This window comes from Paenibacillus nanchangensis, from assembly GCF_046543445.1.
In the GTDB taxonomy this organism is placed as follows: Bacteria; Bacillota; Bacilli; order Paenibacillales; family Paenibacillaceae; genus Paenibacillus_AQ; species Paenibacillus_AQ nanchangensis.
Genome location: NZ_JBHOFD010000013.1, coordinates 57,672 through 173,014 on the forward strand (window position 1 = coordinate 57,672; position 115,343 = coordinate 173,014).

General features: G+C 53.8%; 106 protein-coding genes and 1 riboswitch (2 of these 107 cut by a window edge). Of the genes, 23 read left to right on the top strand and 83 right to left on the bottom strand.

Translation table 11 applies throughout. From position 1 onward, the window contains the following. Both ACE6ED_RS12135 and ACE6ED_RS12140 read left to right on the top strand, forming a co-directional pair. On the top strand, positions 1-223 hold the final stretch of the coding sequence (locus ACE6ED_RS12135; protein ID WP_410827403.1) for an energy-coupling factor ABC transporter ATP-binding protein. 659 nt of this gene lie to the left of the window's left edge; 223 of the gene's 882 nt are visible here — the last part of the coding sequence; its start codon lies beyond the left edge, outside the window; the stop codon is at positions 221-223. Positions 224-373: 150 nt separating this feature from the next. Further along, positions 374-1,297 carry an energy-coupling factor transporter transmembrane component T family protein gene (locus ACE6ED_RS12140; RefSeq protein ID WP_410827404.1) on the top strand — a complete coding sequence of 308 codons (924 nt, stop codon included), beginning with the start codon at positions 374-376 and terminating at the stop codon, positions 1,295-1,297. Between the two features lie 186 nt (positions 1,298-1,483). On the opposite strand, the gene ACE6ED_RS12145 is transcribed toward ACE6ED_RS12140, so the two are convergent. Together ACE6ED_RS12145 and ACE6ED_RS12150 are read right to left on the bottom strand one after the other, a co-directional pair. After that, a complete protein-coding gene (locus ACE6ED_RS12145; protein ID WP_410827405.1) occupies positions 1,484-1,720 on the bottom strand; it encodes a DUF6953 family protein in 237 nt (78 codons plus the stop codon). Positions 1,721-1,827: 107 nt separating this feature from the next. Beyond that, positions 1,828-2,214: a winged helix-turn-helix transcriptional regulator gene (locus ACE6ED_RS12150; protein ID WP_410827406.1), complete on the bottom strand. Its 387-nt coding sequence runs from the start codon at positions 2,212-2,214 to the stop codon at positions 1,828-1,830. 246 nt (positions 2,215-2,460) lie between these two features. Between ACE6ED_RS12150 and ACE6ED_RS12155 the strand changes: the two genes are divergently transcribed. Then, on the top strand, positions 2,461-3,033 hold the full coding sequence (locus ACE6ED_RS12155) for an NAD(P)H oxidoreductase (RefSeq protein ID WP_410827407.1): 573 nt from the start codon (positions 2,461-2,463) through the stop codon (positions 3,031-3,033). 161 nt (positions 3,034-3,194) lie between these two features. On the opposite strand, the gene melA is transcribed toward ACE6ED_RS12155, so the two are convergent. Then, the gene (melA, locus tag ACE6ED_RS12160) at positions 3,195-4,493 is read right to left on the bottom strand and encodes an alpha-glucosidase/alpha-galactosidase (protein ID WP_410827408.1); all 1,299 of its coding nucleotides are present in this window, start codon (positions 4,491-4,493) and stop codon (positions 3,195-3,197) included. A 194-nt stretch (positions 4,494-4,687) separates the two neighbouring features. On the opposite strand from melA, the gene ACE6ED_RS12165 reads away from it, so the two are divergent. After that, the gene (locus ACE6ED_RS12165) at positions 4,688-5,518 is read left to right on the top strand and encodes an AraC family transcriptional regulator (protein ID WP_410827409.1); all 831 of its coding nucleotides are present in this window, start codon (positions 4,688-4,690) and stop codon (positions 5,516-5,518) included. Between the two features lie 212 nt (positions 5,519-5,730). Here ACE6ED_RS12165 and ACE6ED_RS12170 read toward each other — a convergent pair whose 3' ends face one another. The 6 genes from ACE6ED_RS12170 to ACE6ED_RS12195 form a co-directional block, all read right to left on the bottom strand. Beyond that, positions 5,731-6,063, bottom strand: coding sequence for a hypothetical protein (locus tag ACE6ED_RS12170; protein ID WP_410827410.1), 333 nt, complete (start codon positions 6,061-6,063; stop codon positions 5,731-5,733). Beyond that, on the bottom strand, positions 6,060-6,497 hold the full coding sequence (locus tag ACE6ED_RS12175; RefSeq protein WP_410827411.1) for a hypothetical protein: 438 nt from the start codon (positions 6,495-6,497) through the stop codon (positions 6,060-6,062). The genes ACE6ED_RS12170 and ACE6ED_RS12175 overlap by 4 nt, the downstream gene beginning before the upstream one ends. 393 nt (positions 6,498-6,890) lie before the next feature. Then, positions 6,891-7,676 carry an ABC transporter permease gene (locus ACE6ED_RS12180; RefSeq protein WP_410827412.1) on the bottom strand — a complete coding sequence of 262 codons (786 nt, stop codon included), beginning with the start codon at positions 7,674-7,676 and terminating at the stop codon, positions 6,891-6,893. 6 nt (positions 7,677-7,682) lie between these two features. After that, the gene (locus ACE6ED_RS12185; protein WP_410827531.1) at positions 7,683-8,432 is read right to left on the bottom strand and encodes an ABC transporter permease; all 750 of its coding nucleotides are present in this window, start codon (positions 8,430-8,432) and stop codon (positions 7,683-7,685) included. A 106-nt stretch (positions 8,433-8,538) separates the two neighbouring features. Further along, positions 8,539-9,591, bottom strand: a complete 1,053-nt coding sequence (locus ACE6ED_RS12190; protein WP_410827413.1) for an ABC transporter ATP-binding protein — start codon at positions 9,589-9,591, stop codon at positions 8,539-8,541. Between the two features lie 232 nt (positions 9,592-9,823). Beyond that, positions 9,824-10,609, bottom strand: a complete 786-nt coding sequence (locus ACE6ED_RS12195; RefSeq protein ID WP_410827414.1) for a GTP cyclohydrolase II — start codon at positions 10,607-10,609, stop codon at positions 9,824-9,826. A gap of 191 nt (positions 10,610-10,800) precedes the next feature. Here ACE6ED_RS12195 and ACE6ED_RS12200 point away from each other — a divergent pair, with 191 nt between their 5' ends. Beyond that, on the top strand, positions 10,801-11,127 hold the full coding sequence (locus ACE6ED_RS12200; protein ID WP_410827416.1) for a winged helix-turn-helix transcriptional regulator: 327 nt from the start codon (positions 10,801-10,803) through the stop codon (positions 11,125-11,127). Positions 11,128-11,318: 191 nt separating this feature from the next. Here ACE6ED_RS12200 and ACE6ED_RS12205 read toward each other — a convergent pair whose 3' ends face one another. The 5 genes from ACE6ED_RS12205 to ACE6ED_RS12225 all read right to left on the bottom strand — a co-directional run bounded on the left by ACE6ED_RS12205 (position 11,319) and on the right by ACE6ED_RS12225 (position 16,582). Then, on the bottom strand, positions 11,319-12,203 hold the full coding sequence (locus ACE6ED_RS12205) for an ABC transporter permease (RefSeq protein WP_410827418.1): 885 nt from the start codon (positions 12,201-12,203) through the stop codon (positions 11,319-11,321). Beyond that, on the bottom strand, positions 12,200-13,159 hold the full coding sequence (locus ACE6ED_RS12210; protein ID WP_410827420.1) for an ABC transporter ATP-binding protein: 960 nt from the start codon (positions 13,157-13,159) through the stop codon (positions 12,200-12,202). Before ACE6ED_RS12210 ends, ACE6ED_RS12205 begins: the two co-directional genes overlap by 4 nt. A gap of 3 nt (positions 13,160-13,162) precedes the next feature. Continuing rightward, a complete protein-coding gene (locus ACE6ED_RS12215; RefSeq protein ID WP_410827422.1) occupies positions 13,163-14,350 on the bottom strand; it encodes a hypothetical protein in 1,188 nt (395 codons plus the stop codon). 295 nt (positions 14,351-14,645) lie between these two features. Next, positions 14,646-15,167: a sigma-70 family RNA polymerase sigma factor gene (locus ACE6ED_RS12220; RefSeq protein ID WP_410827424.1), complete on the bottom strand. Its 522-nt coding sequence runs from the start codon at positions 15,165-15,167 to the stop codon at positions 14,646-14,648. Positions 15,168-15,850: 683 nt separating this feature from the next. Further along, entirely contained in the window at positions 15,851-16,582 is a 732-nt protein-coding gene (locus ACE6ED_RS12225) for a ZIP family metal transporter (RefSeq protein WP_410827426.1), read from the bottom strand. A gap of 1,208 nt (positions 16,583-17,790) precedes the next feature. Between ACE6ED_RS12225 and ACE6ED_RS12230 the strand changes: the two genes are divergently transcribed. Next, on the top strand, positions 17,791-18,132 hold the full coding sequence (locus ACE6ED_RS12230) for a hypothetical protein (RefSeq protein ID WP_410827428.1): 342 nt from the start codon (positions 17,791-17,793) through the stop codon (positions 18,130-18,132). A 177-nt stretch (positions 18,133-18,309) separates the two neighbouring features. On the opposite strand, the gene murB is transcribed toward ACE6ED_RS12230, so the two are convergent. The 19 genes from murB to ACE6ED_RS12325 all read right to left on the bottom strand — a co-directional run bounded on the left by murB (position 18,310) and on the right by ACE6ED_RS12325 (position 38,368). After that, positions 18,310-19,236 carry a UDP-N-acetylmuramate dehydrogenase gene (gene murB, locus ACE6ED_RS12235; RefSeq protein WP_410827429.1) on the bottom strand — a complete coding sequence of 309 codons (927 nt, stop codon included), beginning with the start codon at positions 19,234-19,236 and terminating at the stop codon, positions 18,310-18,312. A 178-nt stretch (positions 19,237-19,414) separates the two neighbouring features. Beyond that, entirely contained in the window at positions 19,415-20,224 is an 810-nt protein-coding gene (locus ACE6ED_RS12240; RefSeq protein ID WP_410827431.1) for a (2Fe-2S)-binding protein, read from the bottom strand. 92 nt (positions 20,225-20,316) lie between these two features. Next, on the bottom strand, positions 20,317-21,123 hold the full coding sequence (locus tag ACE6ED_RS12245; protein ID WP_410827433.1) for an ABC transporter ATP-binding protein: 807 nt from the start codon (positions 21,121-21,123) through the stop codon (positions 20,317-20,319). A gap of 35 nt (positions 21,124-21,158) precedes the next feature. After that, entirely contained in the window at positions 21,159-22,193 is a 1,035-nt protein-coding gene (locus ACE6ED_RS12250; protein WP_410827435.1) for a FecCD family ABC transporter permease, read from the bottom strand. After that, positions 22,190-23,248, bottom strand: a complete 1,059-nt coding sequence (locus ACE6ED_RS12255; protein ID WP_410827436.1) for a FecCD family ABC transporter permease — start codon at positions 23,246-23,248, stop codon at positions 22,190-22,192. Before ACE6ED_RS12255 ends, ACE6ED_RS12250 begins: the two co-directional genes overlap by 4 nt. Positions 23,249-23,398: 150 nt before the next feature. Next, complete coding sequence (locus ACE6ED_RS12260; RefSeq protein ID WP_410827438.1) at positions 23,399-24,451, bottom strand: iron-hydroxamate ABC transporter substrate-binding protein; 1,053 nt, start codon at positions 24,449-24,451, stop codon at positions 23,399-23,401. A gap of 247 nt (positions 24,452-24,698) precedes the next feature. Then, complete coding sequence (locus tag ACE6ED_RS12265) at positions 24,699-26,516, bottom strand: APC family permease (protein WP_410827440.1); 1,818 nt, start codon at positions 26,514-26,516, stop codon at positions 24,699-24,701. A gap of 125 nt (positions 26,517-26,641) precedes the next feature. Then, positions 26,642-26,804: riboswitch (cyclic di-AMP (ydaO/yuaA leader) on the bottom strand. A 190-nt stretch (positions 26,805-26,994) separates the two neighbouring features. Next, positions 26,995-27,441 carry a disulfide oxidoreductase gene (locus ACE6ED_RS12270; RefSeq protein ID WP_410827442.1) on the bottom strand — a complete coding sequence of 149 codons (447 nt, stop codon included), beginning with the start codon at positions 27,439-27,441 and terminating at the stop codon, positions 26,995-26,997. Continuing rightward, entirely contained in the window at positions 27,438-28,187 is a 750-nt protein-coding gene (locus tag ACE6ED_RS12275; protein WP_410827444.1) for a DsbA family protein, read from the bottom strand. Before ACE6ED_RS12275 ends, ACE6ED_RS12270 begins: the two co-directional genes overlap by 4 nt. A 94-nt stretch (positions 28,188-28,281) precedes the next feature. Next, positions 28,282-30,198, bottom strand: a complete 1,917-nt coding sequence (locus tag ACE6ED_RS12280) for an ATP-binding protein (RefSeq protein ID WP_410827446.1) — start codon at positions 30,196-30,198, stop codon at positions 28,282-28,284. Between the two features lie 197 nt (positions 30,199-30,395). After that, positions 30,396-31,712: a hemolysin family protein gene (locus tag ACE6ED_RS12285; protein ID WP_410827448.1), complete on the bottom strand. Its 1,317-nt coding sequence runs from the start codon at positions 31,710-31,712 to the stop codon at positions 30,396-30,398. A gap of 281 nt (positions 31,713-31,993) precedes the next feature. Beyond that, on the bottom strand, positions 31,994-33,106 hold the full coding sequence (locus tag ACE6ED_RS12290; protein ID WP_410827450.1) for a hypothetical protein: 1,113 nt from the start codon (positions 33,104-33,106) through the stop codon (positions 31,994-31,996). Positions 33,107-33,311: 205 nt separating this feature from the next. Beyond that, complete coding sequence (gene gerQ, locus ACE6ED_RS12295) at positions 33,312-33,830, bottom strand: spore coat protein GerQ (RefSeq protein WP_410827451.1); 519 nt, start codon at positions 33,828-33,830, stop codon at positions 33,312-33,314. A gap of 88 nt (positions 33,831-33,918) precedes the next feature. After that, positions 33,919-34,341, bottom strand: a complete 423-nt coding sequence (locus ACE6ED_RS12300; protein WP_410827453.1) for a cell wall hydrolase — start codon at positions 34,339-34,341, stop codon at positions 33,919-33,921. Between the two features lie 218 nt (positions 34,342-34,559). After that, positions 34,560-35,318, bottom strand: a complete 759-nt coding sequence (locus ACE6ED_RS12305; RefSeq protein ID WP_410827454.1) for a glucose 1-dehydrogenase — start codon at positions 35,316-35,318, stop codon at positions 34,560-34,562. A gap of 102 nt (positions 35,319-35,420) precedes the next feature. Further along, the gene (locus ACE6ED_RS12310) at positions 35,421-35,816 is read right to left on the bottom strand and encodes a DUF2500 domain-containing protein (RefSeq protein WP_410827532.1); all 396 of its coding nucleotides are present in this window, start codon (positions 35,814-35,816) and stop codon (positions 35,421-35,423) included. A gap of 157 nt (positions 35,817-35,973) precedes the next feature. Beyond that, the gene (locus ACE6ED_RS12315) at positions 35,974-36,150 is read right to left on the bottom strand and encodes a hypothetical protein (protein WP_410827455.1); all 177 of its coding nucleotides are present in this window, start codon (positions 36,148-36,150) and stop codon (positions 35,974-35,976) included. A 213-nt stretch (positions 36,151-36,363) separates the two neighbouring features. Beyond that, positions 36,364-37,650 carry a VPS10 domain-containing protein gene (locus ACE6ED_RS12320; protein WP_410827456.1) on the bottom strand — a complete coding sequence of 429 codons (1,287 nt, stop codon included), beginning with the start codon at positions 37,648-37,650 and terminating at the stop codon, positions 36,364-36,366. Positions 37,651-37,738: 88 nt separating this feature from the next. Continuing rightward, complete coding sequence (locus tag ACE6ED_RS12325) at positions 37,739-38,368, bottom strand: LysE family translocator (RefSeq protein ID WP_410827457.1); 630 nt, start codon at positions 38,366-38,368, stop codon at positions 37,739-37,741. Between the two features lie 147 nt (positions 38,369-38,515). Between ACE6ED_RS12325 and ACE6ED_RS12330 the strand changes: the two genes are divergently transcribed. Beyond that, positions 38,516-39,442, top strand: coding sequence for an L-lactate dehydrogenase (locus tag ACE6ED_RS12330; protein WP_410827458.1), 927 nt, complete (start codon positions 38,516-38,518; stop codon positions 39,440-39,442). A gap of 82 nt (positions 39,443-39,524) precedes the next feature. On the opposite strand, the gene ACE6ED_RS12335 is transcribed toward ACE6ED_RS12330, so the two are convergent. The 4 genes from ACE6ED_RS12335 to ACE6ED_RS12350 form a co-directional block, all read right to left on the bottom strand. Beyond that, a complete protein-coding gene (locus tag ACE6ED_RS12335; RefSeq protein WP_410827459.1) occupies positions 39,525-40,523 on the bottom strand; it encodes a tyrosine-type recombinase/integrase in 999 nt (332 codons plus the stop codon). A gap of 67 nt (positions 40,524-40,590) precedes the next feature. Continuing rightward, entirely contained in the window at positions 40,591-42,270 is a 1,680-nt protein-coding gene (locus ACE6ED_RS12340) for a glutamine--tRNA ligase/YqeY domain fusion protein (protein ID WP_410827460.1), read from the bottom strand. A gap of 528 nt (positions 42,271-42,798) precedes the next feature. Next, entirely contained in the window at positions 42,799-43,683 is an 885-nt protein-coding gene (locus ACE6ED_RS12345; RefSeq protein WP_410827461.1) for a glycosyltransferase family 2 protein, read from the bottom strand. Between the two features lie 260 nt (positions 43,684-43,943). Further along, entirely contained in the window at positions 43,944-44,111 is a 168-nt protein-coding gene (locus ACE6ED_RS12350; protein ID WP_410827462.1) for a hypothetical protein, read from the bottom strand. A 231-nt stretch (positions 44,112-44,342) separates the two neighbouring features. Between ACE6ED_RS12350 and ACE6ED_RS12355 the strand changes: the two genes are divergently transcribed. Next, positions 44,343-44,909, top strand: a complete 567-nt coding sequence (locus ACE6ED_RS12355; RefSeq protein ID WP_410827463.1) for a C39 family peptidase — start codon at positions 44,343-44,345, stop codon at positions 44,907-44,909. Positions 44,910-44,926: 17 nt separating this feature from the next. Further along, positions 44,927-45,727 carry a hypothetical protein gene (locus ACE6ED_RS12360; RefSeq protein WP_410827464.1) on the top strand — a complete coding sequence of 267 codons (801 nt, stop codon included), beginning with the start codon at positions 44,927-44,929 and terminating at the stop codon, positions 45,725-45,727. Between the two features lie 265 nt (positions 45,728-45,992). On the opposite strand, the gene ACE6ED_RS12365 is transcribed toward ACE6ED_RS12360, so the two are convergent. From ACE6ED_RS12365 to ACE6ED_RS12375, 3 genes are read right to left on the bottom strand one after another with little or no spacing between them, the layout of a single operon-like run. Further along, positions 45,993-46,682, bottom strand: coding sequence for a hypothetical protein (locus ACE6ED_RS12365; RefSeq protein WP_410827465.1), 690 nt, complete (start codon positions 46,680-46,682; stop codon positions 45,993-45,995). Beyond that, positions 46,679-47,581: an ABC transporter ATP-binding protein gene (locus ACE6ED_RS12370; protein ID WP_410827466.1), complete on the bottom strand. Its 903-nt coding sequence runs from the start codon at positions 47,579-47,581 to the stop codon at positions 46,679-46,681. The genes ACE6ED_RS12365 and ACE6ED_RS12370 overlap by 4 nt, the downstream gene beginning before the upstream one ends. Beyond that, the gene (locus ACE6ED_RS12375; RefSeq protein WP_410827467.1) at positions 47,547-47,936 is read right to left on the bottom strand and encodes a GntR family transcriptional regulator; all 390 of its coding nucleotides are present in this window, start codon (positions 47,934-47,936) and stop codon (positions 47,547-47,549) included. Before ACE6ED_RS12375 ends, ACE6ED_RS12370 begins: the two co-directional genes overlap by 35 nt. Before the next feature lie 362 nt (positions 47,937-48,298). On the opposite strand from ACE6ED_RS12375, the gene ACE6ED_RS12380 reads away from it, so the two are divergent. After that, entirely contained in the window at positions 48,299-48,694 is a 396-nt protein-coding gene (locus tag ACE6ED_RS12380; RefSeq protein ID WP_410827468.1) for a VOC family protein, read from the top strand. 242 nt (positions 48,695-48,936) lie between these two features. Here ACE6ED_RS12380 and ACE6ED_RS12385 read toward each other — a convergent pair whose 3' ends face one another. The 5 genes from ACE6ED_RS12385 to ACE6ED_RS12405 form a co-directional block, all read right to left on the bottom strand. Then, on the bottom strand, positions 48,937-50,157 hold the full coding sequence (locus ACE6ED_RS12385; RefSeq protein ID WP_410827469.1) for an ankyrin repeat domain-containing protein: 1,221 nt from the start codon (positions 50,155-50,157) through the stop codon (positions 48,937-48,939). A 30-nt stretch (positions 50,158-50,187) separates the two neighbouring features. Beyond that, entirely contained in the window at positions 50,188-51,597 is a 1,410-nt protein-coding gene (locus tag ACE6ED_RS12390; RefSeq protein ID WP_410827470.1) for a radical SAM protein, read from the bottom strand. Between the two features lie 189 nt (positions 51,598-51,786). Continuing rightward, entirely contained in the window at positions 51,787-52,581 is a 795-nt protein-coding gene (locus ACE6ED_RS12395; RefSeq protein ID WP_410827471.1) for a prolipoprotein diacylglyceryl transferase, read from the bottom strand. Between the two features lie 12 nt (positions 52,582-52,593). Continuing rightward, positions 52,594-52,851 (bottom strand): B-box zinc finger protein, encoded by a 258-nt coding sequence (locus tag ACE6ED_RS12400; RefSeq protein ID WP_410827472.1) that lies wholly within the window; start codon positions 52,849-52,851, stop codon positions 52,594-52,596. A 108-nt stretch (positions 52,852-52,959) separates the two neighbouring features. Continuing rightward, entirely contained in the window at positions 52,960-54,738 is a 1,779-nt protein-coding gene (locus tag ACE6ED_RS12405) for an ABC transporter substrate-binding protein (protein ID WP_410827473.1), read from the bottom strand. A gap of 214 nt (positions 54,739-54,952) precedes the next feature. Here ACE6ED_RS12405 and ACE6ED_RS12410 point away from each other — a divergent pair, with 214 nt between their 5' ends. Next, positions 54,953-56,197 (top strand): MDR family MFS transporter, encoded by a 1,245-nt coding sequence (locus tag ACE6ED_RS12410; RefSeq protein WP_410827474.1) that lies wholly within the window; start codon positions 54,953-54,955, stop codon positions 56,195-56,197. 402 nt (positions 56,198-56,599) lie between these two features. Here the strand turns inward: ACE6ED_RS12410 and ACE6ED_RS12415 are convergent, their stop codons facing one another. From ACE6ED_RS12415 to ACE6ED_RS12430, 4 genes are all read right to left on the bottom strand, one after another. Then, on the bottom strand, positions 56,600-57,400 hold the full coding sequence (locus ACE6ED_RS12415; protein ID WP_410827475.1) for a helix-turn-helix domain-containing protein: 801 nt from the start codon (positions 57,398-57,400) through the stop codon (positions 56,600-56,602). Between the two features lie 1,128 nt (positions 57,401-58,528). Continuing rightward, a complete protein-coding gene (locus tag ACE6ED_RS12420; protein ID WP_410827476.1) occupies positions 58,529-58,984 on the bottom strand; it encodes a DUF5680 domain-containing protein in 456 nt (151 codons plus the stop codon). Between the two features lie 268 nt (positions 58,985-59,252). Then, the gene (locus tag ACE6ED_RS12425) at positions 59,253-60,140 is read right to left on the bottom strand and encodes an aldo/keto reductase (protein ID WP_410827477.1); all 888 of its coding nucleotides are present in this window, start codon (positions 60,138-60,140) and stop codon (positions 59,253-59,255) included. Positions 60,141-60,340: 200 nt separating this feature from the next. Continuing rightward, positions 60,341-60,850: a GNAT family N-acetyltransferase gene (locus ACE6ED_RS12430; RefSeq protein WP_410827478.1), complete on the bottom strand. Its 510-nt coding sequence runs from the start codon at positions 60,848-60,850 to the stop codon at positions 60,341-60,343. Positions 60,851-61,033: 183 nt separating this feature from the next. Between ACE6ED_RS12430 and xerS the strand changes: the two genes are divergently transcribed. Then, the gene (gene xerS, locus ACE6ED_RS12435; protein ID WP_410827479.1) at positions 61,034-62,116 is read left to right on the top strand and encodes a tyrosine recombinase XerS; all 1,083 of its coding nucleotides are present in this window, start codon (positions 61,034-61,036) and stop codon (positions 62,114-62,116) included. Between the two features lie 243 nt (positions 62,117-62,359). On the opposite strand, the gene ACE6ED_RS12440 is transcribed toward xerS, so the two are convergent. The 6 genes from ACE6ED_RS12440 to ACE6ED_RS12465 all read right to left on the bottom strand — a co-directional run bounded on the left by ACE6ED_RS12440 (position 62,360) and on the right by ACE6ED_RS12465 (position 66,922). After that, entirely contained in the window at positions 62,360-62,866 is a 507-nt protein-coding gene (locus ACE6ED_RS12440; RefSeq protein WP_410827480.1) for a DUF4178 domain-containing protein, read from the bottom strand. A 137-nt stretch (positions 62,867-63,003) separates the two neighbouring features. Continuing rightward, entirely contained in the window at positions 63,004-63,672 is a 669-nt protein-coding gene (locus ACE6ED_RS12445; RefSeq protein WP_410827481.1) for a PspA/IM30 family protein, read from the bottom strand. A 42-nt stretch (positions 63,673-63,714) separates the two neighbouring features. Continuing rightward, complete coding sequence (gene lpdD, locus ACE6ED_RS12450; protein WP_410827482.1) at positions 63,715-64,125, bottom strand: prenylated flavin chaperone LpdD; 411 nt, start codon at positions 64,123-64,125, stop codon at positions 63,715-63,717. A gap of 31 nt (positions 64,126-64,156) precedes the next feature. Further along, complete coding sequence (locus ACE6ED_RS12455; protein WP_410827483.1) at positions 64,157-65,095, bottom strand: dihydroorotate dehydrogenase; 939 nt, start codon at positions 65,093-65,095, stop codon at positions 64,157-64,159. Beyond that, complete coding sequence (locus ACE6ED_RS12460) at positions 65,088-65,792, bottom strand: dihydroorotate dehydrogenase electron transfer subunit (RefSeq protein WP_410827484.1); 705 nt, start codon at positions 65,790-65,792, stop codon at positions 65,088-65,090. The genes ACE6ED_RS12455 and ACE6ED_RS12460 overlap by 8 nt, the downstream gene beginning before the upstream one ends. A 95-nt stretch (positions 65,793-65,887) precedes the next feature. Continuing rightward, positions 65,888-66,922: an NADH:flavin oxidoreductase/NADH oxidase gene (locus tag ACE6ED_RS12465; protein WP_410827485.1), complete on the bottom strand. Its 1,035-nt coding sequence runs from the start codon at positions 66,920-66,922 to the stop codon at positions 65,888-65,890. A 274-nt stretch (positions 66,923-67,196) separates the two neighbouring features. Between ACE6ED_RS12465 and ACE6ED_RS12470 the strand changes: the two genes are divergently transcribed. Further along, the gene (locus ACE6ED_RS12470; RefSeq protein ID WP_410827486.1) at positions 67,197-68,051 is read left to right on the top strand and encodes a polysaccharide deacetylase family protein; all 855 of its coding nucleotides are present in this window, start codon (positions 67,197-67,199) and stop codon (positions 68,049-68,051) included. Between the two features lie 66 nt (positions 68,052-68,117). Here ACE6ED_RS12470 and ACE6ED_RS12475 read toward each other — a convergent pair whose 3' ends face one another. Beyond that, on the bottom strand, positions 68,118-68,789 hold the full coding sequence (locus tag ACE6ED_RS12475; protein ID WP_410827487.1) for a 3D domain-containing protein: 672 nt from the start codon (positions 68,787-68,789) through the stop codon (positions 68,118-68,120). A 337-nt stretch (positions 68,790-69,126) separates the two neighbouring features. Between ACE6ED_RS12475 and ppk1 the strand changes: the two genes are divergently transcribed. Then, positions 69,127-71,247: a polyphosphate kinase 1 gene (gene ppk1, locus ACE6ED_RS12480; protein ID WP_410827488.1), complete on the top strand. Its 2,121-nt coding sequence runs from the start codon at positions 69,127-69,129 to the stop codon at positions 71,245-71,247. On the opposite strand, the gene ACE6ED_RS12485 is transcribed toward ppk1, so the two are convergent. The 5 genes from ACE6ED_RS12485 to ACE6ED_RS12505 form a co-directional block, all read right to left on the bottom strand. After that, positions 71,195-72,724 (bottom strand): Ppx/GppA phosphatase family protein, encoded by a 1,530-nt coding sequence (locus tag ACE6ED_RS12485; protein ID WP_410827489.1) that lies wholly within the window; start codon positions 72,722-72,724, stop codon positions 71,195-71,197. The two genes, ppk1 and ACE6ED_RS12485, sit on opposite strands and share 53 nt — an antisense overlap. A gap of 169 nt (positions 72,725-72,893) precedes the next feature. Continuing rightward, positions 72,894-73,616, bottom strand: coding sequence for an amino acid ABC transporter ATP-binding protein (locus tag ACE6ED_RS12490; protein WP_410827490.1), 723 nt, complete (start codon positions 73,614-73,616; stop codon positions 72,894-72,896). Continuing rightward, complete coding sequence (locus ACE6ED_RS12495) at positions 73,603-74,262, bottom strand: amino acid ABC transporter permease (RefSeq protein WP_410827491.1); 660 nt, start codon at positions 74,260-74,262, stop codon at positions 73,603-73,605. The genes ACE6ED_RS12490 and ACE6ED_RS12495 overlap by 14 nt, the downstream gene beginning before the upstream one ends. A gap of 115 nt (positions 74,263-74,377) precedes the next feature. Then, positions 74,378-75,226 carry a transporter substrate-binding domain-containing protein gene (locus tag ACE6ED_RS12500; RefSeq protein ID WP_410827492.1) on the bottom strand — a complete coding sequence of 283 codons (849 nt, stop codon included), beginning with the start codon at positions 75,224-75,226 and terminating at the stop codon, positions 74,378-74,380. A 170-nt stretch (positions 75,227-75,396) separates the two neighbouring features. Beyond that, positions 75,397-75,537, bottom strand: a complete 141-nt coding sequence (locus tag ACE6ED_RS12505) for a hypothetical protein (protein WP_410827493.1) — start codon at positions 75,535-75,537, stop codon at positions 75,397-75,399. Between the two features lie 91 nt (positions 75,538-75,628). Between ACE6ED_RS12505 and ACE6ED_RS12510 the strand changes: the two genes are divergently transcribed. Further along, entirely contained in the window at positions 75,629-77,380 is a 1,752-nt protein-coding gene (locus tag ACE6ED_RS12510; RefSeq protein WP_410827494.1) for an alpha-glycosidase, read from the top strand. Between the two features lie 191 nt (positions 77,381-77,571). On the opposite strand, the gene glgA is transcribed toward ACE6ED_RS12510, so the two are convergent. Next, positions 77,572-79,101, bottom strand: coding sequence for a glycogen synthase GlgA (gene glgA, locus ACE6ED_RS12515; protein ID WP_410827495.1), 1,530 nt, complete (start codon positions 79,099-79,101; stop codon positions 77,572-77,574). Then, on the bottom strand, positions 79,102-81,069 hold the full coding sequence (gene glgB / locus ACE6ED_RS12520; RefSeq protein WP_410827533.1) for a 1,4-alpha-glucan branching protein GlgB: 1,968 nt from the start codon (positions 81,067-81,069) through the stop codon (positions 79,102-79,104). Positions 81,070-81,369: 300 nt separating this feature from the next. On the opposite strand from glgB, the gene ACE6ED_RS12525 reads away from it, so the two are divergent. Then, the gene (locus ACE6ED_RS12525; RefSeq protein ID WP_410827496.1) at positions 81,370-82,596 is read left to right on the top strand and encodes a glucose-1-phosphate adenylyltransferase; all 1,227 of its coding nucleotides are present in this window, start codon (positions 81,370-81,372) and stop codon (positions 82,594-82,596) included. Positions 82,597-82,756: 160 nt separating this feature from the next. Here ACE6ED_RS12525 and ACE6ED_RS12530 read toward each other — a convergent pair whose 3' ends face one another. The 6 genes from ACE6ED_RS12530 to ACE6ED_RS12555 all read right to left on the bottom strand — a co-directional run bounded on the left by ACE6ED_RS12530 (position 82,757) and on the right by ACE6ED_RS12555 (position 89,442). After that, entirely contained in the window at positions 82,757-83,803 is a 1,047-nt protein-coding gene (locus ACE6ED_RS12530; RefSeq protein ID WP_410827497.1) for a GNAT family N-acetyltransferase, read from the bottom strand. Further along, entirely contained in the window at positions 83,800-85,290 is a 1,491-nt protein-coding gene (locus ACE6ED_RS12535; RefSeq protein ID WP_410827498.1) for a sensor histidine kinase, read from the bottom strand. Before ACE6ED_RS12535 ends, ACE6ED_RS12530 begins: the two co-directional genes overlap by 4 nt. After that, the gene (locus tag ACE6ED_RS12540; protein ID WP_410827499.1) at positions 85,287-85,985 is read right to left on the bottom strand and encodes a response regulator transcription factor; all 699 of its coding nucleotides are present in this window, start codon (positions 85,983-85,985) and stop codon (positions 85,287-85,289) included. Before ACE6ED_RS12540 ends, ACE6ED_RS12535 begins: the two co-directional genes overlap by 4 nt. Then, on the bottom strand, positions 85,978-87,291 hold the full coding sequence (locus tag ACE6ED_RS12545; RefSeq protein ID WP_410827500.1) for a hypothetical protein: 1,314 nt from the start codon (positions 87,289-87,291) through the stop codon (positions 85,978-85,980). The genes ACE6ED_RS12540 and ACE6ED_RS12545 overlap by 8 nt, the downstream gene beginning before the upstream one ends. Positions 87,292-87,408: 117 nt before the next feature. Then, positions 87,409-88,134: a phosphonate ABC transporter ATP-binding protein gene (locus ACE6ED_RS12550; RefSeq protein ID WP_410827501.1), complete on the bottom strand. Its 726-nt coding sequence runs from the start codon at positions 88,132-88,134 to the stop codon at positions 87,409-87,411. 111 nt (positions 88,135-88,245) lie between these two features. After that, on the bottom strand, positions 88,246-89,442 hold the full coding sequence (locus ACE6ED_RS12555; protein WP_410827502.1) for an MFS transporter: 1,197 nt from the start codon (positions 89,440-89,442) through the stop codon (positions 88,246-88,248). A gap of 175 nt (positions 89,443-89,617) precedes the next feature. Between ACE6ED_RS12555 and ACE6ED_RS12560 the strand changes: the two genes are divergently transcribed. The 3 genes from ACE6ED_RS12560 to ACE6ED_RS12570 all read left to right on the top strand — a co-directional run bounded on the left by ACE6ED_RS12560 (position 89,618) and on the right by ACE6ED_RS12570 (position 92,214). Continuing rightward, on the top strand, positions 89,618-90,535 hold the full coding sequence (locus ACE6ED_RS12560; protein ID WP_410827503.1) for an ArsR/SmtB family transcription factor: 918 nt from the start codon (positions 89,618-89,620) through the stop codon (positions 90,533-90,535). An 89-nt stretch (positions 90,536-90,624) separates the two neighbouring features. Next, positions 90,625-91,383, top strand: coding sequence for an HAD family hydrolase (locus tag ACE6ED_RS12565; protein WP_410827504.1), 759 nt, complete (start codon positions 90,625-90,627; stop codon positions 91,381-91,383). Positions 91,384-91,485: 102 nt separating this feature from the next. Beyond that, the gene (locus ACE6ED_RS12570) at positions 91,486-92,214 is read left to right on the top strand and encodes a DsbA family protein (protein ID WP_410827505.1); all 729 of its coding nucleotides are present in this window, start codon (positions 91,486-91,488) and stop codon (positions 92,212-92,214) included. A gap of 205 nt (positions 92,215-92,419) precedes the next feature. Here the strand turns inward: ACE6ED_RS12570 and ACE6ED_RS12575 are convergent, their stop codons facing one another. Next, positions 92,420-94,738 (bottom strand): type IA DNA topoisomerase, encoded by a 2,319-nt coding sequence (locus tag ACE6ED_RS12575; protein WP_410827506.1) that lies wholly within the window; start codon positions 94,736-94,738, stop codon positions 92,420-92,422. A gap of 280 nt (positions 94,739-95,018) precedes the next feature. Here ACE6ED_RS12575 and ACE6ED_RS12580 point away from each other — a divergent pair, with 280 nt between their 5' ends. Beyond that, positions 95,019-95,930: a copper amine oxidase N-terminal domain-containing protein gene (locus ACE6ED_RS12580; RefSeq protein ID WP_410827507.1), complete on the top strand. Its 912-nt coding sequence runs from the start codon at positions 95,019-95,021 to the stop codon at positions 95,928-95,930. 217 nt (positions 95,931-96,147) lie between these two features. On the opposite strand, the gene ACE6ED_RS12585 is transcribed toward ACE6ED_RS12580, so the two are convergent. From ACE6ED_RS12585 to pdhA, 8 genes are all read right to left on the bottom strand, one after another. Next, a complete protein-coding gene (locus ACE6ED_RS12585) occupies positions 96,148-97,902 on the bottom strand; it encodes a proline--tRNA ligase (protein WP_410827508.1) in 1,755 nt (584 codons plus the stop codon). Between the two features lie 515 nt (positions 97,903-98,417). Further along, the gene (locus ACE6ED_RS12590) at positions 98,418-99,905 is read right to left on the bottom strand and encodes a glutamate synthase subunit beta (protein ID WP_410827509.1); all 1,488 of its coding nucleotides are present in this window, start codon (positions 99,903-99,905) and stop codon (positions 98,418-98,420) included. Between the two features lie 200 nt (positions 99,906-100,105). Beyond that, positions 100,106-100,600 carry a dihydrofolate reductase gene (locus ACE6ED_RS12595; RefSeq protein ID WP_410827510.1) on the bottom strand — a complete coding sequence of 165 codons (495 nt, stop codon included), beginning with the start codon at positions 100,598-100,600 and terminating at the stop codon, positions 100,106-100,108. A 120-nt stretch (positions 100,601-100,720) separates the two neighbouring features. Beyond that, positions 100,721-101,515, bottom strand: coding sequence for a thymidylate synthase (gene thyA / locus ACE6ED_RS12600; protein WP_410827511.1), 795 nt, complete (start codon positions 101,513-101,515; stop codon positions 100,721-100,723). Positions 101,516-101,776: 261 nt separating this feature from the next. Then, the gene (gene lpdA / locus ACE6ED_RS12605; RefSeq protein WP_410827512.1) at positions 101,777-103,192 is read right to left on the bottom strand and encodes a dihydrolipoyl dehydrogenase; all 1,416 of its coding nucleotides are present in this window, start codon (positions 103,190-103,192) and stop codon (positions 101,777-101,779) included. A 3-nt stretch (positions 103,193-103,195) separates the two neighbouring features. Beyond that, entirely contained in the window at positions 103,196-104,857 is a 1,662-nt protein-coding gene (locus tag ACE6ED_RS12610) for a 2-oxo acid dehydrogenase subunit E2 (RefSeq protein ID WP_410827513.1), read from the bottom strand. A 69-nt stretch (positions 104,858-104,926) separates the two neighbouring features. Further along, complete coding sequence (locus ACE6ED_RS12615) at positions 104,927-105,904, bottom strand: alpha-ketoacid dehydrogenase subunit beta (RefSeq protein WP_410827514.1); 978 nt, start codon at positions 105,902-105,904, stop codon at positions 104,927-104,929. A 15-nt stretch (positions 105,905-105,919) separates the two neighbouring features. Then, entirely contained in the window at positions 105,920-106,987 is a 1,068-nt protein-coding gene (pdhA, locus tag ACE6ED_RS12620; RefSeq protein WP_410827515.1) for a pyruvate dehydrogenase (acetyl-transferring) E1 component subunit alpha, read from the bottom strand. A 256-nt stretch (positions 106,988-107,243) separates the two neighbouring features. Between pdhA and ACE6ED_RS12625 the strand changes: the two genes are divergently transcribed. After that, the gene (locus ACE6ED_RS12625; RefSeq protein ID WP_410827516.1) at positions 107,244-107,972 is read left to right on the top strand and encodes an alpha/beta hydrolase; all 729 of its coding nucleotides are present in this window, start codon (positions 107,244-107,246) and stop codon (positions 107,970-107,972) included. Between the two features lie 104 nt (positions 107,973-108,076). Here ACE6ED_RS12625 and ACE6ED_RS12630 read toward each other — a convergent pair whose 3' ends face one another. Beyond that, positions 108,077-108,541 carry a low molecular weight protein-tyrosine-phosphatase gene (locus tag ACE6ED_RS12630; protein ID WP_410827517.1) on the bottom strand — a complete coding sequence of 155 codons (465 nt, stop codon included), beginning with the start codon at positions 108,539-108,541 and terminating at the stop codon, positions 108,077-108,079. A 153-nt stretch (positions 108,542-108,694) separates the two neighbouring features. Here ACE6ED_RS12630 and ACE6ED_RS12635 point away from each other — a divergent pair, with 153 nt between their 5' ends. Together ACE6ED_RS12635 and ACE6ED_RS12640 are read left to right on the top strand one after the other, a co-directional pair. Further along, positions 108,695-109,336, top strand: coding sequence for a thiamine diphosphokinase (locus tag ACE6ED_RS12635; RefSeq protein WP_410827518.1), 642 nt, complete (start codon positions 108,695-108,697; stop codon positions 109,334-109,336). A 369-nt stretch (positions 109,337-109,705) separates the two neighbouring features. Beyond that, positions 109,706-110,143 (top strand): C40 family peptidase, encoded by a 438-nt coding sequence (locus ACE6ED_RS12640; protein ID WP_410827534.1) that lies wholly within the window; start codon positions 109,706-109,708, stop codon positions 110,141-110,143. A 55-nt stretch (positions 110,144-110,198) separates the two neighbouring features. On the opposite strand, the gene ACE6ED_RS12645 is transcribed toward ACE6ED_RS12640, so the two are convergent. The 4 genes from ACE6ED_RS12645 to ACE6ED_RS12660 all read right to left on the bottom strand — a co-directional run. Then, complete coding sequence (locus ACE6ED_RS12645; protein WP_410827519.1) at positions 110,199-110,960, bottom strand: response regulator transcription factor; 762 nt, start codon at positions 110,958-110,960, stop codon at positions 110,199-110,201. A 247-nt stretch (positions 110,961-111,207) separates the two neighbouring features. Beyond that, complete coding sequence (locus ACE6ED_RS12650) at positions 111,208-112,407, bottom strand: ThiF family adenylyltransferase (RefSeq protein ID WP_410827520.1); 1,200 nt, start codon at positions 112,405-112,407, stop codon at positions 111,208-111,210. 325 nt (positions 112,408-112,732) lie between these two features. After that, complete coding sequence (locus ACE6ED_RS12655; protein WP_410827521.1) at positions 112,733-114,370, bottom strand: serine/threonine protein kinase; 1,638 nt, start codon at positions 114,368-114,370, stop codon at positions 112,733-112,735. Between the two features lie 127 nt (positions 114,371-114,497). After that, on the bottom strand, positions 114,498-115,343 hold the 3' portion of the coding sequence (locus ACE6ED_RS12660) for an SAM-dependent methyltransferase (RefSeq protein ID WP_410827522.1). It continues 219 nt past the right edge of the window; the window shows 846 of its 1,065 coding nt (coding positions 220-1,065); its start codon lies off the right edge, out of view; it ends in the stop codon at positions 114,498-114,500.

A 115,343-nucleotide genomic window follows, 5' to 3' on the forward strand; every position in this document is an offset into this window, starting at 1 on the left:
CGGGAACCGGCTGCTGGCGGACGGCCGCCCCGCCGAGCTATTGTCCGATCCCCGAGTGCTGGAGCCGCTGGGCTGGGTGGAACCCGAAGCGCTGGCGGTATCCCGGCTGCTGGCTTCGCTTGGCCTTATACCGGAGGGCACGCTGTTGTCCGCCCAGGAAGCCGCTGCGGTCGCGGCGGGCTACTGGCGGCGGAACCGGAAGGCGTCCGGCCAGCCGGGTTGAGCTGCGCGGGTTGGCGGAATGGCGGAGGCTGCCGGTAATCTGACCGCAAGGCGGCACGGCGCAGGCACCCTGCCGATTGACCGCAAGGTAGCACGGCGGAGGCTGCCGGCCGATTGACCGCAAGGCCGCACGGCGGAGGCACCCTGCCGATTGACCGCAAGGCGCCACGGCGGAGGCACCCTGCCGATTGACCGCAAGGCAGCATGCGGCCGCTTCCCGGTCACCCATGTCCGCAGCGCGCAAGCACCGGACATCATGAACCCTTTGAAGGCGAGGATTAACATGTCGGATTCCACTTTTTTACTGTATGCGAAGCGGGGCTCTGCTCTGGAGAACTGGGATCCCCGCACAAAAATTATAGCGTCCCTGCTGTTCGGCGCCGCTCTGCTCATCGCCGGGAACTGGATGCTGAAGACCATTTTCCTTGCCGTGTTAATCGCACTCTGGGGAGCGGCCCGGCTCTCATGGCGCGTTTTTGGCATTACTCTGCTGTCATTATCCATCTTTTTTATATCCACGATGATTTACCATGCCGTGTTGTCCGTACAGCCCGGTGATGAGCTGCTCACCCTGGCCGGTGTCACGCTCTCCCGCCGCGGTATGCTCAGCGGGCTGATGATGTGCGAACAAATTGCCGGCGTTGTCCTGCTGCTGTCCCTGCTGGTGCGGACCACATCGCCGATTCTGCTGGCGGAAGCGCTCGAGCTGCTGCTGAATCCGCTAAAAAAATGGAAGCTGCCGGTGCATGAAGCCGTGATGATGTTCTCCATCTCGCTCCGCTTCCTGCCGCTGCTGGCAGAGGAATTCTCCAAAATCCGCAAAGCGCAGCTTGCCCGGGGCGGCGGGTTCCACCGCGGCGGAATCGGTGCACGGCTTCGCGGACTGCTGCCCATGCTGATGCCGCTATTCGTCCAGTCAATCATCCGTTCGAGAGATCTTGCCATCGCGATGGAGTCGCGCTGTTATGAAGGGGATGTTGGCCGGACGCCGATCCGGGTCTACCGCTACAGCGCATCCGATTACACCGTGCAGGCCGCCGCGGCGGCCGCATTGATCCTTTCTTTTTGGCTGTAGCTATGCTGGATATGCAAGCTGCAGTTTCAGCATGATGCAACAAAAAACGTACCGCAGAACGGCCAACCGGCCGTTTACGGTACGTCTTTTTGTTAGGCAGAATATGAACCAGCCAGAATACGCGTTTTTTAACTAATCGCCGCGTTGATACCAGCCTGTGCCTCGGGCTTAAAGCTCCTCTCCCCTTTAAGTCCAAGCCCACATAAAACCGTCCCGGTCCCAGGCGATCCGGCCGCTGTGCAGCTTGCGGAATGCTTTTTTGACCTCTTTATCGAGCGAAGCGTTCCCCTGCTCATTGATAAACACAAATTCCTCACCAAACTGCTCCCGGACATGCCGGATCGCCTCAGTTTGATACAGGATCCCCTTAAACCGGATTTCCTCCACCATCCACTCTGCCACCTGCTGCGCTGTAAATGCCAATTTGATCCGTCCCTTCGCTTGTCGTCCACCTATTATAGCAGACCGGATACATAAATAAATAAGGGGATAGCAGCTATAACCGCCTCGCGATGTCGTACTTCCCCCATTTACTCTGTGCAGCCATCAAACTCTTCCAAAACCTTGGATCTGTCGCCATAGACCTTGTCCAGGTGGTCTTCTCCCCAATAGCATAAAAGATCCAGCGCGGGCTTTAGCCCCCAGCCATAAGGCGTTAGCTCATACTCCACTTTAGGTGGAATCTCTTTATAAATTTTCCGAGCAACAATCTCGTCTTTTTCCAGGCCTCTGAGCTGAGTGGTCAGCATTTTTTGCGTAATGCCGGGGATTAACCGCCGAAGCTCTGACGTCCGTTTCCGTCCTGTCATCAAATGATAGATGATTAAAGGCTTCCATTTTCCACCCATAACTTCCAACGCTGCCTCAACGCCAACTTTATACTTCTTCTGCACACTATTTATTTTCTCTTCACTCATCGCTCATTCCTCCGAAAAAAGCTGTGTCTTTGTTCCAGGAACAGAACATTTGCACTCTTCCAGACCGTACATCCGGTTAGTTCCTCTACATTTTTTCAGGGCACTTTCAAGTTCCTATAGCACCTGGATTATCCTATAGAACTTCAAAGTACGTACTTCCGAATGATTTTATTCTTGTTTAGAATAGCATCAGCTAGGAATCATGGCTACAAATTTGCCGCTTGAGAAAGGTAGTGAGTTACGAGAATGAAAGTGCTGACCGTTGTTTCGCATCCGAGAAAAGATTCCCTGACGTTTAAGGCGGCCGATCGGTTTGTCCAAGGACTTTCCGAAGCCGGCCACGAATATGAGCTGTTAGATTTGCACGGGATCGGTTTTGACCCGGTCTTAAAAGGAGCCGATGAGCCGGATTGGACAGCCAGAGAGCAGTCCTTTTCCCCGGGGGTTGAACTGGAAATAAGCCGGATGAAAAAACATGACGCTTTGGCCATCATTTTCCCGCTTTGGTGGTGGCATTTGCCGGCCATGCTGAAAGGTTACATTGACCGTGTGTGGAACAACGGGTTTGCATATGGTTCGAACCAGCTTCCTCATCAGCATGTACTTTGGATGGGGCTCGCGGGTGTTTCGAAAGAACAAATGGACAAACGTAACTATGGGGAAATGATCACCCATCTGCTCAATGTGGGAATTGCCGATTATTGCGGAATTTCTAATTCAAAGGTTGAATTCCTGTACGAAACGCTGGATTCCACTCCCGAGTATTATGAGATGCTGCTTAACCAAGCTTACCGGTTAGGGTTGGACTATGCCAAGTAACACTTTCATGAAACGAAAAAAGACCGGCTGCTATCAGCCGGTCTTTTTAATGATTAGAGGTCGCGCAAACGGCGCTGTCTTTTCGGTTAGCCGGAATGTTACGAGTAAAAGATTCCCTAAAAAAGTGCCTCTTCGCTTTTTTGTCCCTTTGGATCTCAGACTTATTTGAACGCTGGCAGCCAGCTGCCGTGCGCTTCAATTAATTCGTCGCAAAGCGATACGATATCGTCAAGCGACAGTTCGGCAGACGTATGCGGATCGAGCATCGCCGCATGGTAGATGTGCTCTTTCCGGCCGGTCAGCGCCGCTTCAATAGTCAGCAGCTGGGTGTTGATGTTTGTCCGGTTCAATGCGGCCAGCTGCGGAGGCAGATCGCCGACGAATGTTGGCGTAATGCCTGAACGGTTGACCAGACAAGGCACCTCAACGCAGGCTTCCTTCGGCAGATTGGTGATCAGTCCAGTGTTCATGACATTGCCGCCGATGACATAAGGCACTCCGGTTTCGATCGCTTCCATGATGTACGAAGCGTATTCTTTGGAGCGGGTATGCTCAATATTTTCACTGGCGAAAATCTTTTCCCGGAGCTCCTTCCACCCATTGATCTGGTTGACGCAGCGGCGCGGATATTCATCCAGCGGGATGTTGAACCGGTCGATTAGCTCCGGATAACTTTTTTTGATGAAATAAGGATGATATTCGGCGTTATGCTCCGACGATTCCGTTACATAATAGCCAAAACGGTTCATCAGTTCGAAGCGAACCATATCGGAATGCTGTTCCCGCTGTTTCTCTGCGGCCCGGCGTTTTATTTCCGGGTAAAGGTCCACCCCGTCCTTTTTAACCTCCAGCAGCCAGGCCATATGATTGATGCCCGCGATTTTGGCTTCTACTCCAGCCGGATCCATTCCAAGCGATTCGAATAAATGCGGAACGCATACCTGTACGCTGTGGCAGAGTCCGACCGTGCGGACACCGCCGGCCGTGTTCATGACATTGGTCAGCACCGCCATCGGATTGGTGTAGTTGAGGAATAACGCGTCAGGACATACCTCCTGAATGTCGCTCGCAAACTCCAGCATTACCGGAATGGTGCGCAGATTGCGGAAAATCCCGCCGATGCCGACCGTGTCGGCGATCGTTTGGCGCAGGCCGTATTTTTTGGGGATTTCAAAATCGGTAATCGTGCACGGATCATACCCGCCGACCTGAATCGCGTTAATAACGTATTTGGCGCCTTGAAGCGCGGCTTTGCGGTCGCTGTATGCTTTGATTTCACATGTGCTGCCCAAGGTCTGCTTCAGGCTTCCCAACAGCCGTTCCGAATCCCGCAGCCGCTCCATGTCGATATCGTACAAAGCCAGCTCGAACCCCTGCAGGGCGGGCGACGACATCACGTCGCCGAGCACGTTTTTGACGAAAACAGTGCTGCCCGCACCGATAAAGGTAATTTTGTTCATGTCATTATCTCTCCTTCAGTTAGACTGGAATATGACTTTTACTATACAGCCCATTGTGCGCCTGCGAACATGGAGCAACCCCAGCAAAACCTGTCATAATCCAAGATCGGATTCGCTTTCATTCTGAAATAAGGTGTTTTTGCATGTTATAATACGGCTGCGAGGAATTCTGACTTGTAAAGGGGCCGGACCGTATGGAAGAAATCAATATTATTCACAACGCGTCGCTGCCCGGGCAGATGGAGATCAGTCTGCTGTTTTACGGGAAACAAGCTTGCCCGCCGGATCATGCCTGGGGGCCGGGGATGCGCGATACTTATATCCTGCATTACGTCCACAGTGGTCAAGGCGTGTTCCGCTCTGGCGGCAGCGAATACAGGCTATCGGCAGGCCAGGGCTTTGTGATTCTCCCGGACACGCTTGTCCACTACAGTGCCGACAAGGAGGATCCGTGGACCTATACCTGGTTCGGATTTAAAGGGATGATGGCCAAGCCGATGCTGCAGCGGGCACAGATTGGAACCGGCCATCCTGTTTTTACCGCGTGCGCGGACAGCGGCTTTGGCCGTTTTTTTGAAGAACTGAAAGCAGTCCAAGATACCCGGGGCGACGATATGTTCAGCCTTGGCATCCTGTACCAAATGATGGCCGATTTAATCCGTTCCTCCCCGGAGGACGATGCAGGCTGGACAGCCCGGAACACGAAAGAAGTTTATATCCGCAAAGCAGCGGATTATATTTCCAGCAGTTACAGCCGCAAAATCTCCGTGCTCGACATCGCCCGCTCAGTTGGCCTGGACCGCACCTATTTATCCGGACTGTTTAAAGAACAGTATGGGGTGTCTTTACAGACCTTTTTGCTGGAGTACCGGATGAACCGGGCGTCCGAACTGCTGCGCAACCCGGAGCTGTCTGTTGGGGATGTGTCACGTTCCGTAGGGTATGGTGATCCGTTTTTATTTTCCAAAATGTTCAAAAAAACCATCGGTATCTCCCCGCGGCAGTACCGTGCAAATTTGAATTAGCCGCGGAATGCGGGGCGGAACCCGCGGGGGCTCTGGAAACAGATAGGCGGAAACCCGGCTGCGCAACAAGACGGTGCCAATCTAAAAACAATTAACAACCCGGCATATCTGCCGGGCTGTTGGGCGCTGTTTGGTTGGAGGCTGTTGGTTTTGGAGGCTGTTAGTTTAGGAAGCGATTCGTCACGGATACATCCAGTTCATCTTGATGGAGCTTACCGTCCCGAGCTGGATTTGGCCAGTTTGCTGGCCAGCGGCGACCGTCTGACGGCTTGCAGAAAGGAATGGTGGTTTGTCGGAGCGTATGCGGTAAGTCTTGCTTTTTTATCCTTGGACTCCGTGTAAGTCCGCAGATCCTGATCCTGGGTCCCCGGGTTGTTTTTTTCCAGTCTGCTGATATAGCGCAGCCGTCCCTTTTCCAGAATCTGCTCCGCCTGCTTGGTGTACAGCGAGATTTCCAGCCGGGTTCTGGCGCTTACGATTTTTTGTTTCAGACGGTTGTACTCCTCAATTTCCTCACTTGTCAACACAATTTTTCCGAGGTTCATGTCCGTTTCTCTCCTTTGCGGTCGGCAATCGCCAGCTCAAACATCACTTCATCAGCGGAATTTTCACTTGTGAGCGGAACACTTGAAGCCACGATAGGCGGGAGTTTATCCTGCGAGGATACTTTTTCTTCCGCCGTCAGCTTGGCTTGCTTGGCAATGAAGCTGCCGCCGCCGAACCCGGCAATCATCGCCACATAAATATATTTAGGGAACTCCAGCCCGATCGGGAGTACGGCAATCAATCCGGCGCCGGCCCCCAGCACGATATCCGACAGAAAACCGATATGGTAGTGTTTGCGTGTGGATCCATCGCTGAGTTCCAGCTCGATGCCTTTGGGCAGAATAAGAGACCCGTCATGGATGTACAAGCTCGACAGGAGACCGCCGAACGAACCAGCTGCGAGAATGACCAGAAAATCAGTCCAGTGCATCATTGGATTCCCCCTATACTTTCTCATATGTCACTCGAAACGAAAGAGTGGTTTCAAAAAATGACAAGAGGCTGACATTTGGGAAGACATCCTTGGCTTTGATATTTTATGCGCGAACCGGTGCGGACTTGCGAACTTTTTGGGCGGAACGGTGAAAAGGGCGAATGCCCGTAATGATAAAAGATGGCGCTCGGCATTTACAACTGGCCAATAAAAAATTCCTGATACGCAAAAAAGCGGCTGCCTGCGCAGCCGCTTTTTTCGTGTCATTCCAGCTCATTTCGTATTGCCGAACGGGTTATTGCTATAGGGTTATTGCCATTTGATTATCGCCATTCGGTATTACTTATCGGGTGATTACCTATCAGGTTGCTGCGTATGGACAAATCGAACCGATCAGGAGCCTGCTCCCTTGTATCGTCTGACGCCGTAATGCCATGTCATCAGCCCGATCGTCAGGAACACCGCTCCCATCAGCGGCGTGATCAGCGCCATGGTCCGGAACTCGTCCCGATGAAGGAACAAGGCGGCCGGGTAAATGCCAACGAAGGCGAAAGGAACAATCCAGGTCAGCAGAACCTGAATCGCCCGGTTATAAATCGTGATTGGATACCGGCCGTAGGTCTGAATGTTGTACATCAGCGGCAGAATGCCTGTCGGCGCATCCGAAAAAAAGGACAGCGACGTCAGCGTCGTATAGATACCCGTGTAAATCGCCACCGCACTTAGACTTAGCACAATCAGTGCGGGAATCGTCCACCATTCCAGTGTCAAGCCGAGGCTTGCGCCGCTCCAGATCATCACGACCGCGCCGATGATTGAACCAAAAAGTGCGGGCGGATCCACGTTCTCCAGAAAAATCTGAAACAGGTTATGCGCCGGCCGGGTCAAAATCCGGTCCATCTCGCCTTTCACGATGTACCGCTCGCTGAACCCCCACAGGTTGATGAAGCAGCCAAACAATCCGTACGGCACCATAAAAAAGCCGTAAACGAACACCACCTCATCCCTGCTCCATCCGCCCAGGCTGTCGGTGTGCATAAACACAACAAAAATAAAAATAAAATTTGTCGCCTGAATCAGCAAATCCGAGATAACCTCCACCCAAAAATCCGCGCGGTAGGTCATTCTGGTTTTCATATAATTTTTAAGATATTCGCCGATGAGTCCCAAATAATACATTTCCGTTCACCCCCCCTGCACAAACACGCGCTGACGCGCGGCGCGGTACAGCCACAGGATCGGCAGCAGCAGAATAACGAACCAGACGGCTTGAATCCCAAGCACATTCCAAATGCCCACTCCCTGCACCCTGCCAGTAAATACGGAACCCGGCAGATAGGTGATGGCCTGGAACGGCAGCAGCTTCAGCACTCCGGCCAGCCAGTCCGGAAACAGACTGATCGGTACAATGAGACCGGAGAACAAATCGACCAGCGTGCGTTTCATCCGCATCATGCCTTCGTTATTTTCCACAAAAAACGCCAGCAGCCCGGTGATGACATTGATCTGAGAATTGATCAGGAAGCTGAAAAACAACATCGTCAGAAAACCGGCCCAGGCATACGGATCTCTGGGCAGTTCAATCGGAAACAGCAGCAGGGCGATCGCCATTCCCGGAATCATAAACATCAGGAACCGGAAGACGCCTTCGCCAAAGCCCTGCATCATTTTGACCAGCACATAGTTGTACGGACGGATGAACTGGACGGCAATGCTCCCGTCACGGATGTCGGTTGAAATTTCCCGGTCCAGGTTGTTAAAATAAAACGCCCGCGCCATCCAGGTCACCGCGATATAGGTCGTCATCTGGGTGGCGGTGAAGCCGCCAAGCGTTTCGTTCCCGCCGTAAATGGCTTTGTACGTAAAATAATACACCCCGATATTGAGCGTATAGATCAGAATACCGGAGTAATAATTGACACGGTACGCGAGCATAGTGAGAAACCGGATGCGGATAAAATCCAGGTAGGCGCCAAAAAGCAGGCCGTCCCCTCCCCGCTTTTTCCCGCCTTTTGGCGCCGCGGGCCCGGCCGGCTGCAGTTTAGACATGAACGACCGCTCTCCCGTCTTCGGCGGGCTGCGAAATGTCCGTCCGCTCCGCGGAGCCCGATTGATAAATGCTGCGTACGATATCGTCCGTATTCGTCTCGATAATCTTGATATCCGTAATGTCCGCCTGTCCGACAACCCGGCCCAGCACCTCCGAGACATTCAGCTCCAGCGGAATCCATACGCTGGCGCCCAGCTCGTTATCGGCCGTCCAGTTGACCGGCAGCGGGTCCGTCCAGGACCGCAGCTGCGGCAGGCGGGTGGCCGTGCCGAACTGGAAGCGGACTTCCCGTCCGGTGCCCCAGCGGGATTTTAAATCCTCCAGCCCGCCGTCATAAATAATCCGTCCGTCGTCCAGCATGATCACCCGGGAGCACAATGCTTCAATGTCCTGCAGGTCATGCGTCGTCAGCAGGATCGTGGTGCCGTGTTCACGGTTCATGTCCTTCAGAAAATCGCGGATTTCCGATTTCACCACGATATCGAGACCGATGGTCGGCTCATCCAAAAAAACAATCGACGGATTGTGCAGCAGCGCGGCAACCAGCTCGCAGCGCATGCGTTGTCCCAGACTGAGCTTGCGGACAGGCCGGCTTAGCAGGTCCTGCAGCTGCAGCCGTTCGACCAGCTCGTCCAGCCGCTTTTTGAAATCCTGCTCCGGCACACGGTACACCTTACGCAGCAGCTGGAAGGATTCAATAACGCCGATGTCCCACCACAGCTGGCTGCGCTGGCCAAAGACGACGCCGATGTTCTGCACAAACCGCTCGCGCTCCGCATACGGAACAAAGCCCCCGACCGTAAGACTGCCGGAGGTGGGGACCAATATGCCTGTCAGCATTTTGATCGTCGTTGATTTACCGGCCCCGTTTTCGCCGATATAACCGCAGATTTCCCCGGAGGGAATGGAGAACGAGATGTCCTTTACCGCAGTTACTTCGTTATACTCCCGTTTAAACAAATCAAGGACTGCGCCCTTCAGACCCTGCCGGTTCTTCTGAACCTTAAAGGTCTTGCGCAGATCCTTTACATCAATGGCTAACATATCCTACCTCGCTTACTCTAAGGAATGGATGATTCACCCGTAAATTATATGATAATGAATGAAAAATAACCAGCCGTTTTCAGTTCCGATTATTGGGGCGCAGTAGGTGAAGCCCCTGGTATTCAGGCATTTCCATTGGGTCACTGTGGCGAAGCTTATGGCATTGATCCATAACGGTTAGGGCGCTTTTTCTAAAATTCCCGGTTTAGCCGCATGGTTTCCATGCCGGTGTTTATTGGGCAACCTGTCCAGGCAGCGGGCCTTCTTCAGCTGCGCCGGCAACCGGCTCAAAATGCCCGGACCGGGCCACTTTGGTGCGCAGATACTTTTCATTAAACACGGACACGTCGCCCCACAGCGGAACGCGTTTTACAGCATTCATGCCGGCGAGCCGGAGCGCTTCAAGTTTTCTCGGGTTATTCGTAATCAGCGTAACCGGCTGCTGGCGCAAATGGCGCAATACGCCGATCGCATCGTTGTAGCTGCGGCTGTCGTCCTGGAAGCCAAGCTCAAGGTTCGCCTCTACTGTGTCATAACCTTCTTCCTGCAGCAGATAAGCCATTGCTTTGCTGAACAGGCCAATCCCGCGGCCTTCATGATTCGCCAGGTAAAACAGCGCGCCCGCGCCGTGCTGGACGATCAGCTTCATCGATTGGTGCAGCTGGTAACCGCAGTCGCAGCGTTTGCTGCCAAAAATGTCTCCCGTATGGCAGATGCTGTGCATCCGGATCAGCGCCTCAGGAGCATGCTCGAAATCGCCGTACACCAGCACGCTGGACTGCTGGCTGTCCGCCAGATTCATGCTCGTCAGTTGGCTAACAATCCGCTCCGGCGCTTCATGGTAAGCCTCAGCTTCCTCCTTGTCCACATTCAGCCATGTGTACCACTGGAAGGTAACCGTCTCGCCGTCCAGATTGACGGGCAGCCGGATTGGACCAACCAGCACGCTGGCGGAGTCCCCTTGGGGTACGGTTACGATTTTATTTTTAAGAATGGTGAGGATCTCCGGTTTAAGCATATCGCACCTCTTTCGCAGGTTCCTAAATAAACGGATTTCATTAAGAAATCCATCGGGTCCTTAAAATTTAAGTAACTATTTGTAAGTTAGTTTATCATTGTAATATAACTTCGTCAAGTTGTTCGACATACATAAATAATTATAATTACTTTTCGTAAGTTTGTGTTATACTGGGAGTAGAGGTGAGCTGTATGAAGGATTTTCAAATGTGCCCCCGCTTTGAGCGGGCTGTCGATTTGCTGAGCAAGCGCTGGGTAGCACTGATTGTATATGTATTGATGGATGGCCCCCGCCGGTTTGGCGAGATTGAAGACTGCCTGTCGAATTTAAGCGGGAAAGTACTATCGGAACGGCTGAAGGAACTGGAATGCGAAGGGATTGTGGTCCGGAACGTTTATCCCGAAATTCCTGTTAGGATCGAATATTCCCTAACGGAAAAGGGCGCGGCGCTGGCCCCGATTCTTGGAGAAATCGGCAGCTGGTCCTCGGATTGGATTGAGCTGCCCGTACAGAAGTAAAGGTTGCTTTGCAAGCAGTCCTCACAAGCAGCTCTCACGAGCTGCTCTCAAGCACAAAAGCGGTCCGCTAAGCGTAAAGCTTGGCCGGGCCGCTTTTGTCTGAACTTCGGATGGATTTTATACGCATAGGAGGCCTGTTAAATCAGTCTTTTGAAGATATCGTCTTAAGGCGGCTCCGTTTCCTCTTACACTTATAAATCTTTGCGCTGAAACCGGAACATGCCGACCAGAAAAATGACCGCACCGTACAGCAGCGCATACAGCAAAAAAGAGTTTGACGGAACATGATTGAGTCCGAACAAGCCGAGCATCAGATCGTCGGTGATCGCCATCCTCCCCATATCCCGGATGTTTGTCAACTCCGCCATCATACGCCGCTGTAAGCCATCCACAGGCATCAGCATGGACAGCAGGCCGGACAAATGGTTAAGCGAACTTTCCACGCTTTCTTCCAGTCCAATGTTACCGCTGACCTTGTCGATCGTTCCGCCGAGCCAGCCCGCCCCGTACAGCATGGTCATAAACACGCCATTTCCCAATGCCGAAAATAAACTCGAGCCCAACATGGACACGGTCACAAGAAGTGGAATCGTGGAAGCAAACAACAGAAAAGACCGGATAATGCCGCCCATATCTCTGGGGACCGATGCATGAGCGTCAGTTATCAGCAAAATCGCCGTAAACAGCAGCAGCGAATAAAGAATACCAACGGTCACATAACCCAGCCATCTGCCAATGTACCACTTCCACCGCGGCAGCGGGCGGGGCATCAGCGCCTGCAGCACCCCCTGCTCGGCTTCGCCGGAGATCGCGGAAAATGAGCTGAAGATGCCAAGAAAAGCCGTAACAAAGGAGGCAAAAAAGAATCCCATCGACAGGATCATCACCCCTCTGCCGTATGCCATCAGCAGCATTTCGCCTTCTCTGCCCAACGTGACGGGGCCGTCATTCACGGTGCCGATTGTTTTTGCCACAAACCAGAAGGCCGCCAAAAACACCACGGTCATCAGCACGGTCAGCATCATCACGCGTTTGCGGAGCAGTTCTTTCCAGGTCATCGACATTATCGTGATCATGCGCGTTCCCCCCTGTGGCTCAGTCCCGACACGGCTTCCATAAACCATGCTTCCAGGCGTTCTTTTTTGCGGGCCACTTCATACAGCGTCATCCCTTGACCGATGATTTGTGCATTCAGCCAGCCTGCCTGCTCCTCATTATCCAGCTCGGCTTCCAGCCAGACGCTGTCCAACCCTTCTTCCTGCTCCGCAGCTGCTTCCGTAATCTCAAAGCCGGTCTGCTCTCTAAGCCACGGCAGCACAGCCGGATCATAACCGCCCACCCGGAACCTCCAAATCTGTCTTGTGCGCAGCAGCTCGGCGGTCCTGCCGTGCCGCAGGATAGCCCCGTCATTCAGCAGAGCCATTCGGTCGCACAGCAGCTCGACATCCTCCAGCAGATGCGAATTCAGAAATATTGTCTTGCCCTGCTCTTTTAAATCGCTCACGATGTCTCTGACTTCCTGTCGGCCAATCGGGTCCAGTGCGGAAGAAGGTTCGTCCAGAAAAACGATTGGCGGATCGCCAATCAGCGCACAGGCCAATCCCAGCCGCTGCTGCATCCCCTTGGAATAATGCTTCACGCGGTCCGTTCCTCTCCGTCCGATGCCCACCCGTTCCAGCAGCTGTTTCGTCCGCTGGCCGGCAAGGCCCCGGTCCATTCCGCACAGCTTGCCGTGCAGCATGACCACCTCTTCGCCTGTCAGCCACTCCTGATAGCGGTAAAGCTCGGGCAAATACCCGATCAGCCGCTTGGATTCCAGCGAACCGATCGGGTGCCCGAGCAGCGTTCCCGTTCCGGAGGTCGGTTTAATCAGACCGACCAGCATTTTGACAAATGTACTTTTCCCGGCGCCATTGGGACCGAGGAAGCCAAAGGCTTCCCCTTTCCCTACCGTTATCGACACATCGCGGCAGCCCCGGCCGTTGCTGTATTCTTTGCTCAGTCCGTTCGTCTGAATCGCCGCCTGTTCCATGAACTACATCAACTCCCGAATTTGGTTGAGGAATGCTTCCTCCGATGCATAGTTTCCGCCGTAGGCTTCGAACAGCTGGCCGTCTTTGACCCAATTGGCTGTAAAATAATACCCTCCGGAATCCATCGGGAACGACCCCAACAGCATCAACGTCCCATCTACAGTGATTTGGCGTGTATCTTCATTAGCGAACAGCGGCATCGGAATCTCCCCGGACAGCACCCGGCTCTTCTGCAAACTTTCTTTGAATTCTCCTGGCAGCAGCGGGAAGTCGATGACAGCATCCACGGCCTCCTCTAAGCTCGCTGACGAGTCGACAAGCACATTGGGAGTGCCGGACTGGCTTAAAGTAAGCCAAAACTTCTGCTCATTATCGACAGGCAGTGAGTAATGTATGGTTTCAGGGATATGCATCGTAATTTTTACACCATCAACCGACTCAGGCAGCAGCTTGTCGGCGCCCAGCCGTTTCATCATTTTGTTGATTTCAGTTACGTTCAGCTTCATGGACACATCCCGTGACGGAGAGACGTCCCATTTCCTGTTTAGCGAGGACAGCCGCTCAGGTACACGATAACCCAGCTTCTCGTTGATCTCCTTCGCGTTCAACGTTCCATACGCAGTACCGTCGCTCGTGCTGAACTCCCCATACCGGTTAAGCGTTTCGTTTACCGTGCCGCCCTCGGAGATGGTGTTGAATACCCGTGTGAGATCTTCTTCCTGAACAACAGCCGGCTCTTCCATCCGGAATTGGTTCAAAATCGCGGCCATTGCCGTATTGCCGACCGGCGTTGCCAGCACCGCGCCAAACAGCGCTACTGCGGCAGCCGCTCCGGCCCATTTTGCTTTCCGGCTGCGGCGCGGGCGCCGGCGGACCTGCCCAGCGGCTGGAGCCGTTCCGTCCCGACCGTTGGCTCCAGTCCGGGCCGTAGCCAGCTCTGCAGCAGTACTAACAGGTGCAGCCCCTTGTGCCAGGGAGTACAGATCGGACTGCATTTCGGACTGCGCTAAAAGCTGCGCTTCCGGCTTCGCTTCGGTCAATGCATTATACTGCGCTTGGGAGCCAGCTGCAGTACCCCAGCGTTCCCACGCAGGGTTAACGGGTTCATTGGCCAGACTAGCCTGGAGTTTCGCCCAAGCTTCGTCCGTCTTTTGGGATTGGAGCTCCAGCTCTTTATCGTTTTTCGTCATTTTGACGCTCCTCCTAATCGATCATGATTCATCCAAACGGTGACCGTTCCTTTCGGTCGATTCTCGTTTGGTCATTTTTCGTTAGATCACTCTTCGTTTGATCACTTTTCGTTTGATCACTTTTCGCTTGATCACTTTTCGTTTCGTTTGATCACTTTTCACTTGATCAATGTTCGCCTAATCAATCTCCGTTTGGTCAACTCGCATTTGGCCAACTTTCATTTGGTCAAAGTTCATTGATCTACTTTCGTTTGGCCAATCCATACTCTACCGTTACCGCCCAGCCGGATCGGTCTTAATCGGTTTGAGGGCGGCTCTTGGCCGCGTGAGCCTGCAGTTTGCGTGTCGCCCGGTGGAGCAGTGTCCCAACGACAGGCGGATTGACGCCGATCTCGCCGGCGATTTCCGAATAACTGTAGCCCGAGTAACGGAGGATTAGCGCCTGCCGGTCCCGTTCCGGCAGCTCCTCCAGCCACTCTTTTACATCTTCGGTATCCAGCTTCTTCATCACCGTCTCCTCGCTCGATGGCGGCGAGGGCCGCTCTGAATCGTAGAAAAGCTCCTGTTTATCTTGAAGACGGCGCTCACGCACTTTTTTGTCCAAATAATCATAAGCGATCCGGGTCAGCACCCGGTGCAGCCAGGCACCAACCGCTCCAGGCTCATCTGGCGGATTTCGGTACAGCCGGAGAAACACCTCCTGTGCCAAATCTTCGGCGGCCGCCTCATCCCGTACCAGGCGAATCAGTTTTCTCCGGACTGTCGGATAATGCTCATAAAATACAGCGCGAAATTGTTCGGATTCCGGTAATCCCATTTCAATAGCTCCTTTCTGCTGCAGCTAATAGAAAGACGAAGCCTTTTCCGGTTTTGTATCAGCGCTTCGTAAATTTTGTTTGGTAGAGTTAGACTGAACGAATAGAGGACAGAATAAGCGGCCCCGACACTGCGGCGAATTTGGGTCTTGGGCCCGCTGTTATTTTCGGGGTTCAACGGTGCTTAATATAGACTGAACAAATGTCATACAGGTAGGGCGGGGCTGTCACTGCGGCAATTTGGGACTTCCGGTTGCTGTTATTTTCGGAGTTCTTGAATGGAAGTCCCGGATAGCGGTAGAACTCCGAAAATAAAGGCAATCGCGTTCGCTCCTACATCTCCAAATTGCCTCCGTGCCATCCCCGCCATCCTGTATATCAGCTGTTCAGTTTGTAAAGAACGTAGAATTCCGAAGATAAGGCTTACGCTGCTGCACTGCAGCTTCAAATACCTTCGTGACATCCCCACATTCCTGTGTTTGTACGGTTCAGCGTGTGTTTGATCGTTAAACTCCAAACATCCAGGCAAACTCTCCGCTCGTATAGCTGCAAATTGCCTCGGCGCCTGGTATCGCTTTAACTATATCATGTGCATTCCAAAAAACCGCAGCCCATCCGGACTGCGGTTCTCAATAAATCTGTATTTGGACATAGGCAGAAAACCATTTTATATAAGAAGCCTGGCTTACATGTTGTCCAGGATCAGCGACACTAAAAGACCAGCCGCCGCGGCCAGACCCGTAAGCGGCCCCCCATCCTCATACGCTTCGGGCATCATGCTGGAGGCAACCATCGCGATAATGCCGCCTCCGGCAAACGAGGCGATCATGCCCATCACCTCATCGGAAGCCCGGTGCATGAAGGCGTAGCCGAACATCGAAGCCAGCACCGACATCGCAACGACAGCCAGCCACAGCCATAAGATTTTCGCCCGGGAGTAGCCGTCCTGCCGCAGTCCAATGGTACTCGACAGCCCTTCCGGAATGTTGCTGAGAAAAATGGCGATGACCAGCAAAAAACTGACGCCTTCCCCTGTCAGCAGGCTGGATCCAATCATGATGGACTCCGGGATGGCGTCCATCAGCGTACCTGCAAAAATGGCCAGCCCCGTGCCTGCATGCTCTCCCCGTGCAATCCCGGACCGTTTGCGGCTGGCGCCGCCTTTTTTGGATATGTAAGCATCAAAAAGAGTAAAAACGATAGCTCCCGCCGCGAACCCGATTATCGTCGGCGCCATTCCTTTTTCCTCAGCCGTATCACTCAGCAATTCATAGGCTGCGGCTCCGATTAACACGCCTGTACCAAAGGCCATGACAAAGCCGATTACGCGTTTCGGAATCCGCAGCCACATTGCAAGCACGGCTCCGATCAAGACGGCCGAGCCGGATACGCCGCCCCACAGCGCCGCTGTCCACATTGCTTTTTCCTCCCCTATAGTAAGTAACTCAACTTTCGCAGCTGGAAAAATGGCATAGACCCTTGAGTGAGTAAGAAAAATTCAATAGGTTTCCTTGTATTTACAAAAAACACCTTACTTGTTAGGGATCATCGTAGTACGCTCCCCCATGCCAACAAGAAAGGTGCGTAACTCTGTGTTACAACAACATTCCCTGCCTGAACACAGTCTCGATTTTCCAAACTTTGAAAGCGTTTTGAAGCAGCTATGCCTTGTCCTCCCCTATGGCTTTTTTACCGGACTCAGGAGAGCCTATTTGCTGATTATTCAGCGTTTTGGCCAAGAGACGGACTCAGATTCCCTTATTTATGCAGATAGTCCATCGCTTGGACGTTTCCGGTGCAAATAACGGATCTGGAGTCCGCAAGGCAACCCAAAAGCACAGGAATTTCAGAAATAACGTCCTCTGGGTCCGGAAAGACCTCCGTATAGCGGGTAAACCGCTGCGGGTGTGTCACAGGAAAGGATTTGTTCCAGTTCGTTCAACGACAACAGCGGCAGTCCAAGACATGGTTAATCAAGTCTTGGTTCGCGCTGCTTTTATTAACTCAACTTTTACAGCCTGAGATCGATAGATGCACCTTGAGATGACTGGGCAAACCAGCCCAGTGTAGGGTGGAGCTTAGCTGATTTTCGCTCTGCAAAAGTTGAGTAAGTAAACCTTCTCATATTTGGCTCTCGTTACCCGGGTCAAGTGACCTGGCTTTTGTGGTCTGGCTCTATTCATCTAACTATTGTGTTCTGGCTTAGTGACTATGCTTGGTGTCTTGGCTTGGTGTCTTGGCTTGGTGTCTTGGCTTGGTGATCTGGATCTAGTGATCTGGATCTAATGACCTGGCCTGGTGATCTGGATCTGGTGATCTGGCTTAGTGACCTGGCTCAGGTGGCCGGGATCGTTCCGATTATCGTTCACGAATAGTTTACACACAGGGGTTGGAGGATAAACACATTGCAGTGAAAGGATGCGTTGTTACGTTGTGGAGGATGGACAAAGCAGCTGCACATGGGACATGCAGAGAGCTCGTAATTACGGCAGCGCCGGGCTTTTCATGATCGTTAATATACTTAATGATTAACCCAACTAATCAAATTACCGGACCGCATGGATTCATTTCTGGGGATTGGGGTAAATTAACTGTTAGAATTCGCTGTAAAGGACGGGATGCGCAGTGGAACAGCAGACACAGCAAGTTTTAGAGTGGCTGAAAGGCCAGGAAGGCCAGACCCTTGTCATCGAAAAAAACGAACTGGACGACCGGGATGTCGTATATTTTGAGCTGAATGGCGTTGATGTCCGTGAGGAAGGCGGCAGTATAGACGATTACCTGGAGCCTGCACTGATTCTTCAAGGCCACGGAAGCACAGAAAATGCGGACGGTGATTTGGTGCAGCTGCCAGGGGAAACCTATGAAATCGTAACAGCCGGTTTATCGGTCAGCCGTTCGCAGGATTCAGGCGTAGAACTGCAGACAGACCGCGCCCGTTATTCGTTAAGCCTGTCAGAACAATAATTTTAGCCGAAGAGATGAACTCGGACGGTTTGCAGCGAGGAATCCAGAATAACCTTTGTTTTTAAAAAAAATAACCGGATCGGACAAGAAGTTCCTCTTGCCTGATCCGGTTATTTTGCTGCCGCCGTTCACTGATACAGAGAAAGGGTAAAAAAACTTGCCGTTACAGACGATCGCTCACTCGGAAGGAGACGGTTCCTCCCCGATGATCTCGACTTCCGTCTCCAGCTCCACGCCGAACTTCTGCTTCACCGTCTCCCGCACGTGGGAGATCAGACGGATGTAGTCGCCCGCGCTCGCATCGTTTGCGTTCACGATGAAGCCGGCATGCTTGCGGGAGACTTCCGCACCGCCAATCCGCGTTCCCTGCAGGCCGCTGTCCTGAATCAGCTTGCCGGCAAAATGCCCCGGCGGCCGCTTAAACACGCTGCCGCAGGACGGATACTCAAGCGGCTGTTTCGATTCACGAAGCTCGGTCAGCCGCTCCATTTCGCTGCGGATCGCCTCTTCTTCGCCGGGCTTCAGCGCGAACCGGGCTTCCAGCACGATATAGTGCCCTTTGGAAAATACGCTTTTGCGGTATCCCCATTCCAGCTGATCGTGTTCCAGCGTCACCAGCTTGCCGTGTTCGTCCACCGCCAACGCGCTTGCGAGAACATCCTTCACCTCGCCGCCGTAGGCTCCCGCGTTCATATACAGTGCGCCGCCTACCGTCCCCGGTATGCCGCAGGCAAACTCCAGTCCCGTTAATCCCAGCTGCAGGGCATAACGGGACGCGCCAATAATGGTTGCGCCGCACTGCGCATACAAGAGGCCATCCCGGTACTCCATCCCGTCGAGGCCGGAGGTCTGCAGCACAATCCCACGGACGCCGCCGTCGCGGATGATAACATTGGAGCCGTTCCCGAGAACCGTAACGGGAATTCCGCGCTCTCGGGCATATTCCACAATCCGCAACACTTCCTCGTATGATGCGGGAGCTGCAAGAATATCCGCCGCGCCTCCCATCCGGGTAAACACATGCCCCTTCAATGATTCGTTGCCGCTGATTGTTCCTTTATCCATCAACTTCCGTAGTTCATCCAATGTTTTGCCAATCTCCATTACTCCTGCTCCTTTACCAATCTATCCGAACCGCTGAATGCAGCAATGTATAATGTTCTGGTCTGTCCTTATGTAACATTGCCCGGCAACTCCGGGCATTCCCCACTGTAACAACGAACAGGCTCCCTTGTCAATGACGGGAGCCTGGGAATGATATTTTATATGAGAGCTGTATACGTTATCTGCTGCAGGCATTCTCCCGAAAAGCGGCCCGTCTGGACGTCCGCTCCTCTTCCTTCAGACGCGGGCAAGTATAACAATAACTTCCGCCTTCAGTCAGATAAAACATGCAGCAGCGGGTCCGCATCGGGATAAACCGGCTCGGGTCCGCCAAGTCCTCGATCAAACGAATCGGCTCGTTAAAAGGGTTGCCTGCACGTCCAAACGTTTCCCCGCCGATTCGCTCCTTCAGCACCCGGTAGTCCCCCTGAAGCCGGGCGGCCTGCTCTGGCAGAAGCCCTTCGGACCGGGTGTGCTCCATCACCATGTACAGCCGTGCCGGCAGCTGTCCCCAAATCTGGTGCTCCGCCAAGCCGGATACAGCGGAGATCGCCCGAAACAGCGGCAGCACGGTTTCGTTATAGAAGCAGTTCAACCGGCCGATGACCCAAGCCTCTTCCCCTTCCGAACCGGCAGAGACCGGACAATCGGCGCCGGACCACCGGTTCAGCGAAAAAGCCATCCGGCAGTACCCGCCGCTCAGCAGCAGATGGATCGATACATTATCGAGCCCAAAGTCCGGAGCGGTGCGGTGCAGGGAGAGAGACAGCTGCAGCGCCGAACCAAGTGCGGAAAACCAGCCGCCGAAATAAGCTCCCGTTACCTTGCGGTCCTGTGCTTTAATCAGCGGCCCAAAGGCCTCAACAAACGATTTCATTCCCTCCGGCTCCGTCAGGCTTGCCGCTGAAAAGCTGTGGCCTGTATTCGGCGGGGCCTCCGGATGGATATCGAATTTGTCCGCAAGCATTGCACTCAGTTCCTGGTTCATAGCTGTTCTCCTCCTGCGATTCTACCGCGATGCAAAATATTTTCTGCCCTAACGCTTAATGAAAAAAGAAATCAATCCGATAGTCGTTCCGGCTACATCCCCGAAGCCGCATAGGCCGACAGCTGATAAGGCAGACACAGCGGCACGCCTGTGCGCGGATCGGCCACGATGTCAGCTTCAATGCCGAACACTTCGCGCAGCACTTCCTGATTCATAACCTCGGCAGGTGTGCCTTCGCTGACCACACGGCCCGACTTGATCGCCACCATATGCTGCGCATACCGGGAAGCGTGGTTCAAATCGTGGACGACCATGACGATGGTCCGGCCTTCTTCATCGTTCAGCTTCTGCAGCAGCTGGAGCACTTCCAGCTGGTGGGCCATATCCAGGTACGTGGTCGGCTCATCGAGGAACAAAATGTCGGTCTGCTGGGCAAGCGCCATGGCAATCCAGGCCCGCTGCCGTTGTCCGCCTGAAAGACGGTCGATCGGACGGTCTTTGAACGCTTCCATGCCCGTTACGGCGATCGCCGATGCAATGATTTCACGGTCTTCCGGAGTCAGCGACCCAAAACCCTTTTGGTGCGGATAACGCCCGTAGCCGACAAGCTCGGACACGGTCAAGCCGTCTGGAGCGGTCGGATTCTGCGGAAGAATTGCCAGCTGTTTGGCCACTTCTTTGGTTGACAGACGGTGGATCGATTTCCCGTCCAGCATGACACTGCCGCTTTTTGGCTTCATAATACGCGCCATTGTTTTCAAAATAGTCGATTTGCCCGATCCGTTTGATCCGACAAGTGCGGTGATTTTTCCATTAGGTACCGTCAAGCTTAAATCTTTAACGATCGTCGCTTCGGCATATCCGATATTCAACAGCTCCGTGTTCAGGCGTTCGGCCATACAGGATCCACTCCTTTAGCATCTATAAATAATGATTAAGATCTTGCTTTTGCAAGCAGGTATAAAAAATAGGGAGCGCCAATCACGGCGACCACTACGCCGGTAGGCAGTTCCGCTGGCTGGAGGATCAGCCGGGCCAGCATATCCGCAGTGAGCAGCAGCAGCCCTCCGGTCAGTGCGGAAGCGGGCAGCAGCGCTTGGTGCCTTGGGCCGACAAGCCGCCGGGCCAGATGGGGCGCGATGAGTCCCACAAATCCAATCCCGCCGCTAACAGCGACGCAGGAGCCGGCCAATGCGACCGCAGCGATCAGCAGCAGCAGCCGTTCTTTTTCAACCGCAACCCCAAGCCCGGCAGCCGTCTGCTCCCCCATATTCAGCGTGTTAAGCGTTCTCGATTTATACATAAAAAAAGGAATCAGCACTACAACCCAGGGCAGCAGCGCCAGCACAAACGACCAGTCTCCGCCCCAAATTTTGCCGGCGATCCATATTGCCACGAACTGGTACCGTTCCGGGTTCAGCCGCAGTGCAATCACAAGCTGCACGGAATTGATGCCTGCTGTTACGGCTATTCCGATCAGCACGAGCCGTGTAGGCGACAGACCGTCCGATTTGCGGTAAGCCAGTCCGTATACGATCAGGGTTGCCGCGGCCGCACCTGCCAGAGCCAGAAGCGGAAGCACATAGACCGGAGCCGCAACCGCCGCCGGGAAAAAGGACAGACACAGCACGACCGCAAACCCCGCCCCAGCAGTAATCCCTAGCGTTGCCGGTTCGGCCAGCGCGTTACGCGACAAGCTCTGCAGAATGCAGCCGGATACGGCGAACCCCGCCCCCACAAGCAGCGAGATCACGATACGCGGTAGCCGGAAATCAAATAAAATCATCCGCTGCTGATCGGTGCCTTGTCCCGCCAGCGTATGCCAGACCTCCGCCGGAGTCAGGCGCATGACGCCTGTATTCATGCTGAGCACAAATACCGCCGCAATCAGCAGGCCTAACACGGTTAACACCGTCACATTCCGCTTGCGGCGCAGGCGTTCGCCTTCATATAAGAGACGGGGATTCATGACCGGTTCCCCCTTTCCCTGCGGGCAAGCACCACGAAAAACGGCACACCGATTACGGCGATCAGCGCGCCAAGCGGCGTCTCATAAGGCGGATTCACCATCCGCGATCCAATGTCGGCGAACAGCATCATCAGGCCGCCGAGCACCGCGGAGCAGGGAATAATCCACCGGTAATCGACGCCAACCAGATACCGGGCGATATGGGGCACCATCAGCCCGACAAAGGCAACCGGGCCCACAGCCGATACCGCTGCGCCTGCCAGCATAAGCACAATGAACATCCCGATGATCTGAATCAGCCCCGTCCGCTGGCCGAGACCCGAGGCGACCTCCGATCCCAGGCTGAGCACGGTGATTTGGCGTGAAATCATAACGGACAAAACAAGTCCTCCCAGCAGCCAGGGGAGGATCGCATACAGCTGCGTCCAGGTCACTCCCGCTACGCCTCCGGCATACCAGAAGGCGAGATCTTGGGATAAGTTAAAATAAATGGCCACTCCCTGGCTTAACGCCAGCAGCATGGAGCCGACCGCTGCACCCGCAAGCGTAAGGCGAATCGGCGTAAGTCCGCCTCCCGAGGCGGCTCCGATGCCGAATACAAGCAGCGCGCTGGCCGCCGCACCCAGGAATGAAAACAGCATTGTAGCCGTGAACGGAAGCTGCGGCCAAAACGCAAACACTAGCGCCAGCCCCAGCCCCGCTCCGGCATTGAGTCCGAGCAGGCCGGAATCGGCCAGCGGGTTGCGTGTCATCCCCTGCATCAGCGCGCCGGAAACAGCAAATCCGGCGCCTACCAGGGCTGCGGTCAGACCACGCGGCATCCGCAGCTCCCGGATCACCTGATGCTGCTGCAGATCAGGCTGGAAATGAAACACGGCGTCCCAGACGGTCGCCAGCCGAATATCGGCGGCTCCTACCGTAATGGAGAGACCGATGCCCAGCAGGAGCACCAGCGAACCTATACTTAAGATCAGGAGTGCGGCACCCGGGCTTGAACGGAGTGGAGGGTTCGAATTCGTCTTTTTGTCAGGTCTTGAACGGCTGGTGGGTACCATGGAACTTCTCCTTACACGAACGATAATAACTATCATTCTCATTATCTCAAAATCCATGGCGCAGCACAAACGATTTTTCCCGTCCCCGCCTTATAACACCATGCGGGCCGCGGCATCCAATCGGCAACCGGGCCCGCACATGTCCGCTCTTTATTTCACCAAAATCTTCAGCACAGCATCAATGGTCATTGCGTTTGCGGTCGCACCGCTGTACAGCCAGCTGCCTTTTGATTCCATCTCATATACATGACCGGCTTTGACTGCCGGAATACCCTTCCAGATTGGGCTGTTCAGAATCTCCGCGTTGCCTGCTTTATCGCTGTTCACAAGGAAAATATGATCCGCGGTCAGCTCGGCCAGCTTCTCCAGCGAAACCGGGTTCCAGGACGCTTTGGTTTCCGCAGGAATCTCCGTTACAAGGTTCGGCGGCGTCATCCCCAGATCGCCGTACAGCACCGCTCCGCTGGACTGGGTTTCGTCAACGATAAAAAAGTTTTTTTTCACAAGCCACAGCACTGCCGCGGATTCCTGCCCAACTGCTCCGGACAGCTTTTCCTTGGCTTCAGCCGCTTTTTGATCATAGTCCTTGATTGCCTGCTCGGCTTTCTCCTTCATATTCAGCAGGTCGCCTATTGTAAGCAGCGTCTTCCGCCAGTCTTTGGTTGTTTCGTCGCCAATCACGTAAGTTGGCGCAATTTTGTTCAGCTGATCGTAATGGCCGTTTTGGACCGTTCCTTCCGACCCTACGATGATGAAGTCAGGCTGATGGCTGAGTACCGATTCTGTCGGCAGATCATAGCCCACCGTCGGCACATCCTTCAGATGTTCTCCCAGGTAATCCTGAATCCCGTTCGCCACCGACCACTGCGCAACCGGCGTGACGCCAAGCGTAACGAGGTGATCCTCCAGATAGGAAGCCAAAATACGCTTCGGGCTGGCAGGCACCGTCACCTCATGCCCCATGGCATCTGTCACGGTTTTTTCCGCCGGCTGCTGTGCGGCAGGCGATGCCGCTGCGGCAGCGCTGGCCGCTGGAGATGCGGCTGCCGTTGCCGCCGGTGAAGCTTCTCCGGCTCCGGCCCCGGCCCCATTGCCCGCCGGCTCATCCGCATTGCCGCAAGCGGACAGCAGCAGCGACAGGGTCAGCAGGCCTGCGGCCCCCCACTTCACACTTGTTGTTTTTCTTTTATCTAACCCCAACATATTGTTCCCTCCTGTAATCACTGCGTGACGGCTGATTTTCGCCGCTCTTGTCCCTATAAATGATATTGATTCTCATTATCTATGTCAATCTTATTTTCGTCTTTTTTCTCGCCCACTCCACAGGCAGCCCCCCAAGGCAGCAACCCAGCCCAGATGCAATTTCGCCGTCCAACGCAAAAACCGCCCGTCCCCGATTGGCTATCGGGGGCGGGCGGTGAACCGCTGCATACAAGCGGCGGGTTACACGCTATTTATTTAAGTGATACGGCACGGTGGCGATCACCACATCTTTTTGGTTCATTAAATAAGAACGGATCAGCAGGCTGGACTGATTGTGCAGCAGCGCCTGCCACCAATGTTTTGTTACAAACTGCGGAATCAGGATCGTTATATGATCCGTCGCTGCGGTCTTCCACTCAATGGTATCAATGAACTTGATCAGCGGCCGGATAATACTCCGGTAACGCGAGCGCAGGACGATTAAGCGTACACCCGGGTCCCACTCCGCCCATTTTTGTTCCATTTTGCGGATCTCTTCTTCATCAAAACCGACGTACACCGCAACAACATTGTCGGTCAGCGAGCGGGCGTAGCTGAGCGAGTTCAACACGGCCCGGGTCACACCTGATACCGGAACAACCATCGTGCTTCCTTTTATAACCGGTTTCTCGTCGCAAGCCTGGATTCTTAACTCATCCGCGATGTTCTGGTAATGCCGGTGAATCCGGTAGAAGATAAACATGACGAACGGCAGGAAGACAAATGCCATCCAGATATGGTCGAACTTTGTAATAATAAAGATCATGGTGATTGTTGCCGTGGTCAGCATCCCCACCGTGTTCACCGCAAACTTGGTGCGCCAGCCTGCCGGCTTCTGCCGTGCCCAACGGATCATCATGCCCAGCTGAGACAAAGTGAAGGGGATAAAAACACCAACCGCATACAGCGGGATGAGACTTTCCGTATTTCCGTGAAATGCCGCGACCAGAATGGCCGACAGCACGCCGAGAAAAATAATACCGTTCGAGAATCCGAGCCGGTCGCCGCGGACCATAAAGGCGTGCGGCATATATTTGTCCTTGGCCAGCATAAACGACAGCAGCGGAAACGCCGAGTATGCCGTATTGGCCGCTAAGAACAGGATAACGGCCGTAATGGCCTGAATGGCAAAATAGATGGCCCCCCTGCCAAATGTCGCTTCGGCGATTTGGGAGACGACGGTTGCCTGTTCGTTAGGCGTAATACCGAAGCCGTAAGCAAGAATCGTGATGCCGGTAAACATGAAGCCGAGAATCAGCCCCATCCAGGCCAGCGTTTTAGCCGCGTTTTTTTCGGCCGGCGCTTTAAAGTTCGGAATGGCGTTCGATACGGCTTCTACACCGGTGAGGGCTGAGCAGCCGGAGCTAAAGGCCTTCAGCAGCAGAAACAAGCTGACGTTCGATACCGCGGTTCCGAATTCCGGGACATGCTCGGCGCCGCCGCCTGCCGCATATTTTATTAGGCCGGTTACGATCAGCACTACAATCGCGGCTACAAACAGATAGACCGGAATGGCAATAAACGATGCCGATTCGGTTACGCCGCGCAGGTTCAACAAGGTCAATATGATAATGACGGAAACCGCAATCAGAACACGGTGATCATGCAGCTGCGGAAAAGCCGAAGTAATCGCGTCCGTCCCCGCCGACGAGCTGACCGCCACCGTAAGAATATAGTCCACCAGCAGCGATCCGCCAGCCAGCAGCCCTGTGGAGGTGCCCAGGTTGTCTTTGGCGACAATGTAGGCGCCGCCGCCCATAGGATAGGCATAAATCGTCTGCCGGTAAGACAAAATCAGGATCGCAAGCAGGGCGAGTACCGCCAGCGCGATCGGCAGCGAATACCAGATGGCGGTGAAGCCGGCAGCCATCAGCACGATAAGAATTTGCTCCGTCCCGTACGCGACCGAGGAGAGCGCGTCGGAAGACAGCACCGCCAGCGCCTTAACCTTCGTCAGTTTCTCGTGATCGAGTTCGGTCGACTTCATTGGCCGTCCGATTAAAAATCGTTTTACTTTGCTAACCATGTTCCAGCACGGTTCCTTTCCGTCAGTGGGTTTGTTTTTGTAAGTACCATGCGCTGTTTTCAAGGACTGGTTTCACAAAGGAGGACAAGAAAAAAGCATACGAAAAAGCACCGCATGCCCGGGCAGATCTCTCTCCACGGTCGCCTACGGGGTTAGCTGGCGGATTCGGACTGTGGAAGCCCTACGGCGCGCTTCTATTAGTAAGCGTTGGCCGATTCACCCCCGGGCCGGTAACGGCCCAAATTGGTTCCCCCGTTTTTCCTTCGGAAAATTAAGCGCATGATCACTTCTCACAAGCATTAATATTAATCTCGGACAGGTAGAAGGTAAAGAACGCCATTTCCCCAAAACAGCATAAAAAAGAGCCCTTCACCCGGTCTTGAAAATCCGGAATGAAGAACTCTTTCATTCTCTTGAATTTGGTCGCTCAATCTACGCCAATCATCAATTCGTTCACATTTGTGACCGGGGAAGCCAATTAAGCCTGCTCATCCTCCGCACCGCCGCGCTCACGGCCAAACCACAGCAGCAGAAATATGAGAATGAAAGCGGTCAGCGCCAGCAGCGGAATGGTAATGAATCCGAAAAAATTCAGATAATCCACGTTGCAGGGCACGCCCACCGTACAGGGAGCAATGCTGCTGAACCACGGGATTTTTTGTTCCGCGTAATGAAACAGCGAAATGGATCCGCCAATCACCGTTAACGGCAGCACGTAGGAGATGATGCGCTTATCGTTTTTGTAGGTCGCAATACCCAGCAGAATCACCTGCGGATACATTAAAATTCGCTGGAACCAGCACAGCTTGCAGGGTTCATATTTCAGCACTTCGCTCAAGTACAGGCTGCCTACCGTAGCCACAACGGAAACGAACCAGGCCAAATACAAACAATGGCGTCTGCAAAATGCGGTGAACGCGCTCACTTGGCGCCGTCCGTTCCGGCCGCCTCTTCAATTTGCTTCGAAAGTGCCTCGTAATTAAACGCATCTTCAACTTTGACACCGTTAATGAATACCGTCGGCGTCGAGCTTACGCCTGCCGTTCCCGCCGTGTTGTTGTCCCGCTGAAGCTCGGATTCGTAGGTGCGGGATTCAATGTCTTTGCGCAGCAGATCATAGTCGATCTTCAAATCAAGACTCTGGGCCAATTGGACCAGAAAATCCGGTGTCGCCCACTCTTCTTCCTCTTTCCCTTGGTTCGCATAAATCGCGTCAGCGAACTTCCAGAAGGCTTCCTGGTTCTGATGATATACGGACAAGGCTGCCAGGGAAGCTGTTTCCGAATCCGGGCCGATAAAGGACATGTTCACAAAATGGAACGACGCCTTGCCTTTGTCGACGAAATCGCTGACGATTTTCGGCTTCACCTGGGTCGAAAATACCGCGCAGGCCGGGCATTTATAATCGCCGAATTCCACAATTTTGACCGGGGCACTCTCTTCGCCTTGTCTCGGAAGCACACTGTAATCAAAAGTCACCGGGGCAGTGGATGCCGGCTGGGTATCCTTTGCGGCGATGGTAAACAAGACGGCAAAGATGGCAATCACCAGAACGACAGCGCCAATAATGAAAAATAACGTCGTTTTGCGCTGGCGTTCCATTTCGGCCACCCGCTGTTTATGCATCGTCTGGTTGCTCGAAGTAGCTTTGGTTTTTTTGCGGTTGTTCAAGTGGACTTCCTTTCTGTCCTGTTCACTGGACGGGAATCTATGATATGAGTCTAGTCACTGAGAATTATATAGTGAAGTTCTCCGATTGGTCAAACTATACCGCTTCCGGTTCCAGGAATGGGTCTCTGCCGGTTTGGCTGGTCTGGTTTTTATCCGGCACGGGATACTCGGCGGGCAGAGCCAGGATAAAACCAAACTCGGCGCCGCCGTCCGCTCTGGGCGCCCCCCAGATATGTCCGCCCATCATATCCACCAGCCTTTTGCTGATCGCAAGACCAAGGCCGGTCCCTTCATATTTCCGGCTGGTTGATGCGTCAAGCTGCGTGAAAGGCTGAAACAACTGGGCATGTTTGTCCGGATCGATACCGATTCCCGTATCTCTTATGGTAAATTCCAGAACATGGTCGGTGTTTCTGATGCTGGACAGCCGGGCTTCCACTTCCACCTGTCCGGCATCCGTAAATTTCACGGCGTTGCCAATTAAGTTGACCAGGATTTGCCGGATCCGCGCCGCATCCCCAATCAACCGGTGAGGAATGGCCGGATCGGTTTTGACGGTCAGGTGCAAGGCTTTTTTCCGCGCAAGCACCTGGAACAAATCCACACTTTCGTGCAAAAGCGTGCGGACCGCCAAGGGCTCGTGATGCAGCCTCGCCCTTCCGGACTCCATGTTGGACAAGTCCAGAATATCGTTAATGACACGGAGGAGCGCGCTGCCGCTTTTCGCCTGCAGTTCAAGCAGTTCCTGCTGTTCCGGAGTGTTTTCCTTGTCGCGCAAAATCTGATTAATCCCAAGAAGACCGTTCAGCGGCGTACGGATCTCATGGCTCACTGTAGCCAAAAAGTCGCTTTTGGCACGGACGGCAATTTCGGCTTTTTCCTTGGCCGCAATGAGCTCCTGCTGATAACTCACCACATCCGAGACATCTTTGGCCATCATGTACACGTAGCAGACGGAATCGGTCTCCAGCGGAAAAACACTGGCACCTAAATAAATCCGCCCTCCCTGCTTGTTTCGAATCGCAACTTCGATTTTACTCGGTTTCCCGTTGGAGGCGGATTGAACCGCAAACTTCATCCGGGTCCGGTCTTCCTCCCCCGCCAAAACGCTTGCTTGAAGCTCCTGCAGCTCCTCCTTGGAGTATCCGGTAAGTGCCGTAACGGCCGGGTTGACGCTGATCACTTTACCGCTAACCGGATCAATGCAGATCACCATATCGGGATTGCAGTCGAACATCGCCATATATCTGCGTTCATTAAACCGCAGGGCGGTAAGAATTTCATTGCGGTCGGAATAGAGCAGCCAGACAACAAGCATGATAATGACCAGCGCAGCCGCACCTACCAATAAACCAAGCAAGGAATCGCTGAGCATGGGCAGCCTGCCGCTGTGCGTGGGCTGTGGAACGGGCAGGAATTCCGCTCCTCCCATGGCAGAGTAGTGGACTCCGCATAACGAACCCGCGACGGTCAGCACACACAGCATTTTGCGGGCGGTAATAAGGTTATAGGCCCGGTTTGGCAGCTTGCGCAGCCTGGCGATAAAGAGCCCGGGAACAAGGGCAAACAGCACGGAACACGCGATGGAGCCGGGGGTTTGGCGGTATGCAGCAGGCATCTCAATCGCTATCATGCCCGAATAATGCATCGCAAGTGCTGATCCAGCCAGCATTACGCCTCCCGCGGCCAAATAAGCCGGCGTCCGTCTGGACGGGTTGGTCACCATCCCAAGGACCGTATACGAACCGACGATCGGGATGAGCAGCGACAGAACAAGGAGAGGAAGCTGATAGGTAACAAGCACACCCATGTCCATTGCCAGCATGCCGATAAAATGCATCGCCCAAATTCCAAGTCCAAATACAAACGCGCATAAGCCCATCAGCCGGGGATTTCGGCTCTGTCGCAGCAGCCGGTCGGTCCAATCCACAGCGGCAAAACTGGAGACCAGTGCTACGGCAATGGATAGAAAGACCAGCAAAATATTATAGTGTCCTTCCGCATGATGCATTCCTCGGTCATTCCTCTCCTTCGGTAATGCCGTTCCTCCTCAACGCATTACCGTTTATCTCACATGACAAATATCGACATAAATCGCGTATTTACTTTGGATTTTAACAAAAAATCGACATGCCGCATAGAGCGACATGCCGATTTATTTTTTGATGATTTAGGATAGCCGGGATGGACTCCAGCCGTCCTGTTTCGTTAAGCGCCTGCTTCCTCCGCCAGCAGCTGAAGTCTCAGCAGTTTAATCCGGGCAATACGCTTGTGTTCCGTCTCCTCGACGACAAACAGATGCCCGTCATATTCGACCGATTGGCCCGGCTGCGGCGGATTCGCCTCCAGCTTGGAATACAGCCAGCCGCCAAGAGTATCATAATCGTCGGTATCCAGGTGCAGACCAAAATGCTCATTGATCTCCTCGATCAGCATCAAGCCGTCAATCGAATGTTCGCCATCGCCAACCGTTTCGATACCCGCCCGTTCCTGGTCAAATTCATCCTGGATCTCGCCAACGATCTCTTCCATAATATCCTCCAGGGTAACAAGCCCTGATGTCCCGCCATATTCGTCGATCAGCAGCGCAATTTGCGTCTTCGCACGCTGCATCAGCTTCAGCAGCGCACTGATCTGAATCGACTCGGGCACGGTAAGGATCGGCCGGATCAGGTCCAGATAATCCGAGGAACCGCCCCGCATCAGATCTTTAATATGAATAAATCCGACAATATGGTCTTTATCTCCGTTGCATACAGGATAACGCGTGCGCATTCCTTCCTGTGCGATCTCCAGGTTCTCTTCCAGAGTCATTTGGTTGTTCAGACAGATCATTTCAGTGCGGGGGATCATGATCTCCCGCGCCATCGTGTCCGCAAATTCAAAAATGTTGTCTACCAGTGTCATTTCGGTATTATCGATGAGTCCGCTTTTATTACTTTCCTGCATAATAATACGAATCTCTTCCTCCGTATGGGCGGTTCCCGTTTCCGACACGGGCGTTAAGCGGAACAGACGCAGCAGCCCGCTCGCCAATACGTTAAGCAGCCAAATAAACGGATACATGACCTTATAGAACAGATTCATCGGCGCCGCGGCCATCATTAATACAGGCTCGGCTTTGTTGACGGCAAATGATTTGGGAGCCAGTTCTCCCAGCACGATGTGCAAAATTGCGATAAACAGAAAAGCAATCACCAGCGCTACGGCATGCACCGCGCCATCGCTGAGTCCCATGGAAGCCGCTAAAGGCTTGAGCATGGAAGCGATCGCGGGTTCACCCAGCCAGCCTAAAGCCAGCGATACCAGCGTGATGCCAAGCTGGCAGGCAGACAAATAGGCGTCCATCTGATCCACAATTCCGCGGGCGCGGACCGCTCGCTTCTTCCCTTCTTCAATCAGGGCATCAAGCCGGCCGGCTCTCGCTTTGACCATCGCATATTCGACCGAAACAAAAAAACCGTTAAGCAATACGAGCACAACTACCAATCCTAAACGTAATATACCTGGTAAAGGGTCACTCAAATTATCCTCCTATCCGCTGCAAGCTTCATGTCAGCGAATAGGCCCACCTCCTTCGTTTGTCAAAGATTACGGCGTTTGCGGCAACAGCTGTTCCTTTCAGGTTCAATTTCCCAATTGTCTCACTCCCGACTGATATCACGGTTATAAATATATATTTATAATCTTAATGCTTATCTCATGCACATTCAACTTTATTCGAATTCAACCGGTATTTTTGGAACCTTCCGGCAGCCATCTTTTCAGTTCATTCCCGTCTATACATGTATATGTTTGGCGGTGCATTATGGAAGGGCATACAGACTGGCACAGCCGTAGTCGGTGTACACCGCTAAATAGTCCCGGGTAAAGGCGAGGCTGCACTTCTTGACGATGTGTTCCACTGGAAATTCAAGCGTCAGCCGTTTTGCCGTCAAATCGATCAGCCGGATTTTCTCATACCTGTAGACGGCCAGCAGCTGCTTGTCCTCATGTATGGCGAACTGCTTTATTCCTTCCAAAGGCCAGGTTTCATCAAGTTTCAGCGCAGCAAGATCGTACACCTGCAGGTTCCAATCCCCGAATTGCTCCAGCGCAAACAGATAACGGTTCCCGGGCGCAAAACGCAGCTGGGAAGTTAAAGAAGGGGTCTTTTTGGCCAACACGGACCGCTGGTTTGTTTTTAAATCACAGAGGACAATTTGGTTGCTCTCCACACTGTAAGCAAGCAGCGAACCGTCCGGCGACAGCGCTGCGCATAGCTGGGTGCTATGTCCTCTGTATAGTTCAGGCTTCACCCTGTCTGTGTAAAATGCTTCGCCGGTATCCAGCGAACTGACAACCAGCTGGGAGTCGTTATACCAGACAGCTGTCTTCCCCGACACGGATAAGGTACTTGCCGGAACCCCGAGCCTATGTGTGAGGGGCTGGAGCCGGTTATCTTTTAAAGAAATCGCATAAATCCGGTGATCCCTGTTGACCAGCAGTTCTTCCCGTTCAGGAACGTACACCATCTCATAGATCATGGAGCCGCCGGGCAGCCCGATTATGGTTCGCATGTCCCCGTGTGCATCCAGCAGTCTGATTTCTTCTTTTTCAAACTGATTAACGACATAACTTATGTACACTTGGTTGCCTCCTGCAATCGGTGCGAGCGGCATAAAACCGGTATATCCCCCGCCGACATAACGGTGCATCACCGGTTCACCGGGCCCGGCTTCCGGACGACTCAGCACAAATCCCTTTTTCAGCCTGCTCCATACTTCTTTCTTCACATGTTTAGCCGCTTCTTCAGCCGACTCAAAAGACTTCATCCGCTCTTTTCCGCCCGCGTTCGATTTGAACACTTCCGTTCCCGACCGGCGGATCGACCATGTCTTGGCAGTACCCCCGCTGCGGTCTATCAATGTTTGCTGCATTCGTCAGACTCCTCCTGTTTCGGCCCATTTTCTGTCCTTTATTATCCACTTTACGGTCCCCTTGCCGGGATTCCCGTAGAGCCCTAATATATGAATCCGTACGGCCCTTCATTTCTGCTGCATTATATGTATTGTATCAAAAGAAAACCGCGGCAGCACTCGCACAACAAGAAGCCCCCCTTGCATGCAAGGGGGGAAGCCTCTATTACGCACAGCCCCGGGGCGGGTTGCCGATTACGCCGGGATATTGATAGACCAGCGGTTCGTCAAACGTCGCATAATCCAAATTGACCATGAGCAGTATCGTCCGCTGTCCGGTTGCCCGGTCGCTGATAATGATATGATCCCGGCCGGCGGCTTCCAGCACGCCTTTGAAGATTTTGGCGTTCCATTCCCGGTTGCCTTCATAGGTCATGTAGAAGGTGCCTACTTTGCCGAGATTAAGGCGAAGAATATTTTCGATATACGATTGCTCAAAGCCGCTGGCCGCCGGCTGGACGACCGTTCCGCTAGGCATCATCATACTGCCGCTGGAGACCTGCGGCGGTACCGTGCCTTGCTGCTGCGCCGTACCCTGCGGCCATGCCGCGGGCATCTGCATCGCCGGCATCTGCATGGTCTGGCCGCCGGGGGCTTGCATTCCTCCCTGACCTTGCATGGTGTTGCCGGTCATACCGGCGGCAACTGCCGAATAAGAAACGGGACGATAAGGTTGAATCATCATTGGTACCAAAACCCTCCTCAAAATAAATTCACATCGTTGGCGGAGTCTGCTGGAAGCGGCAGCCGCTCTCTGCCTTTTTGGGACTCACCTAATAAACCGAAGGACAATCTTCCCCTGTCGGACGGAAGAAACAGTGAGCTTTGAAGCGGCCCGTATTCTCCTGATTATACCAAGTCGCTGGGCAATCGCCCGCCGGGCGGAAAAACCACAGTGCATTGGATGCCGGATGGATCCGCTCGCCGTTGATGACCCTCCGCGCCAGCCGGATTTCGGACTCTCTGGCCCGCTGATAGAAATAACCCCTTTGGGTTGCCTCAAATCCTCCCGGGCTCTGGAACACCATGTCGTTCATGTTCCGGATGTTCTGGAAATCAAGGCAATTTCCGCGAATCCGGTTCACCCCGACATTCCCGACCATAAGCATTCCCTGGTCTCCGTCTTCTTCCGCTTCCGCCCGCATCAAACGCGCAAGCAGCTTTACATCCTCCGAGTTCGCTTTGATGACGGCCACTATTGTTCCTCCTTAACCACGCGGAGCGGGCAGGCGTTAAGCCCCGAACCCGACAGGTCCGCTGCCGTCCTGCCGGCCCCGCCGTTCTTAACTGCACGATGTATTGTATGTGCGTTCGCCCAATCGGTGACTGTCCCTTTTTTATGCGCGGGTCAGGAATTTATTTGAGGAGAGAGAGGGCTTGGATTGACAAGTCTAATTACGGCTCATCAAGCAATTTACGGCTCATAGATCATTTTCCGCGTCATGCCGCCGTCGATAACCAATCCTTCGCCCGTTATAAAATCGTTGCGGGGGTCGGTCAGGAACAGGCAGGCCCGCGCGATATCCTCCGGCCGGCCTACCCGCCCTGCGGGATGCTGGCTGTGATCCTCTGCTCTAAGCGCTTCATAATCTCCGGTTTCGATCCAGCCGGGGCTGATCTGGTTCACGCGAATGCCATCCGGACCCAGAGAAACGGCCAGAGCATGCGTTAGCGACGCAATCGCCCCTTTGGAAGCGGCGTAGGCTTCGGTGTTTGGCTCGGACATCAGATAACGGGTGGAGGATAAATTAACGATAGCCCCGCCGCCTGTTTTCCGCATTTCTTTTGCCGCTTCCCGCGCCGCCAGGAAACAGCCTCTAGCATTGGTATTCATCACGCGGTCCCAGTCCTCTATTTTCAACTCATACGGCGAACCGAGGTGGGGATCGGCAATGCCGGCATTGTTAATCAGCACATCAATTCTGCCGAAGGCCTGGACCGTTTCACGCATCAAATTGACCACGTCCGCCTCCGCGCTGACGTCGCAGCGGATGAAGATCCCTTCGCCGCCTGCCGCTTGGATATCCTGCACGGTTTGTTTTCCCGCCGCTTCCTGCACTTCCGCCACGACAACCCGGGCTCCTTCCGCCGCATAAGCCGCTGCCACCGCCCTGCCGATGCCTTGTCCGGCCCCCGTTACGATTACCACGCTGTTCTGAACCTCTTGATTCATCGTTAACGCCACCTCCATTTTTTATCCGCTATATTCAAACAATTATCCCCCTGCCTCGCCGAAGCGAAACAGGGGGATAACGAATGCTCCTTCGTATTCATTCTAGCGTTCGGCAGACACGGACACCAGCCGCTGCCGCTGAAATCCGCGGTAACGGGTCCCCTGATACGTCAGCTGCCCGCTGTCTCCCTCTGCGCAGACGCCGTATTCTCCGCCGCCAACCCGAAACTCTTTTCTTGCGCCGTCCTCCAGTTCGAACGTCACATAATAAGCTGTAACCGTACGGCTCTCCTGCGGGTCCTCCTGCAGCCGCTGCGTTACTTCCGTCCGCTTCCCGACGATCCGGGCGGAGACGGTCAACACTGGCGATTTGTTGTTCCTCGACCACTGCAGGAACCCGCGTCCCGCCGACAGCGCCAGGATGCCGATCAAGACTGCCAGGAAGATCGGCAGCACCGTTCCGCCAAAATCAAACATCCATGAAGGTTCAGGTCCAATCCCCATATCCGCTCCCCCTTATCCTCATTCCTGCATCTATTCTATGCGGGGGGACGTCCGGTCAGGCGTACAGGTTGCAAAAAAATAAGGCAAACAAAAAACCGCCCATTCTCTAAAAGAGTACGAGCGGTCTTACCCATCCGGATAACCGGTCATTCTAAGCATGCACCATATCCAGGAACTGCCGTGTTTCGTCTTTGGCTTCGTCAAGGAGTCCTTGCTCTGCCCAGCAGGCTCTGCACTGTTCTTCTGTCTGGCACAGATACGCGTCATCGCAGTTGTAGCACAGTTGAAGCAGGTTTCTTGTCATATAGTCCGTTTCGAAAGTTTTCATCTCAATCGCTCCCATTCGGTTAGTTTACTTTGTGAATTTTGTAACGTTCTTTCTATGTGTTAAATATATCACAGGAACACTAAAGGTAATGTGATTTTTTTCACAACTATAAAGAAAACCATAATTTTATTTATTTTTTTAAACGATCCAAAAAAACAGAGCTCCAAATGGAAGCTCTGCTTGATTTGTATCGAGGCTTATGGCACATGCCTCTTATAGCACATGCCAGTTTACTCCGCCATTGGTCGTCTGCAGCAGCAGCGAACGCCGTTTGTCGCTCTTTTGGATGAGCAGCCAGCCGACTTCTTTGGAGAAGAACTGCAGCTTTACAATTTCCGGATACTCCGCCAGCTTGTCCTGCAGTATTTTGCTCGGCGGGAGCGGCGTCCAGGTCCGGCCTTGGTCCACCGTATGCAGGAGCAAATCGTTTTTCAGCGCCCACCCCATCGATGCATTTAAAAAAGTGGGCGGCACCGCCCGGTTTACCCCGGACCCGGCACCCAGGCTAAACGAAGCCAGCTTCCAGCTTTCACCGCCGTCCGCCGTGAAAATCCCGTGATAGGCGGTCGTCTCCCCCTGCTCGCAGGCCAGCGGTATCCAGCCTGAAGCCGTCGTGCCGGCAAAAAAATCAGGCATCCCTGCCGCAACGCGGTCACAGCCGCCGGGCAGGATCAAGGGAGGCAGCCCGGGCCCTTCTGTCCACTCCGCCCCGCCGTCCGAAGTCGAATAAAGCTTCGGCAGCCTGTCGTCCTGAACAACCGCAAATCCGCTGCGCGCATTGCGGAATGCAAGCCCTTTGGTCAGGCCCTGCACCGGAATAAAAGTCTGGCGCACCCCCGGTTTGATGTCCTGGTTCTGCATCACGGGACTCCAGGTCGCGCCTCCATCCTGTGTGCGGAACAGCGTTTTGTTCTCCCGAAGCGCCGTACCGTCCCAGACGCTCATCAGCCATCCTCGTTTGGACGTATCGAAATAAATGGAGGAAACCGATGCCGTAGCCGGCAGAGAAGACACATTCCAGGTCTGGCCGCCGTCACGGGTGCGCAGGACGACCGTCTCCGTTACGCCGGAAGCTTCCCGGATCATCCAGCCGTGCTTCACATCCGTAAAAAAAATATCTTTCCCGTACACGGGATTGGAGGCAAACTGAATGGTAGGTGAAGGCGAAATGTTCGTCCAGGTTTGGCCGTTGTCCCGCGTGAGATAAATCCGCAGCGAGTTTTTGGTGACTCCCCAGGCCAGGCCTTCCGTTTCGCTCAGCAGCTGAAAATCGGTCAGGCGGGTCTGGATTTGATATTTAGCGTTATTTTCGGCATCGATGTTCGCCGCGTCCGGCGTAATTAGCGTAATGGTCTGCCCTTCCTCCGGCGAAGCGGTCGGCTTTGGAACGGGAGACGGCTCAGGCGCAGGGGAAGACGTACAGGCTGTCAAAAATAAGATCAAAACCAGCGGAACCAGCAGCCAAGGCCGGACCGCGCGATGATTTGTGGCACGAGGCACGAGCTGCCCCTCCTCTCGTTCAACAACATACCAGCCTCATTATACTAGAAAATTTAAAGCTGGTCGAAAAAACGCGAATGCCTAAAAATTAAGGTTTCGTGGCAAGCAGCTTAGCGCCCAGCAGTATAAAAATGACACCCGCTCCGACATTGGCCGCCTCTTGCACACGGGGTTTTTGCAGCACCTTGTCGCTAAAGCTTCCCGCAAAATAAGCAAACGCTCCAAAAATCAGTGCGGTCAAAATGATAAAAATCAATCCAAGCACAATCATCTGCACAGGAACCCAGCCATATTCGTAGTTGACAAACTGCGGCAGAAAGGTGAGGAAAAAAATCGCCACCTTCGGGTTCAGCACATTCATCAGCAGTCCGCGCGCCATAAGGGAACGCCCCGACCGCTGCTGCTCGCCGGGTCCCAGCTTCAGGGTGTCCTTGCGGTGCCGGATCGACTTCCAGGCCAGGTTAAACAGATAGACGGCGCCTGCTATTTTAAAGGCCGTAAATAAAAGCGGTGAAGCTTTAACGAGCAGCGACAAGCCCAGTGCCGCAGCTAAGGTATGTATGATGTTGCCGAGCGCAAGACCGGCTGCGGTATAGACACCGGCTCTTTTCCCGTTGACCATCCCTTGAGTGACTGCAAAAATCAAATCGGGGCCGGGGATGAGAATGAGCAGAACCGCCGCGCCAATAAACAGACTTAATGAGGTAATCGTGAACATTAGCGGGTATCCTTTCGGTGTGAGATTTTGAGCCCGTGAAATTACGGGTAATGGATTAAAAGCGTTGTGCTTGAAAACACTACCTGTAGCGTCTATGATGTAAAAGATTGGACACACAATATTCGTATTTTTGGAGGAGATGAACACATGGCACCCCATTATAAACCCAATCGCGTCGTCGTTATCGGCACGGGAGCTGTAGGCACCACGACGGCATACACCCTGCTGCTGAGAAGACGGATGCCCGAACTCGTCCTGATCGACGTCAATCACCAAAAAGCGCTCGGCGAAGCGCTGGATATGAACCACGGCATGCCGTTTGTCGGCGGCGTTAAGCTGTGGGCAGGCACATACGAAGACTGCCGGGACGCGGATATTATTATCGTGACCGCCGGCGCTTCCCAGAAACCGGGTGAAACCCGGATCGACCTGCTGCGCAAAAACATTTCGATTTTCCGCGATATCATTCAAAAAATCACAAAGTACAACCACCACGCGATTCTGCTGATCGCCACAAATCCGGTGGATATATTGTCCTACGCCACGCTGAAAATCAGCGGCTTTGACCGCCGCCGCGTTATCGGCTCGGGCACCGTGCTGGACAGCGCGCGTTTCCGCTACCTGATCGGCAAGCACAAGGAAATGGACCCGCGCAGCATCCACGGGCAAATCATCGGCGAGCACGGCGATTCCGAAGTTCCGGTGTGGAGTCTGGCCAACGTGGCCGGCATCGATCTCGGCTTTGACGAGAAAGAGCGCCAGGAAATCTATGAAGACACCAAAAATGCGGCATATGAAATCATCAATGCCAAAGGCTCGACCTCCTATGCGATTGCGCTTGCGCTCGACCGGATCGTTGTCTCCATCCTTCATAATGAAGGTTCAGTACTGAACGTGTCCACCCTGCTGAACAACTACAACGGCGTATCTGACGTCTTCCTTGGCGCCCCTTGCGTTGTTGACCGTTCGGGTGTCCGCGAGGTGCTGGATCTGCCGCTCAGCGATGAAGAACGTTCCTTGTTCCAGCAGTCGGCTGAGAAGCTGAAAAGCGAAATCTCCAAGCTGGAGCTGTAACCCCATCTGGAGACTGTAACCCAAATAACGAGGTTTAAGGAACCTGAAGGGAACTTCCCTTCAGGTTTTTTGGTATGGAGCTTTAAAATCCGGGAAGCCGGATGTCCAGCTTGGCCACGGCTTCTTCTTTTTCGCGGCTTGTAATATGGGTATAGACGGTCGTCGTCTGAATCGACGAATGGCCAAGCAGCTCCTGTACTGTGCGCAGATCGGCTCCCTGCCGGAGCAGCATTGTCGCAAACGAATGGCGCAGCTTGTGGCTGGAATATCCCGTGCTCCGGGCGCGAACAGGTGACCGTAAGGACCGGACCGGCCTGGCGGCTGAATCGGCGGGTCCGCTTGGCGTTTCGTCTTCGGTACGGCGGTCCGCCGTGCCGTCCTGCACGAACACCTCAAACGCATCCGCCGCAATCTGCTGAATCGTCCGGATCGACAGCCGCCGTCCTTTTTGCGAAACGAACATCGCATCCTCTTTCGCCAGCCAAGGCGTAAGCCGCTGCGCCAGCGCCTGCTCCAGCACCGGGGCCACCGCCTCCGGAACCGGCACGCTGCGCCATTTGCGGCCTTTGCCGAACACGCGAAGCACACGCCTGCCCGGGTGGTAATCCTCCCGGTTAAGCGAATGAACTTCACCGACCCGCAGCCCCATAAACGCCATCAGGCAAAAGACCGCCAAATTGCGTGTCTTATATTTGCCTTCAATCCCGGCAAGGAACCGCTGCAGCTCCAGTTCGTCCAAATAGACCGGCTCCCGGTTGCGTTCCGTCTTGGATTTTTTAATTCCCGCCGCGGGATTGCCGCTTAGCAGCTCCAACTCGTTCAGCGCCTTAAACAGGCAGCTTACCGCCGCATGCTTACGATTGCGGGTGGCGTCGTTCGCCCCGTTTTCCCGAACGGAGCTCAGGAAAGACATAACCTGCAGCTTCTTAACCTGCTCCAGGCTGCGGCCGTTCAGACTGCTCAGAAACTGCCGGGCATCGGCCAGATAACATTTTTGCGTATAGGGGGTGTAGCCCGCATCCTTCATCCAGATGAGAAAGGCTTCCAGTTCCTCTTCATAAGCCTCCCAATCGCCTTTCATGGATTCCCCCTCCTCTCGTCACAACAATTTATTCTACCATAGAAGAGGGGGCGGTCCTAAGAGGTTTTTAGCCTCCTTGCCGGTTCCATCCGTCCTTCAGCGGCACAATCCGGTTGAACACAGGACGCCCGCCTTCCGGAATCTTCGTATCCTTGCAAAAAAATCCATGCCGGATCCACTGGCAGGCCTCTCCCGGCTGAAGTGCCGCCGCAGGCGCCTCCAGCAGTGTACCGTGAAGCTTCGTCAACGAATGAGGATTCAGCAGCTGCTCCCAATCCTCCTCGGACATAACCGGCTGTTCCTCCACAAACAGCGGTTCGTACAGATGCACATCGGCAGGAACGCCGTAACCTTCGGCAATCCAGTGAATGGTGCTTTTCACCTTCCGGCCTGTGAAGCCGCTGCCGCTTTTGGTCTCCGGATCATAGGAACAGCGCAGTTCCGTCACATGGCCCGACGCATCCTTTACCACTTCATCGCAGCGGATAAAATACGCCCCTTTCAGCCTTACCTCGCCGCCTGGAGAAAGCCGGTGAAATCCGGACTCGGGGAACTCCATAAAATCGTCCTGCTCGATATAAACGGTGTTCGAAAACGGCACGGTCCGTTTTCCCTTTTGTTTGTCGCGGGGGTTGTTGCCGATTTCCAGCCATTCCTTTGCGCCTTCCGGGTAGTTGGTAATGACGACTTTGAGCGGACGCAGCACCGCCATATATTGTACCGCAGTATCCATCAGTTCTTGCCGCAGGGTCTGCTCGAGTGCGCCAAAATCCACTACCGTCTGATGTCTGACGCTGCCGATTCCGGCAACAAACCGGCGGATGCTGGACGGGGTAAATCCCCTTCTCCGCAGCCCTCTGAGCGTCGGCAGACGCGGATCGTCCCAGCCGTCCACCCGGCCGGATTCGACCAGCCGCTTCAAATAACGTTTGCTGGTGACGACACCGGTCATATTCACCCGGCCGAATTCCCACTGACGCGGCGGTTCAGTATACTCCAATTCGCGCAGCACCCACTCGTACAGCGGCCTATGGTCCTTAAATTCGATGGAACAAAGCGAATGGGTAATGCCTTCAATCGCATCCTGAATGGGATGAGCAAAATCATACATCGGATAGATACACCATGCATCCCCCGTCCGGTAATGCGGCGCGTGAATGATGCGGTACAGCACCGGATCCCGCAGGTTAAGGTTTGGGGACGACATGTCGATTTTGGCGCGCAGCACACGAGAGCCGGCCGGATCGCGCCCATCCCGCATGCCCTCAAACAAGCGGAGATTGTCCGCAACACTCCGGCTGCGCCAAGGGCTGTCCTGCCCGGGTTCGGTCAGCGTTCCCCGGTAAGCCGTCATTTCCTCTGGCGAAAGGTCGCAGACGTATGCTTTTCCTTTTTGGATCAGCTGAACGGCTTTATGGTAAATTTCCTCCGAATAATCGGAACCAAAAAATATGGCGTCGCCGGGATCGTAGCCGAGCCAGCGAATATCCTCAATAATCGCCCGGACGTACTCCATGTCTTCTTTTAGCGGATTGGTGTCGTCCAGCCTTAGATGGAACTTTCCTCCGAACACCTCTGCCGCCGTATAGTTAGTGTGGATGGCATACGCGCTCCCGATATGCAGATAGCCGTTTGGTTCCGGCGGAAAGCGGGTGCAGACAGGTCTGTGAAACGTGCCGTTATTCAGATCCTCCCGAATCAGACTTTCGACGGTGTGTCTCCGGGATGGTTCAGTTAATTCGCTCATAGGGGTCGCCTCCTGATGGTTAGTCAATCTGTGTGTAATTGTTGTAATCCGCTTCTGTGCGCCTGTAATCCAATCCTTGATCAACGCAAAAAAGAACCTCACCTCCAAGACGATAAAGTCTTGGGGACGAGATTCTCGCGGTGCCACCCCGGGTTCGCGGAGATGTCGCCATATCCGCCTCATCAGGTACGCCGGTTCCGTGCTAGCGCTGGAAACGGTTATACCCTGGCTCGCTAACGGGAGCGCCCGTCCCGCCATCATCCGGGCTTGCATTGTGCTGTGCCCGAGTCCGGCGGACCGCTCAGAGGCTTGGTTCCATCCGGCTCGCCTCGCCCGTTCTCAGCATCGGGGCTCTCTGTCCAGGGTCGCATCGAATGTACTCTTCTCTTCATCGCGTGTCTGATTCTTGCCAAACATCATAACAAACCGTACATCGCTTGTAAAGAAGCGAATACAAACGCAGGGTCGGGGGCCGCAATCAGCTTTTCCTGAAAAGAATTGCCTCTTAGGCAGATGCCGCTCCCCTGATCAGCTCAACATTTCGGAATAATAAAAACATTGGGACAGCACGGTGTTCAGCGTCCCTTGATCATACCGCGGCGTTACCCGATTGGCCTCCAGAATTTTGTTGGCCCAGGCCAGCGCCCTATTATAGTGAGAAGGCTCATGTACACGGATGCGGTAGTGAACAAAATCCAGATGCAGAGCATACTCTTCGGGCGTCGGCACCAGTCCCAGCCGTCCCAGCTGCTGCCGCCGGATCTGCTCGGCAGTTGCCTCCTGCAAAGCGTTGTATTTGTTTGAAACCTGATTGGGGTGCAGCCGGTATCTCATCAGCACATCGGGCAGATTCACCAGCCGGGTAACATCTCCGAGCCGGTTCCATATTTCGTAATCTTCGGCATGGGGATACGGCAAATAACGGATGCCGCAGGCATCAAGCACCGATCTCCGGATCATCACGCTGGGATGAATGAAGGTGCAGTGAAACAGCTGCCAACAGCGGATTTGTTCGTGCTCAAGCGGTTTGGTAGTGACTGAATCGGTTCCCAAATAATGCGCTTGGCTGCCGCAGACGCCGACATCCGGGTTGGCATCCATGTACGCAATTTGCCGTTCCAGCCGGTTCGGCAGCGCAATGTCGTCGCCGTCCATCCGGGCGATATATTCGCTGGCAGACAGCTCAATCCCCTCGTTAAGCGAGGATACCAGACCAAAGTTTGCCGGGTGGGCAATCAGCCGGATGCGCGGGTCGGTGAATCTTTTTATTTTGTCCAGTGTGCCGTCCGTCGAACCGTCGTCAATAATCAGCAGCTCAAAAGCGGTATAACTCTGCGATAATATGCTTTGAACAGCTTCTTTTATATAAGGAGCGGCATTACAGACGGGCATTAATACCGTAATTCTCTTCACAAGGTCACACCGCCTATCTCATAGGTTCTCTACAGCAGTGTATGTAGCGCAGATAGCGCACGCATGGTATAAACGCCCCCGAATCAAATAATTAAGGAATAGGTACAAAACGTTGGGCAGCTCCACAGCATCAAATGCATATTCAATATAGTTAACATAATTATTTTTATGTTATTTATAATCCATTTCGGACTGACTGGCCGTAACCTGCGGCAAAAAAATACCCGCACCCAACCGGGCGCGGATCAAGAGTAAGGGAACTACCGTGAGTCTTTCCCGCCAGCCAGCTTGACAATCATCACCACAAGCGCCAGCAGGGCAATAAGTTGGTCGATGCTCATAAAGTCCGCCTCCATCCTTTTAAAGATGGCTCTTCGGACCCGTCTCCTCTCCCAAGGCGACCCGCACCGTTCCCTCGTTATCAACATATGAGATCCGCCGGCCTGTCATGACCCGATTCCTTTAAAAAACCGAGCCGCTAAAAAACTGAGCCGCGGCATAGCTTTTTTTCATTTCATCGCCTATACAAAAAAATGTTTTTCTTTTCGCATCCTTATTTTCCATAATTTATTAAATCTATCATTTACATCATCCTTCTTCCATGCTACTTTTAAATAAATACTAAGATTAACATTTATTAACAAAGGGAGGGATTAGCAGTGTCCATTTTTAAAAGATTGACTTTGGCAGGCGTTTTTGCAGCCGTTTTTTTCACCGCGTTCGCCACCCAAATTTACGCAACCAATTTAACCGGCTTTCCGGCAGTCGCCCAAGCTAAAAGCAACTGGTGTTGGGCCGCAAGCAGTGTCTCCATTCTTCAGTATTACGGAATATCCACAAGCCAGTGCGCATTTTATAGTCATGTTAAGGGCACCAATGGTTGTTCTACGAATGAAGCCGAGGCATATGGGACCGTTCAGGAAGGCATTCACGATTTTGGCGTTTCCAGTTGGAACCATTCCGGAGCTTTAACTTATGCTGAGGTCAAAAATCAAATCGATAACCAGGGGAGTCCGATTTACGTAAGCTGGAAATGGAATACGTCAACCGGGGGCGGTCACGCCGTTGTCATTTACGGATATGATACTTATGGAGGGAACGACTGGATACAGCATATGGACCCTAGCGGAGGTACAAAAACCTCCATGCTGTACTCGAATGTAAAAGGCGGGTCGGGCTATAACCAAACTTGGAGATGGGGACTGCACGGGTTCTACAAATATTAAAGAAAAGTGGGGATATCATGAAAAAAATCGTTTTACTGCTGCCTGTCATTTTATTGTGCTTTTGTTTTGGTTTTGCAGCTTCCACTCAAGCACAGGGAGAAATTCCTCCAGAAGTCCTCGCGTTTGCGGAAAATGAAGGGCTGCCTTTGGTAAAAGAAGGTTTGTCCAAGGATCCCGCAGGTTATGGATACACCGATGCGGAGCAGATTGGAAGAATTACCTTGGGCCAAGGCGCCCAGATTGCTTATATCGATCCCGAACAATTAAAAACCGCATCCGGCAGTTTGATTGATATCACAAAGCCCAAGGAAGAGTGGCACTTCCTGCTGGTAGCCGATGAGAAACCCACCTCCAAAATGGTGATTCAAAAAAATGAGCAAGGAGCCTATCAGGTAACGGAGTTTGGCGGAAATCCCGACACGTTGGCCTATGCGATTAACGCCTCCCAAACAGCCGAGAGCACTAACGCCACCGTCATCCGGGAACGTGACGAATATATCGCCGCTTACAAGCAGGACAACAAGGAGCTTGTTGTTCCGCCCCTGCCGCTGGCTGACGAAGCCAATCGTTTTTCCGCTCCGGAGTCCGGAGAAGCACAAAGCCCCGAAAGCATGATTGATGTCCTGCAGGAGCTGCAAAGCAATACGGCCGATGATGACAAAGACAGTTCTTCAGGCACCATCGCCGCACGTTATTACGAAGAGAACAGCCGCTCTTCGCTGCTGCAGCCGATCCTGATCAGCCTCGCTTTTGCGGTTGCCGCAACGGGCATTTTATTTTGGCTGTTCAAACGTCCCCGGAACAATACTAAAGCTTGATCGGCTTGATCAACTTGACAGGCCGTTAACGGTTATTCATGGCCAGCTTTTTGTCTTCCGCCCTCTTGTCTGTTCTTCATAGTTAAAAAGCGCCGCCAACCTCTATCGGTTGTGCGGCGCTTTGTTGTGTGTGCCATTTATGTGTGCCATTTGCGGAACATTGGGCTCAAATCTACTCCTGCACAGGTTCGATAACTGGAATTCCAATCAACTGAAACAGAAATTGCGTATAATTTATGTTATACGCAATAAATTTTGGGCGTGTTTAGGCGTCCGCACGGCGGATCAGCAGTCTGGAGCATGCCGCCAGCAGAACAATCAATGGAAGCAGCAGCAGAGAAAGCTCGAAGGCAGTCCGTCCGTTCCCCCACTCCATGAATTCATCGCCTAAATGATGTACTTCAGGCACATAAGACGCCGCAAGCATCACAAGTATCGAAATAATGAAGAACAGCCACACACCTTTGGATTTAAACCGACGGTGCAGACAGCCAAGGAAAAATCCGAACATCTGATACACCAGCAAAAGAAGCGAAAGCACAACCAGCCGCGGAAAAAAAGAACCTTCCGTGAGATAAGGATAGTCAAAAAAACGTTGATCCTTCCACCAATACCCCGTTATCCGTTCCATGCCGGACAGCAAGGAAAAAATCGCACCATTCAAGAGACTGCTTGCGATCAGCACGAAAGTCGTACCATAAAAGAAATCCTTCCGCGATACACTCATCCCGATCAGAAACGGGAAGCTCTGCGAAACCAATACAATACTGTAAACAAAACCGTAAACAAACAAAATAAACGCTGCTCCGTTAAACGCCATATCATCCGAGGAACTGGCCACATAAAAAAGCGCCTGTGTCACCACAAAAACCGTAAACAACGTCAACCAGGGCTGATAAACAAATCCCTTCCATTCCCTCCACTGTACCTTCCATACCCCGCCGATCCGGTTCATTTGAATTCCTCCTGTTCGTACGCTCCGTCGCCGCTGCGCCCGGTAAGCTGAATGACGTACTGCTGGAGTGTTACTGGCGACACTTCAATCCCTAGCCGTTCCGCTTCCTGCTTGACGGATTCGGGCGTCGTGTCAAGTACGACGGCTTTTACATAACCGCCGATCGGTGTACGATTCATTACGCGGCGGTTCACAACAAACTTTTCGACCGCTTGCGCCGGACCGATCACCATGCAGGCGTTTCCGCGAAGCTGCTCTGTGTCCGAGCTGAGCAGGAGCCTGCCTTTGTCAATGACCAGCACATGCTCCAGCACGCGGCTGATTTCATCGATTAAGTGGGTGGAAATCACGAATGTGCGCGGATGCTCCGCGTAATCAATCAGCAGCTGCTCGTAAAACCGCTCACGCGCTACGGCATCCAGCCCGAGATAAGGTTCATCGAATAGGGTCACCGGTGCGCGGGAAGCCAGACCGACGACAATCCCAAGCGCGGACAGCATCCCGCGGGACAGTTTATTTACCATGCGTTTGCCTGGGAGCTCGAATTCCCGAAGCAGATCGGCCGCATAGCCCGCATCCCAGTCCGGGTACAAAATTTGAGCGGCGTTAAGCACGTCGGACACCCGGTATTTGCTCGGGTACTGCTGGCTTTCCTTGATCAGGCACAGGCGGGTGAGAATCCGGTTGTTATCGTACGGCGGTTCCCCCAGGACGGTGACCGAACCTTGAGATGGAGCCAGCTGTCCGGCCAGCATGCGCAGCAGCGTTGTTTTGCCCGCTCCGTTCCGTCCGACCAATCCATAAATTTTGTTAGGCTCCAGTTCAAACGTCAGCTCATCGACTACCGTATCTTCTTTGTAACGCTTACTGAGTTGGTGTACCGCTATCGTTTCCGTCATGTGCATCCCCTCCCTGCTTGATCATCTCCGTCACCTGCTCCATCGTCAGCCCGAGCTTCCTGGCTTCGTGCAGCATGGTCTGAACGAACTGGGTGTAAAACTGATTGCGTCTCTTCTGCAGCAGCTGTTCTCTGGCACCTTCCGCTACAAACATTCCGATCCCCCTCTTCTTGTACAATACTCCCTCCTGCGCCAGCAAATTGATGCCTTTCGCCGCCGTCGCCGGGTTAATCTGATAAATCGCGGCAAACTGGTTCGTAGACGGCACCTGACTTTCCTCCGCTAACCTCATTTCGAGGATGTCATTTTCGATTTTCTCCGCGATCTGCACAAATATTGGGCGGCTCTCATCCATAACACTCCTCCTATCCCTCCCGCTTATTTGGTTCATTACTTATGTAACTAACCATATCACCCGCTAACTTGGCTGTCAACCAGCTTTTACCTGTTTGCAAAAAAGAAATCATGCGCTTGGGTCCTATCAAAAGTCAGCTGCCGCAAGCAAAACAACTAGCGCAAGCCCAAACCCGCTTAGTGACAGCCCCACCCCACCCTTCACTGATTCAGTTCAGCCGACAGGGCAAAAAAGGAAAATTGGGATGTTGTCTAGAAATTTGTTGAGTATGTGTTGGAGGCAGGAGATAGTTGTCAAAGCATTAACTAGAAGACAGGCAGGAACAGTTGAAGCACATAACTTGAAGACAGGGGGGCAACAGCGTGGAGAATGGAAGCATTTTAGGGATTGCTTATAACGTAATCCCCGTCAAAAACGCAAAAAAATCCGCAGAATGGTTCGTTAACCATTTCGGATTTAACATCAGGAACGACAGAGGGAATTATGTGAGTTTATTCCGGGGGAACCGCCCAATCCTGGATTTAATCGAATCGGATCATGAATCCAGAGCGGTGTTTGAAGTCGATGGACGGACCAGATGGGTGATCACTTTTTTTACGGATGATATTGAAGCACTGCATCAGAGGCTTACTTCCGAAGGCGTTGCAGTCAGACCCATCAGCGAGGAAGGAAAATATGGAGAGTTTTTTGTTTTTGCGGACCTGGACGGCAACTTATTTGATGTGTGGGAACATAAGGATTGTGAGTTAAACTTCTAGCTGCACTTGAAGTCAACTAGAGTTCTTTCATTACGTTAACGTTTAATTCGAGCAATGGCAAATCGTTTGGCCAGACCTACATTTGAGCACAAGATTATTATGGCCAGGGTTTGCACTATATGGTTAGGTACCGTAAAGTTGCCGACTATGCGGGGACTACATAATTTCTATAGTTCAGCGGCAGCCGCAGGTTCTCTTTGTCTCCTTTGACTGCCGCTGGTTCTACTTTTTAGCCTAGGCCATTATTTTTTGGCGAAATAAGCCACGATCTCAAGCTGCCCGTTGGCTTCAGCCTTTTGCAGCGGAGTGGCTCCCTTCCCGGTGCGTCCGCTTGGAAGCTTGGGGTCTGCCCCGAACTCGCAGAGCAGCTTGACCATCTCCAAATTCCCATGCTGCGCCGCCTCATATAACGGTGTCTCGCCGTCCTTGTTCACTGGATCCGGATCAGCACCGCATTCCAGCAGCGCCTTCGCTCCTGCCAGCTTTTGAAATTGACAGGCATAATGCAGCGGCGTCCGGCCGTATTGTTCTTTTGCTTCCAGGTTAACGCCATGATCGGCCAAGGTTTGAATGCCGGCCGTTTTTTCGTAATAAGCCATAAAATGCAGTGGCGTTAACCGGCTCGTCTTGCTGTCGATTGCATGAATATCTGCGCCGCGGTGCACAATGGACTCGATCAGCTCCCGGTTATTGCTCCGGGTTACCAGGAACAGCCCTTTTGCTTCGACCAAGCTGCGGTTGCCTTCCGGGTCTGCCTGCGACAGGCAAGTGATCATGTCCTCGTTATCCGTCTGGTAGGCCAGCTCCAGCGGCGTCATTTTTGCGTGTTTTACGGAAAAATCCGCTCCTGCTTGAAGCAGCAGCCCCGCCATGTCCAGATTTCTGTGCTTAACCGCCAGATGCAGCGCCGTCCCATACCCGGACATTTTTTGATTTAATGCCTTTTCCCCAATGCCTTGAAGCCGCTCTTTCACAAGCTCCAGGTCATTCCGATAGCAGGCATACAGCAGCGTCTGCTTGAACTTCTCCCCTTTGACCGCCTTCTCCAGCAGTTTCCGGTCATAATCACTGTCCGGTTCAATTTCATAATACGTGTGGGCCACCCAAACGAGCGCCTGCGAGCATTCGAGCAGCGGGTTCAAATCATTAAAAAAACGCACGTCTGTCTTTGCTTCCTTATCCACCTTTAGTCCAAACGCCGTCCACTGGCGGTCCCCGGAGTCATACATGCTCCGGATGGCATCCATAACTTCCCGCGAATCCTGCAGTAGATCTGCGGATTCCCATTTGCCTTCACGGAAACGGTACACCTGATACGTTGTCACGATCTGATCACAGAAGCCGAGCAGCAGCCGCGCGTCTTCTGACGTGTCCAGGCTTTCGGTTAAACGGGCTTGCAGTTCGGTCATCTCGTTTGGGCGCCGGATGTCTTTTTCATTGGAATGGAGTGTAGTATGGTTCATCTGGTTCGCATCCTTCAGTTATAATGTCAGCTAGTCCCATGCCGTTACGATTTCCCCTTTGATCTCCTTTAGCAGCTCTTCTTTGTCATCCCGGTAAAACAGGTTGTAGGTGTCAAACGGAATAATCCGTCCGTCCGGATGCGCGATATGTACGCAAGATTTTTTGACCGAACGCACGTCAAAGTTATGGGCATCCAGAAACTGCATGATGATGATCCGGAACACATTATCATATCCGATGTTGTCCGGCACGGCGGCCAGCGGCAGACAGCAGAGCAGGCTTTTAAGCGACAAGGCCGACGACGCCGGGGAGTGACCGGTTGACAGCAGTTCAAACAGCTTGCCGCGGATCACGGGATCTTGTTCAAAAACAATAGTGTTGCTATCCCCCTCAAGCAGCAGCTGCGGATCGATCATCCGCGTCAGCGGAATGACTTCTCCTCCGAGCTTCAGCGCATAACCCATAGCCAGACTATCCGGATGACAGGGCACCGGTAAAATATCGTCGGCGTTAAACACGCCCGACTGGTCAATAATCATCTGACGGACTTCGCTAACGGTCAGCCGGTCAGTTGCCGAATTATAGCCCTCAAGCCGGCCTGCGGCCTGGATTGGCTGGATCGTCACGCCGCGAACTGCTTTCTGTTCCAGTCCGTACCGGATGATGTCACCGATTTCGGCGTCGTTTAGTCCTTTTTTGAGCGTGACGACCAGTGTGGTGGAGATGTTGAATTCGTTTAGATGCCGGATCGCTTCGTCCCGGATTCTGCGCAGGTCGGCCCCTCTCAGCTCCTTCAGGACGCCCGCGTCAAAGCTGTCAAACTGCAGATAAATCTCGAAGCCCGGCATGTATTCGGCCAGTCGCCGCGCAAACTCCCGGTCCTGGGCAATCCGGATCCCGTTGGTGTTGACCATGATGTGCTTGATTGGACGGCTTTTGCATAAATCCAGGATTTCAAAAAACTGCGGATGTGTTGTAGGCTCGCCCCCGCTGATCTGTACGATGTCCGGTTCCCCTTCGTTCTCAACGATCCGGTCCAGCATAAATTCAATTTGTTCCATTGAACGGTAGGAGGTCCGGTGCGGCGAAGATTCGGCAAAGCAAATCGGGCACTGCAGGTTGCAGTGATCCGTAATTTCAAGCAGCGTTAGGCAGCTGTGCTGTTCATGGTCCGGACACAGTCCACAGTCATAAGGGCAGCCGTATTTAATCGGTGTGTTCCACTGCAGCGGCATTTCGGAAGGCTTAATAAATTCCCGGGTCCGGTGATAGTAGGCCACATCCGTGGAGATTAAAACTTTTTCCGGTCCGTGCACAAGACAGCGCTTGACCATATAGATCCGTCCATCTTCCTCAATAATCTTGGCCTCCGCCTTGCGGTAACAAATCGAACAGATGCTGGTGGTCAGTTCATGATATAAATAAGGACGATTAGGCATAAATAAGGGCTCCTTCGTTCTGGCTTATTGAGCTTATTGAGCTTGTTGGGCTTGTTGGCTTACTGGGCTTTAGAGTTGGGCCTTATTAAATTTGATCTTATTGAGCTATGCCTTATTGGCGGGCTCATTCAGAGATTGTCCATCAGAGAAACAACACAGCAAAGAAGCGGCAGTTCCAGTTTCAATTTCTCACTGCGGAGCAGCCGGCTGGCCGGATGCTTTAAGCCGGAACCCTTTGCGGATTAGCAGCGCGTAATACACGAGTCCCGCAATACAGGCCAGCTGAATATTGTTTAGTCCAAAATAAGGATGCGGGGTTGGCTTGATGAATTCGGAAGCAAACCGGTAAGCCAGATAACCCGCCATAAACCATTGAAACATGCTGCCGGATATGTACCTTCCCTGCTGTTCAAAAGCAATCTGCCTCCGGCTTTGGCGGTACAGCGGGATCAATGCGATGCCGAGCAGAATCAGAAATCCAAATTCATATAGCTGGGCGGGATGTCTCATGATGCCGTCGCCAAAATCAACTCCGGTAATCCAGTTCGTCGGTGTACCGTGCGTCCGGTCCTCCAGGCCGGTCAGGAAGCAGCCGATCCGGCCGATCGCCATTCCCGCGATCAGGGGGTAGGCGTAATCATCGCCGGTAGACCGGGTCCAGCCTATCCAGCGTTTGGTTAGCTCCACGCCAATTAATCCGCCGAGCAGGCCGCCGACAATCGTTTTGCCGCCCCAGAGCAGATGGAACTGCCGCAGCTGTTCCCATGTAGCCGCAGGGTCTTCCAGCCAAAATAACAGCTTGGCGCCAAGCGCCGCTCCAAGAATTGTTCCGCCCAGCAGCAGCAGGCTGTCCAGCTTGGACATGCCGCTGGGGCGGCGGGTCCACAGATATAAGCGAAACCCGATGAAATAAGAGAGTGTTTCAAACAGCACATGCGGATGAATCCGCCAAGACCCCAGATTGATATACACCGGAAAATCCATCAGTAATCTCCTCTAGTAGGAATAGATCATTGCTCCGCAAATCGCAATCGCCAGCAGCCCGATACCGCCAAGCACCGCCAAAATACCAACGGCCAGTTTGAGAAAGGTTGATTTTGTTTCGGGAGCGGGTTTGTACAGCGTTTCGCCGCAGCGGTAACGGCACACCTTTTTTTCGGCATCAAAACATTCTTCGCACACCGGCTTGCCGCAGCGTACGCATTGGCCAACCGCTGCGCGCTGTGGATGGTTCATGCAGCGAAAAGTTTCCACTTGATCACCTCTTTTGGGGGTATACCCCTATTGTAAACGCTGCAGCTGCATCCGGCCACCCGTGGAGGCTCTACTAGGCAACCTAGGAAACCAAGGAAACACTAAACACTAAACACCCGCCTGCTTGACCCACAGCTTGGAAATGTCCAAAAATCCAAAAGCCCCGGCGCTTTGTCCATGCAGCCCGCCGCTTAGACTGGCGCGTTTGTTGAGATGGCAGCCGTAGAGCAGCCAGCAGCTGCCGCGGACCATCTTTTCCGCTTCTTGGATGCAGGCCTGTCTTTCCCGGTGATCCAGCGCCACTGCCGGAGCAAGCACGGACTCCAGCCGCTCGATTGTCCGGTCGTCCATCAGCAGATGCAGATAGTTGCTTGCGTTCAGGTAATAATTCATAATACCCCATTCCCAGTCATCTTCAAGCACTTCTTCCGCCAGGAGCAGGTCGGTTTTGGCGGCCAATTCACGAATATCGCTATGTCCCAAAAAAGGATGCAGCTTCAGATTCAGTCCCGCCTGTCCGCATCGTTTGAGCAGCCATTCCGCCTCTTCTTTTTCCTCTTTTTTGAAGGCGTACGCTAGGGTAAGCGGCTCCCCCCGGTAATCTCCACGCTTCAGGAGTGCCGCCGCCTCATCAAGCGAAGTTTCCTCGAACTTGCTTGTTTGACTGACCCAAGGCAAAAAACTGTCGGCAGGCCGGTACCGGTTACCGCCCAATTCACGGATCATTGCACAGCGGTCATATAAAATCCGAAAAGCCTCGCGGATTTCCAGCCGCTGATGAATACCCGGTTTCCGCATATTAAACATCAAATACCGTGAACCAAGCGCCGGATAATCGACGCTGGAATGGTATTGGCTCCAGGGAAGCAGTTCCTCCTGCTCTCCATCCGGCAAACGGTACTCCCGGTCGTTGCTCAAACGTTCCGGAAAAAACCAAATCTCCACCCGGTCCAGCAGCGGACGGTACCCGTAATAGCCGTCAAATGCCTCCAGCATCAGGCAATCCCCGTTCAAGTCCGCAATCCGGAATGGCCCGGTTCCGACCGGAACGCCCGTGAACTCCAAATCATTCGGGAGAATCGACAGAAACAGATTGGCGGTCAGATGCAAGAAAAAGCGATTTGGCGTCTTGAGATCAAACCTGACGGCATATTCCCCCACTGCTTCCACACCTGCAATATCCCTGTACTGCCAGAGCGCGGAGCTGCCGACGCGAAAAAGCCGGTCCATCGTCGCGGTCACATCGGCCGATGTCAAAGTCCGGCCATGATGGAACCGGACACCTTTACGCAGATAGAACGTCCAGCTCGTATAGTCCAGATGATGTTCCCAGTGATGGGCCAATCCCGGCGTGAACCCGCCTGTCTCCGCATCATAAACGACCAAAGTGCTGCACACCTGGCCGAGCAGGTAAGCTTCAAAAGCAGTGAAGACAAAAGCGGGATCCAGCTTCTCCAGCTTTCTGTTGCGCATCATCCGGAGAACATCGCTCTGCGAAGGAGATCCGGGGTTGGAATGCAGCCCCATCTGCCGGTTAAAAGCGGCCCACAGCCGTTCTTTTACCGGGCTCCCGATGTCCGGACAGCCGATCAACTCCATTGCTTCCTTTACCTTGCCCTTATCCATCATCGCCAGCAGCCGCTCTTCGAGCAGCTCTTCCAGCCTGCGGCTGAATATCAGGCTGGATGTATGGCCCCGTCCTCTTCCCGGTCTCCATTCGATCAGGTTTTTTTGTTCCAGCCGCCGTAAAATAAACTTAACGTTGCGGGGCGTGCAGCACAGCAGTCCTGCCAACCGTTCGATCGTCACCTGCACCGGCTCGGAAGGACGGTCGGGGAGCTGAAGTGCGGCGGCCAGGCGGATGTAATGCATTTCGTTTAATTCCATCGCATAATCGCTCCTAAAGGTGAAAAGTGAGGGAATAACCTTACACTTTTTCTTCCCCTTTTTTATACTACAATTATACATACTACCTGCCATTCGGAACACCGGATACTCATCAGGTTATATAGCAGCAGGGTACTTTCATGATCAACAAGGCTATCCTGTTCGTGATTCGTACCGGTAAGCAGCAGCAATAAGAAAGAAGGCGATACTAACAATGAAACACATTATTCGCACCACCCATCCTTTGGCCTGGACTATTATTATCGGAACCATGTTTGGTCGGCTCGTGACCTCCATGAGCATTCCGTTCCTCTCGATTTACTTGACCCAGGTGCTTGGCGCTACGCCGCTTCAAACCGGCTTCACCGTAGCGGTAAGCTCGCTGGCCGGCGTCCTGGTCAGCTTCTACGGCGGTTATGTCTCGGACATTATCGGGCGTAAAATTGTCATGCTCGTGTCGGTATTCGGCTGGGCTTCGGTTTTTTTCGGATTCGCCGAAGCGCGGCATTTATGGGTGTTTTTTCTGATGAACACTTTAAACGGGTTGTGCCGTGCCGTCTTTGAACCCACATCGCGGGCCTTACTGTCTGAAATTACACCACCCGATCATAAGCTGCTGGTATTCAACATGCGGTATGCGGCTGTTAATATCGGCGTTGTAGTTGGGCCGCTTGTCGGGCTGCAGCTTGGTTCAGCACAGTCCACCTTTCCGTTCCTGATTTCCGGCGGAGTCTACATCCTCTACGGGCTGGTGCTTATGCTTCAGTTCAAACGGCACCGTTCCACCCTGCCGGTCAAAGCTAAATCGGCCGCTCCCCGTCTGGCTGAAGCTATGGCGGTCACCGGCAGAGACAAGGTGTTTCTGCCGGTGTTGATCGGCACTACCTTTTGTGTATTGGGATATGGCCATTTCGGCTCGACGATGGCGCAGTATCTAGCTTCGACGCCATTGTTTGCTGACGGGGAGCGCATTTTCTCATATACGCTTACACTTAACGCCGTCACCGTGCTGGCCGTGCAGTACCCGGTAGTCCGGACCGCACGCAAATTCCCGCCGATTGTACCGCTTATTTTGGGCAACATCTGCATTACAGTCTCCCTTATTCTTGTGGGCTTGTCGCAGGGGATCGGTTTGCTGCTGTTCAGCATTGTGCTATTTACGGTCGGCGAAGTCCTGCTGTTCACAATGATGGATATGCTGATCGACCGCATTGCCCGTCCCGAGTGGAAAGGCACCTACTTCGGCACAATCGGATTCAACAACATCGGTAACGTGCTGGCTCCGGTGCTTGGCGGGCTGATGCTGGGCTGGTTTGGCGGCGAACATGGGGCCGCCGTGTTTACTCCGCTTGCGCTGATGACAGCGATCGGTTTGCCGTTTCTCCTGCTCGCTCACCGGCGGCTTACGGCCAGAGAACAATCCTCTCCCCCTATTTCCGCCGACAGCCGGGCGGTTTAGATTGAAGTTGCTTCTTCCTACAGACTTCTTCAACAAGCTTCCGAGTAAGTCGGAGGCTTGTTTTTTTTATTTAGCGGCAATAATCATACCTTCCATACTAATGCGGCTTGCCAGCGGGTCGCTTCTGTTCTAACTCTGACTCTAACACTGACTCTACCTGTGCCCTGTGTGTACGGCCCGGTTGAGGCTGGGTTTGTTTACTACCATGTATTTGGATGCGAGAAAGGAGTAGTTTGATCGTATTGCGGATGAGGCGGGAGCGATAATGTTTTTTCTATTATGAATTTTTCATATGTTGAAATTATCATTGTTCAAGACAAAAAACACACGTTTCTAGGAACGTGTGTTTGGATTCTTATTAACGCGTTGTTCGGAACGGACCGCTTCATTAACGGATTAGAACTAAGGCTGCAGTCGTGCCGGACTGTATACACGGCTCAAAAAGTTTTTCATCAGCACAGACAGCGAAATAAGAATCGGCGGATCATCAATGGCCGGCGGATACAGGTACACATCTTGATATGGAACGGCATGGGTCTTGTCCACTACAATAGGGGTCCGGCTTCTAGTCCGCAGGGTGGATTTGGGCACCAGCACTTCTTCCGCCTGTGAGTTCCAGGACACGGATGTTGCCATCAAATAATATGTACCCGGACGAACTCCGGTAAACCGGAATCCTCCAAAAGACGGCAGCACCGTGCCGTACAGCGGCAGGCCTTCCGGTATCGGTTTCGGAAACAGTCCAATCAAAATTACGCCCTCAAGGCTTTCCGCGGAGCTTACCCTGCCCTGCACCTCTCCAGCGCTCGGCTCCACTTCCCTCCTATCGTTCCAGTCCGGCAAACCGCGCAGGACCGACAGCTGCTCGCCGGCCTCCCGAACCGAGTTCCGAAAGTCATTGGGCGTCATTCCTACCCGCTGCGTAAACCGTGTCGTGAAGGTGCCTAAACTCTGCTGGCCAATTTCCATCGCAACATCGCGGACCGGGAGGTCACTGGAAAGGAGCAGCTCTTTCGCCCGCTGCAGCCGAAGCGAAGAAATGTAATACAGCGGCGGAAGCCCATACCGTTCCTTAAAAATACGCGAGAAATGAAAAGAACTGTAGGCGGTGTATTTCGCCAAGCGGTCCAGCGGAAGCGGCTCGTCCAGATTCTCGTGAATGTAACGAATTGCGGCATCCAGCGCCCTGTGCCTTTCATTCATGGATTCCGTTCACCTTCCTGTCGATGGCATCTGTGCGGACGGCCTCTCTTTTACAGGAACATCCGTTCGCAACTTTATGACCATTCTACCATAATCTATCAGCGCCCGAAAGGTGAATTCCATTAAAATTTGTACTAATTTTCTATGGTGTTAACTCAGCTTTCGCAGAGCGAATACCAGCTAAGCTCTAGTCCTGGCGCGGATTTAACCGCAATAAAGTAATCGTCTTGAAAAATATAGAAAAACACCGCATCGCCCGCGGCGAACGCACCGCTCGGCGTGCTATTTTACTTACGGTGCGATGAAATTAACACCCTACACTGTGCGGTTGCCTTGGCGCAACTCATAAAACGGCTTAACAAAATTACGACTTAGGTTGGGATGAAATGCTCCACCCTGATTCAAAGTCAACTCCAGCACTGGATCTCCGGTTTGCTAAGTGATCTCAAGGCGTATTTGCCAATCTCAGGCTGCGCTGCCGATCGCAGACTGAGAAAGTTGAGTTAATAAAAGCAGCGGCAGACCAAGACTTGATAAACAATATCTTGGACTGCCGCTGTTGTCGTTGAACGAACTGGAACGAATCCTCTCCTGTGACACACCCGCAGCGGATTCTCACCGAACGCGATACCGAGGTCTTTCCGGACCCAGCGGACGTTATTTTTGAAATTCTTGGGCTTTTGGTGTGCCTTGCAGACTCCAGAACCGTTATTCGTCCCGAAAACACCCATACGATCGATACTCCGCATAAATAAGTGAAGCTGAGTCCGTCACTTTGCCAAAACACGGAATAATCAGCAAATAAAATCTCCTGAGTCCGATTAGAAAGTCATAGGGGAGGTCAATGCAGAGCTGCCTCAAAAGGGCTCCATAATGTGGAAAAGCGAGACTGTGTTCAGGCAGAGAATGTTGTTATAACGTAGAGTTACGTACTTTTCTTGCTGGTATGGTTGGTCACACTACCATGATCGCCAACAAGTGAGGTACTTTTTGTTCAATAAAAGTAAATCTATTGATTTTTTTTGCTCACTCAAGGGTCTATGTCACTTTTCCAGCTCCGAAAGTTGATTATCTAATATAATCCGTTTCTATTTTAATCTGTTATGAAATTTTCATATGTTGAAATAATCATAATTCTTCCGTTTCAATCGCCCCTCCGTGAAAGAGGCATTCATATACTTTGGTCTTGCGGCAAAATATCTCCTCCGAACCGCAAAACCAATCCTTGCTCCCCTGCACCGAACACTGATACGTATAGGCATCTCTTATATACAGCTTAGGTCCCCGGTAAGGTGATTCATGCGGCACGTGCCATAACGCTTCTTTTAAAAAATCGCCATTAAACTCCTCCGCCAGCACCCGTCCTGCATAATTCATCGCCCAAATCGGTTTGCCGTCCAGCCATACCCCCTCCTGTCCGGCAAATTTGTTGCCGCCCAGGTACGTATCCAGGTAGCGCAGCCGGCCGTCGATATACTCCAGGTCATGGGACATGGGCCGTGACGACGCAATTTCCGGTCCTTTGCCGGCATAGGTGGCTCGTTTTGCTTCGATTAAAAAGTCGATCATTTTACGGTTCATCATCTTTGCGCCTCCGAATATACTTTTACATTCAGGGCGTGACAGCCAATCCGTTCACAAGACAGACGCATTGCCTGAGCTGTTTTGAACTGGCAGCTTGTAAGTCCGGGCCGAATGGACTATCACGTTCTATCTTTTATATCGACGTTTTGCGTGAAAACGATTAACCGAAGCTTTAGCCCCCTTCGTTTCCGTTCGAAAAATGCAAAACAGGCCAACCACTTAAACTCTGGTTGACCTGTCTCAAATGCTGCCGTCCGTATTTTAAACTTCAGGTTTGTCCTACCCAATCGTTTCCGGCAACTTCTTTCCAGCGGGCGCGAATGCGCTCATATTGTTCCTTCGGCAGCTCGCCCTGTTCCAGCAGACGCGCGTTTTCCTGCCAGCGGTCCGGTTTGTTGGTCCCAACAATCGCGGTGTGAACGCCCGGGGTGCTGAGTGTGAAACGAAGGGCGATGCCTACCCCTTTTTTTACATCCTGCAGAAAATCGTAATTCAAATCCCGCAACCTATTCCAATATACAAACGGGTATGCCGTTTCTTCCATAGTCTCAAAAGCCCATGCCGCGTTGGCAATCGGCCGTTTGGCCGTCACGCCCATGCCCTGGTTAGCTGCTTCCGCAAGCGTCAGGTCGATGACCTCCTGATCCGCGATGTTCACCGAAGTTTCGAGGCTGTCGAACACCCCGGTTTGAACGGCATACAACGCATCGTTCCGGTCGCCGCTGTAGCCGATGTAACGGGTTTTGCCGGCTTCCTTCGCCCGCTTCAGCACTTCGATCACGGCGCCCTGGCGCAAAATCTCTTCGCTGCAGCTGTGAAGATGGATCATGTCGACATGGTCGGTACGCAAGCGCTTCAAGCTCCGGTCAATACTTTGCTCCAGCATCAGCGGATCCCAATCGGGCAAATCGAGCCCTGCGGCATGTCCGCATTTCGTGAACAAGTAGTAGTCATTCCGCCGGTTCGCCAGCACTTTGCCGATCAGTTCTTCGCTGTTTCCGTAGCATTCCGCTGTGTCAATCAGGTTCAGTCCGGCGTCGAGTGCGCTGCCAAGCAGCCTGTCGACCGTCTGCTCGTCCGACTGTCCGATTTCGGCTCCGCCGAATCCCAGCACACTGACTTCCATATCCGTACTGCCATACTTCCGTTTCTCCATTCATGCCGCCTCCTTAAGCTGGACTACTGCAGGATACTATCGGTGGTTCAAGACACATATGCCTTTCCTTACCCGAAAACGGTTTCACCAAAACAGCTCACGCATAAATTAATCAGGTTAATCATTGGTTGGAGCCGCTTCCTGCCGGGCATTAACTGAAGCCTTGCTCGACCCCACGTCTACAGGCAGAACTGCTGTTTTCACTTCTTAATACGGCTAACATTTAACGTGCTGAAGTATTGGCTTGGATTGCCCTGTTCCGGATTAAAGCGTTCTTGAAACTCTCCACCCGTATACTCCCCAATGACCCGGTGCCAGAACGTGCGCGCAGGCAAATTCGCCCGGACCTGAGACACCTTCCACTCGCCCGGAAACATATCAAACAGCTTGTGGGCAGCCCAGGTGCCCACCCCGCTGCGGCGGTATTTTTGCATCACAAAAAACTCGGTCATGTAATATTCGCCTTCCGTGCTCCGAAAAAGACGGTCCACCAGCGCAAAGCCGGCCGGGTTTCCATCCGCGGTGATCAGAAAGGCATATTTGCTTTTGCCGCTGCTCCAATAGCTGTCCAATCCAGGATAAGCCGGAAATGAACCGTCTTTGTCGACATCCAGATCCAGATAACGGGTAAAATCGTACAAATAGAGCTGCATCAAGCGCACGATGACCTGCTTCCGATACCTCGGAACCAAATCGATTCTGAGTTCCATTCTTTCACCTCTGTACGATGGGTTTACTGCGGTTTACTACCCATCATATAACTTTGTCCCCCCAGGAGCAAGCTGGGCAGGTTCAACCGTCCGTTCGGGTCATTTACCAAGTCAAGCCGCCGGCTTCAAAATCTGGTAAGATAAAACTACGGAAAAAAGCACTTAAAAAGAAGGTGATCCCGAATGAACATCCAAAAAACCGCTGACCGCAAAAAGCTCGATGAAAAACTGCCCGAGATGCCGTGGTTTGTCCAGCAGTTTATCGATTACAAGCTGCCGGACCTCTCCCCTTCTACGCTGCTTGAATATGTGCGGGACTATGAATCTTTTTTCGGCTGGCTGCGCGCGGAAGGCATCAGCCAGGCGGACAGCAACACCCAAATTACGCTGCATGACCTGGAAACGCTGCATATGGACAGCATTACAGGATACCGGCTATTTTTGACCACACGCGCCGAAGGAGCCAACTCAAGAATCACGGTATCCCGCAAACTGTCTGCACTCCGCTCGCTTTTTCACTATCTCAGCCAGATCGCCGAAGACGAGAACTTCTACCCGCTGCTGAAACGCAACATTATGGCCAAGGTGGAAATCAAACGAATTCATAAACCCAAAGACACGGCTGCCAAGCTGAAGGGTAAAATCCTGGAGGATGAAGAACTGCTGGAATTTGTGGGCTACATACACGAGGGTTACGGCAAAGACGTGGAAAATAACAAGCAGGCAATGTACGCTTACGAGCTGAACCGGGAACGGGATGCCTGTATCGCCAGCCTTATTCTTAATTCCGGGCTCCGCGTCTCCGAGGTGGTGAATCTGAATCTCGCGGATTTGGATCTGAACAATAAATTGCTGTATGTGTTCCGCAAAGGCAACAACGATGAAACGTTCAAGACACCGGTGTATTTTCGCGAACAAGCCAAAGACGAGCTGGCCGCTTACCTGCAGCTCCGGCAGAACCGCTACAAGACGCCCAAAAAGGAAAAAGCGCTGTTCGTCACGCTTCCCAACGGCCAGCAGGAAGGCAAGCGAATGACCAAACGCGCTATTCAGGAAATGATTATTAAATACGCCAAACGGTTCGGCAAGCCGTATCTTACCGTCCATAAGCTGCGCCATTCTTTTGCCACCGATTATTATCTGCAGAACGACATATATAAAACCAAGGAACAATTAGGCCATGCTTCCACGGAAACAACCGAGGTTTATGCGCATCTTACGGACAAAACGATGTCCGAAGCGATCGAGCGCCGGAACGAAGCCTGAGCATCCAGCCGGCCGTTTTTCCAGCCATGCCCGTCCGCGCCAAGCGGAGGGCATGGCTGCTTTTTTGCGCGACGACAGGTGGATTCTAATGTGAATTTTTCACATGATGAGATTTTCTGTAACTCCGCCCTGCGGGACCTGCTGAATGGCACTACAGTTTACCTGCGGCGTCTGCTTCCAGTGCATGCAAAAAAGCGAAGAAGCCGTATCCAGCCCTCCGCTTTTTTAATAGATCATTTTCCGCTAGGATGCCCGGATCACGCGTACATCGCCGGAAAGTACTTTTTCGCCTTCGTACAGCATAAAGCGCCCGTTATGCCACTCGATCCGCAGCAGATGAAAATCATCGGATTGATACTGCCAGACATGCTGATTTCCGCCATTCATGAACGGCGTCTGGCCTGTTACCGCCACATAGCCGTCATACTCTTCCTCCAGATAGTAAGTGCGGTCGTCCAGCTCCATCGTGGCAGGGACCTCGGACGGGTTATCCAGCCGGCCGTCGATTGGTTGATACAAGCTGTACAGCAGCTGCTCCCGCTCCTCGATGTGCAGATATGAGATCCGGCTGCCGTCGCGCAGGGTAAGCACCACGGCGTTGCGTCCGCGGTTATTGACCCGGCCCGTGACTTCGTACGTTACGAGAGAAACCTCGCAAATGTCTCCGGGGCTGAGCTGAAGCATGCTCTTCTCCGCGGCGGGCGGCTGCGGTTTGGCGAACAGGCCGCCGATTCGCTTCCATAAACTCATTGTTACGTCCCCTCTCCCGCGGTCATCCTCACAAACGGACGGTAGCCGCGCTCATAAACTAGGCGGAGAAAAAACGCAGGCCGCGTCTCTTCTCCGCCTTGTATCCCACTTTACGAATCCCTAAACAGGATGAACGTTTAGTTCTTCTCGTATTGCTTCATCAGGGCGGCCAGCTCGTCTTCGACAGCGGAATCTTTGTTCAGCTTCTCGAATTCATCGTCAAGCGACTTGTTGCCCGAAGCCATTTCGTTGCTTGCTTCCGCCTGAGCTTCGGCCTGAAGCATCTTCTCTTCCATCCGCTTCATGCCCGCAGACGCCGAATCCGTGCTGAATCCGCTCATTGCTTTGTTGATTTCGGTTTGGGCTTTGGCGGCGTTGTAACGCGCCACTAGCGTCTCCCGCTTGTTTTTCATCTGCGTCAGCTGCTTGCGCATTTCTTCAAGCTTAAGGCGCAGGTTGTCGGCAGAAGCCTTGTTCTGGTCGTAGCTGGTCTTGTATTCGGCCATCTTCGTTTCGGCCGACTTCTTCTCTTCCAGCGCGCGGCGGGCAAGATCCGCATTGCCGGCCTGTGCTGCCGTGTGCGCCTGCTGGTTGCGCTTGTTGACCAGCGCTTCCTGCTCTTCGTAGAGCTGCTTGAATTTTTTCTCAATAGCGATTTGGGCGGCTACCGCTTTCTCCGCGTCTTCGAGATCTTCTGTCATATCCCGGATGTATTGATCCGTCATCTTAATCGGGTCTTCCGCCTTGTCAATAATGGCGTTAATATTGGACATCGTTAAATCGCGCAGTCTTTTGAAAATCGACATGGTTCATTCCTCCAAGTAGGTTTGATGGTGAACGGCCAATCGCTAACGGACTTCTTCGCCGCTAAAAGGCTCATTTGCTATCCTATACGCAGGGAGTGCCGCCGCCGTTTCACAATTCGCGGACAAATATTCCGAAAATTTGCTTTCGGCCGACTGAATTACCCGCCCAAGCTGTTCCGGAGTGAGATCGTCATAATGAATGCCCATGATCACCGTCACGGTCACCCGCAACGCTTCAGCCGCCCGGCGGGCAAAATCCGCCGACAGCGTATACTCCTTATGTCCGGGAACCGCCGAGGTGTCGACCCTGATCTTTCCTTCCGCCGCGTAGGCCGTGGAGGATGCGCCAATATGCGCCGCGCCGCCAGTGATCAGCAGCACCCGGTCGGCTCCGGCCCGCAGCTCCGTAATTGTAATATCATCCGGCAGGCCGGATGCGTCCCGAGCAGGCATCTGGTTCCCCTCCCATTATATTAACCTATTTTCAGACAATTCCTCGGATCTCATCCAAAGAATGAACGCCTTCTTCCGCCATCCACCGCTCCAGTCCTTCAAGCAGCTCCACTCCCGCGCGCAGCCGCATAAAGTTATAGGTCCCTACCTGCACGACAGCCGCACCCGCCATTATGAATTCGACAATATCGGTGGCAGACGCGATGCCGCCCATACCGATGACCGGGATGCTGACGCGATGCGCCACCTGATGCACCATCCGGAGCGCCACCGGTTTGATCGCAGGGCCCGAAAGTCCTGCATACAGATTCTCGAAGACGCTGCGGCGTCTGCGCACGTCTATCTTCATTCCGGAGATCGTATTGATGAGGGACACGGCATCCGCGCCTTCAGCTTCACACATCTCCGCCATCGCAGCAATGTCTTCGGCATTAGGCGACAGCTTGACCGCCAGCGGCAGCCGGGTTGCCCGCCGCACCGCACGGACGACTTCTTGAGCGGCGGGAGTTCTGATGCCGAAGGCGATGCCGCCCTCTTTTACATTGGGACAGGAGATATTCAGTTCGATCATATCGACCGCCTGCCGCCCCGCACGGGCTCTGCGGTCCGCGTCTTCCTGGATCAGCTCCGCACCGCGGACATAATCCTCCAGCGTTCCGCCTCCCAGGTTCACGATTCGTGCGGTATCAAGCGTTTCCCAGTAGGGACATTCCTTTTCCAGAAAAGCCGGGATGCCCGGGTTCTCCAGCCCAACGCTGTTCAGCATCCCCGACGGCGTCTCAAACACACGAATCCCGGCATTTCCGGCCTTCGGATGGAGCGTTAGTCCTTTGCCTGAAATTCCGCCCAGCATGGAGATGTCGTACAGCTTCGCGTATTCTTTGCCGAAGCCGAAGGTGCCGGAAGCCATAACAATCGGGTTTTTGAACCGTACGCCGGCGATGTCCGTGGTCATGGAGGAATCAGCCATGGAAGACCACCTCCTCTGCCTGGAACACAGGGCCGTCTGCACAAGCCTTGCGCTGCCCGTCCCGGCACGATACGCTGCAGACGAGACAAGCCCCGATACCGCAGGCCATGCGGTTCTCCAGCGACAGATAGACCTTCACGCCGCTTCCCTGTTCCCGGGCAGCTTCGGCCTTCTGCTGCGCCGCTTTCAGCATAGGCTGCGGGCCGCAGACAAACACATGGTCATATTCCATATAATCGATATGCTCCAAAATCAGCCCGCCGATATTCACCGTAAGCTTGGCTGCATGGGAACGAAAAGCTTCTGTCCGGTATGCGTCACGGCTGAATCCAAGATAGACGTCCGAGCCCGGAAGCTCCTGTGCGCAGTAGTAGAGCGGAGCGATGCCGATCCCGCCGCCAACCAAAGCGACCCGCCCTTGGACGTCCGGAAACCCGGTACCAAACGGCCCTTCCAGCTGAACCGGATCGCCCGGGCGGAGTCCGGACAGGAGCCGCGTCCCTTCTCCGGCTACATGGTACAAAAACTCAATGCCGTCCTGTCTCAGCGTATGGATGCTGAGCGGTCTGGAAAGCACCGGATACTCCTCCCAGCCCCTGAGCATATAGAACTGTCCCATGCTTCCGCCGTATGCTCCCTGCACGCTCATCAGGAAGACGTCTTCTCCCACCGCCACATTTTCAATTACCGTCCCCACGTTATCAAGCTCCTTCAAATTTTATCTTATTAAAGATGCCTGAGAAGGAGCCAAAAATCTGTGATGAACTTCACACAAAGGGCTGCAAAGAGCGGTTATCTGCGTTTCCATATGCCGCGGTTATACGGCTGGGGCACTTCGGTCACGCCCCCTAACGCCTCTTCGGCATGCAGCGCCCAATACGGATCGCTCAGCATTCCGCGGCCCACGGCAACCAGATCCGCTTCTTCGTCCCGAAGCACACGTTCCGCTTCCTCGAAGGACTCCAACCGGCCTACCGCAATGACCGGCACGTTCAGCCCGCTGCGGATGTAAGCGGCCAGTCCGCTTTGATAGCCGGGTCCGGCGCTTGGCCCCCCGCCAGCACCAATCGGCCCTTCGCCCCCGGAAGAGATATGGAACAGGTCAACACCCGCCTCCTGGTACCTGCGGCAGAACTCCAGCGCATAATCCTCCTGGTACCCGCCGTCTACATATTCGCGGGCGGACACCCGCATCAGCACGGGCATGGAAGCCGGAACAACCTCCTTTACCGCTTGTACGACTCGAACGCCAAACAGCGCCGGATCGGCTCCGTATTCATCGTCTCTGCGGTTGGTAAGCGGAGAATGGAACTGGTGGATCAGATAGCCGTGCGCACCATGGATCTCCACGGTATCGAATCCGGCTTCAACCGCTCTGCGAGCGCCTTCCCGGTAAGCCGAAATCATAGCCTCAATGCCTTCTGCCGTTAATGCGGACGGTGTCTTGGACTGCTCGTCGAACGGGATGGCGGACGGTGCAACAGGGGGCTCCGCATCCACCGCTTTGCGGCCGGCATGTCCAAGCTGAATCCCGATTTTGGCGCCGTATTGGTGCACTTCATCAACCAGCTTGCGGTATGCGGGGATATGCTCGTCACTCCAGATGCCTGTATCTTTATTGGTAATCCGCCCATCGGGATGGACTCCGGTCATCTCGACAATAATGAGGCCTGTGCCTCCAACCGCGCGGCTGACATAGTGGACATAATGCCAATCCGTCGGCACCCCGTCCTCTTTTTCAACAGAATATTGGCACATCGGCGGCATGACAACCCGGTTCTTCAGCTTCAAGCCTTTCAGTTCGTATGGGGTAAACAGTCTGGACATCTCTTTTCCCATCCTTCCGTTTGTGTCTTCTCTTTCGGGACATGAAATCCCGCTCTCTCAAGTATACACGCTGATACACCCCGTTCAAAACCGCACTCCTTTTCCCTCTTGGGCATATGAAGCAGGCGAGATGGGGATACCAACGTATGACCTGCTTTCTTAAACGTGCGATGCTTCCACCGTACCACTGCACATGCATCTGACCAGGATTGCTAACTTCAAGTCTTGCGAGAGGCATCAGGCAAAATCCAGCAACAACCAAGGAGGTTGACCAATGAAACGATTCCGGCGGCATCTCACCGTGTCCACTCTGCTGTTGCTAGCCGCGGCCGCTGCGCTTGCGGGATCTGAATTCGAATCCGTTTATGCGGCACAGGCGTTAGGCCGTACAGAATCCCAAGGTAAAGCCGAAGCAACCGTCATTCACTATACCGCGCTGCCCCGAAAAAAAAGGGACGAACGCCGTACCTCGGCTCCCGCGCTAAGCCAGCTGATCCACAAATATCCGGACACCTTTCTTGTCCGCGGTCCGGCGGTCAAACGGGCGGCATTAACCTTTGATGACGTCCCCGATCCCCGGTTTACCCCGCACCTGCTGGATGTGCTGAAGCAGCAAAAGGTAAAAGCGACGTTTTTTGTTGTGGGCAGCAGAGCCCGAAAACATCCGGCGATCGTACAGCGCATCGTGCGGGAAGGTCATATTATAGGCAACCACTCTTACAGTCATCCCCGGTTCGGAAAGATGAGTGTGGGGCCTTTCCGTGATCAAATCGAACGGACCGAAACCGTGCTGCTGCGTCAAATTGGTTACCGACCGCTGCTGATCCGCCCTCCTTACGGAGAGATTACCGAAGACCAGCTGCTTTGGGCAAAACGGCGCGGATACCGGATCGTTAATTGGAACGTGGATTCATCGGACTGGAAAAGCCTGCCCCGCCGCAAAGTCGCGCTCAACATTTTGTCGGCCGCGGGGCGCGGGTCGATTATACTTCAGCATGGCGGAGGCGGACGCGGCTCCGACCTGAACGGATCAATTGACGCCCTGCCCGAAGTGATCGCCTCGCTGCGCAGCCGCGGCTACCAGCTCGTTACGGTTCCCGAACTGCTTGGCCTGCCTAAGCGTAAATAACCCCTGCGTTAACGCCAAAAAGGCCCTTTCCGCAGCAAATTAGCGAAAAAGGCCTTCCTTTTACATTTATGAATTAATCACAAACAGCTCGACTTCCTGGTATCCAAACTCCCGGACAAAACTTTGGCTTCCCGGAATAAAAATATCAATCCGGCTGCCTTTGATGGCGCTGCCCTGGTCGGTCGCCGTTGCTAAAAAGGCTTCTTTTGGCAGACCCGGGTGGGCATGTCCGGTAACCAGCACTTTGGTTCCCATCGGGATGACACTGGGGTCAACGGCAATCGTTCCCAAACGGAGCGGGTTGCCAAAATAATCGACCGCTCCCCATTTGCCGTTTTCGCTTGCGGCAGAGGAATAGGCGGACGCTTTTACTTTGATCGTTTTATCGTATGTAAATGTTTTGCCCCATGCTTCTACCTGCTTGGCCTCAGGCTGAACAGTCAATCTTGGTCCGGCTATTTCAGATTCGGCGGATGCCGTCTGTTTGGCGGCCGGCTTCACCGCATTTGTCCCGGGTATGGTCAATTTCAGACCGGGGTATACATTGGTTGGACGAACGGACGGATTAGCCGCAAGCAGCCGGTCAAGTCCAATGCCGTATTGTTTTGATAGCAAATAGAAAGTGGTGTCCGCTTTGGCGGTATACGTCGTCTGCGCATGAACCGGGCCGGCATACATAACGGATGTGATGCCTAGTACGGCCGCAGCTGCGCGAATCCATGAAACTCGGGTCTTCATTCAGGCCTCCTTGTAAAATCGGCGGACATTTCCGCCTTTCGGTTGTGAAATCATTCCTTAGTTGGATCGGCCTTCTGAATATATCACAAATTTGTAACCTGTGCCTAAGTAATTGTTACCATTCTGATATTTTTTTGTCCTGGGCGGTTATTTTTTTGGATAGGCCGTTTATCTTATTTACATATAAATAATTATGTTAACTAATCTGTGCGGAATTTGTTTTCCGTCTCGTTTGCATGTCAGATTTTACACAGATTTAACAATTGAGTCTTTGCGTTGCAGTAGAATAATAGAATAGGATAGTAAGTAAAGAAGAACGAGTCACTACGGAGGACCCATGAGCCAAGAAGCCAATAAAACCATTCACCCCCATGATTCATCCGCCTACCTGAACCGGGACCTCAGCTGGGTGGAATTCAACCGCCGCGTATTGGCGGAAGCACAGGACAACGACAATCCGCTGTTCGAACGGGCCCGGTTTCTCGCCATCGTCTCCAGCAACCTGGATGAATTCATCAGCGTGCGCGTTGCCGGTGTCCAGGATCAGATTCGGGCAGGCTACACGAAAAAGGATTTTACCGGGTACACCCCATCCGGTCTGTACAAACGGCTGTTCAAACGCGTCAGCAAAATGGTGGCGGACCAATACCGAACCTATAAGGACCTCACCCGGCATCTGAATAAAGAGGGGATTGTGTTCGTTGATTACGAAGATCTCACCCACGCCCAGGAGCAGGCAGTCGAAGAATATTACCGCGACATTATTTTCCCTGTCCTGACGCCGATGGCGGTTGACCAGAGCCGTCCTTTCCCGCTTGTGCACAGCCTGTATATATATTTGGCGGTGGTCCTGACCAAGGAAAACAGCAGCGATCCTGATGAAGAACCTTACTTCGCGATCCTGCAGATTCCATCCAATCTGCCCCGCTGCATCCCGCTTCCGCACCGGGCGAATAGCAAGAAACGCCAGTTTGTTTTTATTGAAGATGTCATTACGCATCATATTGCGACCCTGTTCAGCGGGTATACGCCGGTTGCAGTTAACGGCTTCCGTTTGACCCGCAACTCGGACCTTACAATTGATGAAGAAGGCGCGGAAGATCTGCTGGAGGAAATCGAAAAGGAGCTGCGCAAACGCCGCCGCGGCGTACCTGCCCGCCTGGAAGTACAAAAAGGGATCCATCCTTATGCACTGGAGCAGCTTCAGGCGGAATTCGAGATCGACGATTTTGTATTCGAAACGGACGGACCGCTGGATCTCGGGTTTTTGCGCAACTTTACGAACAGCTTAAAGGGCTACGGGTATCTTAACTTTCAGCCGATCGACCCCGTCTACCCTGCCGAGTTTGATGAAAATGAGGATTTTTTTGAGGTGCTCCGGGAAAAAGATGTGCTTGTTTATCATCCGTACGAGTCGTTTGACGCGATGATCGACTTTATTACCCAGGCGTCAGAGGACGACCATGTCATGGCGATCAAAATGACGCTGTACCGCGTCAGCGGCAACTCGCCGCTGATCCAGGCGCTGGCCCATGCCGCGGAATCCGGCAAGCAGGTAACCGTTGTAGTGGAGCTAAAAGCGCGTTTTGACGAGGAACGCAATATCGCGTGGGCGCGCAAGCTGGAGCAAGCCGGCTGCCATGTCGTCTACGGCCTCGTCGGCCTGAAGACCCATGCCAAGATTACGTTGATCGTCCGGCAGGAAGGCAATGAGCTGCGGCGCTACGTGCATGTCGGCACAGGCAACTACAACGACAGCACCGCCAAGGTTTACACGGATATCAGTTTATTTACAGCCCGCAGCGAAATCGGCTTGGACGCATCCGAGCTGTTTAACCAGATCACGGGGTATTCGACCATTCACAGCTGGAACGCGTTTGTGGTCGCCCCGACGAATATGAGCCTGTCGCTGCAGAAACTGATTCTGCGCGAAGCCGAACATGCCGCTGCTGGACGGCCTGCGCGCATCATTGCCAAAATGAATTCCCTGTCCAACCAGCAGGTCATCGACGACTTGTATACCGCCTCACAGGCCGGTGTTTCAATTGATCTGATTGTCCGCGGCGTCTGCTGCCTGCGGCCGGGTGTGGAAGGATTAAGCGAGCGGATCACCGTACGCAGCATTGTCGACCGCTTCCTTGAACATTCCCGGATTTATTATTTTGAGAACGGCGGGAATCCTGAAGTCTATCTGTCCAGTGCGGACTGGATGACCCGGAATTTGACGCGGCGGGTAGAGCTGATGTGTCCGGTTAGCGGCGAGGATATCCGCAGGCAAATCGTCCGGATTCTTGAGATTTCGCTGGAAGACAACATGAAGTCCAGCTTCCTGCAGTCCAACGGATATTACGAACGCGCGGACGACAAAAAGGCCCCGTTCCGGAGCCAGTTCGCCGCGATGGATGTCAGTTTGTGGAAGGGACGAGGAGCTTTACCTTCAGGCCCCACGCGCTCTTAAACGCTTTGGCCGCATTGTCGATCTCTTCGAGTCCGATCAGGACGGGCTGCGAGCTCTCCAGCTCCACGTCGAGCGTATGCCCGTGGAGCTTGGCCCGTACTCCCCGGACGATTCCGGTCTCGCTGCCGTCAAACGAGGCGCACAGCTGTACGAGCGTCCCCAGTTTATGAATCCATTCTTCGTCGGAAGCCAGCAAAATGTCCTTGTGTGCCGCGGACAATTTCTGCTTCCGGCTTTTTGTGCTGTAGGAGGCGATTTGTGCCGCAAGCACGAGCTGGCGGTGGGTCAGCCCCCGAATTGGCGCGTTCATCAGCCAATACCGGGTGTGGCGTTTGGACTGGAAGTAATTGACGCTGGAACCGATATGCTGCAGCATAATGGCCGCGTACAGCAGAATTTTGTGCTCCTTTGTACCCGCTTTGCCGACAAGCTCCCCGTACAGCGCTTCAGCCAGCCGGTATACCCTGATCAGATGCTCCTTGGAAGAAACTCCATGGAACCGCAGTTGTGTGCCGATGCTGTAGTCCAGAGCGCTTGGACGAACCGGGTGCTGCGGACGGAGCAGATCATGCAGCATCCCTTCCCGCAGTCCCTCTCCGCTGATGACTGCGCGCGATGCCCCTACGTAATGAAAGACCGTATGAAATATAATCAAACCCGAGACGATAATATCGGCACGGCTTTTTGACAGCCCCTCCAGCTCTTTACGCTTATCGTAAGATAAGGCAGGCAGCGTCTGCATAAACTCATCAATTGTCTCCGCAGGCATGGTGTACCCGTGCGATACTTGCAGCGTATAGCTGCGGCGCTTCTGATCCAACTTGCCCAGCGACCGGATCGTGCCGCCAAGGCCAATCAGCGGCAAGCCAGGTTCGCCGTTTAACCACGGACACTCCACCAGCCGCCCAAGCACGTAGGTCTGCAGCTTCCGCACCCGTTCGGCGTCCCAATTCCCGTCCTGTCCAAACATTATATTGGTGTTAACTGCTCCAAACGGAAACGAAATACTGTGCTTATAATTGCGGTCCTGGAACAAGGTGATTTCCGTGCTGCCCCCGCCGATATCCACCACAAATCCGTCATTGATATCAAAAGCGTTAATCACGCCGAGAAAACCAAAATATGCTTCGTCTTTACCGCTGACGATTTCAACTTTAAGCGAAGCAGCTTCCGATAAATAAGCGATGATTTCTTCGGAATTCCGTGCATTCCGGATAGCGGCCGTCGCGCCGGCCCGGATGCGTTCGGCGCCAAATGCTGCGCATACGTCCTGAAACTGCTGCAGCACCGGAACAACTGCGCTCAGGTCCGTGACCTCCAGCCTTCCATCCGGTTTGATTTTCTCGCTAAGGCGTGCGGAATACTTGCATTCTTTAATGATTTTGTACCCTCCCTCCGGCGTCGTGTCATAGATGACGAGCCGAATGGAGTTCGAGCCGATGTCAATAATGCCTGTCCGGCCTGGATGATTGGTCATCGTATGTACTCCTTCGTATAGGGGTTCAGATTATAGTGTACCTTATATCCATTGCCTAATAAAATAAAATTACACCTGCCCCCCGTCCTTCAAACTTCAACAAGGATGCCGGCGGGCAAAAGAAAGCGGCCTCGGGTAGACCACCCGGGGCCGCTGTTTGGCTTGTCGATTACAGCACCTTGCTGAGAAAATCCTGAGTCCGCGCGTGCTTAGGGCTGCCGAATACCTCGGCTGGCGTCCCCTGCTCGACGATTACGCCGCCGTCCATAAACAGGATCCGGTCGCCAACCTCGCGGGCAAAACCCATCTCATGCGTCACGATGACCATCGTCATGCCGTCAAGCGCCAGCTTTTTCATAACCTCCAGCACTTCGCCGACCATTTCGGGATCAAGCGCGGATGTCGGCTCGTCAAACAGCATTACATGCGGCTGCATGGCCAGCGCGCGGGCAATCGCAATCCGCTGCTTCTGTCCGCCGGAGAGCTGTGCCGGATAAGCATCCCGTTTATCCTCCAAGCCCACGGTGCGGAGCAGATCCATCGCGATTTTCTCCGCTGCTTCCGGCTTAACGTTTTTCACTTTGACCGGCGCCAGCGTGATGTTCTGCAGCACGGTTTTGTGCGGAAACAGGTTGAACTGCTGGAACACCATGCCCATTTTTTCGCGTGTGACGTTGATGTCATGCTTGCGGTCCGTGATGGATTCGCCTTCAAACCGGATTTCGCCGCCGGTCGGTACCTCCAGCAGGTTCAGACAGCGGAGCAGGGTGCTTTTGCCGGAGCCGCTGGGACCGATCACAACCACAACTTCGCCTTTGTTAATGTTCAGATCGATCCCCTTCAGAATTTCCAGCTTTCCGAAGTTTTTTTTCAGGTTGCTAACGGCGATCATCCGTATTCAGCCTCCTTTCAAGGATTCCAAGCAGCTTGGATAACGTAAAGGTCAGCACAAAGTACATCAAAGCGATGACAACCAGCGGTGTAAGCCCGTCATACGTAATCGTTGTGATGGTACGCGCCTGAAAGAGCAGGTCCGTCACGCCAATCATCGCCACAATAGACGATTCTTTAATGATGGTAATAAATTCGTTGCCAATCGCCGGCAGCACGCTTTTGAGCGCTTGCGGCAGCACGATGTAGCGCATGGTCATGCCTTGGCGCATGCCGAGCGAACGGGCCGCTTCTGTCTGTCCCCGGTCAACACCCTGAATGCCGGCGCGGAAAATTTCGGCCAAATAAGCCGAGCTGTTAATGGTAAGCGTGATCGCCCCCGATTCGATCGGGGTAAACTCCATGCCGAACACCGGCAGGCCGTAGTGAATCAGGAACAGCTGCACCAGCATCGGCGTTCCGCGCAGAAACTCCACCCAGGCGGTGGCGATCCAGCGGAGCGGCGCAATCTTCGACATCCGCAGCAGCGCGACCAGAATGCCGAGCACAAAACCGCAGACCACACCGATGAGCGCAAGCAGCAGTGTATACTGCAGCCCTGTCAGGAAAAAGCTCCGGTATTCCATTGCCATATCAAATATCTTCATAATAAAGGCGTCCCCTCCCTCTCCAAAAAAATAGAAAAACAGCGGGTTCTCCGCCATTTTCCTTATCCGTGAACCAGAGCTGCGGACAGGCAGCTCTGGTTGGTCTTAAGTATCGTTATTCCGCTTCAGCCAGCTCGCTCGCTGCGGCTACATACTCATCAATCTTGCCTTCGGAACCCAGACGTTTCAGCGTCGTGTTGATCTGCTCCAGCAGTTCGGTGTTGCCTTTCTTCACGCCGATTACATAACCGTCGTCTTCGACCGGAGGTTTCGCGTCGGTAATCACCAGGCCTTTAACGTTCTTGACAAAGGACTTGGCAACCGGACCTTCGATGATCGAAGCGTCCACCCGGTTGGATTGAAGCTGCAGCACGATGTCGGAAATTTTACCAAGCGAAGTCAGCTGGGCGTTCGGGATTCCCTTGGCGATTTCTTCTTGAATCGACCCGGTTTGTACACCGATCTTCACGCCTTCCAGCGATTCCATCGTGGCGAATTTGTCTTTGTCCGCTTCACGAACGACAACCGCCTGCTCCGCTTTGTAGTAAATGTCGGACAGGTCAACCGCTTTGCGGCGTTCTTCCGTCGGACTTAGACCCGAGATGACCATGTCCACGCGTCCGCTGGACAGCTCGTTCAGCAGGGAATCAAACGGCAGGTCCTTGATGACCAGCTCAGCGCCCATGTCAGCGGCGATATCTTTTGCGATGTCGATGTCAAAGCCCACGATGGTGTCTTTGCCGTCGATCATTTTGTGGAATTCGTAAGGAGGAAAGTCCGCGCTGGTACCAAGCGTCAGCGTTTTGCCGGCAGTTGTCGCTTCGGCAGTCGCTTCCGCTGTAGGCTGGTTACCGCCCGAGCCGCTGGCGGCATTTTTACCTGCGTTATTATTATTCTGGCCGCAGCCGGCTAGTAGTCCCACGGCCAGCAGCAAGCCCAATGATAGTTTGCCCCATTTCTTCATTAGTGTCTCTCTCCCATTCATCTGTAAGTTTATTATCATGACCGATTTATTATAAATCACCCCGCATGATTATGCAAAGGCAATTTTATGACTTCTATTACAGCATATGGGCATACTTTGCCAGGGGTGATATCCGCCTACACCTTTCACGAAGCAGACACATTTCTGTATTACCGGCTTGGCTGCTGGTTCAGACGGATGCCAGAAGCGCTGCCGGCGTGCTGCTGGTTCATCAGGATGCCAGAAGCGCTGCCGGCGTGCTGCTGGTTCATCAGGATGCTGATCCGGGTATTAAACTCATGCTTCGGCATTTAGCAAACGATCCACTGGCTGTATGCCTAATATGTGCTCATGAACATCATAGGGAGCTTTAACGCTCACCGCACACCGGAGGTGCCTCATATGTTATTGGAAGCTTTGTATCATGTCCCCCGCGACCGCTGGGCGTATGCTTATGACAAGGAAACCGTACATTTGCGTTTCCGGACCGCTAAAAACGATGTTCGGACGGTTTATGCTTTAACCGGCGATAAATACGACTGGGAAGCCACCTTGGCGGAACTGCCGATGGAAAAAGCCTCAAGCGATGATCTGTTCGACTACTGGGAAACTGAGGTCCGTCCCCAATATAAACGGCTGTCTTACCTGTTCAAGGTGGAATCGGAAGATCAGACGGTGTACATGTATGATAAAGGAATTACCGAAAACGAACCGGAACCGCCCGGCAATTTGTTTGCCCTGCCTTACATACATCCGCACGAAGTATTTGATGTTCCCGCTTGGGCAAGGAATGCGGTTTTTTATCAGATTTTCCCCGATCGGTTTGCAAACGGAGACCCAAATAACGATCCCGAGGGCACCGAGCCTTGGGGCGGCGAACCGAAGACGGACAATTTTTTCGGCGGGGATCTGCAGGGGGTCATGGACCATCTGGACGATTTGGTCGAGCTCGGTGTGAACGCTATTTATTTTACGCCGCTGTTTGTCTCCCCATCCAACCATAAATATGACATTGTCGATTACAAAACGGTCGATCCGCATTTCGGGGACAACGATTTGCTGAAACGTCTGGCCGAGGCCTGCCATGCCAAAGGGATCCGAGTGATGCTCGATGCCGTGTTTAATCACTGCAGCAAGCAGTTCCCGCCCTTCCAGGATGTCGTCCGGAATGGAGCAGCGTCCAAATACAAGGACTGGTTCCATATCAACAGCTACCCCGTTGAAGTAAAAGAGGGCATTCCCACCTACGATACGTTTGGTTTTTTTCCCGATATGCCGAAATTTAACACAGCGAATCCCGAGGTTCAAACCTATTTGCTGGATGTTGCGGAATACTGGATCAAAGAGATCAAGCTCGACGGCTGGAGGCTGGACGTCGCCGATGAGGTCGACCACAGCTTTTGGCGCAAGTTCCGCCAAGTTGTCAAAGCCGCCAATCCGGAAGCGTATATCGTAGGCGAAGTATGGACCGATTCGCTGGCCTGGCTGTTCGGCGATGAGTTCGATTCCGTGATGAACTATCCGTTCTCCGAAGCAGTGCTGGACTTCTTCAGCGATGATCTGGACAGCGCGGGTTTTGCGGAACGCATTGGTTCCCTCTTGATGCGGTATCCCCGGCAGGCGAACGAAGCGGCGTTTAATCTGCTGTGCAGCCACGATACGCCGCGTCTGCTCACCCGGCTTGGCGGCGACAAACGGCGCATGAAGCTGGCCGCTTTGTTTCTGCTCACCTTCCCTGGAACGCCGTGTATTTATTACGGCGATGAGATCGGGCTGGACGGAGGCCCGGACCCGGGGTGCAGGAAGTGTATGGAATGGGACGAAAAGAAGCGGGATAGCGACCTTTACAATTTTTACGGGCGGATCATCGCCCTGCGCAAGGAACACACCGTTTTCCGGACCGGCCGTTTCCGCGTGATTACGGCATGTCAGGACAACCCTTGTCTCGTCTATGAGCGTTCCGATAAATCGGAGGCTTTTACGGTCTGGATCAACAACTCCGCTGAGCGCCGGGAAATCAAAGCCGAGCTGGCCGGCAAAGACTGGCGGGATTATTTGACGGACACTGTCCCGGGAGCGGATGACGCCGGCTGCTACCGGATGGAGCTGGAGCCTTACGGGTACCGGATTTTGCATCGCAAAGGCGAACAATAAGGCGCCTTTACAGCTGGAGTAGGGTTCTCCAGTCAGAGCCATTTCAAATGGCTTTGACTGGAGGGCCCCTTTTTTTGCTGCCGGGCAATAAAAAAACAGGCAGGAAAAGGTACTCCTTTCCCTGCCTGCCTTCATTCTTGTCTGCCTGTGAAGTTGGAAATGAAATGCCGCACAGCTTGGTTAATGCGCTGTTATTCGTTTTCGGCGTCGACGCTGCCGGAAACCCCGGAGACCGGTTCAGGAGCCGGTTCGGGATCGGCCGAAGGCAAGGCAGCCGGGACGTCCAAGTCCAATTCAGACGGTAAAATGCTCCGGTACACCGAAATGTACTCCTCGGCAGATACATTCCAGCTGTAATCGCCGGAAAAAGCGTTTTTGGCGACACGTTTCCAGTGCTCCGGCTGTCTGTAGAACGCCAAGGCCCGGCGGATCGTGTTCATCATGTCGTGCGCGTTGTAATTGGTGAAGGTGAACCCGTTGCCTTCGCCGGTAAATTCGTTGTACGCCTGGACCGTGTCGTTCAGGCCCCCCGTCTCCCGGACAATCGGAATGCTGCCATATCGGAGCGCCATCAGCTGGCTGATTCCGCAAGGCTCGAATTTGGACGGCATCAGGAACATGTCGCTGGCCGCGTAAATTTTGCGCGACAGCGCGTCACTGAACCGGATCTGCGAAGACAGCTTGGTGGGATAACGCCACGAGGCCTCCCGGAACCATCTTTCATATACTTCATCCCCCGTACCCAGCAGGACGAACTGAATATCATCGTAGTACAGCAGCTCGTCAAGAATCCGGGTGACCAGGTCAAGGCCCTTTGAGTCGACCAGGCGTGTGACCATGGCGATCATCGGAATGTAAGGGGCTACCGGCAGACCGAGCTCCTGCTGCAGTCCCAGCTTGTTTTCGCTTTTTTTCGCCAGATTGCTCCGGTACCGGGTGAAAATATGCGGGTCGGTCGCCGGGTTATACTGCTTCGTATCGATCCCGTTGACGATTCCGCTAAGATGCGCCGATCTCGCAAAAAGCAGTCCGTCCAGCCCGTATCCGTAATAGGCCGTCCGGATTTCCTGGGCATACGTCGGGCTGACTGTTGTGACATGATCGCTGAACACGATGCCGCCTTTCATGAAATTCACGTTGCCGTAATATTCCACGCCGTTAAAATAGCGGCTATCCAGACCCAGAAGCTCGCCCAGCACTTCATACGGGAAGACGCCTTGATACAGCAGATTATGTATCGTAAATACCGTACGCATTCCGGCGTAAAACGGATCGTGCCGGTAGTGGCCTTCCAGCAGCAGCGGAATAACCGCGGCGTGCCAGTCATGGCAGTGCAGGATTTCCGGCTGGAAATCAATGCTCGGCAGGCATTCCAGAACCGCGCGGTTGAAGTAGGCAAAACGCTCGCCGTCGTCCATATACCCGTAAACCCCGTCACGTCCGAAGTAATATTCGTTATCGATAAAATAAACGGGGATGCCGTCGTGAATGATCCGCTGAACGCCGCAGTACTGCCGGCGCCAGCCAACCGGCACCTCCAGCACGGCTACCGTCTCCATCTGCTCCCGGTAGCTCTTCGGGATCCCTTTGTATTTTGGCAGAATTACACGGACGTCGGCCCCTGCACGCTGCAGCGCTTTGGGCAAGGCGCCGATCACATCGGCCAGCCCGCCCGTTTTGATAAACGGATGGGCTTCGGCTGCGGCAAACAACACTTTCATCTATACGTCTCCCCCTTCGGATAGGTTCGTAACGGACTTCGTTTTGCGCGTTCTTGGCTTGTGGGTTTTCTCCGGAGTCTCCGCCTTCTCCTTCCCCGGCTTAAGGGCAAGGGCTTCGGGGACAATTTCCGGTTCGGCAGCGGCGCCGCGCCGGCTCGTCTTCTTCAGCACCAGGAAGCTCAGCGGCGGCAGATTCACCTCCAGGCTGTGCAGCTGTCCGTGCCATTCCCTTTTTGAGGTCTTCATCGGCAGATTATGCAGTCCCTCCCCGCCGAATAACACGCTGTCGGAACTGAATACCTCTTCATACGTGCCAGCCTTCGGAATGCCGATCCGGTAGGCGTAACGCGGAACCGGCTGGAAGTTGACCAGCACGATCAGGGTGTCGGACGGTTTTTTGCCCCGGCGGATGTAAGACAACACACTTTGGCCGCTGTCATCCGCGGAAATCCACTGGTATCCGTCCATGTCGTGATCCAGCTCCCACAGCGCTTTTTCCGTCAGGTACAGCTTATTAAGCGCCGCGGTGTAAGCTTGCGTCTTGCGGTGGCTGTCATAATCAAGCAGGAACCAGTCGAGCTGATCCTGGTCTTTCCATTCGATGAACTGGCCAAATTCGCCGCCCATAAACAGCAGTTTTTTGCCGGGATGGGTCATCTGGTAGCCGAGCAGCGTACGGAGTCCGGCGAATTTCTGCTCATAGGTTCCGGGCATTTTGTCCAGCAGCGACTTCTTGCCGTGAACTACCTCGTCATGCGACAGCGGGAGCGTATAATTCTCCGAATAAGCATAACAGATCGGGAACGTCAGCAGATTATGCCGGTGAGGCCGGGAAGCAAAATCCTCTTCTATGTACGCCAGCGTATCATTCATCCAGCCCATATTCCACTTGTAATTAAAGCCCAGTCCGCCTTCATGCACAGATGCGGTTACGCCGGGCCATGCGCTCGACTCCTCGGCCATCATTAAAGCATGGGGATAATATTCGAAGATTGTCCGGTTCAGCTGCTGCAAAAAAGCAATCGCCTCCAGGTTCTCCTTCCCGCCATGCGAATTTAGCCGATATTGTCCCTCATGTTTCTCAAAATCGAGCCGGAGCATGCTGGTCACCGCGTCCACCCGCATCCCGTCGATATGAAACAGCTCATACCAGAACAAAGCATTGGAGATCAAAAACGAGCGGACTTCCGGTTTGCTGAAATCAAAGGAAAGCGTACCCCACCCTGGTTTTTCCGCCAGCAGCGGATCGCTATATTCGTATAAAGGGCTGCCGTCAAAACGCCGCAAACCATGGGCGTCCTTCGCAAAATGGGCGGGAACCCAGTCCAAAATCACGCCGATCCCGGCCTGATGGCAGCGGTCGATCAAATACATGAGATCCTGCGGCGCGCCAAACCGGCTGGTAGCCGCAAAATACCCGGTTCCCTGGTACCCCCAGGAGAGGTCGTAGGGATGTTCGGCCAGCGGCATAAATTCCACATGCGTATAACCCATCTCCAGCAGGTAAGGGACCAGAAGATCGGCGATTTCGCGGTAAGTATACAGCTCGCCGCCTTCTTTTTGCCTCCAGGTGCCAAGATGCATTTCATAAATATTCAGCGGCTTCTGGTACGGCGATTTATTCCGTCTGCGCCAGTTTCCGTCACCCCAGCGGTACCCTCCAAGATCCGCTACAACCGAAGCGGTGGCCGGTCTGACCTCTGCTTGGAACGCGTAAGGGTCGGCTTTCAGGAAGCTGTCTCCGTCTGGCGTGGTTATCCTGTATTTGTAAAATGTTCCGGGTTCGATCCCGGCAAAAAAACGACTCCAAATTCCCGAATCGGGTATCTTAACTAATGTGTCCTCTTCCCCGCTTCCGTTCCAGCCGTTGCGGTCGCAGGCCAATCCAACCTGGGCGGCATGGGGCGCCCACACGGTGAACCGGACACCCTTACTTCCGTTCTCCACCGTAAGGTGGGCACCCAGCATCCGGTAGCTGCGGTAATTTGTGCCTTCATGGAACAGGTAAATGTCATCTGGAGAGATGCCTCCGGTCTGCGTCAGATCTGCCAATTCAACACCGCCTTCAATATAGGATGCACCTAATACATTACCCCAAACCCGTCTGTTTGAAAATCGTTTGAACAGGCTGAAAAATATTTTATGAATTCAGAAAATATAAAATGTAATTTCTTTTGAGGTATTGCAATATATTTCATTTATCCTGGTTTCAAGCCCGATAAACAAGTTTAATTATCAGACATTGACAAATATATGGGAGGGGTAACATTGAGTACTAAAGATTGCATTGCCATGCTGCTTGCGGGCGGAGAAGGACGGAGACTGGCGCCCTTAACATCAAGTATGGCGAAACCGGCAGTTCCGTTTGGCGCCCAATATCGAATCATTGACTTCCCCCTCAGCAATTGTGTCAACTCTGGCATCGATACAGTTGGCGTACTGACCCAGTATGAGGCGGAATCTTTACATACGCATATTGGAAAAGGCGAAGCCTGGGGGCTCCCCTTGCAAGGTGACCGCGGCGTATCGCTGCTGCCTGCTGGAGTCGATGGACGCGACAGTTATATGGGGACGGCCGATGCGATTTACAAAAATGTAGATTTCATTGACAGCCGAAACCCCGAGCATGTGCTCATTCTTTCCGGCGATCATATTTATCATATGGATTACAGACAGATGCTGGATTATCATAAAAACAAAAACGCCAAGGCAACCATCTCGGTTATGGAAGTGCCATGGGACGAAGCAAGCCGTTTCGGCGTTATGAACGTGGACGATGAATTCCGTATTTCGGAATTCGCCGAGAAGCCGAAGCAGCCGAAAAGCAACCTGGCTTCGATGGGCATTTATCTGTTCCGCTGGGATTACCTGAGAGAGCATCTGCTGCGCGATGCGGCAGACCCGGCTTCGAATCATGATTTTGGCAAAGATATCATCCCTTACATGCTTGGGCTGGGCGATTCCCTGTTCGCTTACCGCTTTGAGGGGTATTGGAGGGATGTAGGCACCGTATCCAGCTTGTGGGAAGCGCATATGGATCTGCTGCAGGGCGGAGACAACGGCTTCCAGCTGGATAACTCGCGTTGGCCGATGTACAGCCGCCTCCAACGGTCGAAGCTGGGCGCACACAAACCGAAAACGCGCCAGGATGCGCCGGACTGCATGCTGCATGAAGCTTGCAGCGTAGAGGGCAGCCTGCAGCGCTCCGTTATTTTCGGCGGCGTCGAAGTCGGCAAGTTATCGCAGATCAAACAAAGCATCGTCATGCCGGGAGCGCGCATCGGCCGCGGCGTCATCATCGAAAACGCCATTATCGGCGAAGGTGCCGTCATTAAGGACGGAGCCGTAATCAAGGGCAGCCCGGATAATATCGTGGTCGTCGGTCCCCGCGAAGTCGTGGCCGCGAAGCCGGTTATCCGCACCCACCCTTCCCGCCTGCTGCAGGAAGTATACGAAAAAACCGGACGTCTGCGGGCCGAAAGCCTGCCGTCTTAACCGGCATATTGTTAAGGAAAAAGGGTCAATCCCCAAGGCCGTATTTATCGGCTTGCGGGATTGACCCTTTTATACGTTCATGGACTACGTTTGTTGTTCCGGATACACTTGATTCAAGCCGCATCAGAAACCGCTTCATCGGCTTCGCGGAACCCTTTCGTCAGCGATGGAGGTTATACTCCGTCAGCATGCCCTGTTCATCCGCCTGCTCAGTGCCGCCCATCGCGGCCGGCTGCCCGCTTGCCTTGAACCCAGCCCCGCTGAACAGCCGGACGGTTCCGAAATCAAGCGGCGAAATCCTTGCGCGAAGCTGAATCAGCTTAAGCGCGTCAAGTCCAGTCCGAATGGCCTCTGCCAGCATCCGGCCGCCATATCCCTTCCCCCGGCTGTCCGGAGCAACAAAAAGGCCGGTAACTTCGGCACTTCCTCCGCCGCGCTGAATCCCGGTTAATGCGAGATGTCCTATCACTTGGCCTGAACGCCGATGTACCGCACTGTAGATAAGCCTGTCCAGCTTTGTTGTATCATTTGCATCCTTTAAGTAGGCCTGAAGCTCTTGATATCCGGCCGGAAATGGCAGCGCCGACACGGCATCATCGGGCTGTACCGGAGTCGCCACACTGGCCGCAATAAGCTGTTCCGCATCCTTCTCCGTAAAGTACCGAAGGAGGATCGCGTCCGGATCCTCGTCCCGCTCCAGCTCATATAAATTAGCCATTCGGCCGCCGCCAAAATCACGGATGCCCTGGAACCGGAAACCTAAGCTCTGGTAATACCGGTTCAGCTTCACATTATGAGCCGCCGTATCCAACCGCAGGCCCGTGCAGCCCCGCTCCTCAGCAAGAGAAGCGGCCAGCTCCAGCAGCTTTGTACCAAGCCCGGCGCCCCGGTAGGGTCCGGCAACCGCCAGGCGGTGAAGGTAAGCATAACGCGGATCATTCCGCTCTGCCCAATACAATTCGTCGCCGGACTGCAGCGTAAACATCCCCGCCGGCTCTCCGGCAATCCGGGCCAAATAAACAAGCCGCTCGTCAAAATAACGCGCGACCTCTTCTTCCGTAAACTGGGCGGTCCGCCACTGCCGGATGCCCTGCGCTTCCATCCAGTCTGCGGCCGCCTTTAGCAGCCGCAGCACAGTGTCCGCTTCCGCACGGCCGGCTTGCAACAGCGTAACCTGCTGCTCCAGCTTCTTCATATGTCCGCTCATTCCCCCGCCTCCGGTTTCCGCTCTTCCGCTGCGGGCGGCAGCTGCGTCTTCGGGGTTTGGGCAGGGGTTTGAGCAGGAATCTGCGCCGCTTCCGGCGGTTCGGTCAGCGGCAGCTCGACCATAACTTCGGTTCCTTTACCCAGCTCGCTGTTAATGCTCAGCTTGCCATTATGCAGCTCCACCAGCTGCTGCGAAATCGCAAGACCAAGACCGGTGCCTCCGTTCAGCGAATCCACCTGGAAAAACCGGTCTCTAACCCGGCTTAAGTGCTCTTCGCTGATGCCGATGCCCGCATCCCTTACGGTAATCGCTACCCGCTCGTCATTCAGCTTTTGTACGGTCAGCACAATGCTGGAATCCTCATGCGAAAACTTGACGGCGTTGTCCACCACATTCAGGAACACCTGCTTCAGCCGGTTGGCATCCCCTTTGACGTATATGCCGTCCGGCGATTCCAGGACAAGCAGAATGCGTTTTTTCTCCGCCTTGGCCCAGATGTTGAGGATCGTCTCCTGCAGCAGCACTTTTACGTTGACCGTTCCGAGCGACAGCTTCATCTCGTTCTGCTGGAGCTTGGAGAAGTCGAGAATTTCTTCGACAAGGCCAATCAGCCGGTCGCTTTCCTTCGAGATGATGCTCATACCAAGCTTTGTCTCCTCGGGGTCGTATCCGCCGGAGATCAACGTTTCGCTCCAGCCCTTGATGCTGGTAAGCGGGGTCCGCAGTTCATGCGAGATGGATGAAATAAAGTCGTCTTTGATCTGGTTGCTCCGCACGATTTCTTCCGCCATGTAGTTCAGCGTGGAAGCCAGTTCGCCCATTTCGTATTTGTAATCGCCTTTAATCCGCTTGTTAAATTTGCCCTGCGCCATCTGGGCGGACACGGCCGTAATGTTCTTCAGCGGTTTGACGATGGAATTGGCAAGACCAAAGCTGAACGCCACGACAATGGCCAGCACCGCGGCGCCAATGCTGACGGAAATCAGCGTGATGTTGAACAAGCTGGCGTCGATCCGCTCCATCGAGGTGACGTAACGGAGAACATAAGCCTCCTGCCCGTGGATCTGCAGCAGCTTGGAGACGGACATCACACTTTCGTTGGTGCCGGTCGCCCGGCCGATCCAGCGGCCGATGCCGCCGTTGACCGCTTCCGGCACATCTCCAGTCGTAATGGTTACATCCGGCTGAAAGCCCGTTGTACTTGTCACCATATCGCCGCTCGTCCGGAGAACCTGCAGTTCGGTGTTGCTTAGGGTAAACGTGTCGATAATGTCCTGCAGCCGGACGCCCGATTTGTTGTCCCGCTGCAGGTAGCTGTGAAAAAACAGCTCGGAGCTGTCGATCTGGGTTTTGATTTTGTTATACACACTATCATAATAGTAAGTCCGTATGGCCAGCAGGAAAATAACTTCCACGAGGAGAAGCGCCATCAAGACGACAAGAAAGTAGTGCAGGACGATCTGTCTGCGCATCCCCTTTTTGATCATTGTGAGGCGCCTTTCCATTTATATCCGTGACCCCAGACGGTCTGCAAATATTCGGGTTCGGACGGGTTGTTTTCGATTTTTTGCCGCAGCCGGCGGATGTTGACGTCCACGATTTTGGGATCGCCCATATATTCTTTGCCCCAGACATGGTCCAGCAGCACATCCCGGCTGAGCGGCGTATTCTCCTTCTCCAGGAAAAACTGGATCAGCGAAAATTCGGTTGGCGTCAGCTCGATGCTCTCTCCGCTGCGCTTGAACTGCTTCGAGATAAGATCCAGCGAAAACGGTCCCGACTGGAACGACACCTTGGCGCTTGTCTCGCGGTGCACATTCACCCGGCGCAGCAGCGACTGAATGCGGGCGATCAGCTCGGTCGGGCTAAACGGCTTGCTGACATGATCGTCTGCCCCAACGGAGAGCGCGTAAACTTTGTCCTGCTCCTGCACCTTTGCCGTCAGAAAAATAATGCCGATCCGCTCGTTGGTCTCCCGCACTCTCCGGCACACTTCAAAACCGTCGATGCCCGGCACCATCACGTCCAGCAGCGCAATGTCGATGTCCGGCACGGTGGTCAGCTTCTGCAGCGCTTCATTGCCGTCGGCCGCTTCCAGCACCTCAAAGCCGTTGCGCTTCAGGTTAATTACGATAAAACTGCGGATGGACTCTTCATCCTCCAGAATTAAAACCTTACTCATCGATTCCCTTCCTCTCAATCGGGCCTGCCCCTTTGTCATTCTTGAGCCCGTCTATGTTCTGTTTCAGTTTGCCGCGGTAGCCGATGTATTTCTCGCCGTCCGTCGCCCAGAGCTGCCAGCCGTCGTTTTTCACCCGGTCCCAGGAAGCCTGCGAGAAAAACGAGATTTCCGCCAGCGTCTCTCCTGTATCCTCGACAATAAACCGCAGGTACTGGTTCAGCACGGAAGCCGTATCAACCGTGACGGCATCTTGGGTCTCCGGCGGGAACTTCAGCGTGAAACGTCCGTCGGGATCCCGGTACTGCTGCTCCACAAAGGTCATGCCGTTTTTGCCGTCCCACTTGTAGTAAGAATACAGCCACGGCACTTCCTTGGAATCAAAATACTCCCAACCGGACGGCCGGTCCAGCAGTCCGATTTCGATAATCCCGTCGTCGTCGACATCCTCACTGTTGATATGCAGCTCTTTATAGGTCTGCTGAGTATCGCCGTCCGCCCGCGGAAGAACCTGCACCAGCCGGTCATTTTCCATCGCGATGACATAACTCGCTGCGCTTTGAGAGCCGATCGAGGCGTCAAGAACGACCCCTTCCTTGTCTTCGGCGACTTTGCCCGCGGCGATGTTATAATAGGCGTTCACATACGGATTCAGCGTGGACAGACGGTCCAGCTCCCTGAACTCGTCGCCGCCAAATTGATAGACGGATAAAGTCGCGTATTCGTTGCGTTTAAATGAAACAACCGTAATATCGTCGACCCCGTCCCCGTTCAGATCGCCGATTGTAAACCGGGTGTACGGGAGCGACAGCACCTTCTCCAGCGCGCTCCCCGGGTAACTCCAGACAACGAGCGCTTTCTGCAGCACTTCCTCGCTGCGCGAAAAGCCGACAACGATGTCAAGCTTGCCGTCGTTCGTCACATCCCGCAAGGAGACGGACTCCAGGATCGTCCCCTCTCCGTCGAACACCAGCCGCTTCACCCACTCCTTGCCCTGCTTCTCCAGGATCATGCCGTGAATCTGCACAGCCTCGTCCGGCGTCTCATAAAAAACGATCGCTTCCAGCACGCCGTCCTTGTTCAAATCCTCCGTCCGGATCGAGCTGTCGTCGTTATTGGCCGGCCGGAGAAGCGACGCGCCGGGAGGCAGCATGCTGTTGATCGCCGTCCGCAGCGTCGCCTTATCCTCCGGCAGCCGGGGCATCTTCATCTGCGATACGGGATCGCTTATATACGTACAGCCGGACAGCGCGGCCGTCAGCACGATTGCGGCCAGCGTCCGGCGCATTCTCCGCCTTGTCAAATTCATCACTCTTTCTTCTGTATACCTGGCTTTGGAGCCGGTCCTGGCGCTGCTTATTGCAGTCATCCGCTATTTTTGTTGTTTCCGCATCAGACAGCGCAGGTGGTCCGTCCGGAACCCAACCTATAATCCGCGTTTCTCAGCGGCGGTTAGACGCCGTCCGTATACATCATGTTTGATTCTGCCGTCTTCCAGTACCCAGATCCGCGAAGCAAACCGTTCCGCAAGCTCAAGCGGGATCACGGTGACGACGATAAGCCCCGTCTCTTCGCACAGCTTCTTCAGCGTCTCCATAACACTTTCCGCCGATTTTGGATCAAGACCCGTCACCGGCTCGTCCGCCAAAATCATTTTGGCGCCATGCACCAGCGCGCGTGCAATCGCGACCCGCTGGCGTTCGCCGCCGCTGAGCTGCGACGCTTTCAGCTTGGCTTTGTCCAGGAGCCCGAGGGCGTCCAGCTCATCCATCGCGCCCATGTAATCGTCCGAGCGGACCATTCCCGTCACCATCCGCCATACAGGCGTCTGGGATGACTGGCCGATCAGTACATTTTTTAGTGCCGTCTTGTTCATATACAGCTGCGGGCTCTGCTCCAAATAAGCCCATTCTCTGCGGAGCTTCAGCTTGCCGGTGAAGCCGGATTCGAGTACATCCTTGCCCTCGACAATCAGCTTCCCGTCATCCCACTTCTCCCGGAGTCCCAGACAGCGCAGCAGCGTCGACTTGCCGCTGCCGCTTCCCCCAATTATGGCTACAAATTCCCCTTTGTGAATTACGGCGTCTATCCGTTTCAGCACCGGAGTCCGGTCAACGCCAACCGATTTCGCCAAGCCATCCACCTTGATCATCTTGCGCCTCTCCCCATTTCGTTCGCTGCCGCGTAATCCTGTTTCTTCATTATCTACTTATAGTGTATTGGAAACGGCATCACAATTCCAATCGCGCACACGTGTTATCTATTATACCCCTTTTCCGGGCACTCTGGGAGTATATAAAAAGCCGGCCAGTCCAAACACAATATACAGTGCGCCAAGCAAAATAAATGCGCCCCCGCCCGTACCGGATTCCAGCAGTGTGCCGCCGATTCCCGGTCCAACGATGCTGCCCGCATTAAAATGAAACGACGCTACGACGTTGGCCGCCGGCAGCAGCGTGCGGGGCAAGATATCCGCCGCATAAGCAAGCCCAAGCGAAAAAAACGAACCCACCAGCCCCCCTGCCAGCAGCAGCAGTACCAGCGTGACGCCAAAACGGTCGCCCGCAGCAGGCAGCAGCACAAACGCCGCTCCGCCGCCGATCCCGGCGGCCATCAGCACTTTTTTGCGGCCAAAGCGGTCGCTGAGCAGGCCAAGCGGCAGCTGGAGCAGCAGCCCGCCTATGCCGGCGAACGGCAGCAGCGCAGCAATCTGGCTTTCGGCGTATCCGATTCTTAGTCCATAGACCGGGAAGCCGCTGTTCAGACTTGCTTCCATATAACCGTACAACAGCGCCGGCAGCAGCGCATACCAGGCCAGCGCATAACTTCGCCGGAAGCGGCGGGATTGTGCCGCGTCTTCCTCCCCTTTTTCCGGCTTGGAGTCTGGGAGATAACGCAAGGCAAGCACCAATGCAATCACAAAGATGACGGTCAACACAAAAAAGGGCACAGATTCGCCGAAACGGAGCAGGCCAATTCCGGCCGGACCCAGACTGAAGCCAAGCCCGTAGGACATCCCGTAAAAGGATAGGTTGCGGCCACGGTGCTCCGCTGGCGTCATCAGCAGCACCCACAGCTGCGCAGCGTAGTTAATCGCGGCGTCGCCGATGCCAACCAGAAAACGCAGCAAAAACCAAACTTTGACATCGGGAAACACCGGAAACAGCAGCAGGCTGACCGTCACGAGCGCGGTGCCTGCGGCAATCAGCTTTTTAAAGCCGACCGCTCCCAGCACCCGTTCGGAGATCAGCGTCATTGAAAACGAACCGATATATAGCGCAGCCGCATTCAGTCCATTCAGGGAAGCGGATACGCCCTGCTTCTCCAGCATAACGGACAACAGCGGAAGCAGCAGCCCTTGGCTGAGACCGGCCGCAACGATAACGGCGATAAGAATTGCGTAAAGCAGCCTGCCCTGCCGGGCCGCAGGCCGGGATGAAAGAGAAGAAGATTTTGTCACATCAGTTGCCTCCAAATAGAAATAAAACGAACCTTCGCCTTCGTACGGCCGGCAGGGGATTTCTTATTCCGCTCCGTCCGCCGCTTTAGGCAAACACCGAACATTATAGTGGACAAGGCTGTTTAAAACAAGAGATAATAACGGAAGTGAGTGTTCCTGGGAGGGTATCGTGATCATGAACTACCAACTAAAAATCGACGTATCGCCTGTATATGAGCTGCTTGACAGTTTCATGCTATACGTAACCCGAAAATGGATTTCCAACTTGGATATCGGCCCGGACTGGGTCCGGGATCTGGATAACCGCATCCCGCCGCAGAAGGTATCGAAACTGCTGCAGGCGGCCGAGTGGCCTTTTAACGATTACGATGTTCTCTATGCCTGGGCATACCGGCGCGGCTCCGCCAGCCAAATCTCCGAATTCCTGGACGACATGGAGCAGCTGCCCGCCGAGGAATGGCTGGAGCGTACGCTGCCCTTTATTCCGGGGTTCACCCTTGCGGAATGCCGGCGCATGCTGGAAGGCTACGCCCCGCTGCTGCGGCTGTGGCATGAGCAGTATTTCCGCCATGTCGAGCACAAAATGCTGCCGCTTTTGCTGGAGGACGCCGAAGAGAAAAAAATACTGCAAAGCAAGATGGACCCCGTCGCCTTGATCGAATACGCTTCTGGCGGCGTGGTGGTAGAAGAAATCCCGGGACTGGAGACGATTGTGCTGCTGCCGACCGTCCACAACCGCCCGATTAACACCTACTGCTTCTACCAGTCGCTGATGATTGTCCAGTACCCGGTCGAGGTTCCGGTCGAAAATGATGACGAACCGCCAACCGTGCTGCTGCGGATGACCAAAGCGCTGTCCGATCCAAGCCGGCTTCGTCTTCTGCGTTATGTTGCGCATGAACCAAAATCGCTGTGGGAAATGCAGTCCGAGCTGAACCAGTCGGCCGACATCCTGATGCATCATTTAATGATGCTTCGTGTCGCAGGTCTCCTGCGCATTCATCTGCAGGGAGAACCGGACGAACGCTTCAGCATCCGGCCGGACGGAGCATCCGAGCTGCAGCTGTTCCTTGAGTCGTATATCCGTTTATAAAAAGAATAGAAACCTACAGACAGGCTCCCGCGGTCCGGACAACCGGCCGCCCCGCCAGACTAGGCGGGGAGCCGCAAGGAGTGATCCACATGATTCATCACCCGCAGCAGATCGTGTTTGATCTGGACGACACGCTGGTACACTGCAACAAATATTTTGATTTAATCCTGGGGCAGTATTTTGAACTGCTGGCGGACTGGTTTGGAACCGGAGGGCCAACAACGGAGGAAATGCGTGCCAAACAGGTTGAAATCGACGTGGCTACCGTTAACGAAAGCGGACTGGCGAGCGAAAACTTCCCAAAATCGCTGATTTACACGTATCGGCATTTTTGCGCGGAACTACAGCTGCCTCCGGACCCGCTGCATGAAGAACAGCTGATGAAGCTTGGCCTCAGCGTCTACGATCAGGAAATTGAAGCGTATCCCGGCATGGTTGAAACGCTGGATGCGCTGAAGCAGGACGGGCACCGGCTGTACCTGTACACCGGAGGCGATCATGCCATTCAGCAGCGCAAAATCGAACAGATGAAGCTGGATGTTTATTTTGGCGACCGGATTTTTATCCGCCAGCACAAAAATATCGAAGCGCTTGATGCCATTTTGACAGAACACCAATTCGACCGGTCCAAGACGTGGATGATCGGCAATTCGCTCCGGACCGACATTTTACCTGCCGTCCAAGCGGGGATCAAAGCGGTTTACCTCAAACAGCAGAACGAATGGCTGTATAACATCATTGAATTTCAGCTCGACGCGGAGCCGGATGTCACAACGATTTCCGCCATCCATGAGGTTGTCCCGCTGATCCGCCGGGCATCTAGCCTGTCGAATACAACGTTTGGCTAACCCCGGCTGTCAAAGCTTCAAATTGTTAGAAATTACACATTTTTATCCTGCGGGAACCGCTATACTGGGTGCAAGATTGCAATTTCCCGCAGGAGGTCAGGAATGAACAGGACAACAAAACCTAAGGGCAGGTCCAAATACGGTCTGCCCATGCTTTTGGTTATTTTGGGCGTCGGCGTCGCGGCCGCGCTCGGGATCATCACCAGCTATTCAAATGCAAGCGCCGAAACCGAGCTGGAGCGCCTGCCCAACTACACGGACGTAAAAGAAAAAATCGTCGTAGATGGTCTGAAGTACGAAAAACAGCCAAAGCTTGGTCCGGACGACGCGCCGGTCAAAGTGATCGAGTTCGCAGACTTCAAGTGCCCCGCCTGCAAGCAGTGGAAGCAGACGTATTTCAAGCAATTCGTGCAGGACTATGTCGATACTGGCAAGGTGCAGCTGTATTTTATGAATTACGCGTTTCTCGACCGGGACTCCTATCTGGCCGCCAGCGCCGGGGAAGCCATTCTTCGCCAGAACAATGAGAAGTTTTGGGAGTTTATGGACAAGCTTTACGACAACCAGGGCGACGAAAGCCGGATTTGGGCCACCGAACAGTTTCTGCTAACGTTTGTGAAGGAGAACATCAGCGGGATCGATTACGACCGCTTCAAGCAGGACCTCCAAGCGCATACGTACCTGTATGATGTCAAGGAAGACTACAAGATCGCCGGTTCGTACGGTGTAAACGGTACGCCGAAGTTTATGGTGAACGGTGTATTGCTGCCAACAATGTCCTATGAGGAACTAACTGAAGCGATTGAGCAGCAGCTTGCCGCCGCCAAATAAACGAAGATGGTTTGCAGCTTCCCCGACCCTTATTTCTGCAAAAAACAAGGCCGCAGCGCGCCGGAATCCGGCAGCCTGCGGCCTTTAGCCATGGTGATGTAATGATCGAGATAGTGACGATATAGTGCTATATACACTGGATCATAGAAGCTCGGTAAAGTGAAGCTGTTAATGCGGCCAGCTTGGGACTTTCGCAAAAAAAGTATTATTGCTCGATTCGCAGCGTGCCGGTCTCCTGGCTGGCCAATACAAGTTTGCCCTCCACTTCGGCGCCCTGCTCGGTCTTCAGCTTCAGCTTGGCCGTTTTTCCTTTTTCGATCAGTGCGCGCACCTGGAGCTCGGTCAAACTGCGGCCGTAGCTTTCCTTCCAGATAACAAACCGGCAGCCCTCTTTATAGCGGGAACAGCCGTAACCCTTGCGGCCCATAAAAATCACGCCGCCGCACCCGGGCCGCGGACATGCCGCGATGCCGCGCGGCGAACCTGCCGGCGCAGCCGCCGATTGTCCTGCGGCCGGCCGGGACGCCGGACGCTCAGCCACCGCCGCTCCGGTCGACGCTTGTTTGCGCGCTGACGGCTTCGGCGCCGCAGCGCCGGCGGACGTGGTTTGCGAGGCGGCGGTTTTGCTGCGGCCGGAGCCCTTGCGGCCTTTGCCCCGGCCGGCATCCCCTTCCTCGCCGAACGCCAGCCGGTCCGCCCGGGACTGGGCGCGCACTTTTTCAACAATCATGGTCGCAAACCGCTTCACATTGTCCATAAATTGAAGATCCGATGCCGTCCCTCTGGAGATTTCATTCAAGCGGCGCTCCCACTGTCCGGTCATCTCCGGCGAGGTCAGCAGCTCGACACCGGCTCCGCGGATCAGCTCAATGGCCGTCCGCCCCTTTTGGGTGATGACGATTTTTTTGCCCTGCATTTCGACATACCCGACCTGCTTCAGCCGCTCGATTGTCGCCGCCCGCGTTGCCGGGGTGCCGAGGCCTGAATCCTTCATCGCATCCCGCAGCTCTTCGTCTTCAATCTGCTTGCCCGCGCTTTCCATCGCCTTCAGCAGGGTGCCCTCGGTGTAGGCTTTTGGAGGCTGGGTGTCTTTTTCTTTGACCACCGCGTCTTGACAGACCACAGGGACGGACGGATCAACCCGGAAGGGGACGGTGATTTCCTCCTCCTCTTCCTCCTCGTCTTTCCCTTTGCTGCGTGAGGATTTTGGCTTTTCTTTTTTCAGCTCCGCATAAATGGCCTTCCAGCCAAGCGAAAGCCGTTCCTTAACCGTGGTTTTGAACCGCTCTCCTTCCACTTCCGTCAGCACCGTATGCAGCTTGTATTCGGCGGGAGGATAGAACTGGGACAAAAATCTGCGCACAATCAGGTCGTACAGCTTCTGCTCGTCCGGCGCCAGATTGGACGCTTTGCGGTGCGTCGGAAGAATGGCATGGTGATCCTCCACCTTGGACGGATTGCAGACAAACCGGTTGTTTTTGTGCACCAGATTGCGGTTGGCCCCTTGCACCCAGGTATCGTAGGCTGTTCCCTGCAGCGATGTGAGCGCCTTGTGCATCTCCGGAATATTTTGTTCAGTTACGTAATTCGAATTGGTCCGCGGGTACGAAATTACCTTGTGTTTCTCGTACAGCGCCTGTGCAAGATCCAACGTTTTTTTGGCGGAAAAACCGTACCGTCCGTTCGCTTCCCGCTGCAGCAGCGTCAGATCATACAGCTTGTTCGGATACTCTTTGACGTCTTTGACTTCGTAAGATTCGATCCGGGCCGGTTTGCCCTTGACTTTCGCCGCCAGCGCCGCGGCTTTATCCGCTTCCGTGAACCGGTCGCCCTGCCACATGCCCTTGTACGCCGTTTCGGCCTGCAGAAAATGCCCTTCGACCTCAAAAAACTTCTGCGAGGTAAAAGCTTCAATCTGTTTCTGCCGGTCGTAAATCAGCGCCAGCACCGGAGTTTGCACCCTGCCTACGGACAGCAGAACATTGTGTCTTGTTGTAAAAGCCCGCGACCCGTTCATTCCGATCAGCCAATCCGCTTCGCTGCGCGCTTTGGCGGCTTTGGTCAAGTTCTCGTATTCCGCGGCGTCCTTCAGCTCCTGGAACCCTTTGCGGATTGTCTCCGGGGTCAGGTCGGAAATCCACAGCCGTTTGACGGGATGGCGCAGCTTCAAATGCCGCTGGATCAGTGAAAAAATATGCTGGCCCTCCCGCCCCGCATCACACGAATTGACAATCAGATTACTGCGTTTAGCCAGCTCGGCGATGACCTTGAGCTGTTCTTGGGTCCGCCGGTTCGCCACCAGCTTGAACTGGTCGGGAATAATCGGCAGGTCGCCGATGTTCCATTTTTTATATTTGGCATCATACGCTTCCGGTTCAGCCAATCCAACCAAATGCCCGATCGCCCAGGTAATGATGTACTGCTCCCCTTCCAGATAGGAACGGTGATTTTTGGCTTTTGGTTCTATTGCGGCCGCGATGTTCCGTCCCATATCCGGCTTTTCCGCAATAATGAGTGTCTTCACAACCCCTCGCTCCTTCTGTGCTTGCCTGCTGTCGGCCTGTCCGGTGAGGGCGGTTTGCGCTGTTTCAGGCAGCTTGCAAACGGTCAGCGGACAGGCTCTACTCTTTCCTATTATACCAGTGTTGCGGTGTGCAGGAGAAGCAGAAGTAAAACGAGGCTGAAACCTCGTGCAGAGGATCTATTTAATTGAAACGCAGCTCAAATCATGAAGTTTAGACCGTAACTTTTTACCTTTTTTTACGTTAATTACTATGCCCACTTATCAAATAGGAGGAATGTATGTGAAGAAAGCAACGCACTATAATAAATTTGGAAGCTTGACTTTATTAGCCGTCCTGGTCTTCGGTGTTCTTTCTGAAACCGTGATGGCTGGCAAACCAACTAATATTTTTATAGATTTAAATAATGAATATGTTGATACAGATGTTAAACCCTATAACGATCAGGGCACCATTCTAGTCCCTTTAAATGTGGTACAGAAGATTCCTGGCATTACCGTTACATGGGACAATACAACCAAAACGGTAACGGTTGCCCGGAATGATGAAGTGATTAAACTAACAGCAGATCAAAAACATGCCACCATTGGTTCCAAAAAGGTGCCTTTACCCGTACCTTCAAAATTGAAAAACGGCCGTATTATGGTGCCTATTCGCTTTATTGCAGAAGCAGCGGATGCCTATGTGGAATGGGACCCATACAACTATATAGTCTATGTGGCGAAACCTAGTAAGGAACTTATTGAAAAAACTATGTCATCTAATCTAGCAGAGGCCCGTACGGCCACATTGCAGCTTCCCAAGGTCCGTTCACTTAAATCTGTTACAGGAACCGTTGAAATGAGAGACACGATAAGCTATTATTTCCCTGAAGGAAAAGCAAACCAAGTCTTCATTTCATTAGATGACGGTATTGAATATTATGAAGTTGTCGGTGCACACCTCGAAGAGAAATGGGAAGTCAGATTTGGAAAAAAAGACCTTGACGGTCCTGATTTTTGGAAGTACAAAATCGAAGAGCAATCAGGTAAGATGCCAACCATAACCACCGGTCGCCTTACCTTTTTTAGTCGAAACTATATGACCGACATGGCCTCTTATGGTTTCATCAACAAGAATGGGGGAAGAGACGTCAGTGGAGAACAGCGTATGCGAGATGGCGAGTTTTTCCAGGTCCCTGGTGAAAAGCGTTAACATATATAAACCCCTACGAAAGACTCCTCCCTTAGTGAACCTCCCCGTCAAGTACCTAGTATAAATAAAAGAGTTAAGCAGGCCTTGGTCCTGAATTTCAAAGGGACTGAGGCCGTTTACTTCTTATAGTCCATTAAACATGCTCCCTCATACGGCAGCAGGATTTTATGATTTCACCTGTCTACTTTATGGGGAGCATATCATCATTGGATCGCCTTTAAATTAAATAATTATAGGCAGTATCTGATGTTCCGTCCCATATCCGGCTTACCGTACGTACCGCTTCTTCCGCCGAAACGGTAAAGGTGTGGCCTGATTGCCGGTCCTGAAGCTCTACTTTGCCTTCCGCCGCTCCTTTCCCGATAACGACAACATACGGGATACCGGCAAGCGCGGCATCATTAAATTTCACGCCAGGCCGTTCCACCCGGTCGTCCAGCAGCGGCTCTAGCCCCGCCGTCTCCAGCATCTGGTACATTTGTTCCGCCAGGCGTGTCTGCGCTTCATCCCGCATCGACATGACCAGCAAATGCGCCGAATACGGCGCCAATTGGCTGGGCCAGACCAACCCCTGCTCATCATGATGCTGCTCCGCAACCGCGGCCAGTAGACGGGAAATGCCGATCCCGTAGCAGCCCATAATCAGCTCGCGTGACATGCCTGTCGCGTCTGTAACCGCCGCACCAAGCTTGGTGCTGTATTTGGTGCCAAGTTTAAAGACATGGCCCACCTCTATCCCACGGCTCATCGCCAACCGGCCTTTCCCGCACCGCGGACAGTGATCGCCAGCTGCAGCAATTGCCAGGTCCTCCGCCTTGTGAACCGGAAAGTCGATGCCTGGCTTAACGTTCACCCAATGATAGTCCGCTTCCCCGGCACCTGCCGCGCCGGAGCGAATTCCTTCGACGGACCGGTCGATCAGCATCTCCAGTTTAAGTCCAACAGGTCCGATAAACCCCGGCTCCATGCCGGTTACCTCGCGTACTGCTTCAGGTTCGGCCAGCTTGACTGCTTGTGCATTAAGCCATTTCTGCAGCTTCAGCTCGTTTACCTCCCGGTCCCCGCGGATCAGCACTGCTACCAGCCTGTCATCCGCCTGATAGACCAAAGTTTTAATCACGGTGTCCATTCCAATGCCAAGCGCCCGGGATAATTCCTCCACGGTCCGTATACCGGGGGTGTGCCGTTTTTCCATGTTTCCGCTCCCGCTGCCGGATTCTTCAGCCGCGCCGGTGTGGTGGTCATCACTCCACCCGATTTCGGCCAATTCCACATTGGCGGAGTATCCGCAGCAATCGCAGACGGCTACGGTGTCTTCCCCTGCCTCCGCCAAAGCGATAAACTCATGGCTCCCGCCTTCGCCTCCAATCTGCCCCGGATCGGCTTCAACGGCGCGGAAATAAAGTCCGCAGCGGGTAAAAATCCGATGATAAGCGTCATACATCGTCCGGTATGATTCATTAAGGCCTTCCGCATCGATATCAAACGAATACGCGTCTTTCATCAAAAATTCTCTTCCCCGCATGAGACCGGATCTCGGACGCCGTTCATCTCTAAATTTGGTCTGAATTTGATACAGCCGCTGCGGCAGCTCGCGATAGGAATGCAGCTCCTCCCGGACAAGCGAGGTAATCGCTTCTTCATGCGTAGGCCCCAAAACAAAACCGCGGCCATGCCGGTCATTGAGCCGGATCAGTTCCGGCCCGTACTGGTCTAGCCGTCCCGACTCCTGCCATAACTCGGCAGTCTGCATCGCCGGCAGCAGCATTTCCTGCACGCCCGCCCGCTCCATTTCGCTGCGCACAATCGCCTCAATCCGGCGCAGCACCCGGTAACCAAGCGGCAAATAACTGTAAATCCCCGCCGCATGCTGGCGGATATAGCCTGCCCGCAGCAGCAACCGATGGCTTGCCGTTTCGGCTTCCGCCGGAGCCTCCCGCAATGTTGGCATAAACAGCCTGCTTTGACGCATAACAACAACCCCTTTATCGTTTCGAGTGGATCCAGCAAGCACAAAAAAACACATCCGTCAGGGACGAATGTGTCGTGGTACCACCCTAGTTCAACCGTTTAGCCATCAGCAAATACGAGCGAATTCCAGCGCGGAAGAGCCTTATGCAGATACGGTTCTCAAGTCGGATAACGGCCGACGGCCGGCAACAGCTACTCAAAAACGGCGGCAGGCGATTGGGTAAAAAATCCCGGCTGACGGGATTCATACCTTCGCGCTCCTTCCGGTCTTCGACTCACTGATGCAGCTACAAGGCGGGACGGCGGTTCAGGGTGTACGAGTTCCTCTCAGCCTACCGGGAAACTCTCTCTGTTCACACGCCTTATCGGAACACCGATTCCTTGATGAAAGCCGATGCTTGCTTGGATTTGAAACATACTGTACAGGATCGCGGCGGGTGTTGTCAACTCTTCGCTAAATAAATGATTGGTTCCAGCCACCATCGGGCGAGCGGATGCAATCGTTGCCGGTTACCGTTATGCCAGTACAGAAGAACCCATCAAAAACTTGTCGACCTCGCGGGCCGCTTCCCGTCCTTCGTTAATTGCCCACACAACAAGGCTTTGTCCGCGGCGCATATCGCCAGCGGCAAATACTTTGTCCACGTTAGTATTGAATTTGCCGTAACGTGCTTTAACATTCGAACGGCGGTCTGTATCCAGCTTAAGCTGCTGTACCAGATCCTGTTCCGGTCCGTCAAAACCGATAGCGATCAGCGCAAGCTGGGCCGGATAAACAGCTTCCGTTCCAGGGATAGGCTGGTAGATTTTGCGTCCGGTTTCGTCCACCATCCGGCGGATGTTGACCGTGTGCAGTTCTTTCAGGTTGCCGTTCTCATCGCCTACAAATTTGGTAGTCATGATCGAAAATTCGCGCGGGTCATCGCCGAATACCGCTTTGGCTTCTTCCTGCGCATAATCGAGCGTATAGACATTCGGGAACTGCGGCCAGGGGTTCGCAATCGGATCGCGCTCCAGCGGCGCTTTGTCATGCGTGCCGAATTGGGTGATGCTGCGGCAGCCGTGACGCAGCGCGGTCGCTACGCAGTCCGAACCCGTATCCCCGCCGCCAAGAACGACAACATCTTTGCCTTCCGCAGAGATGTAGTTGCCGTCCTGCAGCCCCGAATCCAGGTAGCTTTTGATGGTGCCGGTAAGATAATCCATCGCGTACATCACGCCATTCAGTTCGCTGCCCTCCACGTTGAACTGGCGGGCTTTGGTTGCTCCGCCGCACAGCACTACGGCATCAAACTCTTCCACCAGCTGCTCGGCCGGAATATCCTTGCCGATTTCGGTGTTGGTAACAAACGTTACGCCTTCCGCCGCCAGCAGGTCCACACGCCGCTGCACCACGCCTTTGTCCAGCTTCATCGTCGGGATACCGTAGGTCAGCAGACCGCCGATCCGGTCGGCACGTTCGTACACTGTTACCGAATGGCCTGCCTTGTTCAGCTGAGCGGCAGCGGCAAGTCCTGCCGGTCCCGAGCCGACGATAGCTACCGTCTTGCCGGTCCGTTTCTCCGGCGGCTGCGGCACAACCCAGCCTTCCTCAAATCCTTTATCGATAATTGCCAGCTCGATCGTCTTGATCGTCACCGGCTGGCCGATCAGTCCCACGGTACAGGAGCCTTCGCACGGAGCGGGACAGATGCTGCCCGTAAATTCCGGGAAGTTGTTTGTCTTATGCAGGCGCTCCAGCGCTTCTTTCCACAGCCCGCGGTATACAAGGTTGTTCCATTCCGGAATCAGGTTGTGTACCGGACAGCCCGAAGTGCCTCCCGCCATGTCGATTCCCGTGTGACAATACGGGGTTCCGCAGTCCATACATCTTGCACCCTGCGTGCGCAGCTCTTCCTCGGACAAGCGATGATGAAATTCTTCCCAATCCTTCACCCGCTGCGCCGGATCACGGTCGCCCGGGATTTGGCGTTTATACTCCATAAAACCAGTCGGTGTAGACATCTATCGTTCCCCCATCCGTTTCTCTTCTCTTCTGCTGTGCCGCCTGGCGCGACCCTATTATTTTTAATTTTATTTAAATAATAGTAGCATTCCAAACTTTTATACATAAATGGACTATCCGGAAGATTATTTGCACTAATTCACATGGAATGTGAGTGTAAGCGATTGAGTCGATGGCCTGCTTATTTCAAACATTTCTATTAACTGTCCGTACGTTCATAGTAAGCAAAACGGTAATCGTACGGGTTCTTTTCGTCACGAATGCCGGGAATGCTGGAAACTTCCTTCCACTCTTCCCATGGAATTTCGGGAAAATACGCATCTCCTTCAAACTCGGCGTCAATCCAGGTGATGATCAGCTGATCGGCATAAGGGAGCATCAATTTGTAGATCTCCGCACCACCAATGACCATCAGCTCTTCCTTACCTTCGTCAAGTTGTAATGCATCCTCCAAGGTATGCACCACCGTACACCCCTCACACGTAAACTGGCGGTCCCGGGTAAGGACGACATTACGCCGGTCTTTCAGCGGTTTGCTGCCCAGCGACTCCCAGGTTTTGCGGCCCATCAGCACGGTTTTGTCCCGCGTTTTCTCAATAAAAAATGCGGTGTCGCGCGGAATGCGCCAAGGGAGCTGGTTATTTTTGCCGATTAAGTGATTGCGGTCCATTGCCCAAATCATCGAAATGCTCATGATTCGCCAGCCTCCTGCTTCGTGATACTTGCGTGCCCCGCAAACAGCGGCTGCCGCCTTGCGGGAGTGTATACTTGCAAACTGATGCGTCAATGTCCGGCCAAAAAATGCCGGCAGCCGTTAAATGGCTACTGGCGCTTTGATCGCCGGATGATGCCGGTAATCGATAAATTCGAAATCATCAAACGTATAATCAAAGATACTTTCCGGTTTACGGCGGATGTTAAGCTTCGGCAGCTCATAAGGCTCCCGCGCAAGCTGAGTCTTCACCTGTTCGAGATGGTTCGAATAAATATGGACATCGCCGCCGGACCAGATAAACTCGCCCGGTTCCAGATCGCACTGCTGGGCCACCATATGCGTCAGCAGCGCATAGCTGGCAATATTAAAGGGCAGTCCCAGAAAGGTATCCACCGACCGCATCGTAAGCATGCAGGACAATTTGCCGCCAGCGACATAAAATTGAAACACAAAATGGCACGGCGGCAGCTTCATCTGATCGATTTCACCTACATTCCAGGCACTGACGATATGTCTCCGGGAGTCCGGGTTGTTGCGGATCGATTCAATCACTTCCGCGATCTGGTCAATCCGGCGGCCGTCCGCACTCTCCCAGGCCCGCCACTGCGAGCCGTATACGGGACCAAGCTCGCCGTTCTCGTCCGCCCATTCATCCCAGATCGTCACACCGTTTTCCTTCAAATAGGAGATATTCGTCTCCCCTTTAAGAAACCACAGCAGCTCGTGAATTACAGATTTCAAGTGAATGCGCTTGGTGGTTAATAGCGGGAAGCCTTCGGCAAGGTCAAACCGCAGCTGACGTCCAAATACGGACAGCGTGCCCGTTCCCGTGCGGTCGCTTTTTGCCGTCCCGTTGTCCAGAACATCCTGGAGAAGGTCCAAATATTTCCGCAAGTTGCAGCGCTCCTTCTGTTTCTTTATCTTTTTAATAGTTTACCATGAGCTCACATCAATTGTCCCTGTAAAACTGTAGAAATTCGGCGGGTTTCATCGATGTAAACGAATTCAGCGGGCAAAAAAATACTATCCTCTCCTGCAGAATCGGCGGTACAAATTGCAGCAGAGATAACTTGGCATGCGCCGGAGAATAAAAAAGGAAGCCGCATCCCGAAGGAACGGCTTCCGTCTCTATACTATGGAAAAGATCTCCGCGGATTAACGGGACAGAACGTGGATCGGGTGTCCTTCCACCAGTTCCGCAGCTTCCATAACCACTTCGCCCAGAGTCGGGTGAGCGTGGATGGTCAAGGAGATATCTTCAAGCGTAGCGCCCATTTCGATCGCAAGTCCAAGCTCGGCGATCAGGTTGGAAGCTTCGATACCTACGATTTGGCAGCCAAGCACAAGGTTGTTGTCGGCGTTCGCCACAATCTTGATAAAACCTTCCGCGTTGTTCAGGGACAAGGCGCGTCCGTTGCCTGCAAGCGGGAACTTGCCGGCTTTGACTTTGTAGCCCTTTTCCTTCGCTTCGCTTTCGGTCAGGCCGACGCTGGAGCATTCCGGATCAGTGAAGACCACGGCCGGGATGACTTTGTAGTCCACCACGGATTTGTGTCCGGCAATCGCTTCGGCAGCGACTTTACCTTCGTAGGACGCTTTGTGAGCCAGCGCCAGACCCGGCACCACGTCGCCAATGGCGAAGATGTGCGGGATATTGGTGCGGCCTTGGTGGTCGACTTTGATCAGTCCGCGCTCGTCAAGCTCGATACCGATCAGGTCGAGGCCCAGTTCACCGTCCGTATTCGGGCGGCGTCCAACCGTAACCAGCAGGTATTCAGCAGTTACTTCTTTGGACTCGCCGTTTACGGAGTATTTTACCGTAACTTCTTTGTCGTTTTGTACGGCACTTTCCGCTTTTGCGTTCGTAACGATTTCGATGCCGGTTTTGTTCATGTTTTTAGCAACAAGACGGGTCATGTCTTTGTCAAAACCAGGCAGAACCGTATCCATGCCTTCGATGATCGTTACTTTTGTGCCAAACTTGGAGTACATTTGGCCCAGCTCGGCGCCGATGTAGCCGCCGCCGATCACGATCATGCTTTTCGGAATTTCAGGCAGCTCCAGGGCTTCAGTCGAGGACAAAATGCGTCCGCCAAACGGGAACGGCTTCAGTTCGATCGGGCGGGAGCCCGTCGCGATGATGCAGTTCTTGAACCGGTAACGCGGGGACTCGTGGTCGTTAAATACCCGTGCTTCCGTTTCGCTGATGAACATGCATTCGCCGTTGAACACTTCCACTTTGTTGCCTTTGAGCAGGCCGGCTACGCCGCCGGTCAGTTTCTTGACAACGCTGTTCTTGAATTCCTGTGTCTTGCTGAAGTCAACCTTCACGTTCTCGGCGGTTACGCCAAACGCTTCGCCGTGCTTGGCGGACTCATATTGGTGAGCCGCCGAGATCAGCGCTTTGGAAGGGATACAGCCGCGGTTCAAACATACGCCGCCGACTTCGGATTTATCTACGATGAGAACTTTTTGTCCGAGCTGGGCGGCACGAATTGCCGCCACATATCCGCCAGGACCTGCACCAATGACCAATGTATCAATATCGAGTGAAGCGTCTCCCACTACCATATGTTACACCTCCATAACCAGCAGCTCGGGATTAGCGAGCAGCGATTTAATGTAATTCATAAAGTTTTGTGCTGTTGCTCCGTCGATCAGACGGTGGTCGAAGCTGAGGGACAGGGCCATTACCGGAGCGGCTACGATTTCGCCGTTCTTCACAACCGGTTTCTCGCTGATGCGGCCGGTTCCTAGAATGGCTACTTCCGGGTAGTTGATGATCGGCGTAAAGAACATACCGCCGGCCGAACCGATGTTGGTGATGGAGATCGTGCTGCCTCTCATCTCGTTCGGGCTCAGTTTGCCGTCACGGCCGCGTGCCGCAAGGTCGCGGATGCTGTCAGCGATCATCCAGATGCTCTTACGGTCGGCATCCTTGATCACCGGAACAATCAGACCGTTGTCGGTGTCAGTAGCGATACCGATGTTGTAGTACTTCTTGTAGACGATTTCGTTGGCTTCTTCGTCGATCATGGCGTTCAGCGCCGGGAACTGGCGGCTGGCCGCAACAAGCGCCTTAACGATGAACGGCAGGTACGTAACTTTGACGCCCTTCTTCTCGGCAACCGGCTTCATGCGGGTACGGAAGGCCACCAGTTCGGTAACATCAACTTCGTCCATGATGGTAACGTGCGGCGCTGTGTAGGCCGATTTAACCATCGCGTTCGAAATCGCTTTACGGATACCTTTGAACGGTACGCGCTCTTCTTCCAGACCTGCGGCGGCGGCTGCAGGTGCAGCTGCTGGCGCTTTGTCTTTGGCTTTTGGAGCTTCAGCCGCAGCAGGCGCTGCTGCTTGTGCAGCCGCAGGAGCTGCTGCCGCGCTGCCGCCTTTCATGAAGGCTTCCACGTCTTCGCGGCTGATCTTGCCGTTTTTGCCTGTTCCGTTTACGTTTGCCAGATCGACATTGTTGTCGCGGGCAAATTTGCGGACAGCAGGAGTTGCCAGGATGTCGCGGTTTGGAGCCGGAACAGAACCCGCAGCGGCAGGAGCCGTATTCGCGCTGCCTTTGGCCGCATCCGCTTCCTGAGCGCTTTGGTCAGCCGCATGGCCGCCTTCCTGCTCCGGAATGTCGCCTTCGGCCGCAATAGTAGCTACCGTCTGGCCTACGCGGAATACGTCGCCGTCTTTTGCGAATACTTCCAGCACCGTGCCGTTAACCGGGCAAGGCACTTCCACAACGGCTTTATCGTTCTGCACTTCCATGATGATGTCTTCGTCGGTTACTTTGTCGCCGGCTTTGATGTGCATTTTAACGATTTCGCCTTCATGCAGACCTTCGCCAAGCTCAGGGAACGGATATTTGTATACATTGGAAGCGGCAGGAGAAGATGCTGCCGGGGAAGATGTAGTGTCAGCGCTGCCTTTGGCCGCGTCGGCCTCTTGAGCGCCTTGGTCGGCCGCATGGCCGCCTTCATTTTCCGGAATGTCGCCTTCGGCGTCGATTACCGCAACGGTTTGTCCCACGCGGAATACATCGCCGTCTTTTGCAAACACTTCCAGCACCGTGCCGTTAACCGGACAAGGAACTTCAACTACCGCCTTGTCGTTCTGCACTTCCATGATGATATCTTCGTCGGTTACTTTGTCGCCGGCTTTGATGTGCATTTTGACGATTTCGCCTTCATGCAGACCTTCGCCAAGCTCGGGGAATGGATAATTATACTTCGCCACGATCGAAACCCTCCTCTGTTAAATGAAAGCCGGGCCCGGTCACCCGGGCCTTCGGCCAGCCGAACAATCTTAGAATTCCAGCACTTTCTTGACGCCGGCGATGATACGGGCCGGAGTCGGCAGCCATGTGTCTTCGATTTGCGCGAACGGATACACGGTATCCGGACCCGCGATGCGGAGCACTGGCGCTTCCAGGTGCAGAATTGCTTTTTCATTGATCTGCGCAATAACTTCGGCGGCAACGCCGGAGCTCTTCTGTGCTTCCTGCACGACGATGGCACGATTGGTTTTCTTCACGGATTCCACAATCGTGTCGATGTCGATCGGGCTGACGGTACGCAGGTCGATGATCTCCGCTTTGATGCCTTCTTTAGCAAGCTCGTCGGCTGCTTTGGTTGCGGTGTGAACCATCATGCCGTAAGCGATGATCGTCACGTCGGAGCCTTCGCGAACGATGTTCGCTTTGCCGATCTCAACCGTATAGTCGCCTTCCGGCACTTCGGCGCGGAATGCATGGTATAAGTTCAGGTGCTCCATAAAGAAGACCGGATCGTTCTCGCGGATGGCCGCAATCAACAGGCCTTTGGCGTCATACGGATTGGAAGGAACAACCACCTTGATGCCGGGAGTCTGCGCAAGCAGGCCTTCCAGAGCGTCGGTGTGCAGCTCAGCCGCTTTTACGCCGCCGCCGAAAGGCGTGCGGAATACGATCGGAGCTGTATATTTGCCGCCTGTGCGGTAGCGCAGACGAGCGGCTTGCACAGCCATTTGGTCAAGCGCTTCGAAGATAAAGCCGACAAACTGGATCTCGGCGATCGGCCGAAAGCCCTGGATGCCCAGACCTACAGCCAGGCCGCCGATGGCGGACTCGGCAAGCGGCGTATCGAATACGCGGTCTTCGCCAAATTCTTTTTGCAGTCCTTCCGTAGCGCGGAATACGCCGCCGACGTTGCCGACGTCTTCACCGAAGACCAGCACGCTCGGGTCACGCTTAAGTTCGACGCGCATCGCGTCGCGGATCGCTTCTTTCATATTCATTTGTGCCATTGCTACTTCTCCCCCTTATTCAAAATCCGCTTTTTGTTCTTGAAGATGCTTAGGCGTATGTTCGAACATGCTGTCGATCAGGCCGGGAACCGTCATTTTTTCGGTTTTCTCCGCTTTCTTGATCTCCTCGGCCACTTTCGCCTTCGCCTCGTCTTTTACGCGCTGCGTGTCTTCATCAGTCCACAGGCCTTTTTTCTCCAGGTACTTGACCACGCGGGCGATCGGGTCTTTCTCGTTCCATTGTCCTTCTTCTTCTTTCGTCCGGTATTTGCTGGCGTCGTCAGAAAGAGAGTGCGGACGGAAACGGTAAGTAACCGCTTCGATCAGCGTTGCGCCTTCGCCGTTGCGGGCGCGTTCGGCAGCTTCCTGCACCGCGCGGATGACCGCAAATACGTCCATGCCGTCCACTTTGATGCCCGGGATGCCAACGGCAACTGCTTTATGCGCAATCGATTTGGCTGCGGTTTGTTTTGAGAAAGGAGTCGTAATGGCATATCCATTGTTCTGAACGAAGAAAATGACAGGCAGTTTGAAACGTCCGGCAAAGTTCATGCCTTCGTAGAAGTCGCCTTCGGAGGAACCGCCGTCACCTGTGTAAGTAATTACAACGTTCTTCTGCTGCTTCAGCTTGAAGCCCATGCCGATACCGACAGCATGCAGAATTTGAGCGCCGATAATAATTTGCGGAGGCATAACATTAACGCCCTCAGGAATCTCGCCGCCGTGCTGATGGCCGCGGGAATACAGGAACGCTTGATACAGCGGCAGGCCGTGCCATACCAGCTGGGGAATATCACGATAACCGGGGCAGATAAAATCTTCTTTCTCCAGCGCGAATTCGCTGCCGACCATCGTTGCTTCTTGTCCGGATACGGGAGCATAGAAACCGAGGCGGCCTTGACGGCCCAGGTTAACCGCACGGTCGTCCCAAGTACGGGTGAAAATCATACGGTAAGCAATTTCTTTCAATTGGTCATCGGTAAGCTTGGGCAATTTATCCTTATTGATAACCTCGCCGTCCGGCGAGAGCACCGAAAGCGCTTCGACGTCCTCTGTATACACTTCATAAGGAACTTTACTCATTATCTTCACCTCAACAAAAATATTTGAATATCAGCTGCCTCTGTTATAGAATTATTATACACCTGTTTCGGTCCATTCGTCAAAGAAAACGGCATAAAATTTATGATCCCATAAATTTTGTATGTATAACAGGTAGTTGTAAATTATATAACAGATGCTTGTAACTTTGACAGGCACGTGAACAAGTCCGCAACTCCTATCTTACTCCATCCCGCCGGCGGATGCAAAAATTCGACAAGAAAGGCGTGTGTCTATCATGAGCGATTCGCTGTACAAACGCACGATAGTTAAGGAAACGATCTGGAGTGAACATCTTCAGGAACACCGCAAGCTCCGCATCTACCTCCCTCCCGGCTATAATGAAATTCTGAGTTACCCTGTTGTCTACTGTCAGGACGGCGAAGAATTCTTCAATTTCGGCCGGATCGCCACGCTTGCCGGGCAGCTGATCCTGGAGGAAGATGTTGAACCGTTTATCATCGTTGGTGTCGAAGTCGATGTCTCCAAGCGGACGAGCGAATACGCGCCGTTTGGCGGCCGTTTTGACCGTTACCTTTCCTGCTATGCCGAAGAAATTGTTCCCTATGTAGAAGAAAAATATGCGGTGCGCCGGACACCGGACGAGCGGATCCTCGCAGGCGACTCCTTGGGCGGCAGCGTTTCGCTGCATCTGGCTCTCCGCTACCCCGCCTTGTTCCGCCGGGTGCTGAGCTTGTCGGGCGCTTTTTATCCGGAATCCAGAGAATGGCTGACCCGGGAAACCGACTTGTCCTGGCTTGACATCAATATGGTTGTCGGCCTGCAGGAAACGGAATATCAGACGGACACCGGCGTTTATGATTTTGTCGAAATGAACCGTGAAACAGCCCGGATGCTAAAAGAACTCGGCGCTACTGTTTCCTATAGAGAGAAAGACGGCCGCCATCTGTGGGGATTTTGGCAAAAGGAACTGCCCGAATCGCTCCTCTATTTCTTTACCCGCTGATTGGGATTTGATAGCCTCCAAAAGTGAACAACTTGGGGCGCTATCACCGGAATAGATGATCACGCTTACATCGCCTTGCGGAGCCGGGCCTTCCGCCCTGCTCCTCACCCCAGATCCCGCTGAATCCGGTCCAAAAGCGCCGTACAGCCCGCTTCAATCAGCTCGTAGGTCTGTTCGAAATTTCCGGTGAAGTACGGATCCGGCACTTCGCGCAGTTCCGCATCCGGCAGCAAATCCATAAAAAACAGCAGCTCTGCCTGATCGCCGCCGCGCAGCTTGCGCACATTCTCCCCGTTCGATTGGTCCATGCACACAATGTAATCGAAGCTGCCGAAATCCTCGGGCTGAATTTGTCTGGCGGTCATCCCCGCGTAGTCAATCCCGTACTGGTCCAGCATTCTCCGGGTTCCCTCATGCGGCGGTTTGCCGATATGCCAATTCCCTGTCCCCGCAGAATCGACGGTGATTTTGTCCTGCAGCCCGGCTATTGCGATCTTGCTGCGAAGCACTGCTTCGGCCATGGGGGAGCGGCAGATATTGCCCAGGCATACAAACAGCACGTTAATCAACTTCACACCTCCTATCTGGTACGCATCTTTTTATAGAAATTGCGCGTCTTTTCTATTTTAGCTTGTCCAGCCAAATTGTACAACGAATCCAAAGTGGACTATACTTGGTTTTGTAAATTGAGCGAGTCACTACTATAGAAAAAGGGGATGCTTATGCTATCCAAACGTGTCGTCATCTTTTCGGGCGGTAATTTGGACCCGGGCGACCTGGGTCTGCTTCGGCCGGACGATTACATTATCGGAGCCGATCACGGAGCACTATTCCTCGTCAGACACGGCATCCGCCCCGATATTTCGCTTGGCGACTTTGATTCGGTTCCCGCGGAGACGCTGGGTGAAATTACAGCAGCAAGCGGCAGAGTCATCGCCTGCGATGCGGTGGACAAGGATTTAACGGACAGCGAATTGGCGCTAGATATGGCGCTTGAACGTGAACCGGAAGAGATTTTAATGCTGGGCGTTACAGGCACCCGGCTTGACCAGACTTTAGCTAGTGTGCAAATGCTGAAGCGGGCGCTGGAGCGCCAGGTTCTCTGCTTCATTAAAGACTGCAACAATTACATCATGCTCACGGGCTCCCAAGCAGTGGTGCGGGATTTGGGCTACACCTACGTCTCGCTGCTTCCGCTGACGCCGGAGGTTACCGGAATTACGCTGGAGGGATTTCAATATCCGCTGAATGACGCCACACTCCGGCTCGGACAATCACTGGCTGTCAGCAACCGCCTGCTGGGCGAAAGCGGGACAGTCTCGATCCGGAGCGGACTGCTCCTGATTATCCAAAGCAAGGATTAAAGGAGCGAGCTTGGACTCAGGAAAAAGCAAAACCGCGCCGGTCATTGAATACAGTTTTGTAACCGGTGATTCAAATTTGTAAATGTGGAAAACCCTTGATATATCAAGGGTTTTTTCTTTTTTTCAGGGCTGATTTTCTTGTAAATCTTAATTTTTTGTAACTTTTAATCGGATTTTAATAAAAGCCTTCAAAGCCTGCCGCCGCCCGGGATTGACGCATCCCTGCCAATAATTAGGCCAAATTCAACCTGCTATACTCGGGAAGCGGACAAGACAAACACAACTTTGGAGGTACACACCATGAACAAGCAATGGATTCGCAAAGCAGTTATTCTTGGACTTTTGACCTCGGTCGGTTTCTCGGGTCTTATGGCCAGCGGCGTAGGAGCAACCCCGGTAGCCGCGGCATCGGCGAGCGCAGTAAGCAAAGGCCAGCAAATCGTTAACTACGGCAAAAAATTTATGGGCACACCATACAAGTTCGGCGCGTCGACTTCGACTACCCGCTACTTCGACTGCTCTTCCTTTACAAAATATATCTTTAAAAAATACGGCAAAACCCTGCCGCGCACTTCCGCGGCCCAAGCTAAAGTCGGCAAAGCCGTCTCCAAATCGAATCTTCGCGTTGGCGACCTGGTCTTCTTCTCTAGCGGCAGCCGGGCGAATGGCAAAAACGTAACCCACGTGGCTGTATACGCAGGTAACGGCAAAATTCTGCACACGTACGGTTCTCCAGGCGTAACGCTGTCCAATCTTAATGCGGGCAACTGGAAAAGAACGTATCTGAAAGCACGCCGCGTCCTGTAGTAACGCGTACTTCTATAGACAACTTAAAACTTGCGGCCGGAAGTAAAGCTTCCGGTTACTCCGCGGGATCGGAGCCGGGAAGCTTCAGCATGTACCCCGCCCCGCGGACCGTCTGGATCAGCTTAGGCCGGACCCCTTTATCCACTTTCAGACGAAGGTGGCGGATAAATACGTCCACGACATTGGTCCCCGCATGAAAATGAAACCCCCACACATTGCGCAAGATTTCCTCTCTTCCGCAGACCTCGCCGGCATGCAGCATTAAATAATGCAGCAGCTCGAACTCCTTTGGGGTGAGCGCAAGCAGCCGGCCGTCTCTCCAGATTTGGCGGCGTCCCGGGTCAACAACCAATCCGTCAACCTCAAGGCGGCCGCCGGATCCGCGCCTGGCAGACGACAAAGCAAGCAAGTTTGCAATGCGGGCCCTCAATTCCCGAGGGTCTGCAGGTGCGCGTACATAATCGTTGGCGCCTCGTTCAAGCAGCCGCGCGGCATCGTCCGCCTGCCCCTCAGGCGTGACGACTAGCAGCGGCAGCACGCTGCCGCCGGAACGGATGCTGTCTACCGCCGCCCATAACCACCGCTCTTCCGCGCGCCGGCGCTCCGTTCCCGGCGGCGACAGCTCCGCTGCCAGCAGGCGGTACGCACCTTCCTGCAGCCGTTCCCGGAGTTCCTCCGGGCGGGCGCAGTAGTCGGTTGCCCAGCCGGCTTCTTCCGCCAGCCGGCTGGCTGCAGCCTCGGCGGCCTTTAGTCCGGCCGCGCGGTTCCCCGGCTGCTCGCCCATTTCGGGCAGCAGCCACAAAATACGCTCCATCATATCGCAAAACCCCGCCGTTTCGCATCATACTGTGCTGTGTACAGTGCACTTTGTGCTGAGTACTGTGTACTAAGTACTGCGTGTACTGTACTGTGTACTACTGTGTGCCATGCGCCCACTTGCGCCCGGCAGCCGGCTATAGGGTTCCCTCAAATGATCAGGGCCATCCGTTTAATGGATGGCCCTGTTTTCGTATTTCATCCCGTTCACCTGTTTAAAACAACAACTTAACCGTTTGCCTGTTCAGTTATCCGAAATACCTGTGATAAAAGCTTCTTGCCGCAGCCGTGTCGTTTGTGCCGTGCACAAGCGCCCTGCCGTCGGCAAACACAACCAGCCGAAGCGTACCCGTGTTCAATGACAGCAGAAACGGATTGACTTCCACTGTGCCGTCGCCAAGCTGCTTCAAGCGCTGCGCCGCCGCTTCCAAGTTGATCCGCTCCCGCTTTGGCGGACGGATCTGCACCGTGTCGCGTCCGCACAGCACCTCGGTCCGTTCGGCATTTGCCGCGGACAGATAGGGATAACTCGGAGCGGCTCCGCAGGACGGGCAATCTTGTTTGCGGGCATTTTGGACGCCGATTTCCTGGTACTCATTGCGCCACACGTCAAACATGAGCAGCCGCTTCCGCAGTGCCTCCCGTTTACCGGCAAGCAGCTTAAACGCCTCCATGGTCTGGTTTGCAACCACCATTTGCACGGTCTGCGGAAGAATGCCCGCCGTATCGCAGGTATCGCCCCCAAGCGGCACAGTGCCCATGAGGCAGTTCAAGCAGGGGGTCTCGCCGGGTAAAATCGTATAGGTCACTCCGTAACTGCCGACACAGGCGCCATAAATCCAGGGGATCCCGTGCTTTTGCGCCAGATCGTTAATGATCAGCCGGGTATCGAAATTGTCCGTTGCGTCCATCATCAGATCAATTCCGTCCAGCAGCGCTTCCAACTCTTCCGCCCGGGCGTCCATAATATGCGTCTCGATGGCAACCTCCGAGTTAATCGCCCTAAGCCTAACCGCTGCCGCTGCCGCCTTTGGCGTCCGGTCTCTTGCATCCTCCTCGCTGTACAGCTGCTGGCGCTGCAAATTGCTCCATTCCACGTAGTCCCGGTCGCACAGCACAAGCCTCCCCACACCGCCGCGAACCAGCGTTTCGGCAATCCCGGTGCCAAGCGCTCCAGCTCCAACCACCAGCACAGCGGAAGCGGATAATGCCGCCTGGCCCTCCCGGCCAAAAGGATGAAAGCGAATCTGTCTGGAGTAGCGGCCGTTTCCCTGTTTAGAGGAGGGCTGAAGTTGTCCGGTATGCTCGTTTTGCCGTGTATGTTCGTTGCTCCGGATTTTCTCAGTGTGTCCTGATTGTCCAGCGCCGCTGCCCTGGGAATGCCGTACCTGTTCGCCGTTATCCTTGTCCTTGTCCTTGTCCTTGTCCTTGTCCGCCGCTTGTCCCATCCAAACCCTCCTCTTTCATGAGAAAAAGCGGGGGTGACGCCCCCGCGCTGTAATAACTGATCATATAAATGATTCATCCCATTAAAGGTATTCGATCCTTTGGTGTACACCGGTTTATTTTAGCATAGGGAGAGGCCTATCTGAAACTTAAAAGTGGTCATTGTGTGTACTAAGTGGCGGGGCTGTAAAAGCGCACTGCTGCAAACGGCAAAGAGAGCATCTAAATAACGTATTTACTTCGCTCCTTCAATTCCTATCCCCCTGCCGGCCTCCATTTTTTTAGCACGGTGGTTCAGTCTGCACAGCCTCCTAAAAAAGTAACCATTTATGGGTTTCGCACAGCCGGTCCATTCAGCAGGGGCAGCAAAAGCGCCTCCCAGATCCGCTGATCCAGGTTGGATTCCAGCGGTTCAGAGACGCAAGGAAGCCCATGTACCCGCACCTCGGTCATCGATTGAACAAGGCCAGCCGTTTCCTTCCCTGCAAGCGGCAGGGCGACAACCAGGTTCTCCGTATACCGTCCAAATTCCCGGGCGCACCGCACCGTCTCTTCCAGCCGCCAGTCCGCACCTGAGGCGATCAGCACGGATACCTCCGCCGCAGCCACAATCCCCTGTACGCTAGCAGCGCCGATTCGGGATCCCAAGTCAAAGATGGCCCAGCGGTAACCCGCCAGCAGACCGGCGTAAAACTCGGTGTACGGCCGGTCCGTCCGTCTGGCGCAGTCGAAACCGCCGAGCCGGAATACCGCTTCTCCGTCCGGTCCGGGCGTCTCGGGCGCTCCGGAGAGACCGCGCAGCCGGCGGTATGCCGAAGCGGCAGGGTTCAGCTCCACCCAGACCGCCGGACCGAGCCCCGACAGATAACGGGCGGCGGCCAGTGAAGCCGACGTCGTACCAAGCCCTGGCGCCGCCCCCAAAAAAGCGACGACGGCGGTCCGCTTTGGGTCAAAGCTCCCCGCTCTTTTTCCCCTGTTTTTCCCGCCATTAATACTAATTCCGTCATGGATACTAATCCGGCCGCCAATATTAAACGCTTCTGCACCCTCAACGCCGACCTTTCCTCCGGTAGATCCGGAAATTTGCCGTGAAGGTTTACACGCTGATTGATTAGGAGCCGCTGTTACCGACGACCTAACCACGCGGCCGCCAGACTCTTCGCCGGCCGCATTCGGCTTCAGCTCCCTTAGACAACGCAGCGCGTCGGAAGCTGAAGCATATCGGTCACCGGGATTTTTCCTGAGCAGCCGGCGGATAAAGCCTGTCAGGGCGGCAGGCAGCACGCCATGCAGGGCCCGTTCCGCTCCTCTTCCCCATTCGGTGAACGCCCCTCTGGTGGCCAGACTGAGCAGCAGCGCGCCCAGCCCGTACAGGTCCGATCTCGGATCGCTGTTGCCCGTGTAGCTTTCGGGCGCGGCGAAACCGACGGTCCCGAGCCGGGTGGTGTCGCCGCTTCCATTTGGATGGTAGCTCCGGGCGATCCCGAAGTCGATCAGCTTGATTGTTCCATCAGCATCGATCATGAGATTAGACGGCTTTACATCCCGGTACACGACTGGGGGCTGGCGGGAATGCAGATACGTGAGTATATCCAGCACGGCTTCGGCTACGTTTACCAGTTCTGTTGCTCCCGCCGCTTCTCCTGTGCGCCGATACAATTGCTCCAGCGTGTCGCCCGGGATATAATCCATCACCAGGGAGGTCCAGTCTTCCCCTTCGGGCATCAGCCAATCGACAACCCGGGGAAGCCGCGGATGCTGCAGCGCAATCAGCAGCGACGCTTCGGAAGCCAGCTGACCCCTTTCCGCCCCGCCAGCCGGCGATATTTTCACCGCCCAGCGCTGACCGGGCAGACGCAGATCGTCAGCAAGATAAACCCGGCTCATCCCGCCTTTGCCAAGCTCGGCTGCAACCCTGTATCTGCCTCCGAGCAGCGTTCCTTTGTCCAGCAAGGGAATTTCCATTCAGCAATCCTCCTTAACGGTTCTAGGGCGTTATACCAATAAAAAAAGCACCCCGATCTCAAACCCCGGACATAACCGGAGCCCAAAATCAGGATGCTTTCCTGTATCAATAACTTGATTATAACGATTAATATTTGATCATGTACAGCGTAATTTCATCGCGGTTGTGAAACAGCTGTTTGGCCCGCTGAATCTGCATCCGGTTTGCTTCAAAAATACCGGTGATCTCCTTGATGAGCGCCATCGGCTTTTTGTGCATCAGCTTCACCGTCACCACCGCCGTTCCTCCCGGCGCCAGACTGTAGAGCAGTCCGGTCACCAGCTTGGCCATCAGCTTCGGACTCCAGCTCATATCACAGACAAGCAGGTCAAACTCGGCATCGCCGAACTTTACCTCGCCCGCGTTTTTCCGCATAATACGCAGAGCCGGGTGCCCAACCAGGGATTCATGCATTTTGGCGGGATCAACCGCCGTCACCTGCAGCCCTTTTTCCAGCAAAAAAGAGGTCCATCCGCCAGGCGCGGCCCCGATATCAAGCGCACGGCGGAACGAGTCAAACGGAATGCCGAATTCTTTTTCCGCTTCCATCAGCTTGAACTTCGCCCTTGAGATCTGCCCGTCTTCTTTACGAAAACGGATCGCTCCGCCGCTCCAATCGGACAAATTGTCCTTCGGCCGGGAAACCCCTGCATAAACAGCCGATTCCGTCACATAAACGGAAATGGTCCACTCCGGCTGCTGTACGCTAAAATCCGCGCCCAGCCCGTCTAATTCGCCCTGCAGCCACTCTCTCAGCTCGCCGGGGCTTTCCGTCCAGAACGCCTTTGTGCTTTTGCGGACCTGCAGCGCGATCCGTTCGCCCTCAAGCTCCGCCCTCCGGCTCAAATAGACGGCGAGGCGCCCCAGCCCGGCTAAATTGCCTTCGTCCTGGAACTCCACGGGCAGCAGATGCCTCAGAAAAATCGGCCGCTC

Excerpts from the sequence above, each read along its gene's own strand:
- ACE6ED_RS12150 (WP_410827406.1), bottom strand. The coding sequence starts at position 2,214 with ATGAGTGAAGAGAAAATAAATAGTGTGCAGAAGAAGTATAAAGTTGGC.
- ACE6ED_RS12155 (WP_410827407.1), top strand. The coding sequence starts at position 2,461 with ATGAAAGTGCTGACCGTTGTTTCGCATCCGAGAAAAGATTCCCTGACG.
- melA (WP_410827408.1), bottom strand. The coding sequence starts at position 4,493 with ATGAACAAAATTACCTTTATCGGTGCGGGCAGCACTGTTTTCGTCAAA.
- ACE6ED_RS12165 (WP_410827409.1), top strand. The coding sequence starts at position 4,688 with ATGGAAGAAATCAATATTATTCACAACGCGTCGCTGCCCGGGCAGATG.
- ACE6ED_RS12170 (WP_410827410.1), bottom strand. The coding sequence starts at position 6,063 with ATGAACCTCGGAAAAATTGTGTTGACAAGTGAGGAAATTGAGGAGTAC.
- ACE6ED_RS12175 (WP_410827411.1), bottom strand. The coding sequence starts at position 6,497 with ATGATGCACTGGACTGATTTTCTGGTCATTCTCGCAGCTGGTTCGTTC.
- ACE6ED_RS12180 (WP_410827412.1), bottom strand. The coding sequence starts at position 7,676 with ATGTATTATTTGGGACTCATCGGCGAATATCTTAAAAATTATATGAAA.
- ACE6ED_RS12185 (WP_410827531.1), bottom strand. The coding sequence starts at position 8,432 with ATGCTCGCGTACCGTGTCAATTATTACTCCGGTATTCTGATCTATACG.
- ACE6ED_RS12190 (WP_410827413.1), bottom strand. The coding sequence starts at position 9,591 with ATGTTAGCCATTGATGTAAAGGATCTGCGCAAGACCTTTAAGGTTCAG.
- ACE6ED_RS12195 (WP_410827414.1), bottom strand. The coding sequence starts at position 10,609 with ATGCTTAAACCGGAGATCCTCACCATTCTTAAAAATAAAATCGTAACC.
- ACE6ED_RS12200 (WP_410827416.1), top strand. The coding sequence starts at position 10,801 with ATGAAGGATTTTCAAATGTGCCCCCGCTTTGAGCGGGCTGTCGATTTG.
- ACE6ED_RS12205 (WP_410827418.1), bottom strand. The coding sequence starts at position 12,203 with ATGATCACGATAATGTCGATGACCTGGAAAGAACTGCTCCGCAAACGC.
- ACE6ED_RS12210 (WP_410827420.1), bottom strand. The coding sequence starts at position 13,159 with ATGGAACAGGCGGCGATTCAGACGAACGGACTGAGCAAAGAATACAGC.
- ACE6ED_RS12215 (WP_410827422.1), bottom strand. The coding sequence starts at position 14,350 with ATGACGAAAAACGATAAAGAGCTGGAGCTCCAATCCCAAAAGACGGAC.
- ACE6ED_RS12220 (WP_410827424.1), bottom strand. The coding sequence starts at position 15,167 with ATGGGATTACCGGAATCCGAACAATTTCGCGCTGTATTTTATGAGCAT.
- ACE6ED_RS12225 (WP_410827426.1), bottom strand. The coding sequence starts at position 16,582 with ATGTGGACAGCGGCGCTGTGGGGCGGCGTATCCGGCTCGGCCGTCTTG.
- murB (WP_410827429.1), bottom strand. The coding sequence starts at position 19,236 with ATGGAGATTGGCAAAACATTGGATGAACTACGGAAGTTGATGGATAAA.
- ACE6ED_RS12240 (WP_410827431.1), bottom strand. The coding sequence starts at position 20,224 with ATGAACCAGGAACTGAGTGCAATGCTTGCGGACAAATTCGATATCCAT.
- ACE6ED_RS12245 (WP_410827433.1), bottom strand. The coding sequence starts at position 21,123 with ATGGCCGAACGCCTGAACACGGAGCTGTTGAATATCGGATATGCCGAA.
- ACE6ED_RS12250 (WP_410827435.1), bottom strand. The coding sequence starts at position 22,193 with ATGAATCCCCGTCTCTTATATGAAGGCGAACGCCTGCGCCGCAAGCGG.
- ACE6ED_RS12255 (WP_410827436.1), bottom strand. The coding sequence starts at position 23,248 with ATGGTACCCACCAGCCGTTCAAGACCTGACAAAAAGACGAATTCGAAC.
- ACE6ED_RS12260 (WP_410827438.1), bottom strand. The coding sequence starts at position 24,451 with ATGTTGGGGTTAGATAAAAGAAAAACAACAAGTGTGAAGTGGGGGGCC.
- ACE6ED_RS12265 (WP_410827440.1), bottom strand. The coding sequence starts at position 26,516 with ATGGTTAGCAAAGTAAAACGATTTTTAATCGGACGGCCAATGAAGTCG.
- ACE6ED_RS12280 (WP_410827446.1), bottom strand. The coding sequence starts at position 30,198 with ATGCATCATGCGGAAGGACACTATAATATTTTGCTGGTCTTTCTATCC.
- ACE6ED_RS12290 (WP_410827450.1), bottom strand. The coding sequence starts at position 33,106 with ATGCAGCAAACATTGATAGACCGCAGCGGGGGTACTGCCAAGACATGG.
- gerQ (WP_410827451.1), bottom strand. The coding sequence starts at position 33,830 with ATGATGATTCAACCTTATCGTCCCGTTTCTTATTCGGCAGTTGCCGCC.
- ACE6ED_RS12305 (WP_410827454.1), bottom strand. The coding sequence starts at position 35,318 with ATGAATCAAGAGGTTCAGAACAGCGTGGTAATCGTAACGGGGGCCGGA.
- ACE6ED_RS12315 (WP_410827455.1), bottom strand. The coding sequence starts at position 36,150 with ATGAAAACTTTCGAAACGGACTATATGACAAGAAACCTGCTTCAACTG.
- ACE6ED_RS12325 (WP_410827457.1), bottom strand. The coding sequence starts at position 38,368 with ATGTTCACGATTACCTCATTAAGTCTGTTTATTGGCGCGGCGGTTCTG.
- ACE6ED_RS12330 (WP_410827458.1), top strand. The coding sequence starts at position 38,516 with ATGGCACCCCATTATAAACCCAATCGCGTCGTCGTTATCGGCACGGGA.
- ACE6ED_RS12335 (WP_410827459.1), bottom strand. The coding sequence starts at position 40,523 with ATGAAAGGCGATTGGGAGGCTTATGAAGAGGAACTGGAAGCCTTTCTC.
- ACE6ED_RS12340 (WP_410827460.1), bottom strand. The coding sequence starts at position 42,270 with ATGAGCGAATTAACTGAACCATCCCGGAGACACACCGTCGAAAGTCTG.
- ACE6ED_RS12350 (WP_410827462.1), bottom strand. The coding sequence starts at position 44,111 with ATGTTGATAACGAGGGAACGGTGCGGGTCGCCTTGGGAGAGGAGACGG.
- ACE6ED_RS12360 (WP_410827464.1), top strand. The coding sequence starts at position 44,927 with ATGAAAAAAATCGTTTTACTGCTGCCTGTCATTTTATTGTGCTTTTGT.
- ACE6ED_RS12365 (WP_410827465.1), bottom strand. The coding sequence starts at position 46,682 with ATGAACCGGATCGGCGGGGTATGGAAGGTACAGTGGAGGGAATGGAAG.
- ACE6ED_RS12370 (WP_410827466.1), bottom strand. The coding sequence starts at position 47,581 with ATGACGGAAACGATAGCGGTACACCAACTCAGTAAGCGTTACAAAGAA.
- ACE6ED_RS12375 (WP_410827467.1), bottom strand. The coding sequence starts at position 47,936 with ATGGATGAGAGCCGCCCAATATTTGTGCAGATCGCGGAGAAAATCGAA.
- ACE6ED_RS12385 (WP_410827469.1), bottom strand. The coding sequence starts at position 50,157 with ATGAACCATACTACACTCCATTCCAATGAAAAAGACATCCGGCGCCCA.
- ACE6ED_RS12390 (WP_410827470.1), bottom strand. The coding sequence starts at position 51,597 with ATGCCTAATCGTCCTTATTTATATCATGAACTGACCACCAGCATCTGT.
- ACE6ED_RS12395 (WP_410827471.1), bottom strand. The coding sequence starts at position 52,581 with ATGGATTTTCCGGTGTATATCAATCTGGGGTCTTGGCGGATTCATCCG.
- ACE6ED_RS12405 (WP_410827473.1), bottom strand. The coding sequence starts at position 54,738 with ATGGAATTAAACGAAATGCATTACATCCGCCTGGCCGCCGCACTTCAG.
- ACE6ED_RS12410 (WP_410827474.1), top strand. The coding sequence starts at position 54,953 with ATGAAACACATTATTCGCACCACCCATCCTTTGGCCTGGACTATTATT.
- ACE6ED_RS12415 (WP_410827475.1), bottom strand. The coding sequence starts at position 57,400 with ATGAATGAAAGGCACAGGGCGCTGGATGCCGCAATTCGTTACATTCAC.
- ACE6ED_RS12420 (WP_410827476.1), bottom strand. The coding sequence starts at position 58,984 with ATGATGAACCGTAAAATGATCGACTTTTTAATCGAAGCAAAACGAGCC.
- ACE6ED_RS12425 (WP_410827477.1), bottom strand. The coding sequence starts at position 60,140 with ATGGAGAAACGGAAGTATGGCAGTACGGATATGGAAGTCAGTGTGCTG.
- ACE6ED_RS12430 (WP_410827478.1), bottom strand. The coding sequence starts at position 60,850 with ATGGAACTCAGAATCGATTTGGTTCCGAGGTATCGGAAGCAGGTCATC.
- xerS (WP_410827479.1), top strand. The coding sequence starts at position 61,034 with ATGAACATCCAAAAAACCGCTGACCGCAAAAAGCTCGATGAAAAACTG.
- ACE6ED_RS12440 (WP_410827480.1), bottom strand. The coding sequence starts at position 62,866 with ATGAGTTTATGGAAGCGAATCGGCGGCCTGTTCGCCAAACCGCAGCCG.
- ACE6ED_RS12445 (WP_410827481.1), bottom strand. The coding sequence starts at position 63,672 with ATGTCGATTTTCAAAAGACTGCGCGATTTAACGATGTCCAATATTAAC.
- lpdD (WP_410827482.1), bottom strand. The coding sequence starts at position 64,125 with ATGCCTGCTCGGGACGCATCCGGCCTGCCGGATGATATTACAATTACG.
- ACE6ED_RS12455 (WP_410827483.1), bottom strand. The coding sequence starts at position 65,095 with ATGGCTGATTCCTCCATGACCACGGACATCGCCGGCGTACGGTTCAAA.
- ACE6ED_RS12465 (WP_410827485.1), bottom strand. The coding sequence starts at position 66,922 with ATGTCCAGACTGTTTACCCCATACGAACTGAAAGGCTTGAAGCTGAAG.
- ACE6ED_RS12470 (WP_410827486.1), top strand. The coding sequence starts at position 67,197 with ATGAAACGATTCCGGCGGCATCTCACCGTGTCCACTCTGCTGTTGCTA.
- ACE6ED_RS12475 (WP_410827487.1), bottom strand. The coding sequence starts at position 68,789 with ATGAAGACCCGAGTTTCATGGATTCGCGCAGCTGCGGCCGTACTAGGC.
- ppk1 (WP_410827488.1), top strand. The coding sequence starts at position 69,127 with ATGAGCCAAGAAGCCAATAAAACCATTCACCCCCATGATTCATCCGCC.
- ACE6ED_RS12485 (WP_410827489.1), bottom strand. The coding sequence starts at position 72,724 with ATGACCAATCATCCAGGCCGGACAGGCATTATTGACATCGGCTCGAAC.
- ACE6ED_RS12490 (WP_410827490.1), bottom strand. The coding sequence starts at position 73,616 with ATGATCGCCGTTAGCAACCTGAAAAAAAACTTCGGAAAGCTGGAAATT.
- ACE6ED_RS12495 (WP_410827491.1), bottom strand. The coding sequence starts at position 74,262 with ATGAAGATATTTGATATGGCAATGGAATACCGGAGCTTTTTCCTGACA.
- ACE6ED_RS12500 (WP_410827492.1), bottom strand. The coding sequence starts at position 75,226 with ATGAAGAAATGGGGCAAACTATCATTGGGCTTGCTGCTGGCCGTGGGA.
- ACE6ED_RS12505 (WP_410827493.1), bottom strand. The coding sequence starts at position 75,537 with ATGCCGAAGCATGAGTTTAATACCCGGATCAGCATCCTGATGAACCAG.
- ACE6ED_RS12510 (WP_410827494.1), top strand. The coding sequence starts at position 75,629 with ATGTTATTGGAAGCTTTGTATCATGTCCCCCGCGACCGCTGGGCGTAT.
- glgA (WP_410827495.1), bottom strand. The coding sequence starts at position 79,101 with ATGAAAGTGTTGTTTGCCGCAGCCGAAGCCCATCCGTTTATCAAAACG.
- glgB (WP_410827533.1), bottom strand. The coding sequence starts at position 81,069 with ATGCTGGGTGCCCACCTTACGGTGGAGAACGGAAGTAAGGGTGTCCGG.
- ACE6ED_RS12530 (WP_410827497.1), bottom strand. The coding sequence starts at position 83,803 with ATGAGCGGACATATGAAGAAGCTGGAGCAGCAGGTTACGCTGTTGCAA.
- ACE6ED_RS12535 (WP_410827498.1), bottom strand. The coding sequence starts at position 85,290 with ATGATCAAAAAGGGGATGCGCAGACAGATCGTCCTGCACTACTTTCTT.
- ACE6ED_RS12540 (WP_410827499.1), bottom strand. The coding sequence starts at position 85,985 with ATGAGTAAGGTTTTAATTCTGGAGGATGAAGAGTCCATCCGCAGTTTT.
- ACE6ED_RS12545 (WP_410827500.1), bottom strand. The coding sequence starts at position 87,291 with ATGAATTTGACAAGGCGGAGAATGCGCCGGACGCTGGCCGCAATCGTG.
- ACE6ED_RS12550 (WP_410827501.1), bottom strand. The coding sequence starts at position 88,134 with ATGATCAAGGTGGATGGCTTGGCGAAATCGGTTGGCGTTGACCGGACT.
- ACE6ED_RS12560 (WP_410827503.1), top strand. The coding sequence starts at position 89,618 with ATGAACTACCAACTAAAAATCGACGTATCGCCTGTATATGAGCTGCTT.
- ACE6ED_RS12565 (WP_410827504.1), top strand. The coding sequence starts at position 90,625 with ATGATTCATCACCCGCAGCAGATCGTGTTTGATCTGGACGACACGCTG.
- ACE6ED_RS12570 (WP_410827505.1), top strand. The coding sequence starts at position 91,486 with ATGAACAGGACAACAAAACCTAAGGGCAGGTCCAAATACGGTCTGCCC.
- ACE6ED_RS12585 (WP_410827508.1), bottom strand. The coding sequence starts at position 97,902 with ATGCGTCAAAGCAGGCTGTTTATGCCAACATTGCGGGAGGCTCCGGCG.
- ACE6ED_RS12590 (WP_410827509.1), bottom strand. The coding sequence starts at position 99,905 with ATGTCTACACCGACTGGTTTTATGGAGTATAAACGCCAAATCCCGGGC.
- ACE6ED_RS12595 (WP_410827510.1), bottom strand. The coding sequence starts at position 100,600 with ATGAGCATTTCGATGATTTGGGCAATGGACCGCAATCACTTAATCGGC.
- lpdA (WP_410827512.1), bottom strand. The coding sequence starts at position 103,192 with ATGGTAGTGGGAGACGCTTCACTCGATATTGATACATTGGTCATTGGT.
- ACE6ED_RS12615 (WP_410827514.1), bottom strand. The coding sequence starts at position 105,904 with ATGGCACAAATGAATATGAAAGAAGCGATCCGCGACGCGATGCGCGTC.
- pdhA (WP_410827515.1), bottom strand. The coding sequence starts at position 106,987 with ATGAGTAAAGTTCCTTATGAAGTGTATACAGAGGACGTCGAAGCGCTT.
- ACE6ED_RS12625 (WP_410827516.1), top strand. The coding sequence starts at position 107,244 with ATGAGCGATTCGCTGTACAAACGCACGATAGTTAAGGAAACGATCTGG.
- ACE6ED_RS12635 (WP_410827518.1), top strand. The coding sequence starts at position 108,695 with ATGCTATCCAAACGTGTCGTCATCTTTTCGGGCGGTAATTTGGACCCG.
- ACE6ED_RS12640 (WP_410827534.1), top strand. The coding sequence starts at position 109,706 with ATGGCCAGCGGCGTAGGAGCAACCCCGGTAGCCGCGGCATCGGCGAGC.
- ACE6ED_RS12645 (WP_410827519.1), bottom strand. The coding sequence starts at position 110,960 with ATGATGGAGCGTATTTTGTGGCTGCTGCCCGAAATGGGCGAGCAGCCG.
- ACE6ED_RS12650 (WP_410827520.1), bottom strand. The coding sequence starts at position 112,407 with ATGGGACAAGCGGCGGACAAGGACAAGGACAAGGACAAGGACAAGGAT.
- ACE6ED_RS12655 (WP_410827521.1), bottom strand. The coding sequence starts at position 114,370 with ATGGAAATTCCCTTGCTGGACAAAGGAACGCTGCTCGGAGGCAGATAC.